105 protein-coding genes and 2 pseudogenes (1 of these 107 only partly in view) are annotated in these 114,492 nt (G+C 54.6%); 66 read left to right on the top strand and 41 right to left on the bottom strand.

The features are described 5' to 3' along the window. The first annotated feature begins 89 nt into the window (after positions 1 to 89). Positions 90 to 1,160 (top strand): 23S rRNA (cytidine(2498)-2'-O)-methyltransferase RlmM, encoded by a 1,071-nt coding sequence (gene rlmM / locus FKN99_RS13360; RefSeq protein ID WP_172118342.1) that lies wholly within the window; start codon positions 90 to 92, stop codon positions 1,158 to 1,160. A gap of 4 nt (positions 1,161 to 1,164) precedes the next feature. Here rlmM and FKN99_RS13355 read toward each other — a convergent pair whose 3' ends face one another. Next, complete coding sequence (locus FKN99_RS13355) at positions 1,165 to 1,452, bottom strand: antibiotic biosynthesis monooxygenase family protein (RefSeq protein WP_087111672.1); 288 nt, start codon at positions 1,450 to 1,452, stop codon at positions 1,165 to 1,167. A 29-nt stretch (positions 1,453 to 1,481) separates the two neighbouring features. On the opposite strand from FKN99_RS13355, the gene tusA reads away from it, so the two are divergent. Further along, positions 1,482 to 1,733 carry a sulfurtransferase TusA gene (gene tusA / locus FKN99_RS13350; RefSeq protein ID WP_087111670.1) on the top strand — a complete coding sequence of 84 codons (252 nt, stop codon included), beginning with the start codon at positions 1,482 to 1,484 and terminating at the stop codon, positions 1,731 to 1,733. A gap of 88 nt (positions 1,734 to 1,821) precedes the next feature. Here tusA and FKN99_RS13345 read toward each other — a convergent pair whose 3' ends face one another. The 3 genes from FKN99_RS13345 to FKN99_RS13335 all read right to left on the bottom strand — a co-directional run bounded on the left by FKN99_RS13345 (position 1,822) and on the right by FKN99_RS13335 (position 5,041). Continuing rightward, positions 1,822 to 2,517 (bottom strand): hypothetical protein, encoded by a 696-nt coding sequence (locus FKN99_RS13345; protein WP_172118341.1) that lies wholly within the window; start codon positions 2,515 to 2,517, stop codon positions 1,822 to 1,824. A gap of 109 nt (positions 2,518 to 2,626) precedes the next feature. Continuing rightward, entirely contained in the window at positions 2,627 to 3,619 is a 993-nt protein-coding gene (locus tag FKN99_RS13340; protein WP_319941290.1) for a DUF3080 family protein, read from the bottom strand. A gap of 3 nt (positions 3,620 to 3,622) precedes the next feature. After that, on the bottom strand, positions 3,623 to 5,041 hold the full coding sequence (locus tag FKN99_RS13335) for an MATE family efflux transporter (protein WP_172118340.1): 1,419 nt from the start codon (positions 5,039 to 5,041) through the stop codon (positions 3,623 to 3,625). A 139-nt stretch (positions 5,042 to 5,180) separates the two neighbouring features. Here FKN99_RS13335 and FKN99_RS13330 point away from each other — a divergent pair, with 139 nt between their 5' ends. After that, positions 5,181 to 5,765, top strand: a complete 585-nt coding sequence (locus FKN99_RS13330) for an elongation factor P hydroxylase (RefSeq protein ID WP_172118339.1) — start codon at positions 5,181 to 5,183, stop codon at positions 5,763 to 5,765. Here the strand turns inward: FKN99_RS13330 and FKN99_RS13325 are convergent. Next, on the bottom strand, positions 5,762 to 6,241 hold the full coding sequence (locus FKN99_RS13325; RefSeq protein WP_172118338.1) for a hypothetical protein: 480 nt from the start codon (positions 6,239 to 6,241) through the stop codon (positions 5,762 to 5,764). The genes FKN99_RS13330 and FKN99_RS13325 overlap by 4 nt on opposite strands. Positions 6,242 to 6,254: 13 nt before the next feature. Further along, entirely contained in the window at positions 6,255 to 7,106 is an 852-nt protein-coding gene (locus FKN99_RS13320; protein WP_172118337.1) for a TatD family hydrolase, read from the bottom strand. A gap of 133 nt (positions 7,107 to 7,239) precedes the next feature. On the opposite strand from FKN99_RS13320, the gene FKN99_RS13315 reads away from it, so the two are divergent. Continuing rightward, positions 7,240 to 9,159 carry an ATP-binding cassette domain-containing protein gene (locus tag FKN99_RS13315; protein WP_172118336.1) on the top strand — a complete coding sequence of 640 codons (1,920 nt, stop codon included), beginning with the start codon at positions 7,240 to 7,242 and terminating at the stop codon, positions 9,157 to 9,159. A 114-nt stretch (positions 9,160 to 9,273) separates the two neighbouring features. On the opposite strand, the gene FKN99_RS13310 is transcribed toward FKN99_RS13315, so the two are convergent. Next, complete coding sequence (locus FKN99_RS13310) at positions 9,274 to 9,726, bottom strand: universal stress protein (protein ID WP_172118335.1); 453 nt, start codon at positions 9,724 to 9,726, stop codon at positions 9,274 to 9,276. Positions 9,727 to 9,874: 148 nt separating this feature from the next. Between FKN99_RS13310 and FKN99_RS13305 the strand changes: the two genes are divergently transcribed. Continuing rightward, the gene (locus FKN99_RS13305) at positions 9,875 to 10,414 is read left to right on the top strand and encodes a preprotein translocase subunit YajC (RefSeq protein ID WP_172118334.1); all 540 of its coding nucleotides are present in this window, start codon (positions 9,875 to 9,877) and stop codon (positions 10,412 to 10,414) included. An 8-nt stretch (positions 10,415 to 10,422) separates the two neighbouring features. Here the strand turns inward: FKN99_RS13305 and slyA are convergent, their stop codons facing one another. Further along, the gene (slyA, locus tag FKN99_RS13300) at positions 10,423 to 10,875 is read right to left on the bottom strand and encodes a transcriptional regulator SlyA (protein ID WP_172118333.1); all 453 of its coding nucleotides are present in this window, start codon (positions 10,873 to 10,875) and stop codon (positions 10,423 to 10,425) included. A 74-nt stretch (positions 10,876 to 10,949) separates the two neighbouring features. Next, entirely contained in the window at positions 10,950 to 12,104 is a 1,155-nt protein-coding gene (locus FKN99_RS13295) for a DUF5924 family protein (protein ID WP_172118355.1), read from the bottom strand. Positions 12,105 to 12,402: 298 nt separating this feature from the next. Between FKN99_RS13295 and fadB the strand changes: the two genes are divergently transcribed. Both fadB and fadA read left to right on the top strand, forming a co-directional pair. Beyond that, positions 12,403 to 14,580: a fatty acid oxidation complex subunit alpha FadB gene (fadB, locus tag FKN99_RS13290; protein ID WP_172118332.1), complete on the top strand. Its 2,178-nt coding sequence runs from the start codon at positions 12,403 to 12,405 to the stop codon at positions 14,578 to 14,580. A gap of 24 nt (positions 14,581 to 14,604) precedes the next feature. After that, positions 14,605 to 15,783 carry an acetyl-CoA C-acyltransferase FadA gene (fadA, locus tag FKN99_RS13285; protein ID WP_172118331.1) on the top strand — a complete coding sequence of 393 codons (1,179 nt, stop codon included), beginning with the start codon at positions 14,605 to 14,607 and terminating at the stop codon, positions 15,781 to 15,783. Between the two features lie 53 nt (positions 15,784 to 15,836). On the opposite strand, the gene FKN99_RS13280 is transcribed toward fadA, so the two are convergent. Then, positions 15,837 to 16,307, bottom strand: coding sequence for a flavodoxin family protein (locus FKN99_RS13280; protein WP_172118330.1), 471 nt, complete (start codon positions 16,305 to 16,307; stop codon positions 15,837 to 15,839). Between the two features lie 233 nt (positions 16,308 to 16,540). On the opposite strand from FKN99_RS13280, the gene FKN99_RS13275 reads away from it, so the two are divergent. The 12 genes and pseudogenes from FKN99_RS13275 (at position 16,541) to FKN99_RS13220 (ending at position 25,800) form a co-directional block, all read left to right on the top strand. After that, complete coding sequence (locus FKN99_RS13275; protein ID WP_172118329.1) at positions 16,541 to 16,756, top strand: hypervirulence associated TUDOR domain-containing protein; 216 nt, start codon at positions 16,541 to 16,543, stop codon at positions 16,754 to 16,756. 60 nt (positions 16,757 to 16,816) lie between these two features. After that, entirely contained in the window at positions 16,817 to 17,188 is a 372-nt protein-coding gene (locus tag FKN99_RS13270) for a thiol-disulfide oxidoreductase DCC family protein (RefSeq protein WP_172118328.1), read from the top strand. Between the two features lie 40 nt (positions 17,189 to 17,228). Next, on the top strand, positions 17,229 to 17,765 hold the full coding sequence (locus tag FKN99_RS13265) for a hypothetical protein (protein ID WP_172118327.1): 537 nt from the start codon (positions 17,229 to 17,231) through the stop codon (positions 17,763 to 17,765). Between the two features lie 66 nt (positions 17,766 to 17,831). After that, a pseudogene (locus tag FKN99_RS13260) lies at positions 17,832 to 18,309 on the top strand (YbhB/YbcL family Raf kinase inhibitor-like protein). 77 nt (positions 18,310 to 18,386) lie between these two features. Next, positions 18,387 to 18,728: a zinc ribbon domain-containing protein YjdM gene (locus FKN99_RS13255; RefSeq protein ID WP_172118326.1), complete on the top strand. Its 342-nt coding sequence runs from the start codon at positions 18,387 to 18,389 to the stop codon at positions 18,726 to 18,728. A gap of 253 nt (positions 18,729 to 18,981) precedes the next feature. After that, a complete protein-coding gene (locus FKN99_RS13250) occupies positions 18,982 to 19,446 on the top strand; it encodes an SUF system Fe-S cluster assembly regulator (RefSeq protein WP_172118325.1) in 465 nt (154 codons plus the stop codon). 112 nt (positions 19,447 to 19,558) lie between these two features. Further along, entirely contained in the window at positions 19,559 to 21,001 is a 1,443-nt protein-coding gene (gene sufB, locus FKN99_RS13245) for a Fe-S cluster assembly protein SufB (RefSeq protein WP_172118324.1), read from the top strand. 79 nt (positions 21,002 to 21,080) lie between these two features. Next, a complete protein-coding gene (gene sufC, locus FKN99_RS13240) occupies positions 21,081 to 21,830 on the top strand; it encodes a Fe-S cluster assembly ATPase SufC (protein WP_172118323.1) in 750 nt (249 codons plus the stop codon). Next, positions 21,827 to 23,170 (top strand): Fe-S cluster assembly protein SufD, encoded by a 1,344-nt coding sequence (sufD, locus tag FKN99_RS13235; RefSeq protein ID WP_172118322.1) that lies wholly within the window; start codon positions 21,827 to 21,829, stop codon positions 23,168 to 23,170. The genes sufC and sufD overlap by 4 nt, the downstream gene beginning before the upstream one ends. A 27-nt stretch (positions 23,171 to 23,197) precedes the next feature. Then, positions 23,198 to 24,463: a cysteine desulfurase gene (locus FKN99_RS13230; RefSeq protein ID WP_172118321.1), complete on the top strand. Its 1,266-nt coding sequence runs from the start codon at positions 23,198 to 23,200 to the stop codon at positions 24,461 to 24,463. A gap of 26 nt (positions 24,464 to 24,489) precedes the next feature. Continuing rightward, positions 24,490 to 25,059 carry a putative Fe-S cluster assembly protein SufT gene (gene sufT / locus FKN99_RS13225; protein WP_172118354.1) on the top strand — a complete coding sequence of 190 codons (570 nt, stop codon included), beginning with the start codon at positions 24,490 to 24,492 and terminating at the stop codon, positions 25,057 to 25,059. Between the two features lie 18 nt (positions 25,060 to 25,077). Further along, a complete protein-coding gene (locus FKN99_RS13220) occupies positions 25,078 to 25,800 on the top strand; it encodes a SanA/YdcF family protein (RefSeq protein WP_172118320.1) in 723 nt (240 codons plus the stop codon). Between the two features lie 3 nt (positions 25,801 to 25,803). Here the strand turns inward: FKN99_RS13220 and FKN99_RS13215 are convergent, their stop codons facing one another. From FKN99_RS13215 to FKN99_RS13200, 4 genes are all read right to left on the bottom strand, one after another. Further along, positions 25,804 to 26,250: a hypothetical protein gene (locus FKN99_RS13215; RefSeq protein WP_172118319.1), complete on the bottom strand. Its 447-nt coding sequence runs from the start codon at positions 26,248 to 26,250 to the stop codon at positions 25,804 to 25,806. 88 nt (positions 26,251 to 26,338) lie between these two features. Beyond that, positions 26,339 to 27,247, bottom strand: coding sequence for a 30S ribosomal protein S6--L-glutamate ligase (rimK, locus tag FKN99_RS13210; RefSeq protein ID WP_087111618.1), 909 nt, complete (start codon positions 27,245 to 27,247; stop codon positions 26,339 to 26,341). Between the two features lie 40 nt (positions 27,248 to 27,287). Beyond that, positions 27,288 to 27,728 (bottom strand): ATP-dependent zinc protease family protein, encoded by a 441-nt coding sequence (locus FKN99_RS13205; protein WP_172118318.1) that lies wholly within the window; start codon positions 27,726 to 27,728, stop codon positions 27,288 to 27,290. 37 nt (positions 27,729 to 27,765) lie between these two features. After that, positions 27,766 to 28,800: a DUF3549 family protein gene (locus FKN99_RS13200; RefSeq protein ID WP_172118317.1), complete on the bottom strand. Its 1,035-nt coding sequence runs from the start codon at positions 28,798 to 28,800 to the stop codon at positions 27,766 to 27,768. Positions 28,801 to 29,086: 286 nt separating this feature from the next. On the opposite strand from FKN99_RS13200, the gene FKN99_RS13195 reads away from it, so the two are divergent. Continuing rightward, positions 29,087 to 29,419 (top strand): YqcC family protein, encoded by a 333-nt coding sequence (locus FKN99_RS13195; RefSeq protein ID WP_172118353.1) that lies wholly within the window; start codon positions 29,087 to 29,089, stop codon positions 29,417 to 29,419. Positions 29,420 to 29,584: 165 nt separating this feature from the next. On the opposite strand, the gene putP is transcribed toward FKN99_RS13195, so the two are convergent. The 5 genes from putP to FKN99_RS13170 all read right to left on the bottom strand — a co-directional run bounded on the left by putP (position 29,585) and on the right by FKN99_RS13170 (position 36,599). Continuing rightward, a complete protein-coding gene (putP, locus tag FKN99_RS13190; protein ID WP_172118316.1) occupies positions 29,585 to 31,075 on the bottom strand; it encodes a sodium/proline symporter PutP in 1,491 nt (496 codons plus the stop codon). A gap of 309 nt (positions 31,076 to 31,384) precedes the next feature. Further along, positions 31,385 to 34,576 (bottom strand): bifunctional proline dehydrogenase/L-glutamate gamma-semialdehyde dehydrogenase PutA, encoded by a 3,192-nt coding sequence (putA, locus tag FKN99_RS13185; protein WP_172118315.1) that lies wholly within the window; start codon positions 34,574 to 34,576, stop codon positions 31,385 to 31,387. A 149-nt stretch (positions 34,577 to 34,725) separates the two neighbouring features. Beyond that, positions 34,726 to 35,559, bottom strand: coding sequence for an AraC family transcriptional regulator (locus FKN99_RS13180; RefSeq protein WP_172118314.1), 834 nt, complete (start codon positions 35,557 to 35,559; stop codon positions 34,726 to 34,728). A gap of 31 nt (positions 35,560 to 35,590) precedes the next feature. Continuing rightward, positions 35,591 to 35,950 (bottom strand): hypothetical protein, encoded by a 360-nt coding sequence (locus FKN99_RS13175; RefSeq protein ID WP_172118313.1) that lies wholly within the window; start codon positions 35,948 to 35,950, stop codon positions 35,591 to 35,593. A 241-nt stretch (positions 35,951 to 36,191) separates the two neighbouring features. Then, entirely contained in the window at positions 36,192 to 36,599 is a 408-nt protein-coding gene (locus FKN99_RS13170) for a CBS domain-containing protein (RefSeq protein ID WP_172118312.1), read from the bottom strand. A gap of 218 nt (positions 36,600 to 36,817) precedes the next feature. Here FKN99_RS13170 and FKN99_RS13165 point away from each other — a divergent pair, with 218 nt between their 5' ends. The 8 genes from FKN99_RS13165 to FKN99_RS13130 all read left to right on the top strand — a co-directional run bounded on the left by FKN99_RS13165 (position 36,818) and on the right by FKN99_RS13130 (position 43,086). Then, complete coding sequence (locus FKN99_RS13165; protein WP_172118311.1) at positions 36,818 to 37,402, top strand: YqaE/Pmp3 family membrane protein; 585 nt, start codon at positions 36,818 to 36,820, stop codon at positions 37,400 to 37,402. 89 nt (positions 37,403 to 37,491) lie between these two features. Then, positions 37,492 to 38,361 (top strand): carboxylate/amino acid/amine transporter, encoded by an 870-nt coding sequence (locus FKN99_RS13160; protein ID WP_172118310.1) that lies wholly within the window; start codon positions 37,492 to 37,494, stop codon positions 38,359 to 38,361. 85 nt (positions 38,362 to 38,446) lie between these two features. Beyond that, on the top strand, positions 38,447 to 39,379 hold the full coding sequence (locus FKN99_RS13155) for an NAD(+) kinase (RefSeq protein ID WP_172118309.1): 933 nt from the start codon (positions 38,447 to 38,449) through the stop codon (positions 39,377 to 39,379). A 2-nt stretch (positions 39,380 to 39,381) separates the two neighbouring features. Next, a complete protein-coding gene (locus tag FKN99_RS13150) occupies positions 39,382 to 40,368 on the top strand; it encodes a metallophosphoesterase (protein ID WP_172118308.1) in 987 nt (328 codons plus the stop codon). Positions 40,369 to 40,601: 233 nt separating this feature from the next. Next, positions 40,602 to 41,453: a rhomboid family intramembrane serine protease gene (locus FKN99_RS13145; protein WP_172118307.1), complete on the top strand. Its 852-nt coding sequence runs from the start codon at positions 40,602 to 40,604 to the stop codon at positions 41,451 to 41,453. A gap of 10 nt (positions 41,454 to 41,463) precedes the next feature. Next, the gene (locus tag FKN99_RS13140; RefSeq protein ID WP_087111591.1) at positions 41,464 to 41,748 is read left to right on the top strand and encodes a YeaC family protein; all 285 of its coding nucleotides are present in this window, start codon (positions 41,464 to 41,466) and stop codon (positions 41,746 to 41,748) included. Beyond that, entirely contained in the window at positions 41,732 to 42,577 is an 846-nt protein-coding gene (locus FKN99_RS13135; RefSeq protein WP_253927050.1) for a DUF2797 domain-containing protein, read from the top strand. The genes FKN99_RS13140 and FKN99_RS13135 overlap by 17 nt, the downstream gene beginning before the upstream one ends. 83 nt (positions 42,578 to 42,660) lie before the next feature. Beyond that, a complete protein-coding gene (locus FKN99_RS13130; RefSeq protein ID WP_172118306.1) occupies positions 42,661 to 43,086 on the top strand; it encodes a CopD family protein in 426 nt (141 codons plus the stop codon). Between the two features lie 21 nt (positions 43,087 to 43,107). On the opposite strand, the gene FKN99_RS13125 is transcribed toward FKN99_RS13130, so the two are convergent. After that, the gene (locus tag FKN99_RS13125; protein WP_172118305.1) at positions 43,108 to 43,569 is read right to left on the bottom strand and encodes a DUF2231 domain-containing protein; all 462 of its coding nucleotides are present in this window, start codon (positions 43,567 to 43,569) and stop codon (positions 43,108 to 43,110) included. Positions 43,570 to 43,604: 35 nt separating this feature from the next. On the opposite strand from FKN99_RS13125, the gene coxB reads away from it, so the two are divergent. The 4 genes from coxB to FKN99_RS13105 are packed head-to-tail and all read left to right on the top strand — an operon-like array spanning position 43,605 to position 49,755. After that, positions 43,605 to 44,675: a cytochrome c oxidase subunit II gene (gene coxB, locus FKN99_RS13120; RefSeq protein ID WP_172118304.1), complete on the top strand. Its 1,071-nt coding sequence runs from the start codon at positions 43,605 to 43,607 to the stop codon at positions 44,673 to 44,675. After that, entirely contained in the window at positions 44,672 to 47,200 is a 2,529-nt protein-coding gene (gene ctaD / locus FKN99_RS13115; protein WP_172118303.1) for a cytochrome c oxidase subunit I, read from the top strand. Before coxB ends, ctaD begins: the two co-directional genes overlap by 4 nt. A 3-nt stretch (positions 47,201 to 47,203) precedes the next feature. Continuing rightward, a complete protein-coding gene (locus FKN99_RS13110; protein WP_172118302.1) occupies positions 47,204 to 47,560 on the top strand; it encodes a hypothetical protein in 357 nt (118 codons plus the stop codon). Beyond that, positions 47,485 to 49,755: a heavy metal translocating P-type ATPase gene (locus tag FKN99_RS13105; RefSeq protein WP_319941289.1), complete on the top strand. Its 2,271-nt coding sequence runs from the start codon at positions 47,485 to 47,487 to the stop codon at positions 49,753 to 49,755. Before FKN99_RS13110 ends, FKN99_RS13105 begins: the two co-directional genes overlap by 76 nt. 20 nt (positions 49,756 to 49,775) lie before the next feature. On the opposite strand, the gene FKN99_RS13100 is transcribed toward FKN99_RS13105, so the two are convergent. Then, on the bottom strand, positions 49,776 to 50,087 hold the full coding sequence (locus tag FKN99_RS13100) for a winged helix-turn-helix domain-containing protein (protein ID WP_172118301.1): 312 nt from the start codon (positions 50,085 to 50,087) through the stop codon (positions 49,776 to 49,778). An 84-nt stretch (positions 50,088 to 50,171) separates the two neighbouring features. Here FKN99_RS13100 and FKN99_RS13095 point away from each other — a divergent pair, with 84 nt between their 5' ends. The 6 genes from FKN99_RS13095 to gadC all read left to right on the top strand — a co-directional run bounded on the left by FKN99_RS13095 (position 50,172) and on the right by gadC (position 57,708). After that, positions 50,172 to 50,984, top strand: coding sequence for a helix-turn-helix domain-containing protein (locus tag FKN99_RS13095; RefSeq protein ID WP_253927049.1), 813 nt, complete (start codon positions 50,172 to 50,174; stop codon positions 50,982 to 50,984). 86 nt (positions 50,985 to 51,070) lie between these two features. Beyond that, positions 51,071 to 52,333 (top strand): tyrosine--tRNA ligase, encoded by a 1,263-nt coding sequence (gene tyrS, locus FKN99_RS13090; RefSeq protein ID WP_172118349.1) that lies wholly within the window; start codon positions 51,071 to 51,073, stop codon positions 52,331 to 52,333. A gap of 199 nt (positions 52,334 to 52,532) precedes the next feature. Beyond that, a complete protein-coding gene (locus FKN99_RS13085) occupies positions 52,533 to 53,717 on the top strand; it encodes a Na/Pi symporter (RefSeq protein WP_216658083.1) in 1,185 nt (394 codons plus the stop codon). A gap of 10 nt (positions 53,718 to 53,727) precedes the next feature. Continuing rightward, positions 53,728 to 53,958: a hypothetical protein gene (locus tag FKN99_RS13080; protein ID WP_172118300.1), complete on the top strand. Its 231-nt coding sequence runs from the start codon at positions 53,728 to 53,730 to the stop codon at positions 53,956 to 53,958. 712 nt (positions 53,959 to 54,670) lie between these two features. Then, positions 54,671 to 56,071 (top strand): glutamate decarboxylase, encoded by a 1,401-nt coding sequence (locus FKN99_RS13075; protein WP_253927048.1) that lies wholly within the window; start codon positions 54,671 to 54,673, stop codon positions 56,069 to 56,071. Between the two features lie 98 nt (positions 56,072 to 56,169). Continuing rightward, entirely contained in the window at positions 56,170 to 57,708 is a 1,539-nt protein-coding gene (gene gadC, locus FKN99_RS13070) for a glutamate:gamma-aminobutyrate antiporter (protein WP_172118299.1), read from the top strand. Positions 57,709 to 57,860: 152 nt separating this feature from the next. Here the strand turns inward: gadC and FKN99_RS13065 are convergent. Next, positions 57,861 to 58,945 (bottom strand): annotated as a pseudogene (locus tag FKN99_RS13065) (PA0069 family radical SAM protein). 234 nt (positions 58,946 to 59,179) lie between these two features. Here FKN99_RS13065 and FKN99_RS13060 point away from each other — a divergent pair. The 3 genes from FKN99_RS13060 to FKN99_RS13050 all read left to right on the top strand — a co-directional run bounded on the left by FKN99_RS13060 (position 59,180) and on the right by FKN99_RS13050 (position 61,788). Continuing rightward, on the top strand, positions 59,180 to 60,619 hold the full coding sequence (locus FKN99_RS13060) for an alkaline phosphatase (protein WP_172118298.1): 1,440 nt from the start codon (positions 59,180 to 59,182) through the stop codon (positions 60,617 to 60,619). A gap of 120 nt (positions 60,620 to 60,739) precedes the next feature. Then, positions 60,740 to 61,201, top strand: a complete 462-nt coding sequence (locus FKN99_RS13055) for a hypothetical protein (RefSeq protein ID WP_172118297.1) — start codon at positions 60,740 to 60,742, stop codon at positions 61,199 to 61,201. A gap of 149 nt (positions 61,202 to 61,350) precedes the next feature. Further along, entirely contained in the window at positions 61,351 to 61,788 is a 438-nt protein-coding gene (locus tag FKN99_RS13050) for a hypothetical protein (RefSeq protein ID WP_172118296.1), read from the top strand. A 12-nt stretch (positions 61,789 to 61,800) separates the two neighbouring features. Here the strand turns inward: FKN99_RS13050 and FKN99_RS13045 are convergent, their stop codons facing one another. Continuing rightward, on the bottom strand, positions 61,801 to 62,721 hold the full coding sequence (locus FKN99_RS13045; protein WP_172118295.1) for a hypothetical protein: 921 nt from the start codon (positions 62,719 to 62,721) through the stop codon (positions 61,801 to 61,803). Positions 62,722 to 62,844: 123 nt separating this feature from the next. Between FKN99_RS13045 and FKN99_RS13040 the strand changes: the two genes are divergently transcribed. Continuing rightward, positions 62,845 to 63,414, top strand: coding sequence for a putative glycolipid-binding domain-containing protein (locus FKN99_RS13040; protein ID WP_172118294.1), 570 nt, complete (start codon positions 62,845 to 62,847; stop codon positions 63,412 to 63,414). After that, on the top strand, positions 63,404 to 63,622 hold the full coding sequence (locus tag FKN99_RS13035) for a GNAT family N-acetyltransferase (RefSeq protein WP_172118293.1): 219 nt from the start codon (positions 63,404 to 63,406) through the stop codon (positions 63,620 to 63,622). Before FKN99_RS13040 ends, FKN99_RS13035 begins: the two co-directional genes overlap by 11 nt. A gap of 108 nt (positions 63,623 to 63,730) precedes the next feature. On the opposite strand, the gene pgi is transcribed toward FKN99_RS13035, so the two are convergent. The 4 genes from pgi to ptsP form a co-directional block, all read right to left on the bottom strand. Further along, on the bottom strand, positions 63,731 to 65,389 hold the full coding sequence (gene pgi, locus FKN99_RS13030) for a glucose-6-phosphate isomerase (RefSeq protein WP_172118292.1): 1,659 nt from the start codon (positions 65,387 to 65,389) through the stop codon (positions 63,731 to 63,733). A gap of 213 nt (positions 65,390 to 65,602) precedes the next feature. Then, the gene (locus FKN99_RS13025) at positions 65,603 to 67,342 is read right to left on the bottom strand and encodes a PTS fructose-like transporter subunit IIB (RefSeq protein WP_172118291.1); all 1,740 of its coding nucleotides are present in this window, start codon (positions 67,340 to 67,342) and stop codon (positions 65,603 to 65,605) included. Then, a complete protein-coding gene (gene pfkB, locus FKN99_RS13020) occupies positions 67,342 to 68,307 on the bottom strand; it encodes a 1-phosphofructokinase (protein ID WP_172118290.1) in 966 nt (321 codons plus the stop codon). Before pfkB ends, FKN99_RS13025 begins: the two co-directional genes overlap by 1 nt. Then, the gene (ptsP, locus tag FKN99_RS13015) at positions 68,307 to 71,201 is read right to left on the bottom strand and encodes a phosphoenolpyruvate--protein phosphotransferase (protein WP_172118289.1); all 2,895 of its coding nucleotides are present in this window, start codon (positions 71,199 to 71,201) and stop codon (positions 68,307 to 68,309) included. The genes pfkB and ptsP overlap by 1 nt, the downstream gene beginning before the upstream one ends. A 208-nt stretch (positions 71,202 to 71,409) precedes the next feature. Here ptsP and cra point away from each other — a divergent pair, with 208 nt between their 5' ends. Then, complete coding sequence (cra, locus tag FKN99_RS13010; protein ID WP_172118288.1) at positions 71,410 to 72,390, top strand: catabolite repressor/activator; 981 nt, start codon at positions 71,410 to 71,412, stop codon at positions 72,388 to 72,390. An 18-nt stretch (positions 72,391 to 72,408) separates the two neighbouring features. On the opposite strand, the gene FKN99_RS13005 is transcribed toward cra, so the two are convergent. Next, positions 72,409 to 72,882, bottom strand: coding sequence for a methylglyoxal synthase (locus FKN99_RS13005; protein ID WP_172118287.1), 474 nt, complete (start codon positions 72,880 to 72,882; stop codon positions 72,409 to 72,411). Between the two features lie 3 nt (positions 72,883 to 72,885). Then, positions 72,886 to 74,364: a pyruvate kinase gene (gene pyk, locus FKN99_RS13000; protein WP_172118286.1), complete on the bottom strand. Its 1,479-nt coding sequence runs from the start codon at positions 74,362 to 74,364 to the stop codon at positions 72,886 to 72,888. 254 nt (positions 74,365 to 74,618) lie between these two features. Here pyk and gap point away from each other — a divergent pair, with 254 nt between their 5' ends. The 6 genes from gap to FKN99_RS12970 all read left to right on the top strand — a co-directional run bounded on the left by gap (position 74,619) and on the right by FKN99_RS12970 (position 80,886). Beyond that, positions 74,619 to 75,623 (top strand): type I glyceraldehyde-3-phosphate dehydrogenase, encoded by a 1,005-nt coding sequence (gap, locus tag FKN99_RS12995; RefSeq protein ID WP_172118285.1) that lies wholly within the window; start codon positions 74,619 to 74,621, stop codon positions 75,621 to 75,623. Between the two features lie 178 nt (positions 75,624 to 75,801). Then, the gene (locus FKN99_RS12990) at positions 75,802 to 75,972 is read left to right on the top strand and encodes a hypothetical protein (RefSeq protein ID WP_172118284.1); all 171 of its coding nucleotides are present in this window, start codon (positions 75,802 to 75,804) and stop codon (positions 75,970 to 75,972) included. A 179-nt stretch (positions 75,973 to 76,151) separates the two neighbouring features. Beyond that, positions 76,152 to 77,657, top strand: a complete 1,506-nt coding sequence (zwf, locus tag FKN99_RS12985) for a glucose-6-phosphate dehydrogenase (RefSeq protein WP_172118283.1) — start codon at positions 76,152 to 76,154, stop codon at positions 77,655 to 77,657. 1 nt (position 77,658) lies between these two features. Next, positions 77,659 to 78,324, top strand: coding sequence for a 6-phosphogluconolactonase (pgl, locus tag FKN99_RS12980; protein WP_172118282.1), 666 nt, complete (start codon positions 77,659 to 77,661; stop codon positions 78,322 to 78,324). Positions 78,325 to 78,358: 34 nt separating this feature from the next. After that, positions 78,359 to 79,021: a bifunctional 4-hydroxy-2-oxoglutarate aldolase/2-dehydro-3-deoxy-phosphogluconate aldolase gene (locus FKN99_RS12975; protein WP_172118281.1), complete on the top strand. Its 663-nt coding sequence runs from the start codon at positions 78,359 to 78,361 to the stop codon at positions 79,019 to 79,021. A gap of 269 nt (positions 79,022 to 79,290) precedes the next feature. After that, positions 79,291 to 80,886: a solute:sodium symporter family transporter gene (locus tag FKN99_RS12970; RefSeq protein ID WP_172118280.1), complete on the top strand. Its 1,596-nt coding sequence runs from the start codon at positions 79,291 to 79,293 to the stop codon at positions 80,884 to 80,886. Positions 80,887 to 81,010: 124 nt separating this feature from the next. On the opposite strand, the gene FKN99_RS12965 is transcribed toward FKN99_RS12970, so the two are convergent. The 10 genes from FKN99_RS12965 to FKN99_RS12920 form a co-directional block, all read right to left on the bottom strand. Further along, positions 81,011 to 81,895 carry an SMP-30/gluconolactonase/LRE family protein gene (locus tag FKN99_RS12965; protein WP_172118279.1) on the bottom strand — a complete coding sequence of 295 codons (885 nt, stop codon included), beginning with the start codon at positions 81,893 to 81,895 and terminating at the stop codon, positions 81,011 to 81,013. After that, a complete protein-coding gene (locus FKN99_RS12960) occupies positions 81,895 to 82,503 on the bottom strand; it encodes a 2-dehydro-3-deoxy-6-phosphogalactonate aldolase (RefSeq protein ID WP_172118278.1) in 609 nt (202 codons plus the stop codon). The genes FKN99_RS12965 and FKN99_RS12960 overlap by 1 nt, the downstream gene beginning before the upstream one ends. Continuing rightward, positions 82,500 to 83,492 (bottom strand): 2-dehydro-3-deoxygalactonokinase, encoded by a 993-nt coding sequence (locus FKN99_RS12955; protein ID WP_172118277.1) that lies wholly within the window; start codon positions 83,490 to 83,492, stop codon positions 82,500 to 82,502. The genes FKN99_RS12960 and FKN99_RS12955 overlap by 4 nt, the downstream gene beginning before the upstream one ends. Before the next feature lie 51 nt (positions 83,493 to 83,543). After that, complete coding sequence (dgoD, locus tag FKN99_RS12950) at positions 83,544 to 84,692, bottom strand: galactonate dehydratase (protein WP_172118276.1); 1,149 nt, start codon at positions 84,690 to 84,692, stop codon at positions 83,544 to 83,546. A gap of 69 nt (positions 84,693 to 84,761) precedes the next feature. Continuing rightward, complete coding sequence (locus tag FKN99_RS12945; protein WP_172118275.1) at positions 84,762 to 85,478, bottom strand: FadR/GntR family transcriptional regulator; 717 nt, start codon at positions 85,476 to 85,478, stop codon at positions 84,762 to 84,764. A gap of 150 nt (positions 85,479 to 85,628) precedes the next feature. Beyond that, positions 85,629 to 86,591: a carbohydrate kinase family protein gene (locus tag FKN99_RS12940; RefSeq protein ID WP_172118274.1), complete on the bottom strand. Its 963-nt coding sequence runs from the start codon at positions 86,589 to 86,591 to the stop codon at positions 85,629 to 85,631. A gap of 42 nt (positions 86,592 to 86,633) precedes the next feature. Further along, positions 86,634 to 87,602, bottom strand: coding sequence for a glucokinase (gene glk / locus FKN99_RS12935; protein WP_172118273.1), 969 nt, complete (start codon positions 87,600 to 87,602; stop codon positions 86,634 to 86,636). Continuing rightward, positions 87,599 to 89,491: a phosphogluconate dehydratase gene (gene edd / locus FKN99_RS12930; protein ID WP_172118272.1), complete on the bottom strand. Its 1,893-nt coding sequence runs from the start codon at positions 89,489 to 89,491 to the stop codon at positions 87,599 to 87,601. The genes glk and edd overlap by 4 nt, the downstream gene beginning before the upstream one ends. Before the next feature lie 251 nt (positions 89,492 to 89,742). After that, on the bottom strand, positions 89,743 to 92,820 hold the full coding sequence (locus FKN99_RS12925; protein ID WP_172118271.1) for an efflux RND transporter permease subunit: 3,078 nt from the start codon (positions 92,818 to 92,820) through the stop codon (positions 89,743 to 89,745). A gap of 11 nt (positions 92,821 to 92,831) precedes the next feature. Beyond that, a complete protein-coding gene (locus tag FKN99_RS12920) occupies positions 92,832 to 93,890 on the bottom strand; it encodes an efflux RND transporter periplasmic adaptor subunit (RefSeq protein ID WP_172118270.1) in 1,059 nt (352 codons plus the stop codon). Between the two features lie 247 nt (positions 93,891 to 94,137). On the opposite strand from FKN99_RS12920, the gene FKN99_RS12915 reads away from it, so the two are divergent. The 8 genes from FKN99_RS12915 to FKN99_RS12880 all read left to right on the top strand — a co-directional run bounded on the left by FKN99_RS12915 (position 94,138) and on the right by FKN99_RS12880 (position 101,105). Further along, complete coding sequence (locus tag FKN99_RS12915; protein ID WP_172118269.1) at positions 94,138 to 95,598, top strand: efflux transporter outer membrane subunit; 1,461 nt, start codon at positions 94,138 to 94,140, stop codon at positions 95,596 to 95,598. A 120-nt stretch (positions 95,599 to 95,718) separates the two neighbouring features. After that, positions 95,719 to 96,765, top strand: coding sequence for a nicotinate-nucleotide--dimethylbenzimidazole phosphoribosyltransferase (gene cobT / locus FKN99_RS12910; protein WP_172118268.1), 1,047 nt, complete (start codon positions 95,719 to 95,721; stop codon positions 96,763 to 96,765). Then, positions 96,762 to 97,727: an adenosylcobinamide-phosphate synthase CbiB gene (cbiB, locus tag FKN99_RS12905; RefSeq protein WP_172118267.1), complete on the top strand. Its 966-nt coding sequence runs from the start codon at positions 96,762 to 96,764 to the stop codon at positions 97,725 to 97,727. The genes cobT and cbiB overlap by 4 nt, the downstream gene beginning before the upstream one ends. Further along, the gene (gene cobD / locus FKN99_RS12900) at positions 97,724 to 98,845 is read left to right on the top strand and encodes a threonine-phosphate decarboxylase CobD (protein WP_319941288.1); all 1,122 of its coding nucleotides are present in this window, start codon (positions 97,724 to 97,726) and stop codon (positions 98,843 to 98,845) included. Before cbiB ends, cobD begins: the two co-directional genes overlap by 4 nt. Next, positions 98,829 to 99,365: a bifunctional adenosylcobinamide kinase/adenosylcobinamide-phosphate guanylyltransferase gene (locus tag FKN99_RS12895; protein ID WP_172118265.1), complete on the top strand. Its 537-nt coding sequence runs from the start codon at positions 98,829 to 98,831 to the stop codon at positions 99,363 to 99,365. Before cobD ends, FKN99_RS12895 begins: the two co-directional genes overlap by 17 nt. Then, positions 99,362 to 100,132, top strand: coding sequence for an adenosylcobinamide-GDP ribazoletransferase (gene cobS / locus FKN99_RS12890; protein ID WP_172118264.1), 771 nt, complete (start codon positions 99,362 to 99,364; stop codon positions 100,130 to 100,132). The genes FKN99_RS12895 and cobS overlap by 4 nt, the downstream gene beginning before the upstream one ends. After that, entirely contained in the window at positions 100,069 to 100,722 is a 654-nt protein-coding gene (locus tag FKN99_RS12885) for a histidine phosphatase family protein (protein WP_172118263.1), read from the top strand. The genes cobS and FKN99_RS12885 overlap by 64 nt, the downstream gene beginning before the upstream one ends. Next, on the top strand, positions 100,674 to 101,105 hold the full coding sequence (locus FKN99_RS12880; protein ID WP_172118262.1) for a bifunctional adenosylcobinamide kinase/adenosylcobinamide-phosphate guanylyltransferase: 432 nt from the start codon (positions 100,674 to 100,676) through the stop codon (positions 101,103 to 101,105). Before FKN99_RS12885 ends, FKN99_RS12880 begins: the two co-directional genes overlap by 49 nt. Before the next feature lie 54 nt (positions 101,106 to 101,159). Here the strand turns inward: FKN99_RS12880 and FKN99_RS12875 are convergent, their stop codons facing one another. Further along, positions 101,160 to 101,924 carry an ABC transporter ATP-binding protein gene (locus FKN99_RS12875; protein ID WP_172118261.1) on the bottom strand — a complete coding sequence of 255 codons (765 nt, stop codon included), beginning with the start codon at positions 101,922 to 101,924 and terminating at the stop codon, positions 101,160 to 101,162. Further along, positions 101,921 to 102,976 (bottom strand): FecCD family ABC transporter permease, encoded by a 1,056-nt coding sequence (locus FKN99_RS12870; RefSeq protein ID WP_172118260.1) that lies wholly within the window; start codon positions 102,974 to 102,976, stop codon positions 101,921 to 101,923. The genes FKN99_RS12875 and FKN99_RS12870 overlap by 4 nt, the downstream gene beginning before the upstream one ends. A gap of 401 nt (positions 102,977 to 103,377) precedes the next feature. On the opposite strand from FKN99_RS12870, the gene FKN99_RS12865 reads away from it, so the two are divergent. The 8 genes in view from FKN99_RS12865 to cobI are tightly spaced (each overlapping or abutting the next) and all read left to right on the top strand, a layout consistent with a single transcriptional unit that may run on beyond the window. Then, complete coding sequence (locus FKN99_RS12865) at positions 103,378 to 105,099, top strand: AAA family ATPase (RefSeq protein ID WP_172118259.1); 1,722 nt, start codon at positions 103,378 to 103,380, stop codon at positions 105,097 to 105,099. Continuing rightward, a complete protein-coding gene (gene cobO / locus FKN99_RS12860) occupies positions 105,096 to 105,689 on the top strand; it encodes a cob(I)yrinic acid a,c-diamide adenosyltransferase (protein ID WP_172118258.1) in 594 nt (197 codons plus the stop codon). Before FKN99_RS12865 ends, cobO begins: the two co-directional genes overlap by 4 nt. Continuing rightward, entirely contained in the window at positions 105,689 to 107,077 is a 1,389-nt protein-coding gene (locus tag FKN99_RS12855; RefSeq protein WP_172118257.1) for a cobyrinate a,c-diamide synthase, read from the top strand. The genes cobO and FKN99_RS12855 overlap by 1 nt, the downstream gene beginning before the upstream one ends. Then, on the top strand, positions 107,064 to 108,176 hold the full coding sequence (cobW, locus tag FKN99_RS12850) for a cobalamin biosynthesis protein CobW (RefSeq protein ID WP_172118256.1): 1,113 nt from the start codon (positions 107,064 to 107,066) through the stop codon (positions 108,174 to 108,176). The genes FKN99_RS12855 and cobW overlap by 14 nt, the downstream gene beginning before the upstream one ends. After that, a complete protein-coding gene (gene cobN, locus FKN99_RS12845) occupies positions 108,176 to 112,021 on the top strand; it encodes a cobaltochelatase subunit CobN (protein ID WP_172118255.1) in 3,846 nt (1,281 codons plus the stop codon). The genes cobW and cobN overlap by 1 nt, the downstream gene beginning before the upstream one ends. Further along, complete coding sequence (locus tag FKN99_RS12840; protein ID WP_172118254.1) at positions 112,018 to 113,193, top strand: cobalamin biosynthesis protein CobG; 1,176 nt, start codon at positions 112,018 to 112,020, stop codon at positions 113,191 to 113,193. The genes cobN and FKN99_RS12840 overlap by 4 nt, the downstream gene beginning before the upstream one ends. Beyond that, positions 113,177 to 113,806: a precorrin-8X methylmutase gene (locus FKN99_RS12835; protein ID WP_172118253.1), complete on the top strand. Its 630-nt coding sequence runs from the start codon at positions 113,177 to 113,179 to the stop codon at positions 113,804 to 113,806. Before FKN99_RS12840 ends, FKN99_RS12835 begins: the two co-directional genes overlap by 17 nt. Next, positions 113,803 to 114,492, top strand: partial view of a precorrin-2 C(20)-methyltransferase gene (gene cobI / locus FKN99_RS12830; RefSeq protein WP_172118252.1) — the 5' portion only. Its footprint extends 48 nt past the window's final position; the window shows 690 of its 738 coding nt (coding positions 1–690); the start codon lies at positions 113,803 to 113,805; its stop codon lies off the right edge, out of view. The genes FKN99_RS12835 and cobI overlap by 4 nt, the downstream gene beginning before the upstream one ends.

Raw genomic sequence — 114,492 nt, 5'->3', positions numbered from 1 at the left:
ATAAAGCGCACGTGTTAATGGTATGATGCGTCCCCAATGACTATATCAACCGGCTGTCACTTTGGGTGATGGACGCAATTTGAGGTGAAGTGGTGAGTGAAACGGTACCGACATCGTGGTTAGTTTACTGCCGCCCTGGTTTTGAACATGATGCGCTGTCAGAAATGCAGCACCATGCAAAGCACCAAGGGGTACCCTGTGAACCTGCTTATGGGGAAGGGTGGGTCAGCCTAACGCGAACAGACGATGAACCCGTTAATGACTTGCACCGGCGGGCGGCTTTTAAAAGACTTATTTTCGCTCGTCAAAGCCTGGCGGCCTTACCAGCACTCACCTTGTCACGAGATGATCGATTAACCGCTATTTTAGGGCAGGTTAAAGCCAGCGGCTGGAGTTTTGAAGAAATCTGGCATGAAACGCCCGATACTAATGATGGCAAGGCGCTGGTTGGCCTGATCAAAGCCCTTACCAAGCCGTTGCAAAGCATGTTGAAAAAACGCGGTGCGCTACGCGGCAAGGCAGGTGGGCGTCGGTTACATATTTTTTGGACCGATGGTGATCGCGCCCAGCTAGGCATAAGTTTCCCCGGGAATCGTAGCGAGCTGCTTAACGGTATTCGTCGGTTGCGCTTCCCTTCGCGTGCACCAAGCCGCTCTACACTTAAACTGGAAGAAGCATGGCATGAGTTTATCCCACGCGAAGAGTGGGAGGAGCGCTTGAGTGCGCATATGCAGGCAGCAGATCTAGGAGCCGCGCCCGGTGGATGGACATGGCAGTTGGTGCAGCGGGGCATGTACGTTTATGCCATTGATAATGGGCCAATGGATAAGCAGCTAATAGCCACTGGGCAAATTGATCACCTTAAAGAAGATGGCTTTACCTGGGAGCCGCCTCAGCGTTTGGATTGGCTGGTATGTGACATCGTGGATAAGCCCGTACGGGTGCTGGCGATGGTCGAGCGTTGGCTAACGCGTAAATGGTGTAGAGAGGCTATTTTTAACCTCAAACTACCCATGAAGAAACGTTGGGATGAAGTAACGCGCTGTTTGGAAACATTGGAAGAAGCGCTTAAAAACGCGGGTGTTGGTGCCCACATAAACTGTAGGCACCTTTATCACGACCGGGAAGAAGTGACTGTGCACGTAAGGCTAACCCACTAAGGTGTTAATAGCCCGCTTCATAGATGCGGATCGTCTCGTCTTCTGTTAATAGCGGTAAAATACGTTGCATCGCAGTGGCACGCGCATCGCTGGCGTGCCACTCTTTCCAGGCGCGTAAATCGCGCCATTTGGTAATCATCAAGCGTCGATCCGTATGGCCTTGTTGTGCCAGCGTTTCACCGCTGACAAAGCCTCTGACACCGAGCGAAACACGCATGACTTCGCGTGCGGCCTGTTCATACTCATCTTCAAGGCCAGGCATAATACGCCGTTCGATGATAACTTTAATCATGCTATCTAGTTCCTAAACCGAGGATATGAATGGCTGACACGACTGATGCCTCACCCCACTACGACACCGTTCTGGACACCACAGGGCTTTATTGTCCTGAACCTATCATGCTGATGCACAACAAGGTGCGTGATATGAGTTCAGGTCAAGTGCTTAAAGTTGTGGCAACAGACCCTGCTACCACGCGTGATGTACCTAAATTTTGTCAATTTTTGGGTCATGAGCTTGTCGACCGCAGTGAATCAGCAGAAAGCTACGTTTACTTTATACGCTTAGCGTAAAGATGTGCAGCCGTGCGCGGCAAAAATCGACCAATGGTGAATAGCCTCGCACGGTGCGCATAATTAAACAGGTGTGCCGCCTCGTACGTTAATCGCCTGGCACGACCATCATGGCTAATGTCTCAAGGGTAGCGGGATCTTCCTCAAGAATACGGTTAGCGATATGGCGCTGAAAGTAATAAACGCTCGGGTGGCAGGAGCGTGCACTGTAGAGGCACTTATCACCCAACAGAATGGGTGTCATTGTGGCCTTTTCTTCATCAGCAAGTAAGGCATCAATAGAGCCATCGCTGTACAAGCGCCATCCGTAAACGGGTTTCATATGCCGCGGTGCATTGGGGTGATTCATGCACAACGCGTGAGTGCCCAGGGTATCGGGAATTTGCTGGATGAGCGTAACGTCTCCCGACGCTTCATACTCAAAATAGTCAGCGGCAGCCGTTAGCTCGTAATATTTGTGATCGGGCGGTGAGTCAAAGATCTCTTCTGTTTCTGGGTCGCGATAGCCAACAAAATAGCCGTTTTCCTGGCTATCCACCTCTTGGCAGGCGGTTAGTGTTTCCATCCAGGGCACCAACCCAACAACATGGCCATCGGCTCTTAAGCCCCAGGCCAGAATGGGCATGCCAAAATAGGAATCGGGGCTCGCAGCGAGCTGGTATACCATTTCCAACCCGTCTAACTCGGGCGCTAAACGAACCAAACTTTTTTGCGCCTGCTGACGCAGGCGCACGGTATCCAGGTCGATGACCTGGGCAGAGCGGGGTGACTGGGATACGCCCATGATGTCCCTCCTAATGCTGCGTGGCCACGACATTGGTAAGCAAGAAATGCTTACCGCATCCTTCACCAATAGCACAGGTTGCCCATAAGGTTAAGAGGGAGGCGAATATTTAATCGCTTAAACAGACTGAGTGCATTTCTCTAAGCGATAAGTGGTGCGTTTTGGCCTGCTGATACTGCTGCCAAGGCGCTTGTGCGTTATCAAGCGAGAGCCATTGCGTTTGGTAAACACGTACCGCTTCTGGCAAGGCAACGCTTTGGCTGTTTATCAGCCTGTTGATAGCGAGTAGCCACTGTTGCGCGTTAGCTTCAAGGAGGTTCAGGGCTTCAGTGTCCCACGCTGTTAAACACGCTTCATGGTGTGGATCATGCTGGGTTAAGTGCTCGCTGGCGTCTTGTAAACGTTGTTCGGCAAGTAGCAATGTGCGCAGTATCTCGGCAGTTAAGGGGCGTTCTTGAAGGTGCTTGAGGTGGTTTTCAAGCTGAGAGGAGTCTTGCTGCCATGCTTGGCTAAACTGGCTATCTACCATCTGCTGCAAATAATCGACAGCGGCAAGCTGCTGCGCAATCGCTGGAAAATCACTCATCGCTAGCGGTTGGCTTGCCCGAGAGAAGCTTTTTACCCACTCATCAGAATCGAAAATAGCATTCCAGCTAACAGCGGGTAGTTGGGCTGTTTTCAGAGCAGTAAGCTGCTCAAGGCGCTCTTTATCGCGCTCGCTTAACCGGTCAGGGACATCGCTTTCCTGGCATGCCGCCAAGCGTTGCCATAACTCACGCTCGTAAAGCCAGTGCTGGCTGGGCGGTGCAACCCGGCCAAGCTGATTGTTGCGGGCTGCAATCAGCGATGTGATGTGACACTCGCGCAACGCGTAAATATTGAGTATGCCATCGCGGGTTTCAGCTACCTCAATCAGCCTTTCTTGGCGTTCTGGAAATGCCCCTATGTTGGATACTTCTGTGCGCTCGAGCGGAGGCGAGGACAGGTCTTCGGTCAACTGATGATGATAGGCGACCCATGGCTGCTCTGCCTCATGATCGCTGCAACCTGCCAAAATCGACATTGCCGTGAACATAACGAAAAGAAGCCACTGGTTTGTCACTTCTTACCCCTGTCGGCTAATCCATTTTAAACGCCAGGCCAACAACAGTGCGGCGGTGCTAAGCCCTGCAATCAAGCCTATCCAGTACCCATGAACACCTAAAGGCTCGGTTAAACCGCTTGCACCATGCACACCTAACCAGTAACCGCCTCCAAGGCCTACAAGCCAGTAGGAAAGCACTGTAATGACCATGACGATGCGGGTGTCCTTATACCCTCGTAGCGCGCCTGCCAGGTTCACCTGAAGCGAATCAGAGAGCTGGAAGATGACCGCAAGGGCAATGAGGGTAAGGGTCAGCGCCTGTATCTCAGGGTTCGAGGTATACAAGGCAATCACCGGCTTGGCAGTTAGCCACAAAAAGAGGCTGTTAAACGCCGCAATCAGTATGCTCACCACCACACCATTCCATGCGACCTGGCGAGCCAGTGTCAGGCGATGTTGGCCGAGGGTATTACCCACGCGTACCGTTAATGCCATGCTCAATGAAAGCGGCAGCATAAACAGAATAGAAGTAAAGCTGAGCGCGATTTGGTGAGCACCTACGGTTATCTCGCCTAGGCTAGCAACAAACAGGGCGATCAAGGTGAACAGGGTCACCTCAACAAAAATGGCCACGCCAATCGGCATGCCTACAAAAATCAGCTCTTTAATACCTGCCAGCTGTGGAGGCGTAAAACGGTGCCATAGCGACACGTTTTGGTAAGCACGCCCTCGGCGAGTATACAGCAGCATGATTAACATCATGGTCCACATGGAGATAGCCGTCGCGATCCCACAGCCAAAGGCACCCATGGCCGGAATTTGTTGCAGAATATCGGGAACGCCGCTACCCAACAAACTGACCAGCCCGTCGCCGCCGTAGATCAGCAGGTAGTTGGCCGGAATATTCACGAGCAAACCGATGACACTGATCCACAACGATGGCCGCGTATGGTTCATGCCATCCGAAAACGCGCGTAATGCTTGAAAGAGGGCAATACCGGGCATGCCGAACGCCACCGCTGAAAGATAAGCAGCTGATTCTTGAGCGACTTGAGCCGGTACATCCATTAATTCGAAAATGGGCATGACGCTGGTTCTAAGCAGAATCGCGGCGATAATGCCTAGCACCAAGGCCACCCATAATCCTTGATGAACCGCAGGGCGAATGGCATTGCTTCGCTGTCCGCCGAGGTGATAAGCGACAATAGGGGTAAGCCCCATGAGCGTGCCCGTCATAAAGAGCATCAAGGGCGCCCATAAACTGGTACCTACTGAGACCGCTGCCAGCGACGTAGCGTTAAAGCGTCCCGTCATCATGACATCGACTACCCCCATGCCTGCCTGGGCAAGCTGCGCGCCACAAATAGGCAGCGCCAATAAAATTAAGGCACGGGTTTCTGGCCAGTAGGTGGTTTTGATATCGTCAGCAAAGCGGGCCAAGGAAAGGCTCTCCGTTAGTAAAGTAATCTATAAAACGCCGCTAGATTAGCAGGAGTCGCTGGTTTTTGCCGTTTAGACTTCAGCCTACCTAACGAGGGCCGTTATACTAGGCAAAAAGGCCTTAAATAACGAGGATATTGTGGTTCACGCAGACGACAAGTGGTTACTTGAGGATATTACGGCACTCTTTGACGGCATTTTTATGCCGCGCTATCAAACCCGATTAGTGCGAGGTGAAGATGAGCCGCTTTATCGACCGGCAAGCAAGGAAGCGCCTTATCATCAGATTATCTTTGCCCGTGGGTTTTATGCCAGCGCCCTGCATGAAATTAGCCACTGGTGTATTGCCGGTGCCAAGCGCCGTCAGTTGGAAGATTATGGCTACTGGTATTTGCCCGATGGGCGTAATGCCCAGGAGCAGATCGCTTTTGAGCAAGCCGAAATTGCCCCTCAGGCGTTGGAGTCACTGTTTGCCGACGCGTGTGGGCGCATCTTTCATGTCAGCGTGGATAACTTGGGGGGCGATGTTGACGTCGATCGTGACGCATTTGCGGAGAAGGTAAACGCCCGAAAGCAGCGCTATTTACAAGAAGGCCTGCCCGCGCGCGCCAACGCCCTTTATGTGGCGTTGACGTCGTTTTATCAGCGCAAAGAGCCACTAGCCGCTGCGATTACCCAAGGCCAGGCAGTCTTGGGTCAAGCGCCTGTGGCTGCTAATGCTTAATCCGTTTCGGTTAAGCGCTGGTGCAAGGACAGCATGACCTCAAGCTCATGTTCGGGGCGCATGGGTTCCAGGCCCAGCTCGCTGAATGTCTCACGTCGCTGGCGGTGCCATTCACCCGGCGTGATAGACGGGTAGAGCACCGATGCCGGCGCCAGCTCTACAAAAGGGTCCAACCCATACGTATCAAATAGACGCGCCAGCGCCGCCTCGTCCTCACCATTGTCGCTGGTATAAAGAGTGGCGGAGAAGTAATCGTTTTCCAGCTCGCGAATCACCTCAAGGGGGCTAACGCCTAGGCTCTCAAGTTCCTCGATGCTGTAAGCGCCCATGGCATTGGTATCTTCCTTGATCCAGCTATCGTCTGGTTGGATCAAGGTTTCCTTAACGCGTCCATCGGGCAATGACCAGGCTATGGCAAGGGGGAGGCCATCTTCTTCGCCCGTTTCAATGGCAATAAATCCTGGGTAATCGGCCACGCTCGTACTCCTTTCAAGATTCTGTAGGCAGGCGGAAAAAGCGCTGTGCAGTTTGCGTCGTGGCGCTACCTAGTTCAGCTTCGCTGATGCCGCGCCACTGGGCAATTTCTTTTACGATCCACGGCAGAAGCGCTGGCTCATGGCGGCGCCCTTTGAGTTTAGCGGGTAGATTGCGGGGCAGCAGGTAAGGGCAGTCGGTCTCCACCATCAAGCGCTCCAGCGGAATATCGTTAACCAGCGGACGCAAGTGATGGCCGCGACGCTCATCGCAAATCCAGCCGGTCAGGCCAATATGTATATCCAGGTCCAGATAGCCGTGCAGCGTATCGCGGTCAGCGGTAAAGCAGTGCACAACCGCGTCGCTGATATCATCGCGCCAAGCGGCCAGTATTTCGCGCATTCGCACGCCTGCATCGCGCTCATGTAGAAAAAGCGGCAGGCCGCTTTCAACAGCTAGTGCCAACTGCGCTTCAAACGCATGCTCTTGCTCGGCAGGCGTCGAAAAATTGCGATTGAAATCCAGCCCGCATTCGCCAACGGCGACCACCTTCGGATGTGCGTGCAAGGCTTTCATCTTGTTTGCCAGTTCTGCATTCCAGCAACTGGCATCATGTGGATGAATGCCCGCCGTTGCGAAAAGGCCGGGATATTGTCCGGACAGGGCTATTGCCTGCTCGGCGTGCGCCAGGTCCGTGCCCGTGACAATCATTGTATTAACATGAGCAGCATGAGCCCGCGCGATGACGTCATCAAGATCACGATCAAAGCTTTCGTGCGTCAAATTAGCGCCAATATCGACCAACGGAGACGTAGGGCGAAATTGAAGCACTTCAGGTAAAACGTTATCGACTGCCGATGAAGCCAAGCGTTACTCCTTCGTCGAAAATAGCAAACCAGTATTGTAACGCTAAGCACACGTATCGACTAATGCGCGAGGCTTCCCCTCTACTGCTGTCGATGCGTTACACTGTGCGCCTCACGACGATGGAGGATACTGCGTGACCTTGTTACGACTCGAACAGCTGCAACTTGCCTACGGCACCCAAGTACTGTTGAACCGCGCTGACCTTACGGTCGAAAAAGGCGAGCGGCTGGCGCTGGTCGGGCGCAACGGCACCGGTAAATCTACGCTTTTAAAATTAGTGGCGGGTGATATTCAGGCTGATGACGGCTCGGTTTGGCGAGCGCCTGGCTTGAAAATTGGAGTGTTGGCTCAGGAGTTACCTGAGTCATCGGGCATGACTATTTTCGACATGGTCGCACAGGGTCTGCCTGAAGCGGGCGAGCTGCTGTCTGAATATCAGCACTTGATCAACGATCCCGACCCGGACATGAATCGCATGGCGACGTTGCAAACCCGCATCGAAGCGATTGATGGCTGGTCGTTCCATCAGCGTATTGATGTTGTGCTAACGCGGCTGGGACTTCCTCCTGAAACTGAGATGAGTTCTCTTTCAGGCGGCTGGCGTCGCCGGGTCGCGTTAGCGCGAGCGCTGGTGTCTGAGCCTGATTTACTTCTGCTTGATGAACCGACCAACCATTTGGACCTGGACACCATTGCATGGCTTGAAGAGCAGCTTCTGGCTTTTAATGGTGCGGTGCTGTTGATTACCCACGACCGGGCGTTTCTTTCCAGGCTGGCGACTAATATTCTTGAGCTTGATCGTGGCAAGCTGGGCCGCTACCCGGGCAAATACGAAGAGTTTCAGGCTCGCAAGCAGCACGAGCTTGAAGTTGAAGCGCGGGAAAATGCCGAGTTCGACAAAAAGCTGGCGCAGGAAGAGACTTGGATACGCCAAGGGGTTAAAGCGCGCCGTACCCGTAATGAGGGGCGGGTACGTGCTCTTGAAGCTATGCGCGACGAGCGCAGTCAGCGCCGTGAGCGCCAAGGCACTGCTAACCTGACCGTTGATAGTGGTGAGCGTACCGGTAAGCGGGTAGTTGAGCTTAAAGGGGTGACTCAGCGCTTTGGTAACGACGTTATTCTGCGGAATGTGAATCTGGAAGTCGTGCGCGGCGACCGTATCGGTTTTCTCGGGCGCAATGGCGCGGGCAAAACAACACTACTTAAAATTCTGTTGGGTGAGCTAGCACCGACCGAAGGCAGTGTACAGCTAGGCACGAACCTTAAAGTGGCCTATTTTGACCAGCTGCGCGCAGGACTTGAACTGGAAAAAACAGTTTATGACAACGTGGCTCAAGGCAGTGACCGAGTCAGCGTCGGTGGCAAGGATCGCCATGTCATGAGCTACCTGCAGGATTTCCTGTTTACGCCTGACCGCGTGCGTCAGCCTGTAAAAGCACTGTCGGGCGGGGAGTCTAATCGTCTGCTCTTGGCCAAGCTGTTTACCCAGCCTGCCAATGTGTTGGTGCTTGATGAGCCGACCAACGACCTGGATATGGAAACCCTGGAGCTGCTTGAAGAGCTGTTGCTGGACTTTGACGGTACGCTGTTACTGGTTTCCCACGACCGAACCTTTATGGACAACGTGGTGACCAGCATGCTGGCCTTTGAAGGCGAAGGCGTTGTCCGTGAATACGTGGGCGGTTACACCGACTGGATACGTCAGGGCGGTAAGCTACCGCCTGCCCCTTGGGAAGGCGCGGCGCGTCAACAAACCGAGCCCACCAGCGCGGCGGTAGAAAAAGCACCCGAGAAGGCACCTGAAGAGCCCGCTAAAAAAACCGTCAAGCTCTCCTATAAGTTTCAGCGCGAGCTGGATGCATTGCCTGCCGACATCGAGCGGCTTGAAGCCAATGTCGAAGCGCTGGAGCAAGTGGTAGGCGATCCCGCGTTTTATCAGCAGGAGGCCAGCGCGGTAACAGCAAAACTACAAGAGCTAGAGCATGCTCAGCAGGCGCTTGAAGCCGCCATGGAACGCTGGATGGAGCTTGAAGCCATGGCCAACGGCGAATAGCGAAAACTCAAGTGTATGTTCCCAAAGGCGCCTGGTCGGTGCCTTTGGGGATAGTAGCTTTTTGAACAGAAGCGTTCGATATGCAAGTCAGGCGCCGAGAATAAGCGCGTATATTTATTCGTCGCTGCTCTCGCCCTTTTTGCCAACCCGTACGGCGAGCACATCACACTGCGCGCCGTGCAGCACGCCTGTTGACGTTGAACCCAGTAGCAGGGCAAAACCGTGTCTTCCGTGGGAGCCAACCACAATCAAATCAACGTTATGTTCATCCGCGAAGCGATGAATTTCCGTGTCGGGCATGCCCACCACTACGTGCTGGTCGGCCTTGTCGATATGAGGGGTCGCAATTTCAGCCAGGCGCTGCTTGGCATGATCATCCAATTGGTCTTGAATGCTGGTAAGGTCCATCGGGATATCACCTCCATAGGCGAAACCCAAAGGCTCAAGGGTATGCATAATGGAGATTTTGGCACCATTGTTGCGCTCAGCGATAACGATCGCGCGCTCTAGTACCTTGTGAGAATCTTTTGTTAGGTCAACGGCAACCAGAATATGGTGATAGCTCATGGCTTATCTCCTTGGCGATAATTAACAAAGAAGCAAACTTTGTTAGATAACCTTTACTTTAAGCTGCATGGACAATCTTAACAACGATCTGCGTCATGGTTTTTTAAACGTGTTAACAGCGTACGACTGAAATAGGGTGGAAGCAGTGATGGTATGGTTAATTATCATTTTTGTATTGTTATTTGTGATGGCGCCGGTCATGTGGCTCAAGCCAAGCCCGCGTCAGGTAAGGCAAATGGCGTTGCGTAACGGTGCTAAGCAACAAGGGGTCAGTGTTAAAATGGAAAAACCCCCGCTGCACCATTTTAGGGGCACCATGCCCGCTTATCGTTGGCACTATCCTCAGGATGCGCCAGGCCCGGACTTTGTGCTGCTACGGGACAGCAATGCCAGTGCCGCACTAGAGCCCTATTATGCTGGCTGGCGTTGGCGTATTGCACCGTTGCGCGATTTACCTGAAAGTGCCAGTGCGCCGTTAAAAGCACTCTTGGAGCGGTTGCCTCAGGATGCACTAGTGATTGAATCGACGCCTTATGCGCTAACGCTTTGGTGGTGGGAGTCGCAAACCGCCGAGCGTTTCTCCACTTATCTTGCAGACGTAAAGCAATTAAAGGGCGCGCTAAGCGGTTTGTCGGACCAGCCGCTAGGCAAGCCGTTGGATAATCGAGACGGTGCGCATCACCGCTAGGTGAGCATCTAAGCAGTAGGGGGGTCTTGCTCGCGCGCTTGAATGGCTAGCCCGTTTGATTCAATTATTGACAGCCATTCATTGAGCTGTTCAAGCTCACGCTCACCAAGCCCGACAAAGAACTCTTCACGGACTTGGGTAGCCACCGCATCAATTTTTTCTAAAAGCGGCATTGCTGCTGGCGTAAGGTAAATACGCTTGCTGCGCCGGTCACTATCACAAGCGCGTCGCTCAACCAGACCCTGCTCCTCAAGTTGGCCCAGTGTACGAACAAGTGAAGGGGCCTCAACACCAATCACTCGCGCCAGGTCGCACTGGGGATGTCCCTCACCCAAGCGCCAGATATGATAAAGCGTGACCCAGCGCGTTTGGGTAAGCCCCAAAGGAGCGAGCCTACGATCCAAAATTGAGCGCCACAAATGCGGCAGGCGTGCAAGACGAAAACCAATCGATGAAGCCATGGGCAACTCGCTACCAAAAAGTGGGAGGATAGATTGTCATTAGCTATGGCTTGGATTGCAAGCCATAGGCGGACTTAGTCGCTTGTCGGCGTGTCAGAACGTTCACTGCTTCCTGGCACAAAACGACGCAAATCAAGTCTGCTTAAACCGCTGGCGCGAATAGCGCTATCGGCTTTAGAGGCCTTTTGTAAGTCTTCCGATACCGTAAAACGAATCAGCCCCACGCGTTGACCACTATCCGTCATGATATCTATTCGCCAGTCACCTGATGGGTCAGCAGGAAAGTTAAGCTTATGACTCCATGCCCGATAACCCTGTTCACGCCCACCACTAATGTCCAGCCGGACGGTATCTAACGGTTCACCGTTATGACGCCAGGCGTGGTAAATAGTTTCGCTTAATCCTCGTGGGGCACGGATCGCGGTATACACATAAAGGCCGTTTTCACGAATAGCATCCGGCGTCAGCGCAATGGAACCCTGCGGTTCTCGCTGCTGAATATCAAGCGAAGGGGAGAGCGCACTGCTGGTCAACCAAAGGCTTGCGGGCGGCACCCAAATACGGCCTATCCAGGCAGCATACGCAAGTGCAAGCGTTAGCCCTAGAAATAGGCACCAGCGTTTTAACGAGCGCTGCTTGAGTAAATGCCAAAAGCTGGGAAGCGCTACCAGTACCATCAAGGACATTGCTAATAAAAGGCTTTGTCCGGTCGTGAGATGGAGCATGATCGGTAGCGTTACCAGCATCACCAAAAAAACGCACAGCGCATGGAAAATAAAATAGAGACTGCGCCAGCGGCCAGCTACCTTGTAATAAAGCGGGTCGATAATTGATAACAGCGCCATGCCAATGACCAGGAGAGCAAATAGCGTTTGTCCGCTGTTCCATACCGTCGTAATTAAAATGAACGGAAGGGTAAAAAACAGCGTCTCCTGGTGAATCATTTGGGCAATAAACGTAGTGGCGCCACGGTGCAGGGTAGGGTGGCCGCGCTTGGCCAGCCAGCGGCCAATTAAACTTTCAGAAAGCAGCAACGTCCAGGTAAATAGCAGCCCCAGCGCTAGCGCCGCACCTAGCCACTGCTGACGGTCGACCAGAAAAAAACTGCCTACTCCCGCTGAAAATGCCATGGGCGGCCATAGCCAGCTCCAGGGTTTAATGCGCTCCACTAAGCGCTCGGTAAAGTGCTGAATGGCTTTTATGCGCGTCGGTGTTAACAGGGCGCCCATGAATATATGACCCATAGTGAAAAAAACATGATCCATGGGTTTCTGAAAAAAGTCGATGCCCAGTAGGTAATCGTCTTAATGTGTCCTTAATAACGGAATATTTAGGTGATGAGAAAGTGTACTTCCTGGCAGGGATTAGCCAAAAGTCAGGGCTTGACGTTGTTGGATAACTCAACCAAGCTAACGCTATCAAACGACCGTATGAAATGCTGGCGAACCAGCCAGGGACTTGTCGCTAAAACTTGCTGCAAGAGTCTGCTGACAGGAGCGCCAGTTCAAACCTGTGGAGAGAGCACGGATGATCTATCAAGGCAATGCCATCACGGTGGAGCGTCGTGACACCCTGAGTGGCCATCACATCGCGCGGCTTATTTTTGATTTAAAAGATGAGTCCGTTAATAAGCTTTCCAGCGCTGTTGTTACCGAACTGGGAGAGGCCGTTAGCGCTCTTCAGGCGGCAGATGACTTGCAGGGCCTGATGATTGGCAGCGGCAAAGACGCATTCATTGTCGGGGCGGATATCACCGAGTTTCACAGCCTGTTCACTAAAGGTGAAGCGTACCTTGAGGAGATGAATCTCAAGGTGCACGAGATATTTAATGCGATTGAAGATCTCCCTTTTCCAACCGTTGCCGCTATTAATGGCCTTGCCTTGGGTGGCGGGTGCGAAGTGCTGCTCACCACTGATTTTCGCGTGATGAGCGAAAAAGCTAAAATTGGACTTCCCGAAACCAAACTGGGCATTTTGCCGGGCTGGGGTGGTTGTGTACGCTTGCCACGCTTGATTGGCGCTGACAATGCGATTGAATGGATTGCCGGTGGCACTGAAAACCGCGCCGATGCGGCGCTAAAAGTCGGCGCTGTCGATGCCGTGGTCACGCCCGAGCAGCTAGAGGAGGCGGCGCTAGACATACTCGACCGCGCTAGCGCTGGCGAGCTTGATTACCAGGCGCGTCGCGCAGAGAAAAAAGGCCCCTTAAAGCTCAATGCTATCGAACAAATGATGGCGTTTGAAACGGCCAAAGGGTATGTCGCCGGCAAAGCGGGCCCTCACTATCCAGCGCCTATTGAAGCTATCAAGGTTATTCAAAAAGGTGCGGGTGAAGAGCGCAGTCGCGCCCAGGCCATTGAGGCGAAAGCCTTTGCCAAGCTTGCGTTAAGCAGCGTGGCGTTTAACCTGGTCGGTCTGTTTATGAACGACCAGGTCGTCAAAAAGAAAGCCAGCAAGTATGAAAAGCAGGCGCAGCCTGTTAAGCAAACGGCCGTGTTGGGTGCCGGTATAATGGGCGGTGGTATTGCTTACCAAAGCGCCTCTAAAGGCACGCCTATCTTGATGAAAGACATCAAGGATGAAGCCATTGAACTGGGCCTGAAAGAGTCCCGTAAACTATTCGCCAAGCAGGTTGAGCGTAAAAAACTCACCAGTGAGCAAATGGCGGAAAAGCTGACCAATATTCGCCCCACGCTCTCCTACGGCGACTTCGGCAATGTTGATTTGGTGGTTGAAGCGGTTGTTGAAAATCCCAAGGTAAAAGGTGCGGTGCTCAGCGAAGTCGAAGAGATGGTAGGAGAGAATACGATCCTGACCTCCAACACATCGACCATTTCGATTAACCGCTTGGCTCAGAATCTGAAGCGCCCTGAAAATTTCTGTGGCATGCACTTTTTTAACCCTGTGCATCGCATGCCGCTGGTTGAAGTTATTCGCGGTGAAAAAACCTCTGACGCAGCCGTTGCGGCGACGGTGGCTTATGCTCGTGCCATGGGGAAAACGCCCATTGTGGTGAATGACTGCCCCGGCTTTTTAGTAAACCGTGTGCTGTTCCCCTATTTCGGCGGCTTCAGCTTCCTGGTCGAGCAGGGTGCCGACTTCCAGCGTGTTGATAAGGTCATGGAGAAGTTTGGCTGGCCGATGGGGCCTGCTTACCTGCTGGATGTGGTCGGTATGGATACGGCGGTTCACGCTAATGACGTCATGGCGGAAGGCTTCCCGGACCGCATGGCGCGTGAAGGCAAAACGGCAATCCAGGTGATGTACGAAAACGAGCGCCTGGGCCAGAAAAACGCCAAGGGTTTTTATGCCTATGAAGAGGATAAAAAAGGCAAGCCCAAAAAAGTAACGGATGAGCAGGCCTACGCGTTAATCGAGGAAGTGGTTAGCGACAAAAAAGAGTTCTCCGACGAGGATATTATTGCCCGCATGATGGTGCCGCTCTGCATGGAGACGGTTCGTTGTCTGGAAGACAATATTGTTGATACGCCTGCCGAAGCGGATATGGCGCTGATTTACGGTATTGGTTTCCCGCCTTTCCGCGGTGGCGCGCTGCGCTATATCGACGCCATGGGCGTGGCGGAGTTCGTCAAACTGGCGGAAGCGTTAGCGGCAGAGCTCGGCCCGCTGTACGCGCCGACTGAAAAGCTGCGCCAAATGGCGAAGAACAATGACCAGTTTTATCCCGCCCCCGGTCAGGCCTAAGTCACCGCGAACAGGAGAAATAAGATGAGTTTGAATCCCAGAGATATCGTGGTGGTCGACGGTGTACGTACCGCTATGGCAAAAGCCAAGCATGGCGCATTTCGTAACGTTCGTGCGGAAAACCTGTCCGCTGCTGTCATGCAGGCGTTGTTTACCCGTAATCCCAATCTAGACCCTTCAGAAGTAGATGATGTAATTTGGGGCTGCGTGAACCAGACCCTTGAACAAGCCATGAACATTGCCCGCAACGCGGCGATCATGACCGGCATTCCACGCTCGGTACCGGCTCAAACCGTTAACCGTCTGTGTGGCTCCTCCATGACTGCGCTGCATATTGCGGCGGCGAATATCAAAGCGGGCATGGGCGATTTCTACATCATTGGTGGTGTAGAGCACATGGAACATGTGCCCATGGCGCATGGGGTTGATGTAAACCCTGCGATTAGTAAATACGCCGCTAAAGCCTCCATGATGATGGGGCTGACCGCCGAGCTACTAGGTAAGATGCACGGTATTACGCGGGAAGATCAGGACCGGTTTGGCGTGCGTTCGCACCAGCGTGCTCAGGCAGCAATGGAGAAAGGCTACTTCGATAACGAGATTGTCGGTGTTGAAGGCCATGACCAGCGCGGCTTTAAAGTGCTGTTCAAGAGCGATGAAGTGATCCGCTCTGATGCAAGCTTTGAGTCCATGGCCCAGCTTAAGCCGGTGTTTGATCCGCGTAGCGGTACCGTCTCGGCAGGCACGTCGTCCGCGCTTTCCGTGGGCGCTTCCGCCATGGCGATCATGAGCTATGAGCGCGCCCAGGCGTTGGGGCTTGAGCCTATTGCTAAAGTGCTTTCTACCGGTGTGGCTGGGTGCGATGCATCGATTATGGGCTATGGCCCGGTGCCAGCTTCTAAAAAGGCGCTGAAAGCCGCAGGCCTTTCGTCGGATGATATCCAGACTGTCGAGCTTAACGAAGCCTTTGCAGCGCAAAGTCTGCCGGTATTGAAAGACCTGGGCTTTTTGGATGCCATGGACGAAAAGGTTAACTTAAACGGTGGCGCGATTGCCTTGGGCCACCCACTAGGTTGTTCCGGCTCACGCATCAGCACCACGCTGCTCAACGTTATGCAACAGCGCGACACCACGTTGGGCCTGGCCACCATGTGTATTGGTATGGGGCAAGGGGTTGCGACGGTATTTGAGCGCTTGAAGTAACCAGCCTTATGCACTGATAAACGGCACCTATCAAGGTGTCGTTTTTTTTCGCCTTAAATAATCCCAGCCTCCAGGCTGGCAGCCACGGATAGCCCCAGCTCCTCGCATTGCTCGATAAAACCTGCCTGAAAGTCGCCCCGGCAAATAAGTGGCTCTTGTATGAGTCGCCAGCGCAGCCCGGTGGTAATGCTCTCAATGCCACGCTGAGTGCCGGTGCCATCGTGGCCTGCCCGAATATAAAACGCGAACGGTAAACCTTCGGTTTTATCAAGGCAGGCGTAGTAGCATCGATCAAATACGTCCTTCACTAACCCTGCCATATAGCCCAGGTTTTCAGTGGTGCCGAGAATAATCGCATCGGCTGAAAGAATATCGTCCGGTTGTGTTTCAAGCGGGGTGAGCGATGTTACCACCACCTTTTCCACGTCAGGGTGGGACGCGCCGTGCACCACCGCCTCCAGCATCTTTTGTGTGTTCTCGGAAGGTGCATGTGCAATGATCAGCAGTTTTTTGCATTCCGCCATGGCAGCCTCTTGTCTAATGAAGTAAGGACACGCAAAGGCAAGCAGCCATTCTTTAAAGCGGCGCGTCTACCGGATGCTAGGGTAGCAACCTGGCTCTTATGTGTCGTCACAGGTGAATACTTAGCGCTATGAGTGAGTACATCTACACTTAAGGTTCAGTGAACCAAATTCTGATAGGGATGGGGAATGATAGGGGGGAGAACGATAGAGGTGGAAAACAATAGGAGTGAAGAATGGCTAAGCGCTTCAAGGTGGGCGATCACGTAAAATGGAACTCAGAGGCTGGCTATGTAAGCGGGCATATCACTCGCGTACATACGCAGGATACGACCTACAAAGGTCATCACCGTTATGCCAGTGAGGAGGAGCCGCAGTATGAAATCAAAAGCGACAAAACCGATCATGTTGCGATGCATAAAGACGCCGCGCTTACTCTGATGGATCACTAGCATTGCGTCGTGCCACCGACGTGCCACACTTACCCCCTCAATGTCCGCTCCGAGTATTATATGCCCACTGACAACACAATTAAGGTCTATTACGATGCGGTTTGTCCCCGCTGCCGCAAAGACAGGCAGCGTTATGAGCGTTGGGCCGGCGAGGGGGCAAGCGATATTCGTTGGTGTGATGTCAGTGAGCACCGGCATACACTGCAAGAGAAGGGTATAGAACCTGACGCTGCGTTAAAGTCGCTGCATGTTGAGCAGGCTGATGGGGATATAGTAGAAGGCATTGATGCCTATCGTCTGTTAATGGCTCGGGTTGTCTTTTTACGCCCGGTTGCGTGGTTGATCGGCCTGCCGGTGATTAAACCAGGATTAAGGAAGCTCTATGATGGCTGGGTAAAACGACGCTTAAAGCAGCAGGGTCGCTGGTCTTAAAAATGATGGTGGTAATTTGCATGGGGAGCCCATAGGAAACATGAAAATAAAGCAAAACATGTTATGTGTCCTGCTACTTGGAAGTGTGCTATTGGCAGGGTGTGCGGGCAAGCAACACAGGGCGACATCGACAGCACCTCAAACGAATGATGAGCCTGTTCAGGCAGCACCCGTTGCAAGTACCAGCAGTGTATCGGCGACTGACTGGGTGCCGCCGCTGTACATGAGCTCTGAAGAAGAGGCCGCTTACTATGTGAGCCGGCTTTCTGATCGCCGCTTCGTTTCCTATTACGGCGACCAGGATAACCGCCGCACCTTTTATATTGCCGCCGAGCGGTTAGGTGATATTGGCTTACCCGCAGTGCCACTTTTGTATGCGCGCTTGAATACCCAGGATGAGTACGAACAAATGCTGGTGCTTTACGCGCTTCAACTGGCAACACAAGATCCGCTGCTAACGTCTAAAACCGGTGGGAATTATGTGCAGCTACCCTCCGTGCTAAGCCCCGAGAGCAACGCAGAAAATGTGGTAATTGCGCAGCAGTGGTGGCAACGCAACGCGGGTTATCTGAATTAACGTTGATGCCTTGGATATTTACTACCACTCTGTAGACATAGTGATTGGCTAACCAGGGAGAAACTTATGGCATTTGCTCTGTCATCAATGGAAGTCACCAGCACCGCTTTTGAGCAGCATCAGGCGATTCCTGCCCGCTATACCGGGGAAGGCGATGATATATCGCCTCCTCTTGAGTGGCATAACGTACCTGAAGGTACAAAAGGGTTTGCGGTTATTTGCCACGACCCCGATGCGCCGCTGGTAAAAGATGGCCGCTACGGGTTTGTTCACTGGACCCTTTATAACCTGCCCGGCGATATTGCCGGGCTGGATGAAAACACCCAGCTGGGCAACTTGTGGCAATAACGACTTCGACAAGCAGGGCTACGGCGGTCCTATGCCCCCAGAAGGGCATGGTAAGCACCTTTACTACTTTTTAGTGCTTGCTTTGGATCAGCCAATGGATCTGCCAAAAGGTCTAAGTGTCGCGGCGCTATTTGAGAAGGTAGAGCCGCACGTATTGGGAATTGACCGGCTTGTAGGCACCTACCAGCGGGGCTAATGCCCCCTTGGACTGGAGCATTTTGCCTAACCGGTGTAGGCTCCATCGCTTTGCTGGTTTTTGTGATGGAGCCATTGATGAACGAATTACCTAATTGTCCTGCCTGCGCCTCAACGTTCACTTACGATGACGGCTTGCAGTACGTCTGCCCGGAATGTGGTAATGAGTGGTCGAAAACGGCGGATGCCGATGCCCCTGACGATATTCCCAGCGTACGCGATGCGAACGGCAACCCCCTTTTTGACGGCGATAGTGTGACCGTCATTAAAGATTTAAAGGTCAAAGGCAGCTCGTTGGTTGTTAAGGTCGGCACGAAGGTTAAGAGTATTCGTATTGTTGAAGGTGATCATGATATCGACTGTAAAGTTGATGGCATTGGCCCCATGAAGCTTAAATCTGAATTCGTTAAAAAAGCCTGATGCTCAGTTAATCAGGTGCTGAGCCATAACAAGCCTATCCCTGGTGGATAGGCTTTTTTGTGGGATAGCCAATAAAATTCTTAAATGATAATGATTGTTGTTTTTGATGGTAACGGCGGCGAACGTGCCAGAACTTGACGCAATTTGCCAAGAATTGGGCAATAGGGCTTCACATCGATTTTATACAGGACTAAAATGGTACCCAATTAACACGCAAGCCAGCCTGATGATTTGCTGGCTAACGGGAGTCGCTATGCTCAAGCTTTCTCGGCTGACAGATTACGCCGCTGTTGTGATGGCACAAATTGCGCGTCACCCAGAGGCATCGCATACGGCAGCTGACTTGGCGGAAGACGTACAGCTACCGCACCCAACGGTAAGCAAAACGCTTAAGATGTTGGTCCGAGCGGGGCTTTTAGCGTCACAGCGAGGGGCGCAAGGCGGTTATCGGCTTGCCAGACCCGCGTCACAAATTACCGCAGCGGATATTATTGCGGCGATTGAAGGCCCTGTCGCGATGACCGAGTGCAGCCATGCCCAGGGAGAGTGCGAGTTGGTCGCAACGTGTGGTGTGGCCGACAATTGGCAGCGTGTATCGCTCGCGATTCGTACCCTGCTTGAAAGCGTAACGTTAGCCCATTTGGCGGCATCATCGCCTCTCAAGCTACCCGTACAATTACCAATTCAAAGTATCAACCTATCGGCGGTATCTGCGTAGCTCTGGATATACAGGGTTCTGAACATACGCAAATCCCGATAAGCGTTGATACGCATTTATTTATAATTGACGGCGAGCGGTGCTCGCCACCAACTGCCCGGAGGGTAACACCATGGCAACCGAAGAAATGGAACAGTTGGTTCGTCGCGAATACAAAGATGGCTTTGTAACCGATATTGAAAGCGACACGCTTCCACCCGGTCTAGACGAAAATACCATCGCGTTTATCTCCAAGAAGAAGGGTGAGCCGGAGTGGATGCTTGAGTGGCGTCTTGACGCTTACCGCCAGTGGTTGGCCATGAAAGAGCCTTCCTGGGCGCATCTTGATTATCCGCCTATCGACTACCAGGCGATTTCCTACTTCAGTGCGCCCAAGCGCCCCGAAGATGGCCCGCAAAGCCTCGACGAAGTAGATCCCAAGCTGCTGGAAACCTACGAAAAACTGGGTATTCCACTACACGAGCGGGCGGCGCTTGCCGGCGTTGCAGTTGATGCGGTATTCGATTCAGTATCCGTAACGACGACCTTTAAAAAGGAACTGGCAGAAGCCGGTGTTATCTTCTGCTCCATTTCTGAGGCAATCCGCGATTATCCCGAGCTGATCAAGCAGTATTTGGGTACCGTCGTGCCGGTGGCCGATAACTACTTTGCCGCGCTTAACTCAGCCGTGTTTACCGACGGCTCGTTCGTATTTGTTCCTGAAGGCGTTACCTGCCCGATGGAACTATCGACGTACTTCCGTATCAATGCGGCCAATACCGGCCAGTTTGAGCGTACGCTGATCATTTGCGAAAACCGTGCTCAGGTTTCTTACCTGGAAGGTTGCACCGCGCCGATGCGCGATGAGAACCAGCTGCACGCGGCCGTTGTTGAGCTTGTCGCATTGGATGATGCCTACATCAAATACTCTACCGTCCAGAACTGGTACCCCGGTGATGAGAACGGCAAGGGCGGCATCTATAACTTCGTGACCAAACGTGGCGACTGCCGCGGCGCGCGTTCACGCATTAGCTGGACCCAAGTTGAAACCGGCTCGGCCATTACCTGGAAATATCCTTCCTGCGTGCTGCGCGGTAAAGACAGCATTGGTGAGTTCTACTCCGTTGCCGTTACTAACGGGCGCCAGCAGGCCGATACCGGTACCAAGATGATTCACATTGGTGAAGGCACGCGTTCCTATATCGTGGCCAAAGGTATTTCGGCAGGTAAGAGCGACCAGTCCTATCGCGGCCTGGTGAAAATTGGCCCGCGTGCCAAAGGCGCGCGTAACTTCACGCAGTGTGATTCGCTGCTGATTGGCGACAAGTGTGGCGCTCACACCTTCCCGTATCAGGAAATCGGTAACAGCACGGCAACGATTGAGCATGAAGCCACCACCTCAAAAATTGGTGAAGATCAGCTGTTCTACTGCCGGAGCCGGGGTATTTCCGAGGAAGATGCGGTCAGTATGATTGTTAACGGTTTCTGTAAAGATGTTTTCCAGGAGCTACCGATGGAGTTCGCGGTAGAGGCTGAAGCGCTCTTGAACGTGACATTGGAAGGCGCGGTAGGCTAATCGTTTAGCCGGATTGCCGTACACATTACTTTGATACGCGTCGCGCCAGCGACTCGCCAGAATTAGAAGGTTTATGACTATGTTGCAAGTAACTGATTTACACGTCACCGTTGAAGACAAGCAGATCCTTAAAGGGCTTACCCTGACCATCAACGCCGGTGAAGTACACGCCATCATGGGGCCTAACGGCGCGGGTAAATCAACCCTGTCAGCGGTGATTGCAGGTAAAGATGGCTATGAAGTCACCCAGGGCAGCATCACCTTTGAAGGTAAAGACGTACTTGAGATGGAAATTGAAGAGCGCGCCCAGGCAGGCCTGCTGTTGGGTTTCCAGTACCCGGTTGAGATTCCGGGGGTAAAGAATATTTACCTGTTGAAGTCAGCGCTGAACGCCCAGCGCAAGGCGCGCGGTGAAGAAGATATGCCAGCGCCTGAGTTTATGAAGCTGGTAAAAGAGAAGCTTGGCTCTATGAAAATGGATGCCAGCTTCCTGCAGCGCGCGGTTAACGAAGGCTTCTCTGGCGGCGAGAAAAAGCGCAACGAAATTCTCCAAATGCTGGTTCTCCAGCCTAAACTCGCCATGCTGGATGAGATCGACTCCGGGCTTGATATCGACGCCATGAAAGTGGTCGCCGACGGTGTTAACAGCCTGCGTGCCGAAGAGCGCGCGATTCTGTTGGTAACCCACTATCAGCGCCTGCTTGACTATATCGTTCCTGATAAAGTCCACGTCCTGGTTGACGGCCGTATTGTTAAAACCGGTGATGCCGAGCTTGCCAAAGAGCTAGAGGCTAACGGATACGAAGGTATTGAGGAGTCTGTGGCATGAGCGATACGCAAACCTTTCTGGACACGCTAAAAGCGCGTAGCCAGCAGCGCGAAACGGAGCCGTCGTGGATTGCCGCGCGTCGCCAAGCGGGCGCTGCTCGCTTTGAAGCGCTGGGCTTTCCCACTCGCCGTGATGAAGAGTGGAAATATACCGATGTTCGCACCATCGCTCAGGGTAACTTTACACTGGCCGATAATGGCGACTACTCACCCGCTCAGGCAGCAGCATTAACGCTACCTGTCGCGGCTTATCGGTTAACGTTTGTTGATGGTGTTTACGCCCCGGCGCTGTCGGATATCGACGCACTGCCCCAGAGCGTTCATGTTATGCCACTGTCAAAAGCGCTTGCTGAAAATCACGAAGCGGTGGGTGGCCCACTTGGCCGCTTAACAGGCGTGGATTTCTCTCCCTTCGCAGCCTTGAATACCGCGTTTATGGAAGAGGGCGCTGTGGTGCGTATCGCGCCGGGTACGGTGGTCGATAAGCCTATCGTGCTGCAGTTTCTCTCCAAGGCGAGCAGTGCGCCGGTGATGAGCCATCCACGTATTCTGGTTGAGGCGGGTGGTCGCAGTGAAGCCACGTTGATTGAGCACTATTGTGGCGATCAGGACGCAGCTAACTTCACCAACATTGTGGGCGAATTTATGTTGGACCGCGGCGCTATCCTGAACCACTACAAGCTTCAGGAAGCACCGCTTAACGACATGCATATTGCCAGCATGCATGTTGAGCAGGGGCGCGATAGCCGTTACACCTCGTATAACCTGAATCTGGGTGGTGCGCTGGTGCGTAACGACCTGATCAGTGACCTTAATGGTCAGGGGGCCGAAACCAACTTCTTTGGCCTGTTCTTCGGTCAGGGTCGTCAACATGTGGACAACCACACCAAGGTCAATCATAACGCGCCCTTGACGTTCTCCAATGAGAACTACAAAGGCATCCTGGATGACCGTGCGCATGGCGTGTTTAACGGCAAGGTGTACGTTAAGCGCGATAGCCAGAAGATCGAAGGCTTTCAGAGCAACCAGAACCTGCTGCTGTCTGACCGCGCCCAGATTGATGCCAAGCCTGAACTTGAAATTTATGCCGACGATGTGAAGTGCTCTCACGGCACCACGACCGGTCAGCTGGATGAAGAGGCTATTTACGCGCTGCGTACGCGTGGTATCGATGAGGCGACGGCGCGGGGGCTGTTGACCCTGGCCTTTGCCGGTGAAGTGCTGGATAAAGTGACGCTGGATGAAGTCGCTGAGCGCGTAGAGCTTGCGGTTGCCGGTAAATTGCCGGAACGCTTTAACCTGGCTGGCCTGGTAGAAACGGCCGTCGCGCTCAACGACTAAGTTCTACGGCCTACTAAGGAGTGATGAATGTCGTCTACGGTACTTGAGAAAGCGACAGCGAATGGCCAGGCACCTTTTGACGTTCTGGCACTACGCAATGACTTCCCGATCCTTCGTCGGGAAGTGCATGGTAAGCCGCTGGTCTATTTGGATAACGCTGCCACCAGCCAGACGCCTCAGCAGGTAATAGACGTGTTTAGCGATTACTACTCGCGCTATAACGCGAATATTCACCGTGGCCTGCATACGCTGGCCGATGAGGCGACGGTGGCGTATGAAAACACACGCCAGCGTGTTAAAGCGTTTCTCAATGCTGAAGAGGCGCGCCAGATTATCTTCACGCGTGGCACGTCGGAAGCCATTAATCTGGTGGCTCAATCATGGGGTCGTACCCACCTGGCAGCAGGTGATGAAGTATTGATCTCACTGCTTGAGCATCACTCCAATATTGTACCGTGGCAGCTGTTGGCGGCTGAGCGTGGTTTTACCATTAAAGTGATTCCGGTGGATGAAGCGGGGGCACTGGATATGGCGGCTTACCGTGCGCTGTTAAGCGAGCGCACTAAATTGGTCGCCGTGAATCATGTGTCTAACGCACTGGGAACCATTAATCCGGTAAAAGAGATGGCGGCACTTGCCCACCAGCATGGTGCGGTCATTCTAATTGACGGCGCGCAGGCGGCACCTCATCAGGAAGTGGATGTACAAGCGATTGATGCCGATTTTTACGCCTTCTCTGGCCACAAGGTTTACGGGCCAACAGGCGTCGGCGTACTTTACGGTAAGCAGGCACTGCTTGAATCCATGCCGCCCTGGCAAGGCGGTGGTGAGATGATCAAGACGGTCTCCTTTGACGTTGGCACTACCTTTGCAGATATTCCGCATAAGTTTGAGGCAGGCACCCCCGCCATTGCTGAAGTCATTGCCTTGGGCCGCGCACTTGAGTGGGTCGAAGGTGTTGGCGTCGCGGCGATTGGAGAGTGGGAAGGGGTGTTGCTTGAACATGCCACTCAAGGCGTAAAGCGCATTGATGGATTGCGGATTGTGGGAACCGCGCCGCACAAGGCCGGGGTGCTATCGTTTGTCGTTGACGGTGCACACTCCCAGGATATTGGTCTGTTGATCGATCAGTTAGGCGTCGCCATACGTACCGGTAATCACTGTGCGCAGCCGCTGCTTCAACACTTTGGCGTGGATGCTACGTGCCGAGCATCGTTTGCGGCGTATAATACCCTCGAAGAAGTGGAGGTGTTTATTGCCGCTCTCAATCGCGTTATTGGCATGGTGCGTTAAGGCAATCTATGAGTAACGAGAAAGCTATGGACATCGAGCAAATCGCGAGCCTTGAGCGGGGCCAGAAATTGCCACTTCAGCGTGACGTGGAAGCTATTGCGATTCCCTTTGGGAAAACGGATATCCTGGCGGAAGATAGCGTTGTTAGCGTGATGCAAGCCAAGGGCAGCTCGGTCAGTGTTGGCTTTGAAGGGCGCCTCTATCTCATAGAGGGGCGCAATTTAGATGCCTTGGGGCTTGAGGCGTTACCGCGCCCGACACTGCACGAAAATGCCAGCGAGGAAGAAATAGAGCAGTTTGTATGGGACCAACTACGGACCTGCTTTGATCCGGAAATCCCGGTTAATATCGTGGATCTCGGGCTGGTGTATGGGTGCCGTATTGAGCGGCTGATTACGGGCGAACAGGTCGTGACGATCCGCATGACGCTGACCGCTCCTGGCTGTGGGATGGGGGATGTCATTGCGGCAGATGCACGTAATAAAATTCTCGGAGCGCCCCAGATTAGCAAGGTCCATACCGAGATTGTGTTCAGCCCTTCCTGGAACCGTGACATGATGAGCGACGAGGCGAAACTTGAGCTTGGCATGTTCTAAGCGCCTCAGGATCGCCGGATGCACAGCGTCTTGCTAAGGTGGATCAAACGCCTGCTAATGTCGCTAGGAGCGTTATTGCTGCTGGCGGCATTGCTATTTGTAGGCGGTAATTTATGGGTAGTAGGTAGCACGGCACGCTACATCGAAAGCCAAGTGCTTGAGTGTCGCCCTGCGGATGTAGGAATTGTATTTGGCACCTCCCACTGGACTCGTAGTGGTCTACGTAACCCGCATTTTCATGCCCGCATGCGTACGTCAGCCCTGCTTGCCAACGAGCAGCGCGTGTCTCATTTGTTGCTGTCGGGGGATAATCGTACCCAAGCGTATAACGAGCCGCGTGCCATGTGGCGTGATTTGCATCGACGAGGCGTACCTGCCGAGCAGCTCACCATGGATTTTGCGGGGTTTAGTACCTACGATACGCTGGCGCGAGCCCGCGACGTTTTTCAGCTTGAGCAGGCGCTTTTGGTGACCCAAAGCTGGCATTTGCCGCGCGCGATATTTATTGGTCGCGCACTTGGGTTGGATGTAATGGGATGCGTTGCAGAAGAGAACCCTGCAGCCGATGAGTGGCGTTTGAGAGCGCGCGAATGGTTGGCGCGAGTTGCGACGCTGGGCGATATCTATATATGGAATCGGCAGCCTTACTTTCTGGGCCCACCCGAACCCATTGAGCTTCAAAACGTCGTGCCATTCACTGCGCCGACGCTTGATAGGCTGGAACCAGAACAAGTTTTATAGAGCTTAGCGCTTTGCTTTACGTTTTTGCAGCGTATAAAGCTCGCGAATAAGCTTACGGCACCCCTGCATGCACTCATCCACCACCGGCTCAATGGGGTCGGGTAGCGGGTGGGTAAACAGGGTAGATAGTGCCTGCATCAAAACTCGCTCTTGCTCTAACAGCTCGTTGATTAATACCTGGCTATCGTTGCCCACAAAGCTTTTTAGACGGCTCCATAGCCATAAAAAATCATCGCGTTCAACGTCAGCATCTCGCGGCAGCATCTTTAAATGTGCTCGTGCAAGTTCCTGGAGAGAGCGCATCTGCTTTAAGCGCGCTGTATAGTGCGGCTTCAGCGCATCACGCAGCGAGGGGCGCAGGCGTTCGATATTGTCCTGGAAATAATCAATGCTGTCGGCCAGCGCTTCTAATACGCTGTCCATCGCCACTTGGCGATTGTCGAGAAACATGAGCGTCTACCTCCTTCGGTGACGCAGATTGTGGGGGGGGCAGCAAATATTTGCCACCCCTCATACGGATTATTTTTGGTTTTTTCCCTTAACCTTTAGGCTTGGGCGGCGCTTTACGATTTGGAGAGGCATTTTTTTCAATATGTTCAATGATCAAGCCTGCAATATCCTTACCGGTTGAGTTCTCGATACCCTGAAGGCCTGGTGAGGAATTGACTTCCATAATGACTGGCCCGTGGTTAGAGCGTAAAAGATCGACCCCCGCAACGCGTAGGCCCATGGCTTTGGCTGCCCGAATGGCCGTTGAGCGCTCTTCCGGCGTAATCCGAATAACACTGGCCGTGCCGCCCCGGTGTAAATTAGAACGGAACTCGCCTTCTGCTGCCTGGCGCTTCATGGAAGCGACGACTTTATCACCAATAACAAAGCAGCGTATATCCGCGCCGCGAGCTTCCTTGATGTACTCCTGAACCATGATGTTGGCCTTCATGCCCATGAACGCTTGAATCACCGATTCAGCGGCCTGGTTGGTTTCCGCCAATACAACGCCGATGCCTTGCGTGCCTTCCAGCAGTTTGATGACCAGTGGGGCGCCTTTAACCATGGTAATCAGGTCCGGAATATCATCCGGCGAATGGGCAAAGCCGGTAATCGGCAGCCCAAGTCCCTTGCGCGAAAGCAACTGGAGCGAGCGCAGCTTGTCACGGGAACGAGTAATGGCAACGGAGTCATTAATAACGTAGGTGCCCATCATTTCAAACTGACGCAGTACCGCACAGCCATAGAACGTTACTGAGGCGCCAATGCGCGGAATGACAGCATCGAACGGCTCAATTTCCTGCCCCTTGTAGTGAATAGAAGGGTGGTGAGATGCAATACTCATGTAGCAGCGCAACGTATCAACAACACGGGCCGAGTGCCCACGCTGCTCAGCAGCCTCGATGAGGCGACGTGTCGAGTACAAATTGCGATTACGTGACAGTAGTGCGATATGCATTCAGGACTCCGGGCCAAATAAAGGGCTAATCGTCATTAATTTAAGGCTCGCCATGTAAAAATGCAGCGCCCGGGGCCACTAGCAGGCGGCGCATGGCGCGGCGCCCTAATAGCATGGCGTGACGCATATTGCTGCGATCTGTCAATGTCAATTCAACAGGAAAGCTCATCTGGCCCATTTCCATCATCGTACGAACAACATATCGCCATTCGCTATGCCCATTTGAGCTGATCACCCGGCGTCTATCATGCAGATGCATTTTTAGGCGATGAGCGGGCGTTTCTGGCCCACCGCTATGGGTGATAAAGCTAATCCATAGCTGCCCATGCTCATCTTCATGTGTTTCAATTTCCTCGGCATGTAGTGCTGATGTACGTGCCCCGGTATCTGCCTTACAGCATAGGTGAAGCCCCAGCTCAGGCAACGTCACCATCTCGCGGCGGCCAATAACCGCTTTAGCCTGGTAGGGTAGTTCCTTCACGGCTGACTCCTTGAAATTTGTTAATAGCGCTGCCCATTTAACGGCTAGCCGCTGATGTCATGGCCGCCATACGACGCTGTATGGCCGAGCCGTTAGGGGCATCTCGTAACGCTACCATTATTGGTAGCCGTAAACGCGGTATTAAAGCAAGGTCGCGCACGACCGCAGAAAAGTTGGTCCGTTCATCCTCCGCCAAGCGGCTCAGGAAAAGCGGTAAACGATGCGCGTCTTCCAGTAAGAGCCAACCGCGGCCAGCCATCGCAGCCAGTACATCGGGTCCACACGCATGAGCGTCTTCCAGCAAGCTTGTATACCAGTCGCCTACGCTTGGTTGGCACGTGCTACCCACCGCACGAATACAGGCGCAGAGCGTTTCAACATCGCCTTCACTCGCCGCTTTTTCACCTATCTCACGCAGCGCCAATACGACCGACGCCGCTAGAGGCTGATGCTCTAAACAGTAGCAGAGTGAGTGCACAACGCTAGTGGGTAGGGTGGCGAGCCGGGGGGCCAGGGTGTTGGCCTGGGAATCATCCATGCGTGCCGTGAAATCGGCGATTCCTTGAAGCCCCAGTGCTTGCCAATCAATGGTTTGCTGGCCGGTCAGGTAGGCTTCAACAGGCTCGAAATGTTGGCTGGCGGGCAGTCCACGCTCTTGCGTTGCTAAGGCGTTGAGCACTGCCTGGCAGGTTACGTTAGGCGTAAAGGCGAGCGGATTATCCGTCATTAAATGATCCACGTCTTTAGCGTTTTGGCCTACGTATGCAACATTTTTCCCCAGGGTTTCCATCAGGCGATTTAAAAATCCATCGCGCTGAGCAGGGGAGAGCAGCCCCTGCTCGTCAAGAGGAAGCGCTAAAAACCATATCGCCGGTTCGGGCATGTCGCCTAGCCGAAATATGGCCGCGAAGCGTGCCTGACCTTGCCAGGGCTCGGGCCAGGCACATTGGCCACGCTCAAAGCGACTCAGTGTGTCACGCGAGCAGGCACTCACGCGTCGGCCCATATAATAGAGCGAAACCTCGGCGCCACTACGTGTAAAAAAATCATCAATGGTCTGAATCGGTTGCATGATGTCCTTCCGCTTTGCAAGCCTGCACTCTACCTTGACCGCTGCACAGTGTCAGCCGTAACGGTCGATAAATTGGTGCTTTTTTATACGGATGATCAAAAAATGAACAACTTCCCGTAAGCCTCTTGAGAGTAGCGTTAGCGAGACCTTTCCATAGTTTATCCACAGCCTCTTGCAGGTTTTCTGTGAATCGGTGAATAACCTGAGTTGGCGGGGGATAAAGTGGTAACTCGTGGGCAGAGTTGGGATAATGGGCATTAACCAAACTGATTTGACCAAGGTGTATATGAGCGTCCATCAACAGCTTCAAACCGCGCTTCTTGAGCTTGAAGCCGCCATGAAGGCCGCCAATTTATGGCGCGTCCCCACGCCGGATGTAACGGCGTTCGCAAGCCAGGAACCCTTCTGTATTGATACGATGTCGCTGCCCCAATGGGTGCGTTTTGTATTCGTGGCACGGCTGAATGCGCTCGCCGAAGCGAAAGCGCCAATGCCTGCGAAATGCGAGGTAGCCCCGGCAATGGCCGCCTATCTTATTCAGGAAAAAGTACGCCCCAGCGACCAATGGCTGGTCGTGCGTGCTTTTGAGAAAGTCGACCAGCTGGTTACCGAGAATTAATCGGTAGTACGTCGCCTTGTATGCGTTGCGTCAGAATTCGTTGGTGACGCATCCAAAAGCGATGACCGACGGGTGACCGATCAGTTGCGCGTTTGTTAGTACCGTTGTGCAATACGAAAAGGCCACCTCGCGGTGGCCCTGGTAACGCTCTATTTATCTACTGCGTTAGGACTCAATACGCTGATATTCACCGGCATCAGCGGTCATGCTACTTACCACCATAATGGCGATGAAAGAAGCGATGAAGCCGGGGATGATTTCATAGATGCCGGGGCCACCCATAAACTCGCCGTTCCAACCCAGTGCGATCCAGATAATAACGGTGAGAGCACCTACCACCATGCCTGCAATGGCACCCGCGCCGTTGGTGCGTGGCCACATGAGTGACAGAAGGATTAACGGACCGAAAGCGGCACCAAAACCTGCCCAAGCGTTACTCACCAGGCCGAGTACCTGTGACTCTGGATCAGAGGCGATAATGGCGGCTATCAGGCCTACCAGCACGACACAAATCCGGCCAACGGTAACGGTCTGCTTTTCCGATGCTTGTTTGTTCAGGAACAGGCGGTAGATATCCTCTGTCAGTGATGAAGACGCCACCAGAAGCTGGCTGGAAATAGTACTCATCACTGCCGCCAGAAGGGCCGCAAAAAGGAAGCCGGTCACCAGCGGATGGAATAAAAGCTCTGCCAGGATAATAAAGATAGTTTCGGGATCCTGAATTTCCAGGCCATTACGAATAGCGTAAGCCCGGCCAAAAATACCGAGCGAGATGGCGCCAATCAGGGAAATAGCCATCCAACCCATACCAATATTACGGGCGGTAGGCACATCTTTCAGATGCCGGATAGCCATAAAGCGCACGATAATATGCGGCTGACCGAAATAACCCAGCCCCCAGGTCACCGCCGAGAGCCAGCCAATAAAGGTCAAGCCCTCTGTCCACGACAGTAGCGTTGGATCGACTTCATTAAGGGTCTGGGTTGCTTGGCTGAAGCCTCCACCGCCTTCGCCGAACAGCACCACTGCGGGCATGATAATTAGCGCCAGCATCATAATGCAGCCTTGTACAAAGTCCGTCAGGCTTACGGCCAAAAAGCCGCCCACTACGGTGTAGACAAGTACCACGCCCAGCGTGATGATGATGCCGGTTGCATAATCGCTTAGGCCACCAACATTCACCAAGCCAGAAAACGCACTTTCGAATAGCTTACCGCCAGCCACCAAGCCTGACGCGGTGTAGACCGCGAAGAAGATGACGATGACAATCGCCGAGACCGTTTTCAGTGACATTGCCCGGGTCGGGAATCGGTTAGCCAAAAAGGCGGGGATGGTGATTGCATTGCCATAGTGAACGGTCTGTTCACGCAGGCGGGGTGCAACCAGAAGCCAGTTGAAGAAGGCCCCGACGAACAGGCCGATGCCGATCCAGGCAGAGCCCAGGCCCGATACAAACATCGCGCCAGGTAAACCCAGCAGCAGCCAGCCACTCATGTCTGAGGCACCCGCTGAAAGAGCGGCTACTTTAGGACTTAAGGTACGACCGCCTAGCACGTAATCTTCAGAGGTGGATGTCGATGTGCGCATCGCATAAAGCCCGATGCCGATCATCAGCGCAAAGTAAGCAAAAAGGCTGATCCAAACGCCAATAGCCATGAAATTCTCCCGTTTATCAAGTCGGATAGCACCGACCGGTGAGTGCGCTTACCGAGCTATGCTTGGTAATAGCACAGACTTATTGTTGTTAACCCTATTTCTTGTTAACCCAGCCTTTTGTTCACGCTGTGACCTGCAAACATTTGGCGAAGGTACCGTCAAAAAGAGGTTTCAAGCGTTTATTTGCCATATTCCCTGTGCCTAATGCCCCCCTTCTGTGGAGGGGGCATGTAAAGGCCGTTACGCTTTTATTTTCAACCATGAGAGATCCTTTTTGAGGAGTTCAGGTTTTCCATTTAGATGAGCTATTTACTCATCGCCTAGCGCCAGCAAGGACGCATTCCCGCCTAAAGCGGCCGTATTGTTAGTAATCGTCTTTTCAGTGATAAAACGCTGCAGGTAATTCGGCCCGCCTGCTTTAGGGCCTGTACCTGAAAGCCCTTGTCCACCAAAGGGTTGAACGCCTACTACGGCCCCAATGATATTACGATTAATGTACACATTGCCCGCACGAATTTTCTGTGCAATGCCCGCAGCAAAGGATTCATTACGGCTATGGACCCCAAACGTTAGCCCGTAACCCCGGCTATTGATGTCGCTGATCACCTGGTCAAGCTCGCTGGCCTTATAGCGCACAATGTGCAGTATAGGGCCGAATTGTTCGCGGGTTAACGCATTGATACTGTCGATAGTAAAGGCCACGGGGGCCACGAAGGTACCGTTTTCGGTGTGCTCGGCTGACATGGGCGTTTCGGCGACCAGGCGATCTTCCCCTTTAAGCTTTTCGATATGCTCAAGCAGGCCCTTGCGCGCCTCCTCGTCGATTACCGGGCCAACGTCAGTACCCAAATCGCGCGGATCACCGATACGCAGCTCGTTCATTGCGCCTTTTAAAATCGTGATGACGCGGTCGGCAACGTCGTCTTGCAGGTAAAGAACTCGCAATGCCGAGCAGCGTTGACCAGCGCTTTGGAACGCAGACTGGATAACATCCACCACGACCTGCTCGGGAAGCGCGGTAGAGTCGACAATCATGGCGTTCATGCCGCCGGTTTCAGCAATCAGCGTGGGCAGCGGCGCATTTTCACGCGCAGCCAAGGCACGGTTGATGATCTGCGCCGTGTCGGTGCCGCCGGTAAATACCACGCCAGTAATGCGTGGGTCAGAGGTCAACACGCTGCCCACGGTCGGGCCATCGCCTGGCAGCAACTGAACCACATCGCGTGGCAAGCCCGCTTCATAAAGTAGCTCGATCACCCGGTGGGCGACAATTGACGTTTGCTCGGCAGGCTTGGCCAGCACGGTATTGCCCGCAACCGCCGCCGCAACAATCTGCCCGCAGAAAATCGCCACCGGGAAGTTCCACGGACTGATCGCGGCAAACACGCCTTTACCGCCCATGATTAGCTGGTTGGATTCACCGGTCGGGCCAGGCAGCTCAATCGGCTCGCCGAAGGAGTCTTCCGCGCGCATGGCGTAATAGCGGCAGAAATCGACGGCTTCTTTGATCTCGTCCACACCGTCCGTTAAGAGCTTGCCGCCTTCGCGTGAGCAAAGGGTCATAAGCTCCGGCATGTGCTCTTCCATCAGGTCAGCCAAACGGCGCAGCACGGCAGCACGTTCGGTAACCGGCGTGGTTTCCCAGCGCGGGAAGGCATTCCAGGCAGCGTCAAGCGCCTTGGTGGCCTGTTCTTTGGTTGTCCACTGAACGCTGCCTACGCTTTGACGGCGATCAAAGGGGCAGGTCACGTTGTGGGTATTGGCAGCATCGTCCGCCACATCGAACGCCAGCAGCGGTTTGACCGGGTACTGCTTATCCATAAAGACGGCCATCTTATCCATTAACGGATAGAAGTGGCTGCGGATATTCAGGTTGACGCCTCGCGAGTTGCGCCGCTTGGACCCGTAAATATCCTTGGGTAGCGGAATCTGCGTATTGGCTAAGGATGTCTGCTTACGCAGAGCCTCTATGGGGTGCTGGCAAAGCCATTCAACCGGCACGTCGGGATCGACCAATTGGTGAACAAACGACGAATTCGCGCCGTTTTCCAGCAAGCGGCGAACCAGATAGGGGAGCAGGTCTTTGTGCGCGCCGACTGGCGCGTAGATGCGGCAGTACGTACCTTGGGGAGCGCGCTTCAGGGCGGCTTCATAAAGGGCTTCGCCCATGCCGTGCAAACGCTGGAACTCAAACGGACGACTATCGTGATTGGCTAATTCAAGAATAGTCGTAACCGTATGCGCGTTATGGGTCGCAAACTGGGGGAAAATGCGCCCGAGGGTGTCGTTTGACAGCAGGAACTGAGCACAGGCCAGGTAGGCAACATCCGTGCACGCCTTGCGGGTATAGACGGGATAGCCGTCGACACCTAACTGCTGAGACTCCTTGATTTCGCTATCCCAGTAAGCGCCTTTCACCAAACGCAGCGGAATTTCATCACCTTGCTCATCCGCCAAGCGGTTAATGTAGTGCAGTACCGGCAGGGCGCGCTTGGAGTACGCCTGCACGACCAGTCCAAAGTGTTCCCAGCCTTTTACCGCATCGCTTGAGTAAACGTCGCGGAAAACTTCCAACGAAAGCTCCAGACGGTCAACTTCTTCGGCATCAATGGTGACCGCCACATCCAGCTCGCGAGCTTTGGTGACCAGCTTGATAACTGTATCAACCAGCTCTGCCAGCACCTGTTCGCGGCGACCAAACTCATAGCGGGGATGCAGCGCTGAGAGTTTGATCGATACCGAAGGCTTGGGCGTTTTATCACTTAAGTGCTGGGACGTTTTACCCACCTGCTCTATGGCGCGGGCGTAGTCGTCAAAGTAGCGTTTGGCATCATCGTGGGTGCGTGCGGCTTCACCCAGCATGTCGTAGGAGTAGGTGTAACCTTTATTGAATAGCGGCTTGGAGCGTTTTAACGCTTCGTTAATATCACGGCCCAATACGAACTGCTTGCCCATGATTTTCATCGCTTCAACCATCGCGCGACGAATCACAGGCTCACCCATACGATTAACCATGCGGTTAATAAACGTCGCAGGCTGGCCATCTTTAGGGTGATCAAGCTTCAGGACACGGCCGGTCATTAACAGGCCCCATGTGGAGGCGTTTACCATCCACGACTCACTTTTGCCGGCATAAGATTGCCAGTCAGCGGGGCCAAGCTTATCTTCAATCAGCGCATCAGCGGTGGCTTTGTCGGGAATACGCAGCATCGCTTCAGCCAGACACATCAGCATTAGCCCTTCGTGGGTATCCAGGCTGTACTGCTGTAGGAGCTCATCAATGGTATCTACCGCCGTGTCCATTTCACGAACATCGTGGATGAGCGCTGCGGTATTGGCTTCAATGCGGGAAAAATCGTCGCGATCCGCATCCAGCCACGTGATTAATTCGCTGACGTAGGTTTCTTCGTCCACAAGGTAGTGGTCGCTTACCTGAGCCATCAGCGTATCAAGGTCCGTTTGCCAGGTGGCAGAGTCACGCATGTTTTTAGCGTTGAGCATTGAGGCCCCCGTAAATTTACATAAAACGAGTAGGTGGTAGGGCATTTCGCCCAAGCTGCGCTCGAATGTAGAGTGGTCTGTGTTTCCGTGTATGTCGTTTTCTCGGTAAAACGTGTCAATTTCGCGGCAAGCAGAGCTACTTTGCGACCTTAGTAGTGTGTGCTTGATGCTGCCAGTGGTTTTTTGAGCATAGTGGAGGATGCTGTCGTTAGCGAAACCGGTGCCTCTTGGCGTAGAGCACGGGGCGATATGCCGTAGCTGCGCCGAAACGCATGAGAGAGTGCGCTCTGGTTGGCAAATCCTGTTTGAATGGCAATGTCGGTTAACGGCAACCGACTTTGCAAAATCAACTGACGAGCCGCGTGAAGTCGTCGGCGCTTAACGTATTGCCAAGGCGAAAGTCCTGTCTGATTACGGAAGCACTCTGAAAAGTGGGCTTCACTGAGGCAGGCAAGCCTGGCCAAGTCAGCAACGCGCAGCTCATCGGCCAAGTGGCGGTTAATAAAGCGGTCGATAAGAGAGACATCAATTCTGCGCAGAGAAGCCGATGGGGTATGCTCAAGGCGCGCTTTGAGCGAGCCCAGTAGCGTGGCGGCCAAGCGGTCTTGCTGAAACGAGACAGGTGAGGTATCAAACCCTTGGGCAAGCTCGCTTTCCATAAACGCCAGGTAGTGGCGTAAAGGGTTATCTAACGCAAAAAAGCGCGGCACATCAAACAGGGCGACCAGCTCGCGGTGTTCACCTGTCAGGGCGGGCGCATTTTCTGGCAGATCAATAATCAACTGCCGGTTATGACCATGGCCTGAGTAGTAGTGCTCGTGATTGGCAGGCACGATACAGCCTGAGAACGCATTTACACGTCCGCCGAGCCCCTCAATTTCAAACTCCGAGGAACCACACAACGTAATCACAATTTGGTGAAAGTCATGTGCGTGATGATGGGTTGCGCTCGCCAGCGGTATTTTGCGAATAGTACTGGGCATCAGGTTGTCTCCTCGGCGCTTTCAACCGCATCTACGTTTGACGCAAGGCGGTATGAGCCGCCAGATGATCTCGTAATACTTGTAGCTCCGCTTGCCCTTCCTGATTTAATAGCGGTTTGCCTTGGGCGATTTGCCAGCGTCGCCCATGCAGCTCCATTAAACGCGACGCTCTGCGTCGAATGCCGTCCAGATAGTCATTATGACGTATTGGATAGCCGATAATCGTATCCCACTCGGCTTCGCTCACTTGGCTATCCAGGGCCTTGTCAAACAGTGCCAGCAAATCCTTTGGCTCGGTACGGTAGCGCGGCGTACCTACCGTCATCAGGGCTAATAAAACAGCACCTATCACCAGCAGGCAGACGCCGAGTACCAGTAGGTACAGTGCCATGCATCCACTCCTGTGCTCTTTAATGAATTGAATGCTTAAGTATACGCGCGACCTCTTGAAGACAAAAATTTTAAACGATGGCGAACTTTTTCGGCGCAAGGTGTCTGAAGTAGTACGACAACGTAGCGATAGCAGTCGCTAATAGTGTTGTCCTAGCTATTGTTTCTCGATCCCTTGCTTCCGCTGCCTTTTGGGCAGCGGTTTTTTTATGCGCCACTGTTTTTTCATACGCACATCGTTATCAATGGCGGCGAATGGTTAACAAGGCCATAAGAATATCGCGCCGGGTCACGATGCCGACGAGTCGCTGTTGTTCAACCACCGGGTAAACCTTGGGTTTGTCTCCGAGCATTTCCTGGGCAAGGTCTGTGATGCTTTTGTTAGGTGTGGTGGTAAGCACCTCTTCGCGCATCAGCTCACCCACCAGTGGCGACTCATGGTCATGGTATAAGCAGTCAAGCACACGGCCTAGTACATCTTTCTCAGAAATATAACCGATTAATCGATCTGCCATATCGACTACCGGCACACCAGGCAGGCGATGAAGTGCCAGCCCTTGTGACAGCGTGGTAATTGAGGTAGATGGCGAAACGCGGTAACAATCCTTGGACATGATATCGCGGACAATATGCGGGCTTGGGTGTTTCATCTTGGCACTCCTTACGCACACTTTCATTTACCTTACTTGTGTGTGCAGCATTTGGCGAAGGCATCGTGGCTAAGTGCAACGTTTATGATGTTATTCGATAATAGGGTGAGTAACGTCTTAAACGTATTTACTCACTGTAGATGATTTAGGCGTAGTTGATGTAGGTGGACGCCACGCCTATTCAACGCTTTGCTGAACGTGACTCAAAGGAGCTTTACATGGATGCACGCGAATACCTGAACCGCAAAGGCGTCGGTGTCGAGCGGGAATCTGACCGCCCCAATACCCTTGAGGAAAAATCCTGGGAGCGAGCCCGCGGGGCAGGGGAGCAGCGGCCCAAGTCGGGTACCCCTCATGATTGGGAGGATTGGGAGCGCTATCACGACGAGCTGGCGAAAGATGCCAGCGAGCTAGAGCAAAAAATTGATAAGCAGGCACATCGAAAAGAGACACTTGAGGCAACGCCTGCCGAGCAGGCGCACGTGGCGGTAGAGCACTTTACGCCTCCTAAGCCATCGTCAGCGCCCCATCCGCATGTCGCCAACCCCGATGCGCAAGTTGTAAGGCCTGACATCACGCTTGGCGAGCCTCACTCAAGTGCTGATCAACCTTCGGCCAGGCGTGCGGATAGCGAGCCAGGCGCACTCAAGGCAGCCTATCTCGCCTTGGCTGTTTTGCTCCCGCCGTTAGCACTGGGGCTCACCGGCGCGGGAGGCACGCGCCTGCTTATTGGCATTGTGTTAACGCTGCTGGGTTGGCTGCCTGGGGTTATCTATGCACTTGTGTGGCTCCAGCGTCGTTAACTTATTGCTTGGTTGTTGGTTTACCTGTTGGCAGACCCTGAGAAATCCGTATAATTTGCGTAAACTCTTTCTAAGAAACGAGGTTTACGGTGGGCTATCTAATTAGCGTGACAGCGCTTTGGGCGTTTTCCTTTTCTTTAATCGGGGTTTATCTAGCGGGGCAAGTCGATAGTTATTTCGCGGTGCTTGTGCGGGTAACCCTGGCGATGCTGGTTTTTTTACCCTTTTTGCGCCCCAGCCTGCTACGCGGCAAACAGCGTATTACGCTGATGGCGCTTGGCGCCATTCAACTTGGGGTGATGTACACCTTTCTTTATCAGTCGTTTCTACTGCTTTCAGTGCCAGAAGTGCTGCTCTTCACCATCTTTACGCCGGTGTATATCGCTTTACTGGATGATCTGTTGTTTGGCCGTTTCACGCCTATCTACTTACTTACCGCGCTATTGGCCGTTGTGGGGGCTGCTGTCATTCGCTATGACGGGATCGACAGTGGCTTCTGGCTCGGTTTTTTTGTGGTCCAGGGGGCCAATCTCTGCTTTGCGCTAGGCCAGGTCGGGTATCGCCGCTTGGCCGCAGACTTGCCGGCTGACCTTGCGTGGCATAACGTTTTTGGATGGTTTTTCATTGGCGCCATGGTCGTTGCACTACCGGCTTATTTATTGTTCGGCAATAGTGCGGCGTTACCCAGCACACCGCTGCAGTGGGGAGTGCTTGCCTGGCTTGGTCTGGCCGCCTCTGGTGTGGGGTATTTTGCCTGGAACCAAGGCGCTACCCGCGTCGATGCCGGTACTTTGGCGATCATGAATAATGCACTCATCCCGGCCGGGTTATTGGTTAACCTTGTCATCTGGAGCCGTGAGGCCGATATCGTTCGACTACTGCTGGGCGCACTGATCATGGCGGCCTCGCTCTGGTTGAATCACTGGTTACTCCAGCGACGTAAGGTAGCGGCAGCCTAAGAGTTTCTCTTGATTTGGTTAGGCGTATTTGCCCGATACTCCCGGTATCCCCATAATGTCAGGCTGATGCTAGCGAGAGCCGCCCATGCCTAACACGTCACCACCCACTTCAGCGCCGCTAACCGGCCAAGGAAGCTCACGGCCCTTTAAAACGATTGGCTTAATTGGGCGCTTGGGCAGCGAGAAAGTCATCGACTCGTTGCAGCGGCTCATTAGCTACCTGGTCGAGCATGATTACAGCGTTTTGATTGAAGACCGTACGGCAACGGCGCTTCCCCAACACGGGCAGCCGGAAGCCAGCCGCCGTATGCTGGGCGAGCTTTGCGACCTTGTTATTGTGATCGGCGGGGACGGTAGCCTGTTAGGCGCCGCCCGCACATTGTGCCGCAGCGGGACACTGATGTTAGGCGTTAACCGTGGCCGCTTAGGGTTTCTTACCGATATCTCGCCTGACGAGCTGGAAAGCCGGGTGGGCGAAGTATTGGCGGGCGAATTTGAAATTGAGCAGCGTTTTTTGCTGGAAGCGGTGCTTTATCGTAACGGCGTTGCGGTCGGCAATGGTGATGCATTGAATGAAGTCGTCGTGCATCCGGGTAAAGCCGTCCGCATGATTGAATTTGAACTGTTTATTGATGGTCAGTTTGTTTACAGCCAGCGCAGCGATGGCTTGATTATCGCAACGCCTACCGGCTCTACCGCGTATGCACTTTCCGGCGGTGGCCCCATCATGCATCCCAAGCTTGATGTCGTGACGCTGGTGCCGATGTTCCCGCATACGCTTTCCAGCCGACCGATTGTGATTGATGCCGCCAGTGAGATTCGAATTCATATTGGTGAAACCAACCAGACCTACCCGCACATTAGCTGCGATGGACAAACCCGGGCAGTTGCTAAGCCGGATGATGTACTGGTGATAAAGCGCAAAGCCGAACGTGTGCAGCTTGTGCATCCTATCGGACATAACTTCTATGATGTGCTGCGCAGTAAATTGGGTTGGAGCCACCGGTTAGGGGATTAAGCATGGCAGGCTACGACCTGATTGGTGATGTTCACGGCTGCGGTGCCACGCTAGTCACCTTGTTAGAAATGCTGGGTTACCGCGAACAGCGTGGCGTTTATCGCCATCCGCAGCGTAAAGTTATCTTTTTGGGTGACCTGATTGACCGTGGCCCACGTATTCGCCTCGCCGTCACCGTTGCGCGACGCATGGTCGAGGAGGGCGAAGCCTATATTGTGATGGGCAATCACGAACATAATGCACTCGCCTATATGCACCCGGCGCCACCCGGTAGCCATAAGCGTTGGCTGCGTGAGCATACGCCGCGCCATAATCGCATCATGGAAGACACGTTGGCGCAGTATCAGGACTACACCAATGAGTGGGATGACACGCTCGCCTGGTTTAAAACACTGCCGCTTTTTTTAGAAATCGACGGTATTCGCGTGGTACATGCCTGTTGGGACGATAGGTTGATCGAGCAGTTAAAACAGCGCCTGCCTGATGGCCGTATGGATACGCGATTTTTGATCGAATCTACTGATCCTGGCACACAAGCCTATCGCATCATTGACCGATTAACCCGTGGGGCCAACATTCCCTTGCCTGGCGGTATCGCGATTCATTCAGGCGATGGCTATACACGGCAAAGCTTTCGAGCGCATTTTTGGGCCGCTAATCCAACCCGTTGGGGTGATGTGGTTTTTCAACCCGATCACTTGCCTGGCGACCTGGAAACACGTCTATTAACCGAAAACGAGCGCCAGCGTTTGAGTTACTATGGGCCGGAGCAGCCGCCTCTGTTTATAGGCCATTACTGGTGTGAAGGTATTCCTGCGTTACCTGCTCCCAATATTGCGTGTTTGGATTATAGTGCTGTCAAGTATGGCCGTTTGGTCGCCTATCGATGGGACGGCGAAACACCGCTGAATGCAGATAATTTCGTTTGGGTAGAAGTGATTAAAGAAGAACGTTCCCAAGCCAATTTATATGGAAACGATTTTTATTAACCTATGTTGTCTTAATATACAAGGCTTTACATTTTTTTTATAAAACTGCTGAACTAACTGTGCGGTCGGCCATCAGAGTAGGTGTTCCCTTGAATGATCCCTTGCTTTATCCGGCGGCCCCCTCCGCCGGTTTTTTTTGGCCATGATTTTTTGCTTATGGTATTTGTCTTCATGCAGCAATAGTCGATGAAGGGGTTGGTTTTCAAAGGCGAGGGCCTCAATAGGGAGAGTTTATGCACCCCGTAATGCACTTACCAAGTGATGCTGATACGCAGGAACTGCGTAAAGCACTTTGGCACTATCGAATTGGGCATCGCATTACAGAAGAAGCCGAGGGCCCTCTGCTTTGGATAGCCGACCCACGTCAGCACGCAGAGCTTAAAAGCCTGGTAGCGCGCTGGGAGCGTGGCGAAGCACTTATTGTTGATCAGCCCGCCAATCGTCGCTACGCATCCGGCAATATACTAACCACCTTGCGCCATGTTCCTGTTACCGCTATCGCGATGGCTATTAGTCTTGTGATATTTGCGTTAACGGGGGTGTTGGGTGATAGCGTCGTGATGGCGTTAACCATCGTGCCGATAGAAATTTCGGGCAATCAGTTTGTATATCGCAGCTTAACCGATGGGCTAATAAACGGGCAGGTATGGCGGCTGCTTTCACCGGCATTCCTGCACTTTGGCTGGATGCACTTGATCTTCAACCTTATGTGGTTATGGTACTTTGGGCGCCAGGTGGAGGTGCTACAAGGCAGCCGTACCATGTTGCTTCTGCTTTTAGTTGCGGGTATCGGCGCTAATCTTGCGCAATATTTTACCGGAACCGTGCTGTTTGGCGGTATGTCGGGCGTGGTTTATGCCCTGCTAGGGCATGTTTGGGTGATGTCGCGACGTGCGCCACAACGTGGTTTTTTCGTTCCTCAAATGCTGGTTGTGTTTATGTTGGGGTGGATGGTGTTCACCATGACCGATATGGCCAGTTGGGTAGGTTTTGGCAATGTCGCTAACGAAGCACATTTAGGTGGGCTCCTCGTCGGGCTTATTACTGGCGTGTATTATTCGTCTCGCCGTTTGAAAACAGATTAAGAGATCCGTAATGAGCGATATGACGTTCGATAAAATGATCAACCAAATGACACCTGCGATTTATGAAAGCCTTAAGCAAGCGGTGTCGCTGCGTAAGTGGCCCGACGGTCGCTTTCTTACCGCTGAGCAAACAGAGCTGTGTCTGGAAGCGGTGATGCGCTTTGAGGCTGAAAATAACGTGCCTGAAGAGAAACGCGTGGGTTATCTGGAGCAGCGTACCTGTGGAGCGGCGTCTTCTGGCGCAGGTGTTACGCCAGAAATGGCAGGTTTGGGACGGGATGCAACGCGTGGTTGAACAGGCAGTGCAAGGGTGTTTACGCAAGATGTCGGTCGTATTGCCTGACCGGCCGGGCGACCAGGTGAGTTACCATTTGCGTGCTGGGGATCAGCACATCCCCCTCAATTCGCGCGTAGGCAAGCCGATATCGCTTCATTGGAGCGGCGCTATTGCTTGTACTCACTGCGGTCGAGCGACTAAAAAAAGCTTTGCTCAAGGGCATTGTTATCCGTGCTTCAAGCGCTTGGCGCAGTGCGATACCTGCATCATGAAGCCTGAGACGTGCCACTTTTTTCAAGGCACATGCCGCGAGCCTGAGTGGGGCGAAACGCATTGTTTCCAACCGCATATCGTGTATTTGGCGAACTCATCGGGCTTAAAAGTTGGCATCACCCGTAAAACACAGATGCCGACTCGTTGGATGGACCAAGGCGCTATCCAGGCGCTTCCCATACTTGAGGTCGACACGCGTCAGCAGTCAGGTTTCGTCGAGATGCTTTTCAAAGAGCAGGTAAGCGACCGAACCAATTGGCGGGCTATGCTGAAAGGGGAGGTGGAGACGCTTGATTTAATTGCCGAACGTGATCGCCTGTTGGAAACGCTTGATGGCGGTTTGAATCAGCTGCGCGACCAGCATGGCAATGACGCAATTCGTGAGCTGGATGAAACGCCCTACACGTTTGATTACCCGGTGGAGACGTTTCCACGCAAAGTGACTTCCCATAATTTTGACAAACAACCCTTGGTCGAAGGCGTGTTACAAGGCATTAAAGGACAGTATCTCATCCTTGATAGTGGAGTGATTAATCTTCGTAAATTCACGGGTTACGAAATCACCCTAAGGTAAATCGGCTAGCCAGAGTGGCGAGCGTTGACTAAGGTTAGTGGAGTGTTCTTTCACTAAGCCTAACGCAATGCAAGGAAGCCTCAATGCCTTGGCTAAAACTTCTTCATATAGCCTCGCTTGTTGTCTGGTGCGGCTCGCTGCTGTATCTGCCTGCGTTACTCAGCTATACGCTGCAACTTCGTAAAGACGCAGGCTTTGCTCAGGGTTCTCCTCCCATGCCACGGTTTTTTTATATTTCTGTGGCAACACCGGCAGCGCTAATTGCCATATTTTCCGGCACGCTTCTCTTTATCTTGCATGGTTTGGTGGGCGGCTGGCTGGTGCTCAAGTTAGGCGCTGTTGTTGCCATGGTGGCTGCCCACGGCGCCTATGGATGGCTAATTTTACGTCTGGAAATGGGGATTTATAAAGGCGTAAAAACGGCGTTAATACTCGCGTTTTTGGTGGCCCTGGCGGGGATTCTTTGCGTGCTTGGGCTGGTATTAGCCAAGCCGCTGGATTGGAGCTAGCCCGCCATGACCACTATCGCATCACTCTTCAACTTCGACACCGACGGCGTGTTCATACACGAGTTGGCCGCCCAGCCAGCCAGCCAACGCTACCAGTCCGGCGGTTACCACAGAAACCGCAATGCCCCAGGGCAGCACCAACTCCGGTTCGCTAAACCGGATCAGCCAGTTAAGCGAAGCAAGCGAGAGCATGACAACAGCGACAATAGCGTGGCTCCAGCCGGTAATGAGACGGCGAATTTGGCCTACGCTCACCAGGTCAATGATGCCTGCAATACTCGCCAGCCAGCCCCCAAGCGCCCCTATACCCGCCAGCCACAAACTTACGCGCAGCCAGAAAGGATCGTCGGTATACCAGTATCCCAAATCGCAGGCTACCAGGGCCATCAGTGCAGCCACGGGAAAGTGAACCATCAGCGGATGCAGCGGGTGGCCAGAAATAGAAGCGCGACTTTTGATATTACGCCTATTGGAGTTTGCCATTATCACTTCCTGTGGGCAGAAAAAAGGAATAAACAATGAGGGAACGCTACTTATATCACGTCGCCTTGCTGTGTATTCAACGTGCTGTGCCACAGTGGGTCAACCGGTGCATGCTCACTCTGCTGGGCACTCTGACGTTAGGTCTTACAGGCTGCGCGGGTGATAGGTCTATTCTAGACCCCGCTGGGCAAGCTGCACGCGATGTGGTCCTAATCTGGTGGATAATGCTGACATTTGCCACGGTGGTGCTGATTGGCGTGGTGGCGTTATGGCTTTATACCTTCAAACGTAAATACCAGGAACGTACGCCTCAAGAGGAGCGCAAAATTGCTCGCCGCTGGATTATTGGTGGGGGCATTTTACTGCCTGTTTTGAGTGTTACAGCGTTACTTATTTTTGGGGTGCCGACTGGCAAGCGAATGTTGCCGCTACCGTTGGGCCAGCCTCCTGAAGTAATTGAGGTGATCGGCCATCAATGGTGGTGGGAAGTTCGCTACCCGGGAGCAGAAGGCGGAGAAGTCGTCACCGCGAACCAGCTCATCATGCCTGCGGGGGAACCTGTAGATTTTCACGTTACCTCCGCTGATGTTATTCACTCCTTTTGGGTGCCCAGGCTAGGTGGCAAGATCGATATGTTACCCGGGCGCACCAATGTTATTCGTCTTGAGGCTGATGCGCCGGGCGTCTTTGGTGGTCAGTGCGCGGAGTTTTGCGGTGCTCAGCATGCGAATATGGAGTTTTACGTTGAAGCTGTAGAACGTGAAGCGTATGACGCGTGGCTCGCTGAACGGCAGGAAGAGCGCTTGGCCGAACGGGCACTTGCAAATGATGACTTTGCCCAAGCGCGGGATGAGTTTGCATCTACCTGTGCCAGCTGCCATAGCGTTGCTGGGCTCTCTGCCTCCACTATTGGGCCTGATCTTTCTGATATTGGTGCGCGCTATACCCTGGGCGCGGGCACGCTCCCCATGGAGGAGGGCGCCATTCACTACTGGTTGGAAAATCACCAAACGCTTAAGCCGAGTAACAAAATGCCATCTCATAACCATATGGATACTGCCACCTTGGAGTCCCTGGGTGCTTGGCTGGAGACCTTGACCCCATGACAACGATTGATCGCGACGCAACTGGCCCTGAAGATCTTCAAAAGTTACACAATGACCTTGCAGAGGTATGGGCAAATCCTCCTGGTTTAAAAGCGTTAACCATTGTTAACCACACCACGCTTGGCCTTCGATTTATGGTCACCGGGATGGCCTTCTTTCTGTTTGGCGGCATTTTGGCGATGCTGATTCGCACGCAGATTGCGACACCCGATCAAGGCTTTTTAACGCCCGAAATCTATAGTCAAGTCACCACCATGCACGGCACGGTGATGATGTTTTTGTTCGCCATTCCCATTTTGGAGGGCTTGGCGATCTATATGATCCCCAAGATGATTGGCGCGCGTGACCTGGTGTGCCCGCGGTTAACCGCGCTGGGCTACTGGTGTTATCTGTTTGGCGGCATCATTCTTTCTTTCAGCATGGTGCTGGAAATGGCGCCGGACAGCGGCTGGTTTATGTACACGCCGCTTAGCAGTAGCGAGTATTCGCCAGGCCTCGGTTCCGATTTCTGGCTGTTGGGGATCACCTTCGTTGAGATTTCGGCACTTTCAGCCGGGGTAGAGTTGGTGGTTTCCATTCTACGAACCCGTACTCAAGGGATGGCGCTGCACAAGATGCCGCTGTTTGCGTGGTACATTTTGGCCATGGCGCTGATGATTGTGGTGGGGTTTCCGCCCCTTATTCTGGGCAGTATCTTGCTAGAGCTTGAGCGTGCTGTAGGCATGCCATTTTTCGACATCGCAGGCGGCGGCGACCCGGTACTCTGGCAGCACCTGTTCTGGCTATTTGGCCACCCAGAGGTTTACATCATCTTTCTGCCGGCTGCCGGCATTGTTTCGACGCTGATCCCCGTCTTCGCCGGTCGGCCTATTGTAGGCTACGGCTGGGTTGTATTCGCCATTACCGTGATGGGATTTATTAGCTTTGGGCTATGGGTCCACCACATGTTTACGGTGGGGATCCCCCAACTGGCTCAGGCATTTTTCTCAGCTGCCAGTATGCTGGTGGCGATACCTACCGGTATTCAAATTTTTGTCTGGTTGGCCACACTGTGGCTTGGTAAACCCAAAATGAAACTTCCGATGTTATGGATCGTCGGATTTTTGGTCATTTTTGTGTGCGGTGGTTTAACCGGCGTTATGTTGGCGCTAGTGCCCTTTAACTGGCAGGTGCATGACACGCACTTTGTCGTGGCGCATATGCACTATGTACTGGTAGGCGGCATGCTTTTCCCGTTAATGGCCGGGCTTTACTACTGGTTGCCGCTCTTTTCAGGGCGGATGCCCTCTGAAACGATTGGCAAATGGGGCTTCTGGCTAGTGTTTATTGGCTTCAATGCCACCTTTTTGATTATGCACTGGACAGGTCTTTTGGGAATGCCCCGGCGGGTTTATACCTATGACACGGGATTGGGCTGGGATATTTTTAACCTGCTGTCCTCAGTCGGCGGCTTCGTGATGTCGGCAGGGTTCGTCATGGTGCTGATTGATATCGCGCTGCACTTTCGCTACGGCAAACCCGCTAAAACCAATCCATGGAATGCGGATACACTGGAGTGGGCCAATAAACTGCCACCGACTCCCTATAACTTTGTCAGCTTGCCTCTTATTGAAACACGCCACCCGCTTTGGGAGCACCCAGAGTTGCCGCAGGAGATGGAAGAAGGCAAATACGGCCTGGCCTCAGCAGACCACGGTCGCCGCGAGATGTGGGGCACCGACCCGCTAACCGGCAAAGTGCGTGAAGTTATTCATGTGCCCAGTAACTCCTGGTGGCCGCTTTTTGCTGCTATGGCGCTGGCGATAGTGTGTATCAGCCTGTTATTGCGCTGGTACCCGTTGGCCGGTTTGGGGGCAGTGGTGGCGGTCGTTTGCCTGCTGCGCTGGTCGTGGGAGAACGGGGCCCATCCTAAAGCGGCGCCTAACGCTAATGTTACGCCTGGCGACCCACCGCTGCACTCCCGAACCATGGATGGCCCCGGCGTTTGGGCCATGACAACCGCAATGATCGCCAATGGATCTTTTTTCCTATCTTATCTATTTGGCTGGTTCTATCTGTGGACGATATCGCCTGAATGGCGGATGCCCGAGACATCGCCGCTTTCCTTAATAGCGCTTGTCATCGCGGGTGGCGCATTACTGGGTGGTGCGGCGTTAATGGAGAAGAGCGTACGCGGGCTGCGTAAGCAACATGAGCGTGGCTTGGCGTTTAACTTTTACGGCGCCGCGCTATTGGGCGGCATTCAGTTTGCGCTGATTTTATGGGTAATGGTACGCGCTAACCTGGCGGTTACTGAAACGTCGCATGATGCAATTCTGATGGTAGGCCTCTACTACGCGCTGCTGCATAGCGCCTTGGGGGCGGTACTTTCCCTGCTCCAGGGCTTACGTGTTGGTTACCGCTATGTGGGATTGCATGCGCCGTTTGAACCGGTAGTCGTCGCTTATTTCTGGCGCTATAACGTGGTGGTGTTCTGGATATTGGTTGTTGCGCTGGCCGTGTTACCGCGCGTGATTGGAGGCTAAGCGATGAAAGCAATCGTGCAGCGATTAAATCTTACTCATCCGGGCCATTTTGTAGGTGGGTTGACGCTTTGGAGCATCTGGTTTGTCGCCATTTACGGCGGGCTATCGGTTGCCTGCGCCGTGGTGCCGCCAGAGCCTGACCTGGGGGCATTTAACCATATCAATATCACTCTGTTGTTGCTGAGCCTGGTAACCGCCGTGCTATTGGCCGGGCTTGCTTGGGGGTGTTTTCAGGAAGCTAAACAGCATAAAGGGCGGCAGCACTTTAATGCCTTTGTGTCCGCATGGCTATACGTGTTTTCTGCCTTGGGCGTGGTGTTTGTCGCCGGGCCGATGGTTGGCTTACCGCCTTGTCTGTAAGCGGTAAAGAGCCACCGATGCAGGCGCAGGGGGAGCCAAGCGCCAAAGAAGCGCTGTACACGCTAAACGGCATGTGGTGCACCAGTTGTGCGCTCGCCGTGGAGGGCGTGCTTAGCCACCGAAAGGGGATTGAGAGCATCAGCGTTCACTACCCAACCGCCACACTATGGGTAAAAGGAGCTGCTGAGGCTATCTCGCTCGACACGTTGGCCCCTAAAGTAAAGCGCCTAGGCTACCGGTTAACCGAGCTGGAACCCAGTGCGGACGCGCATGCGCGCCTTGAGCAGGAAAGCCGCTATTTGAGTTTACGCCTGCTGGTGGGGTCCGTGTTTGGCATGTGGACCATGCTGGCATCTCTTTTGATTTACGCAGGAGCGTTGCCCAACCCAACGATTGAGTGGGTCGTCGCTTGGGTATCGGGGGCGTTTTCTATTCCCGTTGTGACCTTTGCTGGGTGGCCGTTTTATCGAGCAGGCCTGCGCACGCTGCGTGCTAAACGTCCGGGTATGGACGTGCTGGTGACTCTCGGCGTTTGGTCTGCGGTCGTGGTGTCGTTCGGGCTTTTATGGCGCGGCTCTGCCGAGGTGTATTTTGATACGGCCGTCATGCTCATTGTGCTTTTGCTAGGCGGGCGGCTAGTGGAAACACTGTGTCGTCATCGCGGGTTAAAAGCCCTTGATGTCCTGCCCCAACCAAAGGGTGAGGTGCTGGTGTGGGAGGGCGCCAAGTGGCAGGTGAAACCCTTGGCGGAGATTCAGCCGAGTGCCAGCGTAATGCTAACGCCAGGTGAGCTTATTGCGCTGGACGGCATTTTGGAAGAGGCCGCGTGGGTGGATACCGCATCGCTGACAGGGGAGAGCACACCTCGCCACTTTCCTAAAGGCGAGCCGGTTTATGCCGGCTGTCGGTTACTAGGCAGCACTAATGTCTGTATGACGGTCACTCATGCCTTTGGCGAACGGCGTCTGGATCGTCTTCGCGACCAAATGCGCCATTACCAGACGCAAAAGGGCGAGCTGCAAAAACTCGCCGACCGCTTTGCTGCCTGGTTAAGCCCCGTGGCGTTGATACTGGGGTTAGCTACTCTGCCGGTGGGGCTATTATTGGGGCTTGGCCTTGAAGATGCCGCCGTTCGAGCGCTTTCAGTTCTGGTCGTTGCATGTCCCTGTGCCGTAGGTTTGGCCGTGCCATTGGCAAGCCTGGCGGGGAGCGGCCGACTGTTAAACCAGGGGATCGCCTTGCGCGACCCGGCAGCGCTTGAAACGCTGGCGAGAGTAAAAACCATTGCGCTGGATAAAACCGGCACGTTAACGAAGGGCGAACCGGTGCTAGTGCATTGGGCAAGCCGTGAAGGGGCGACCGAGCCAGCGGTTAAAGCCACGTTGTATCAAGTGTCAGCCAACAGCCAGCATCCCTTGGCCCAAGCGCTCACGCGTTGGGCGGGTTCTGACCCGACATACGTACCTCGGCAATCCCAGGTGATAGAAGAGGTGCCTGGGCAAGGGGTGCACCTTCACTTGCCAGAACATGGCGATATTTGGCTCGGCAGCCAGCGCTTTTTAAATAGCCAGGGTATTGAGCTACCTGAACATGAAACGGATACCTCACTTGCCGCCTCTGAAGTGGTACTTGCGGACGCCTTGGGCTGGCTAGGCAGCTTCTATCTTGAAAATACGCCGTATGAGGATGCCGCGCCGAGTATTCAATCACTGCAAGCCGATTACTGGGTGGTCATGCTGAGTGGAGATAGGCCTGGCGCCGTTGAGGCGGTGGCTGAGCGCCTTGGGCTGGCGCCGAATGCATGTTTTGCAGAGCGTTCGCCGGAGGCGAAAGCCCGCTTGGTTCAGGGGCTGCCAGGGCCTACGCTGTTTGTGGGCGATGGGGTTAATGACACCTTAAGCTTGGCGGCCGCCGATATTGGGGCAGCCCCTTTCAACGCCAGTGATGCCGCCCGTGAAGGTGCAGCTGCGCATTTACTGAAACCGGGTGTTTCTAGCCTGGTTGAGGGGCTTGCCACTGCTCAGGCAACTCGGCGTGTCATGTTGCAGAATTTAACCCTGTCGGCCGTCTATAATACGCTAGCACTGGGCTTGGTGATCGTGATGGCCATTCCCCCGCTGGTGGCGGTACTGGCCATGGTCGCCAGTTCATTAAGCGTTACACTGAATGCCGCCCGGCTTGCCTGGCGTGATTGAGCATCTGAACCAGCAGGCAATCAAAACGAGAGCGAGGGATAATCCAGTGCCTCGGCCAGCCGTTTTGCCTGATTTTTGACCCAGGAAGGGTCAATTGGCCCCCAACTGATAACCCGGTATTCACCACTGTTATGGCGCTCGCCTTGGGTTGGTTGAAACTGGCATTCAATGTCCAGTTCGGCAAGTGACGCAATCGTATCCTGAGCCGTACGACGCGGCATGCCACAGGCGCTCACGAGCGCAGGTACGCTAGCGACGCCCTGGTCGATCAGGTAAGCCACGTAAAGACGTCGATAAAAGCTGGATTTTGTCTTGCTGAGAGAGTCGGTCATAAAATCTACTGTGTGAATGTCTTATAAATGAGCGCGGACTAAAGCATACTGAACGTCCTCTGCCACAGCCACCGTTTAATACGTATGCCTACTCTCTTTAAAGACGCCATGTCGCATGCGTTAACGCAGACGATTGATGCGCTGCACACGGTGAGCTTTACCTCACAGCTGACGGCGCTTATCAAAACCATTATCCACTTTGACTGTGCGGTGATCATTGGGTACCGGCCTGACAAACACCCTATCTACCTGTTCGATTCCATTCCCGAGCGCCGTGAGCTGCTTTTTCAGCGCTACTTGCTACAGGATTACCAGCAGGACCCTTTTCTGGTGGCGCTCGACCAGGCACCGCGCCAAGGTGTGCTGCGTATGGCCGATGTGGTACCGCCTGCCGGGTATAACGAGTATGCCAGCAACTTCTATCAGCGAACCGGCTGGCAGGATGAACTTTGCCTCGCCATTCGTCTGGATGATGCCCGCTGGATAGTTATCTACCTGGGATTGTTGGCGGAGAGTGGCGGGTTTTCTTCCTCCGATGCCCACTACCTTGAGCTGTATATTGAGCTGCTGGCCGCGCTGTGCCGCAAACAGTGGGGCAATAATCCGCTGTATCTTTCTGAGCCTTTGCAGCCCGATCAGCCGATTAGCCAGCACATTCACCAGGCCATTGGCAGCTTTGGGCAGGCGCATTTAACCCACCGTGAACAGCAGGTGGCTGCCTTGATGGTGCAGGGCCTGGATTCCGACGAGATTGCCGAGCGCCTGCAGATCACCCAAGGTACGGTCAAGAATCACCGCAAACGTATTTACGCTCAGTTGGGGGTGGCATCGTTAAGCGAGCTTTTTGGTTTGTTTATTAATCACGCTATTACCGAACCGCCCGTCACCCAATCCTGATTTCTAGCTCTTTAGGGATATCGCGGATTGCGCCGCCAACTTTTAGTCTATGATCATCTTCTCTAATGGCTAAAAAGGCGAGCATGATGACTGTACAGGCATTGCTTCACGACCTTGAACGGCGTGGTTTAATTGCGCAGACAACTCACCTGGATGAGCTTCAGGCTCTGCTCGAATCACCGCAGACCGTTTACTGCGGTTTTGACCCCACGGCGGGCAGCCTGCATATCGGTCACTTGGTGCCCTTATTGATGCTCAAACGCTTTCAGGATGCCGGCCACCAAGGTGTGGCGTTGGTCGGGGGTGCCACCGGCTTGATTGGTGATCCCAGCTTCAAGGCGGCGGAGCGTTCGCTTAACTCTCCCGAAACGGTTGAGGGTTGGGTTAACGCCTTAAGCGAACAGATTTATTGGTTGATGGCCCCGCACCTCGAAGCGCCCCTGAAAGCGGTTAATAATGCAGAGTGGATTGGCCAGATTAGCGTGATCGACTTCTTTCGCGATGTGGGCAAACACTTCTCGATGAATGCGATGATTAACCGTGAATCCGTTCGTCAGCGTCTTGAACGGCCTGACCAGGGCATGTCGTTTACTGAATTCAGCTATGCGCTGCTGCAATCCTATGACTTTGCCCACCTCAACAAGACGTTGGGCTGCCGGTTACAAGTGGGTGGCAACGACCAGTGGGGCAATATCGTCAGTGGTATCGACCTCACACGCCGCCTGAACGGCGAGCAGGTGTTCGGTATGACGCTGCCGTTGATCACCAAATCCGACGGTACCAAATTCGGTAAAACGGAAAGCGGTACGGTATGGCTCGACCCGGAACAGACCTCGCCTTACCAGTTTTACCAGTTCTGGTTGAATACGGATGATGCTGACGTTTACCGTTTTTTACGCTATTACACGTTCATGGATTGCGATCAAATCGACGCAATCGAAGCAGAAGACAAACAGGCCGCTGGCAAGCCCCAAGCGCAGCGTGTACTTGCTGAAACCATTACCCGCTTTGTGCATGGCGAGGAGGGGCTGGCTGCTGCTCAGCGTATTTCCCTGGCGCTGTTCAGTGGTGAAGTAGCTGCGCTCTCATGTAGTGAGCTACAGCAGCTTGAACTTGATGGGCTACGCTGCCAAGACGTAGCGTTTGGACAGACGCTGGAAGAGGCTATGGTGGCAAGCGAACTCGCCTCATCCAGGCGGCAGGCCCGTGAATTGATTGACCAGAACGCTGTACGTATCAACGGCGAGCGCGCTGAGCAAGGCCAGTTAAGTCAAGCATTCGCGCTTTTTGACCAATACTGGATCGTACAAAAAGGTAAAAAGCACTTTCGATTGTTCAAGCGTGGGTAACTTACATGGGATGCCGCTTCCAGGAAGTAGCAGCATTCGCTTGATGTTGCCCACTGTGAACAACCTCTCTTCGATCCAACACCGTTCACTCTAACACGATAGTGCCACGCCGTTGTCACGCCTATGTCACTTATAGACGCCACTCTTTGCAGGAGTGGGTGGGTTATACGTGCGTTCTTCCTTCCAAGAGGATGTGGCAATGGCCGAAAATATCAATAGTGCTGTGCAAGAGGTCTTACCAAGCCAGGGTCGCAGAATAAAAGTCCGGCGCAAGGGCACGCTAAGGCAGTGGCTCACGCTTGCATTGCTGGTGTATTTCCTGATCTGTGCCGTATCCATCATAGGTAATGGCTTTAAGATTGCCGCGGGCGGCCATGCCGCTCAGTTGTTTGAATTTGCCACCAACCCCTTTGTTGGTTTGATGATTGGGATTGTCGCGACGGCCCTGATACAGTCATCTTCAACCGTTACTTCCGTTATCGTGGCGTTTGTGGCGGGCGGCCTGCCTGTCGCTATGGCGGTACCCATGATCATGGGGGCCAATATTGGTACTACTGTCACCAATACATTGGTAAGCCTTGGCCACGTACGTGATAAAGCCGAGTTTAGGCGGGCGTTCTCTGCCGCAACGGTGCATGACTTTTTTAACTTGCTGGCCGTGGCGATTTTTCTGCCCATTGAGCTTATTTTTCATCCGCTTGAAAAGCTGTCGAACGCTACGGCGTTTCTGTTTTACGGTGATGCTGACCTTTCCATGGGCAGTATTAATATTGTCGGGATGGCAACAAAGCCGATTACCTCTTCGGTTGAAAGTGTCGCCATGAACCTGCCCACGATTGCCGGTGGCGTTGCCATGATTATTTTTGGTATTGCCGTGATTTTTTTAGCGATTCGTTATATCGGCGCACTGCTGAGAGTATTGATGGTAGGGCAGGCAAAAAACATTATGCATAACGCCATTGGACGTGGCCCCGTCGCCGGTATTGCTTCTGGTGCTGTGGTGACGTTTTTAGTCCAGTCTTCCTCTACCACCACAAGCTTAATGGTGCCGTTAGCTGGGTCAGGCGCATTCTCTTTACGTCAGATTTACCCTTTTACATTGGGCACCAATATTGGCACGACGTTTACCGCGCTACTTGCTGCCACCGCAATCACTGGGGCAACTGCCATACTGGCGCTGGAAATCGCACTGGTTCACCTCTTCTTTAATTTATTTGCGGTTGTGGTGATTTTTGGCCTACCGTTTTTAAGACCACTGCCTATTAAGGGTGCCGAGTGGCTAGGCCGTGTCGCCTCAGAAAGAAAAGCACTCGCCGCTGCTTGGGTACTAGGCGTATTTATTGCCGTGCCAGCCATCCTGATTGCGCTCACCACGCTGTTTTGAGGAACCGTCCATGACCCATCAACACGAGCTAGAGTCAACATCGACCGCTGAACTCAAGGCCATGCTGGATGACTCTTCCGAACTCATTGAAGAAATAAGAGAAGAGATTGCACAAAGAGAAGCGCAAGAGCGCGAACTGGAACCTTTCGACACGCTGATTAAAGAAGCACGACCCAAAATGAACGAAATTCGTAGTTTCTTTACGTTAGTGCTTAATGAGCTACGCCGCCGGCCTAAATAAGCGTTACGAATAGCGAAAACAACAAGATTACTACTTTAGGCATTTGTTTGACACTTTCAGTAAGCTGAGAGTATGTCAGGCAAATGCTTTTTTATGGGGCCTGTTAGGTCTTGCTATGTTGTAAATATCTTGTCTTAACTTGTTTCCAACAGAGCATTGTTGTTTATTCGTTGGCACCAATGGTTGCTTGTTGAGTATTTCTTTTTCTAATGCTTGATCGAGTCACCCAGTATTCATTGAATGATGGCTGGATAAAATACCTTTTGCACTCATGATGTCTTATTGTAAAACAGTGGCTTAATTCGTTTTTATTGGGTGGTCATATCGTGCTATGGCCTTGAGGATAATCCTATGCTGTTGTGTAGATTAGTGTGGGAGCTATTGTTTCATGTTTGTAGAGTCAAGGTTTTTTAATCTATTGATAAGTCGGTTATTTTCTTATACTCGTATTAAACCACTTTTCTACCCGGTGGGTACTACGAGAGATAAATGTCACGCCTTGGTTGGTAATATTTTTAGCAGTTTCAAATGGATAGGCGTTTGCTGGTGAAATAGTTTTTTAAATTATACTTACGATGTTTCATTTTTAAGATTTTGTCATAGAATAAAAGCACCACCCGTGTAGATATAGTAAATTTTGATGGTTTGATAGGGTGGTTTTAGCTGATCTTTGAGCAGTAAACGTGATCCATATAAAAAAACTGGGGGTAGTATGATGGATGTCAAAGGGTTAAATGCACGTAATGATAATGACGATGTATATGCATCAATTGACTTGGCGACATCGTTGCCGAAATCCGGGTTTCCCGATGAAGAGCGTAATCCTCACAATGTATTTAGCGCCATTCGTGACGAATTAATGCTTGATGGGAATTCCCGCCAGAACCTGGCAACATTTTGCCAAACGTGGGTTGATGATGAAATTCGTAATTTGATGGATCTTTCAATCGATAAAAACATGATCGATAAAGATGAATATCCACAAACTGCGGAAATCGAAGCACGCTGCGTTAGGATGTTAGCAGATCTCTGGAACTCACCCTCGCCAGAAACAACCATGGGATGCTCGACGATTGGCTCTTCAGAAGCCGCAATGCTTGGCGGGCTAGCGCTTAAGTGGCAATGGCGGAAAAAACGTGCGGCAGAAGGATTGCCCACTGATAAACCAAATATGATTTGTGGGCCAGTACAAATTTGCTGGCACAAATTTGCCCGTTATTTTGATGTTGAACTGCGTGAAATTCCGCTGGAAGGCGATCGCTTGATTATGAGCCCAGAGGAAGTTATCAAACGCGTTGATGAAAATACGATTGGTGTTATACCAACTCTGGGCGTTACCTTTACTTGCCAATACGAGCCAGTAAAAGATGTAAGCGATGCACTGGATCAATTGCAACAAAAAACCGGCCTGGATATTCCTATGCACGTTGACGGTGCCAGTGGGGGCTTCTTGGCTCCGTTCTGCGCGCCAGATCTAGTATGGGATTTCCAGCTCCCGAGAGTAAAGTCCATTAACACGTCTGGCCACAAATTTGGGCTTGCACCTTTGGGAGCTGGCTGGGTGGTCTGGCGTGAAGCAATAGACTTGCCCGAAGAGCTCATTTTTAACGTTAACTATCTCGGCGGTGATATGCCGACATTCGCGCTCAATTTTTCGCGCCCCGGTGGGCAAATCATTGCGCAGTACTACAACTTCCTGCGACTTGGCCGTGAAGGTTACGCCAAAATCCATAATGCCTGTTACGCTACCGCGCAGCATATTGCGGATGAGATTAGTAAGCTAGGTCCCTTCGAAATCCTCTTTGATGGGAACAGCAATGAAGGTATTCCTGCGTTAGCATGGAAGCTGAAAGAAGGCGCAAATATTGGCGGTTATACGCTCTATGACTTGGCCGAAAAATTACGCTCGCGCGGCTGGCAGGTCCCCGCTTATTCGATGCCAGCTCACCGTGAAGACTTGGTTATCCAGCGTATCCTTGTTCGCCATGGGGTGAGCTACGATCTAGGCTGCTTGTTAATTGAAGATATGAAGCGTTCGCTTCAGCATTTTGAAGACCATCCCGTGGTTAATCCATTGTCAGAAGATGAAGCCAGCGGTTTTAATCATTCATGATTTGAGACTCTTTGGTTGTTAGAGCGGCTAGACATCGCCGCTCTAATTAGCGAATAAAAGAACGACGGATTAATAATTCGTTTCTTCGGGGAATAAATATGGATAATACACAATCGACAGCCGCGCCAAAGCAGCTTTCGTTATTGGGTTTCTTCGCGATAACGGCTTCAATGGTAATGGCGGTATATGAATACCCTACCTTTGCAACATCGGGTTTCTCGCTGGTCTTCTTTCTTATTCTTGGTGGGGTACTGTGGTTTATTCCGGTAGGGCTTTGCGCGGCAGAAATGGCGACGGTTAAAGGCTGGGAAGAGGGCGGGGTTTTTACGTGGGTATCCAAAACGCTAGGTGAACGATGGGGATTTGCGGCAATCTCCTTTGGCTATTTGCAAATTGCTGTCGGCTTTATTCCTATGCTTTACTTCGTGCTAGGCGCACTCTCTTATATTCTTAATTGGCCTGCACTGAATAGCGACCCGATAGTCAAAACGATTGCGGCGTTGATTATATTGTGGGGATTAGCGTTAACTCAGTTTGGCGGTACCAAGAATACGGCGCGGATTGCAAAGCTAGGCTTTTTTGCAGGTATTCTACTGCCCGCTTTTATCTTAATTGGGCTTGCAGTTTTGTATCTTCGCTCAGGTGCGCCGGTCGCTATTGAAATGAGTGCACAGACGTTTTTCCCCACCTTTGGTAGTATGAGTACCTTGGTAGTGTTTGTCGCTTTTATACTGAGTTATATGGGGGTTGAAGCGTCGGCGACTCATGTCAATGAGATGAAAAACCCTGGTCGTGACTATCCTCTCGCCATGTTATTTCTTATGGTTTCTGCCATTCTCTTAAGTTCTCTCGGTGGGTTGACGATTGCATCTGTTATTCCTCACGAGCAAATCAACTTATCTGCGGGCGTGATGCAAACGTTCAGTGTGTTGATTAACCACTTTGGCAGCCATTTTGAATGGGCTATTCGGATTATTGCTGCGCTGCTATTGCTGGGCGTGCTGGCTGAAATAGCCGCATGGATTGTTGGACCATCACGCGGCATGTTGGTAACCGCGCAGCAGGGTATATTGCCGGCGCGTTTTGCTAAAGTAAACAAGAACGGCGTGCCGGTGGCGTTGGTTATTTCTCAGCTAACCATTACAACGATCGCATTGATTATTCTGACGAATACGGGGGGAGGAAATAATATGTCCTTCCTGATTGCACTAGCGCTAACCGTCGTTATCTATCTGTGCAGCTACTTTATGCTATTCCTGGCTTACATTACCCTTGTTCGAAAACAGCCTGAAAATCAACGTACCTTCAATATCCCTGGCGGTAACAAAATAAAAATTACCGTTGCAGTAGTGGGGTTACTTACTTCTTTAGTTGCTTTTGTCGTCTCCTTCTTCCCTCCCACGGGGTTGCCAGGAAAAGAGTCTAACGAAGTGTATACCGGTTTGCTGATCGGCTGTTTCCTTGTAGTGCTATCGATTCCGTTTATTATTTATGGAGTGCATAATAAAAGCGCTGCGCCAAAAAACCTTAAACTACACCATATCAAGCCCCATACCGCGCCCGAAGGTCACTACTTTATTCATCCCAAAGCCCGCAGTACGCATCACATCACTGTTGATGGAGAAAAGCTGCATTGATGAACCATGGGAGGATGTTTAGAAAGGTCGTCATTAGATTTTAAGCAGAGCTATGACGAATAGCGAAAAACAGTAGTATTAATCACTTAGGCATTTGCTTGGCACTTTCAGTAAGCTGAGAGTATGTCAGGCAAATGCCTTTTTCATGGGCTTTAATAAAAAAGCTCGCCCTGAGCGTTGGGCGGGCGAAAGTCTCGGGTATTCAGCCCTTGCTCGGTACGAGATTGAAAGTTCCACTGGCGGCTGGCGCGATTAAAGCGTTGTGCAATCATATCGGCAAAAATACCTTCGCCGCGAAAGCGCTTACCGAACTGAGCGTCGTAGGCCTTGCCGCCCCGGCATTGGCGAATCAGGCTCATTACCTTGGCCGCACGCTCGGGGTAATGGGCATCCAGCCAGGCTTCAAAAAGAGGAGCGACTTCATGGGGTAAGCGCAGCAGCATCCAGGACGCCGTTCGTGCGCCAGCACGGCTGGCGGCCTCAAGAATCCGCTCTATTTCATGATCCGTTAATCCGGGGATGACCGGAGAAACAAGCGTTCCGACGGGAATGCCAGCAGTATTCAGCTCACGGATAACTTTTAAACGCGCTTGAGGAGAGGCCGCACGAGGTTCCAGCGTGCGTTTCATATTGGCGTCCAGGCTGGTCAGGCTAATAAATACGCGCACCAGGCGGTGTTCGGCCATCTCAGCCAGCAGATCCATATCCCGTAACACTAACGTGCTTTTGGTCACAATAGTGACTGGATGGCGGCAAGCCAATAATAGCTCAAGCAACTGGCGCGTTAAGTGGCGCTTGGCTTCTAGTGGCTGGTAACAATCGGTATTACCAGAGAGATTGATTGGTCGGCAGACGTATCCAGGCTTGCAAAACTCCTCACTTAATTGCTCCACCAGGCCATTTTGGCAATCAGCCTGGTTTCAAAATCAAGCCCCGGGGATAGATCCCAATAGGCATGAGAAGGGCGGGCATAGCAGTAAACACAGCCATGTTCGCAACCTCGGTAAGGGTTCAATGAGCGATCAAAAGGCAAGTCTGGCGACCGGTTCCAGGAAAGCGCACTCTTACTGGTTTCTTCGCGTACTTCAGTTGCCCGTGTGGGAGAAGTCTCTTCGCGCCACCACCCGTCGTCTTCTGCAACGCTATAGGTTGGGGCAAAGCGGTTGTGCGGGTCATAGGTTGCCCCGCGGCCTTTGTGCACGGTGGTCCGTATTGGTGATTTGCCGAGAGACGCCATACGCCTGCCTCTTTCTATATTGGTGTATATATACACAGTATATGCGTTGTGACCAAGCGTGCAAGCGTTACTCAGGCGAAACCCACAATGAACAGTTTTACGGATCGGCTGCTGATTGCGATTCATGTTTATTAGAAATAATTGACTTACCTTCATTAGCATTCATGAAAATGACATTTTTAGGCGCTACGATTTGTTGGATATCGATTAGCTAACTTTATTTTAGGGATGAAAATGAAGAACTTTACGCGCAATGCACTCACGTTGGCACTGGCATCGGTCATGGTTACGCCGGTATTAGCGCAGGAAAACACAGCTAAGAACGTTATTTTGATGATCACCGACGGTACCGGTATCGAGACGTTCCGTGCGGCAAGTTACTTCCGTCACGGCGCGCTGGGCCATGAAGTTTATGATGAGTTTGATACACAGCTTTTCATGGCAACGCATCCGTTAAACACCTCTACCACACCCACCAAGAGTGATGACGGTACGGTTACGTTTGAACCAGCCGAGCTCTGGAACGACGAGGCGGTAGACACCGTTTACGAAGGTAGCCTGGGTAACTACAAAGGCTACTTTGCCGGTTACGACTACGCTCGGGCTGATTACACCGACAGCGCTGCAGCGGCAACGGCGCTGGCTTCAGGCCATAAGTCCTATAACAGCGCCATCAACTGGTCCAACGATGATGAGCCGCTTAAGCATATTGGCGAATACACTGTTGATAGCGGCCGCGCTCTGGGTGTTGTCTCATCGGTGCAGGTCTCCCACGCGACGCCTGCCGGTTTCATGGCCCATAACGTAAGCCGCAACGACTATAGAGCCATTGGCCGCGAAATTGTTGATTCTGGCCTTGCCACTGTCGCCATCGGTACCGGGCACCCCTATTACGATGCAGCCGGCGAGCATGTCGATAACCCCGGTGAGAGCAATTTCCGCTTTATCGGTGGCGAAGAGACCTACCAGCGCTTGGTAGGCGGAGAAACGGATTACGCCTTTATCGAAAGCAAGGACGATTTTGAAGCTCTGGCTGCTGGTGAGTTGGATCTTCCCAAGGACAAAGTATTGGGCCTGGTGCAGAACATTCAGACGCTGCAATACAGTCGTCCCGGCGTAACCGGCGGTAATCTACTGGATACGTCACCAAGCCTTTCCACGCTGACGAGCGGCGCTTTGAACGTGCTCAACGCCAGTGAAAACGGCAACGAAAATGGCTTTTTCCTGATGGTTGAGGGTGGCGCTGTGGATTGGGCAGCTCACGCTAACAACCTGCCGCGTATTATCGAAGAGCAAATCGACTTCAACGAAGCTGTGGAGGCGGCCGTTGAGTGGGTAGAAAACAACAGTTCCTGGGACGATACCCTGATCATTGTAACGACTGATCACGGTAACGGTTTGCTTCAAGGTCCTGACTCTGATGTGAATGCCTATAGCCCGATCGTTAATCAGGGTGCTGGCGCGCTACCCTTGGTACGTTGGCATTCCGATACCCACACGCGTGAGCTGGTACCGCTGTATGCCCACGGCGCGGGCGCTGAGTTCTTCTTTGACATTGCTCAGGCAGAAGACGGTCTTTCCCGCTATGAAGTAGACGAAGACAGCCACTACTGGATCGACAACACCGACGTATTCCGTGCGGGCCTAAACGCTTTCGGTATCGAAGCTGAATAAATAGACAAGTATAGCAAGTACAACAGAGCCGCCTTCGGGCGGCTCTGTTCCGTTGGTAATCACTGACTGGTATCACTTCGCCAACGATCAATCCACTCACTACCCCGAAAAGAGTCAGATATGAATCTTCGTAACACGCTTTCACTGCTGTTAATGACAACACTAGCCAGCACGCCAGCATTTGCACTTAATGCTGAACGCGCGCCCACCGCCAGTGGTCACGCCTACGCTGAGCCTTATAAAGCCGTTCGCAAAGAGGGCGTTTTACATATTGAAGTACGTTTCGTGACGGACTACCCAGGTTACTCTGGCGAGATCATTTATGACGATATCCCGCTAGATCGAATTGACGGGCAGATCTACGCCGAGTTCGGCGACCAGTCGTTCTCGCTGCTGCGTGAGGATGGAGGTGTGGTCGCGCCAGACAACTTGCGCCTGAGCTTTAACGACGAACCAGACAAGAACCCACGCGTAGGCACTTGGAAAGCCGATTTTGTCGCCCCCATGCACGATGTTAACGAAGTCATGCTGTTCATGCCTAATGTTGCGCCCATTGGTCCGATTGTCATTCGGGATCGTTAAACAACCGGTTCTACATTCGTCCGTTATACAGAGTGTAACCGTGCTGCTTCATTGCCTTGGTAAGAAATTACCAAGGCAATGTTGTATCGGGTACCAGGTTTTTGGGCCAAATTTGGCTTATGCTGGAGGTTTAAATGTAAGGTAAGCCTATGAAACCTTTCTCCATTCTTTTGATTCGATTACTCGCTATTTACCTCGCCATTACGCCTTTGCTAAGCGTATCGCCGCTGCTGTTTAGCCCCGGCTACGATGCGGAGCTAGCCCAGTGGCTGCCATGGCTCGCAGCCACTGCTGTTATTCCTATCATCGCGGGTATCGTACTGTGGTTTTCTGCGGTAACGCTGGCCAATAAATTTCTGGGAGATGAGCCTGCTTTAACGATTTCCGAGGAGGGCCTGGTACGCGCAGGCAGCTTCTTGATCGGTGTGTATCTTTTCGTTCAGCATTTGAGCACAGCGATAAGCCAATGGGTATGGGGAGGCATAGTGGCCTATGGTTCGCTAGCAGCGGTGGTGCTCAGCATTGGCCTAATAGTTGGCGCTCGCTTTCTAGCCAAGCTGTATAGAAGGTTGAAGTATTTCGAGTAATGGAGCGAATGGTCAAACTTCCACGCTAATGCTACCCGTGACTACGCTGGCACTGTTTACGGTAGTAGGTAGCATTTGGCCTAGCGAAGAGTAGAGAGCATTGGAGGTTGACTGGGCCAGTGTACGGTCAAGTTTGCTCATATCTTCTTCCGCCTTTTTTAGTTCTCGGCGGGCTTCTTTATCCTCTTGACGTAGGCGAATCTTTAGCTCGTTCATCGCTTCCTGAAGCTCTTTTTTTGTGTCGATCAAAATACTGCGTAGAGCGTGTTCGCTGGCACTAATTCCTTGAGAACGGCGGTCATCCTGCGGTTGCGAAGTGATGATTACGGCCGGCTCGTTTGGCACGTTATTGGTCGTGGTGGCTGCATCTTGGGCATGCTCGCTCTGCTCATCCTCCAGGTTCGCCATGGCCGCCTCCGCACTGGCGAGCGTCGCGTTGGCGGCTTGAGCGTCAGCTTGTGCATCGGCGCTGCCGTTTTCAGCACTGTCAGAAGAAGCGGTAGGGGTGACACTTGTTGGCTGGGCGCTCGTTACCGTAGGCGTGACAGAGGGGCCAGCGCTACCACCGCCGCTATCATTTAATTGCCGCGCTGCCACACCTAGCTCGCGGGCGATGCTTTTAAGCTCTTTAGCCATGGATTTGAGCTGTTCTGGTGATGCAAAGCGCATCATCGCTTTAAGTGTTTCCAGCCGCTGCTTTAAAAAGCCGACTTTCTGCGAAGCATTTTGCATCGCTGACTCTTTCGGGCTGGGCAGGGCCGCCAGTTGCTCAAACGCCTCTTTCTGCTTTTTAAGGCGTTTAGTCAGTGCATCGTCAGCATCCGGTGCTGCCACCATCGGGCTCTTTTGGCTCGCGACCCGAGACACCTTCAAAGCGGAAGACGATTCGTGACGGGTACCTATCAACATAAAATTGGAAAATCCGATCTTCATGGTCGATCCTTCGTTGTTATTAATAGACGTTATCGGCCATTTATAAGCTAACTTTAGTAAGGTTGAACTGGCTTGAGGGATACCGCCGCATAGGATGATTGATAGGAGTAAGGTTCGGAATTTATGACGATGCCAACCAACGATACGATTGTCTGGCAGCGGTTGGACCTGCCAGGACATGAGTTATGTAGCGTGAGCAGCGGCGAAAAAGGCCACCTGCTGACAGGATCTTCCATCTTCGTAGCCAAGGGACACAAGTGCTTGCTCTCCTACAGAGTCGTGTGCGATGCGGCTTGGAAAACGCAAGAAGTGCATGTGGTCGGTAACATTAATGATGAGCCGATTAATGTGGTACTTATGGTCGAGCCTGGCAATGTGTGGACGTTGAACGGAGTTGAGCAACCTCAGGTTGAAGGGTGTATTGACGTTGATCTCGCCTTTTCACCAGCGACGAATTTGCTGCCTATCAGACGATGCAATATGGCTATAGGAGACTCCGAGCAGGCAGTCGCTGCTTGGTTAACATTTCCAGAGCTGACGTTAGAAAAGCTCCCTCAACGTTACACCCGGCAATCAGAGTCAATATTTCACTACGTATCGAGCGGCGGTGATTTCGAAACGGAGTTAACGGTAACGTCATCAGGTTTTGTATCTAACTACCCGCTGTTGTGGCGAGAAGAGCATGGCGAATAACCATCGTAGCTTCAATGATGGCCGGGCCTGGACAATGAGGGGAGTTGGTTCGCACGTTGTGCGTCAGGAGCTTGAAAAGGCAAGAGAGCTGGGCGTGCCTTTACGGCTTCGTGTTTTAAAGAAGAGCTTGGCCATCGCCTGGTACGAGCGGTTGGGTTTTACAATATGCGGTGAGACATCAACGCAGTACTGGATGGAAGCGAACTAACACGCTGTTTTCGTCGATACAGCATCAATCAATACAGATTACGTATAAAAAGCCCCGGCTATTACGCCAGGGCTTTGAATAAACGCTTTTCTCTGTTTATTAAACCCGCTAACTCTTTTTCCTGGTCACTTTTTTGGCGCTTTCAGTGTGTTGGCTGTTGGTGTCGCCACCCGGAAAATGCGCGCGCACCAATTTCAACAATCCTTGCGTTGAGGCATCAAAGTCGGCTGCGTTCGTATCAATACGCTCGCTGATTTCACCGGCGATGCGCTTGCCTAGCTGAACACCCCATTGATCAAACGAGTTGATGTTCCAGATCACGCCTTGAACAAAGACCTTGTGCTCGTAGAGTGCGATTAGCGCGCCGAGATTGCGGGAAGTGAGTTCATCCAACAGTAACGTGCTGGAAGGGCGGTTGCCGGGGCAGCTGTAGGGGTCGTGCTGGCTTAACTCTTTACCGTCGCCCTGGCTGCCTTCCATAAAAGCGTTAGCCTGGGCGAGCATGTTGGTTAATAGCGCAAAGTGGTGGTCTTCCATGCCAGGCTCCGGCTTGAGCGAGGCGATAAAGTCGATAGGTACGTAACGCGTGCCCTGGTGCAGCAGCTGGAAGAAGGCGTGTTGACCATTGGAGCCGGTTTGCCCCCATACAATCGGGCCGGTTTTATAGTTGACCGGGTGGCCGAAAATATCCACCGATTTGCCGTTGGACTCCATATCCAGCTGTTGCAGGAAGGAGGGCAGCTGGTTAAGCGCCTGGTCGTAAGGCACGATGGCTTGGGTTTCTGCGCCAATAAAATTGATATACCAGATGCCAATAAGCGCCATGAGCACCGGCATGTTCTCGGAAAAAGGCGCCTCAATAAAGTGGCGGTCCATCTCGTGGGCACCTTCCAGCAGCTCAATAAACCCTTCAAAACCGATAGATAACGCAATCGGTAAGCCGATTGAGGACCACATGGAGTAGCGCCCACCCACCCACGCCCAGAACTCGAACACGTTCTCTTCACGGATGCCGAATTCCATAGCCGCTTTGCGGTTGGTCGAAGCGGCGACAAAGTGGGCACCTACATCCGCGTCGCTTCCGGCGTTCTCCAGGAACCAGCGCCGCGCTGTTTTTGCATTGAGCAGCGTTTCCTGGGTGGAGAACGTTTTGGTCGAGACGATAAACAGCGTAGTGGCCGGGTCCAGGCGCGAAAGCACCTTCTGGATATGTGTGCCGTCCACGTTGGATACAAAGTGAAAGTGCATCTCCGGATGACGATATTTAAGCAGCGCGCGCACCGCCATGTTGGGGCCAAGGTCCGAGCCGCCAATCCCGATATTAACGACATCCTTGATCGACTGGCCGCTGTAGCCTTTCCATTCTCCGCTGCGTACCGTTTCAGAAAACTGTTTGATCTGTTCGCGGGTGCGGGTAATTTCCGGCATGACGTCTTCGCCGTCGACATACACCGGTTCGTCACTCAGGTTACGCAGCGCGGTATGCAGTACCGGGCGGTTTTCGGTAACGTTGATAATATCGCCAGAAAACATTTGTGCCCGGCGCTGCACCAGCGCGGAGTGGTCAGCAAGCTCTATCAGTTTGGCGAGCACTGCGTCGGAAACATGGTGCTTTGAATAGTCCAGAAACAGACCGCCGACCTTGAGGTTCATCTTCTCAAAGCGCTTTGGGTCGTTAGTGAAGTAGTCTCGGATGCGGTCGTTATGGGTGTTGTCGCGCAGGCGTTCAAGCGCCTGCCACGTAACGCTACGGGTGAGTTGAAACATAGAGCGCGTGTCCGTTGTTGTTGAGTGGCAAATGTTAACTGGGGTAAATGGCGGTGATATCGATTATGTAAAAATACTACATAAAAAAGTGATAAGGGCAACTATCCGTTGAGCGTGGCGATAAAACAGGTAATAAAACAGCAATGACGTCAGTAGCTTTTATACAAGGCTAACCACGAGCAGGCATTGCGCCTGCTCGTGTTGAGCTAACACTTAGCTGGCGACGGCCACTTGAGCGGCGCCGCGTTTAATAAAGGCGTAGCTCAGGCCAGTGATGAGTGAGCCTGCCACAATGGCGCCCAGGTAGAGCAGTGGCGGGGTGATTGCATTAGGAATCAGCAGGACGAAAATACCCCCGTGCGGGGCCATTAATTGGGCACCCACCAGCATCGAAAGTGCACCCGTAACGGCGCCCCCAGCGATACAAGCGGGAATAACCCGCAGCGGATCTTTGGCCGCGAACGGAATCGCGCCTTCACTAATAAAGCACAATCCCAGCACGAACGAAGCCTTGCCAGCTTCACGTTCCGGCTCGGAGAATTTGTTGCGTGCCACGAAGCTTGCGATACCCATGCCAATGGCCGGTACCATGCCTGCCGCCATAATCGCGGCCATGGGGCCGTAGGTGCCTGAGGCCAAGAGGCCCACGCCAAAGGTGTAGGCCGCCTTGTTAACCGGGCCGCCCAAGTCAAAGCACATCATGGTGCCCAGCAAAATACCCAGCAATATGGCATTGGTGGAGTCCATCGACGCCAGGAAGTTGGTTAACGCGTTAAGCAGCGCGGCAACCGGTTCGCCCACGATGTAAATCATGACCAGGCCTGTCACAAGGCTCGCGATCAGCGGAATAATCAGGATGGGCTTAAGTGACTCGATGCTCGAAGGCAGCTTCACATGGCGAGTGACCGCAAGGGCTACGTAACCGGCTAGAAAGCCTGCCAGAATACCGCCAATAAACCCCGAGCCAATGTCCGCCGCCAGCATGCCGCCAATCATACCCGGCGCAATACCAGGGCGGTCGGCAATTGAGTAAGCGATATAGCCTGCTAATACCGGAATCATCAACGCAAACGCGGTGCCGCCGCCAATCTGCATCAGCGCAGCGGCCAGGGTGCCTTCCTGCTCGAATGCCTCAATGCCGAACATAAACGACAGGGCGATTAGTAGCCCGCCCGCCACCACCATGGGCAGCATAAACGACACACCGGTGAGCAGGTGTTTATACACGCCTTTCTCTTTCAGGCTTTTGCCATCGTTTGAAGCCGTATTAGCCGTGCCTGCGCTTTCCACGCTGGCTTGGGCCAAGGCGTTTTCAATCGTTGCCTGAGATTTTTTAAGCGCCGTACCGGTCGAGGTGCGGTACACGCGTTTATCGGAAAAACGCGTTGGATCAACTTCAATATCGCAGGCCAGAATGACAACGTCGGCGGCGGCGATTTCGTCTTCCGTTAGCTTGTTCTGGGCGCCGACTGAGCCTTGGGTTTCCACACGTATTGAGTGGCCCATGGCGTTGCCCGCCTCAGCCAGCGCTTCTGCGGCCATAAAGGTATGAGCAACACCGGTGGGGCAGGCGGTAACGGCCACAATGGTTTGGCCGCCTGCAGCGGCTGGCGCTTTTGTTTGAGGGGTAGCAACCGGGGCGCTATATAACGGCGCTTCGCGTTTAGCGGTGGTTAAAAACGCGTCCGGGTCAGGCAGCGCTTGAGCAATCGGTGCCTGGTAAAGGCGTTTGCCTTCAAATCGCTCCGGTGCGGGTACGTGCTCGGCGGCTACGACAATTAAATCGGCATGGGCAATTTGTTCGGCAGTGGCGGCCTCGACCGGTGCCAGTTCTCCGTGCATTTCTACATGCACTTTCCAACCCAAGCGCTGAGCGGCTTGTTCAAGGCGTCGGGCAGCCAAAAAAGTCGTTGCCATGCCGCTGGGGCAGGCGGTAATTAGAATAATATTCATTATGACGTTCCCTCGGTGCGGCTGGCGTGCAGGCGCTGGACCTGAGTATGTTGTAGGAGTACGGCAAAGTCGTCCGCGTGGGCATTGCCCACGCCAACATGGCGAACAGATTCGGCGGAAAGCGCCGTGGCAAAACGCAGTGTTTCTTCGTCACTTTGCTGGCTGAGCACGCCGTGGAGCATGCCAGCCACAAAGGTATCGCCTGCACCCACGGTATTGGCTGCCTGAACGCGGGGCGGCGTTGACTGCCAGGTGCCCTTGGCGTTCACCCAAATAACGCCGTCGGCCCCGGCAGAAAGTAGCGCTTGGCCAATACCTGCCTGATAAAGGCGGCTGGTGGCGCTTACTCGCTTGGCGTGATCATCCAGTGCCTCACCGGCCCAGTGGGCAAGTTCCAATTCATTGGGTTTAACGGCTTCGGGGGCTACCTCAATCGCGCACAGCAGGGCTTCGCCACTGGTATCCACCCATAACGGCACGCCGGTAGCTTTTAGCTCAGTCAGCAACGTGGCAAAGCTTGTCAGGCTTAAGCCAAGGGGCAGGCTACCTGCCACAAGAATGGCATCGGCAGGCTCAGCGTTTAGCTGCTGTTTAATGCTGTTCAGAAGCGCGGCGACTTGCGTGGCATCTACGCCGATACCGGGGCCGTTAATATCGGTCACCCGGCCGCTTTTTTCCGCCAGCTTGGCATTAATACGGGTTTCCCCTGGCACGCGGACAAAGGCATCCGTAACGCCCAACTGCGTAAACGCCCGTTGGAAGGGGCCATCGTTATCGCGCCCGAGAAATCCGCTCACCACCACGTGATGGCCCAGCGAGGCCAGCACTCGTGCAACGTTAACGCCTTTGCCCGCGGCTTCCAGCTGTGCGTTCCTGGGGCGGTTAACCGTGCCCAGCGTTAACTCTTCAAGGTCAAACGCCAAATCCAGCGCCGGGTTGAGCGTAACGGTAATAACCCGGGCCATTAGTGTGCCTCCAGCGCGTCGCGCACAGCGGCGCTGGTCGCCTGGCTTAGGGCCAGTTGCGCACTGGCCTGGGCATCGGCCAGATCGAACTCGCGCAGGCGAGCTTTCACCAGCGGAATTTGCCGGGCGCTAACTGAAAGCTCATCAACGCCTAACCCAACCAATACGGGAATAGCCGCCGTATCCGAGGCTAGTTCACCGCAAACGCCGACCCATTTACCTTGGGCATGAGCGGCGTCAACGGTCATCTGGATCAAACGCAGAACCGCCGGGTGCAGGCCATCTGCCTGGGCAGAGAGCTCTGGATGACCGCGGTCAATCGCCAGCGTGTACTGGGTTAAATCGTTGGTGCCAACCGAGAAGAAGTCCACCTCGGCGGCAAGCGTTGGCGCCAGCAATGCGCTGGAGGGAATCTCAATCATCACGCCTAGCTGCACGTCGCTTGCGCGCTCATCCGCGGGAATTTCCGCAAGCAAACGGTCAAAAATGGCTTTGGCGGCGCGAAATTCAGCCACGTCCTTGACCATTGGCAGCATAATCCGCAGCGGTCTGGACGTCTCTTCTGAACCCGCTACCGGGGCGGCTGCCATGAGTAGCGCGCGCAGTTGGGTTTCGAGTACGTCGGGCTCGGTTAACGCCAGGCGAATGCCACGCAGACCCAAAAACGGGTTGTCTTCCTGGGGGACTGGCCAGTAGGGCAGAGGCTTGTCGCCACCCACATCCAGGGTACGCGCTACTAACGGGCGGCCATTCAGGGCGTCGATGGCCTGCCGATACTCGGCGGTTTGCGTGGCAAGGTCGGGTGCGCTTGAGTGGGCCATAAACAGGAACTCAGTGCGCAGCAGGCCAACGCCCTCGGCACCACGTTCAACCGCATCTTCTGCATGAGCGGTGTTGCCCAGGTTAGCAGCCACCTCCACGTAGTGGCCATCGCGGGTTTGGGCGCGTTCATAACGGCGTTCCCAGGCATCGGCTTCGCGGGCCTGTAAATCAAGCAACTGCTGCTCGGCGCGGCGTAAGCGCTGCTCAGAAGGCGAAGGAATGAGGCGGCCATGTTCACCATCAAGAATCATCATGCTGGCATTGGCTAAGACCATTACCGCTTTGCCCGCGCCTACCACCGCGGGTATGCCCAGTGCACGGGCCAAAATAGCGCTGTGGGCAGTGGCGCCGCCACGTTCGGTCAAAAGACCGCGCACACGGGAGGTATCCAGGCGCGCTACGTCGGAAGGACCGATATCGTCCATCACCAGAATGTAGGGGTGGTTGGGTGGCTCGGGAAGTTGGGTGTCGCACAAAACACTCAGCACGCGGCGACCCACATCACGCAGGTCGGCGGCACGCTCGGCAAGCAGGCGGTCGGCGAGCATTTCCTGTGCGTGGGCGGCGGTTTCAATCGCTTCCCACCAGGCCGCCTCGGCTGAACGGCCTTCACGAATGGCATCTTCGGCGGCGCGGTGCAGCTCGGGGTCATCCAGCATCTCTTCATGCATGGAGAGAATGTCGGCCACTTCGCCACCCGGCGCATTGCGCACCAGGGCTTCCAGCTGGGCAATGCCCTCCTGGATGGCATTGTGCAGCCGGGTCAGTTCGCGGTCGGGATTGTCAGCCTGTTCCGGGTAATCAAAGTGCTGAGGGCGAATAACAAACACCGGCGCAATCGCAAGCCCGGGGGAGGCGGCAATCGCCGTATGCGGTGTATCGGCTGTCAAAGGCTTAACGGTTTCCTCGTGAGCAGGGTGGGTCGCCAGCTGCTCTCGGCCACTGTCAAAAGGCGCTACCTTTTCACCCAAGCCGCCTTCAATTGCATCCGCGACGTTGGCCAGTGCCTGTGGCGCTTCATTGCCTTCGCCAGAAAGTACCAGCCACTGGCCACGGCGTGCGCCTAAGCCGATGACTTTGGTCAGGCTCGCTGCGGAAACGCTGGCGGGGCTGCCTTCTTCCAGGCGAACGTTAATCGCAACGGCCTGTGCTCGAGCTACCTGCACTAACTGTTTAGCCGGGCGGGCGTGCAGGCCGTGGGGGTTTAATACACGCACGCGCTGGGTATGCGTATTGGCTGTTTCACCTGCAAGCTGAGCCAGCACCTGGGCGGCATCTGCCTTTAGTAACGCGTGGCTTGGGGTGTTTTCGAGCACCTTCTGAAGTTGCTCCAATAGGGAGGTGTGTGCGCTTCCCTGTGCTGCCAGGCAAAACAGGCCGTGAACAGCAGGGCCGTTCTCTTCCATGCGTGCTTCGACCGGTGTCGCCACGCCGAGCGCAGGCTGTTGGACGCCGCTGGCGCTGCTGGCAAGCCAAAAACCGTCGCCCAGCCAAACCGGCGGTTTCGCCGCAATATCGGCAATAAAGTGGTTATCTACGCAGCCACTTTGGCGTAAGCGGGCGGCCGCTGCCAGGGCCAGTTCCTGAACACTTTGTGCGGGAAACTGTAGGCAAAGCGTGTCGCTATCCAGCTTGGGCGCGGGGGTAGCTTTAGACAGCAGGCGAGCGACCTCCTCGGGGGAGCGGGCTGCGGCAAGCGCTTCAGCGACGCCGTCACGGTCCAACACGTGCGTTAGGGCGCGCAAAATATCCAAATGTTCATCATTTTGTGCGGCAATCGTCACCAGTACATAGACGCGGTTGCCATCATGCCACTCGATTCCTTCTGGAAATTGCAGTACTCGAACGCCAGTCCGCTTAACATGTTGGCGGCTTTCGGGCGTGCCGTGGGGAATGGCGATAGCATTACCCAGATAGGTAGATGACTGCGCCTCACGGGCATGCAGGCCCTCGCGATAGGCAGGATCAACCAGCCCCGCGTCAGCCAGTACCCGGGCGGCCTCATCCAGCGCCGCTTGCCAATTGTTGGCGTGGCGGTCAAGCAAGATGTCATTAGGACCGAGTGTGAGCATGCAATTCTCCTGTAAGGACGAGTCCGGTAACGGCTCGACGGCGACGTAAAGGACACAAATGCCGAGTAACGGTATTGATCGATGCCTACCGTCTATGATGATAATGCTGAAACGATTCAGCTAAAGGCGCAAGGGGTGTGTTTTTAGACTTTGGTGGGGGTCTCGTCAAGGCGCTGTTACACTTTGCAGGCTTATAAGGAGAAAAAACATGACATTAGCCGATATTGCGCGGCTTGCAGGTGTTTCACGCACCACGGCCAGTTATGTCATTAATGGACAGGCTGAACAGCGTCGTATCAGTACCGCCACGATTGAAAAGGTCATGAGCGTTGTTCGTGAGCATCAATATCAGATTGATCCACAGGCGGCGGCGCTGCGCCGAGGTGCCAGTCGGCTGATTGGTTTAATCGTGCCTGACCTTGAAAATATCAGCTATGCACGCTTGGCGAAGCGCTTGGAGCGTGGTGCGCGCGAGCAAGGATATCGGCTGCTGATTGTAAGCTCGGATGACTGTGCCGAAAGTGAGCGCGCCCTGGCGCTTGCCCTGCGTGCTCAGCGCTGTGAAGTACTGATTACTGCCAGCTGCCTGGCCGACGTTGACCCATTTTATAGGGAATTGGTTAACGACGGCTGGGCCGTGGTGGGCATGGACCGAGGGCTGGATAGCCACTACTTTTCCAGTGTTGTTAGTGATGATCACGATGCCGCTGAGCGTTTAACGCTCTCGGTACTTAACCAGGATACGCGGCGAGTTGCCTGGCTTGATGCCATGCCTGAGTTGTCTATTAGTCGTGAGCGCCGGGCCGGTTTTGAGGCCGCGTTAAAAGATCGCGATATCGAGGAAGTGTATTTGAGCGCTGAGCGCTACGAGCGTAGTGAGGCGATGGAACTTGCCCAACAGCTGCTTAGCGAGCCCAAGGGGCTGGATGCACTGGTGACCGCATCGTATACCTTGATGGAGGGCGTTTTAGATGCGTTTTTAGAACGTGGAGGGCTTTCCAGGCATATCCGGCTTGCCACTTTTGGTGATCACCGCCTGCTGGATTTTTTGCCTCAGCCGATTAATTCGGTGCACCAGGATTATGATCGGATAGCAGAATTGACGCTTAACAGTGCGCTAAAAGCTGCCCGAGGCCAGGGGGGCGTCGGGCAGCAGGTCGTTAAGCGGCATCTTTTTCAGCGTGGGTAAGGGCGCTAAATCCTTAAGTTAAACCCTGGCGCTGGCCCAGGCGTTAGCATCGGGTATCGACATATCGTAGCGCTCACTTAGATAGGGCGATGAGAGCAGGAAGTCCGCGCTGGCTGCGTTGTTGGCGACAGGTACATTCCACAGCGTGGCAAGGCGTAGCAGTGCTTTAACATCGGGGTCGTGGGGCTGTGGAGCAAACGGGTCCCAGAAGAACACCAATATATCGAGCTTTTGCTCGGCGATGCGTGCGCCTATCTGCTGGTCGCCGCCTAGCGGCCCGCTCATTAACCCTTCAACGCTCAAGCCCAGTTGCTGAGTTAACCGGCCTGCGGTGGTGCCCGTACCCATTAAGTGATGCTGGCGCAGCGTCTCCTGCCAGCGTTCCGCCCACTCCAGTAGTTCACTCTTTTTGCCATCGTGGGCGATAAGCGCAATACGCTTTTGAGCGGGTAAGGTACGTAGCGCTTGGCGAGGTGGTCGGGCATCGTTCATTGTTTATTCTCCTGATGTTTCCTGCTCAATAGCGATAATCTTCATGGTGTTGGTGCCGCCATGAGCGTTCATATGATCGCCGCGAGTCAGAATAATATGCCCACCCGGGCGTGCCAGACCATAGGCTTTAAGCAATTTCAGCGCCTGCTGGTTTACTTCAGTGGGCTCCATTTCGGTGGTGTTGAAGGGGAGCGATACCACGCCACGGTAAAGTGCCATGCGGCGCTGGGCAACGGGACTATGCGCCAAGCCAACAATTGGCAGGCCAGAACGAATGCGCGAGGCAATCAGCGGTGTGTAACCGGTCGATGTCATGCAGGCAATCGCGCTAACGCCGGTTAAATGGTTCGCGGCGTACATGGCCGAAAGGGCGATGGTTTCATCCATGCGCTCAAAGCCTTCATGCATGCGGTGGCCAGACGACTGTGCCAGCCGCTCGCGCTCGGCACCTAAGCAAACGCGGTCCATGGCTTCAACGGTTTCTACCGGAAATTCACCGGCTGCCGTTTCTGCTGAAAGCATAACGGCGTCGGTCGCATCCAGCACCGCATTGGCCACGTCGAACACCTCAGCGCGTGTGGGCAGCGGGGATTCGATCATCGACTCCATCATTTGGGTGGCGGTAATCACGGCGCGGTTAAGCGAGCGGGCATGTTTGATGATGCGCTTTTGGGTGCCTATGAGTGCTTCATCGCCAATTTCTACCCCCAGGTCGCCACGCGCCACCATAACGGCTTCAGAGGCAATAATGATGCCGTCCAGCGTTTCATCATCTGCCACTGCCTCGGCACGCTCCAGCTTGGCGACCAGGCCAATCTCTTTGCCTTCTTCGCCCAGCAGTGCGCGTGCTTCCCGCATATCGTCTGCTGAACGCGGAAAGGAGACCGCCAGATAATCCACGCCGATTTCCACTGCCGTTTTTAAATCGGCCTTGTCTTTGTCGGTTAAGGCGGGAGCAGAAAGGCCACCGCCCTGTTTGTTGATGCCCTTGTTGTTGGAGAGCTTGCCACCCACATGAACACTCGTGTGTATTTCCTGGCCCGCAATGGAGGTCACATCCAGGACAACGCGGCCGTCATCCAGCAGCAGCCGGTCGCCGGGGGCTACATCATCAATAAGTGATGGGTAGTCACAACCAACGCGTTCACTGTTGCCCGCATTGGTATCCAGCGCCATGTCTAGAATAAACGCTTCGCCTACTGATAAATGAATAGGGCCTTCAGCAAAACGCGCGATGCGAATTTTAGGACCTTGTAAATCGCCTAGTGCAGCAACACATTTACCTAAGCGCTGGGCGATATCGCGAACATCCTGTAGGCGTCGGCGATGATCATCGGCAGAACCGTGGGAGAAGTTAAGTCGAACGACATCGACGCCTGCCGTGATCATCGCCTCAAGAATACCTGGCTGGTCGCTGGCAGGGCCTAGTGTGGCAACAATTTTGGTACGGCGAAGCGGCAAAGGTGAATTCGATAGGCTCATGAGCAGGCTCTCCTTAAATATTAAAAAAAAGCAAAAAACCAGTGTTGTCAGACTGCAAGGTGACTGCTTAATTGTCGGCGTGAAGTGTAGACGACCATAGTGATAATATAGTAATTTTACTACAAATAGGTTATTCGATAGCCAGCAAAGCAGCGTTGTAAGCGATTTTGTTCTTTTTAAAACGCTTTTACGTGTCTTTTTGGTAATTTTTTTACTTGAATGAAGCCATCCACCACCGAGCATGAGGTGTCAGCATGACGATCAGAGTTGCTATTAATGGGTTTGGACGGATCGGCCGTAACGTCTTACGCGCCCTGTATGAAAACGATTACCGTGACAAAATTCAGGTAGTGGCGATTAATGACCTTGGCGATCCTTCGCTAAATTCGCATTTACTACGCCACGATACGGTGCATGGGCATTTCCCCTTCACTGTAGAGCACGACGCAGAAAGTATCAGCGTTGACGGCGACCGCATTGCGATCTCTTCCGAGCGCGATCCTGCCAGCCTCCCTTGGGCATCCATGAATATCGATTTGGTCATGGAGTGCACGGGGCTATTTACCAAGCGAGAAGCTGCTGCCAAGCATTTGGAAGCGGGCGCTAAACGAGTACTGATTTCGGCACCCAGCCCGGATGCGGATGCAACGATTGTTTTCGGTGTTAATGATGACGTGCTGACTGCTGAGCATAAGGTTGTCTCTAATGCATCTTGCACGACTAACTGCCTGGCACCTGTCGCCAAAGCGCTGAACGACACCATAGGTATCGAAAACGGCCTGATGACGACCGTTCACGCTTATACCAATGACCAGAATCTTTCGGATGTTTATCATACCGACCCGTACCGCGCACGCAGCGCCACTCACTCCATGATCCCGACCAAAACCGGAGCCGCCGCTGCGGTGGGTTTGGTGCTGCCTGAGCTGGAAGGTAAGCTGGATGGGCTGGCCGTGCGCGTACCGGTGATTAACGTGTCGTTGGTGGATCTAACCTTTAACGCAGGGCGCGATACCAGCAAGGAAGAGATCAACCAGATCCTCGAAAAGGCCGCTGCCAATTCGAGCGTACTGGCTGTCAATGCTCAACCGCTGGTATCCATTGACTTTAACCATGACGCGCATTCATCAACGTTTGATGCCAATCACACCCGTGTGAATGGCCGTTTGGTGAAAGTAATGGCGTGGTACGACAACGAGTGGGGTTTCTCCAACCGTATGCTGGATACCGCCATTGCGATGCAGGCAACCGCAAAATAGTTATTTTTGAAGTGCGCTGTTAATGTTTGATTTAAAGGCCGAAAATTTATTTTCGGCCTTTATTTTTAATAAAAAGAATCTTTTTTTAACAGGACTGCATTCAAAACGTCTCCTCGCGTGTATCCCCTATACAGCCACTATTTACGGCGGTTGATAATAATCCTCAAGGAGACTGAAAATGACCACTCATCATTTCACGCGTACCGCACTAGGCGCAGCGCTGATTGCATCCTTCAGTCATGCCGCACTAAGAGGCCTATGGCTGGCAAGCGAGCCAGCGCATAAGTGCCCCAGCTATGGAGGTCATTCTTCCTATGGTGGCGGCATCAGTGGGGGTATCCAGTGGTAGCGGCAGGTGCTATCAAGCACGTAGAGTGTGTTTATAGCGAAATAAAAGCGCGTCGAACCGCTCCAAAAATATTTTATTGTAGTAAAATTACATTAAATATTGCGCATGATGCCTTTTTTTAGATAGATTTTAGGTAATCTAACCACGTAGATGGTCGTGGATAATAAATAGGAGCAGAGATGAGCCAGTCATATGCCTCCCCAGGCGCCCCATTAGGTGAACGTGACCATGCCATTGATCTAGCGCTTTTCGGGGCGTTGGGCGACCTCGCCATGCGCAAGCTGTTTCCTGCTTTATATCATCTTGACCGTGAAGGTCTGATGCCCGAAAGCACCCGCATTATGGGGCTGGCGCGTCAGGAGCATGATGTGGCGTCGTTCAGGCAACTGGTTGGCGGCGCATTGCGTAAACGGCTCAAAAGCAGCGAACTAGAGGACTCAAGCTTTGAGCGCTTTCTAAATCGTCTGGATTATCGTCAGCTCGACTTTTCAACAGCAGAGGGCTTTGAAGCCATTCGCGAATGGCGAGAAGGCTCAAAACAGCCGATGGTGGTGTACCTTTCTGTTGCCGCGCGTATTTATGGCGATATTTGCCACCATCTTCAAGCCAGTGGAAGTCTGGACGAAGACTCCCGCGTCGTTGTTGAAAAACCGATTGGCTACGATCTGGCATCGTCTGAACAGATCAATAATGCCATTGGTGCCGTATTTCCTGAGTCACGGGTATACCGCATTGACCACTACTTGGGTAAAGAAACGGTTCAGAACCTGATTGCGCTGCGCTTTGCCAATCCGCTCTTCGGCACTCAGTGGAACCAGAATCATATTTCCCACGTTGAGATTACCGTGGCCGAAAAGGTCGGTATTGAGGGGCGTTGGGGCTATTTTGATGATGCAGGCCAACTGCGTGACATGGTGCAGAACCACCTGCTGCAGCTGTTATGTCTGATCGCCATGGACCCGCCCTCTAACCTGGATGCGGATGCCATTCGTGATGAAAAGGTAAAAGTGTTGAAAGCGCTGAAACCTTTTACAGGGGAGGCGCTAGGGCGCGATGTGGTACGCGGGCAATATATTGCCGGCACCAGCGATGGCCAAGCGGTGCCTGGTTACCTGGAGGAAGAGGGCGCTAATACCCAGAGCCAGACGGAAACCTTTGTTGCGATGAAAACCGAGGTGTCTAACTGGCGTTGGGCGGGTGTGCCTTTTTATCTTCGCACCGGTAAGCGGATGCCCGAAAAGCTTTCGCAAATTGTGATCCATTTCCGCCAGCAGCCGCACTATATCTTTGATCCGGACCAGCGCGATATTGCTTCCAACAAGTTAATTATTCGCCTTCAGCCGGAAGAGGGAATTGCCCTACAAGTACTTACCAAAGACAGTGGCCTGGATAAAGGCATGCGTTTGCGCCCAGGGCCCTTACATCTTGATTTTAATAGTGCCTTCCCTAAATCACGTATTCCCGATGCTTATGAGCGCCTCTTGCTTGAAGTCATGAAGGGCCAGCAGTATCTGTTTGTACGCCGTGATGAGGTGGAGCACGCTTGGCGCTGGTGCGATCAGTTAATTGCTGGTTGGCAGAGTCGTGAAACCCCACCGAGGCGTTATCCGGCGGGCTCCTGGGGGCCGGTTGCCTCCATTGCGATGATTACCCAGGATGGCCGCAGCTGGTACGAGGATTATTAACATGAGCCAACAACGTCAAAAGCTGGCGGAACAGCTAGCCGAAGCGGTCGCGCAGGCCTTGAGTGAAGATCTAGACCGCCAGGAGCGCGTGCTTCTGGTCGTGTCCGGTGGCTCGACCCCGGTGCCTTTTTTTAAAGCCTTGGCCGCCAAGCCGCTAGCCTGGTCGCGTATCGATATCACGCTGGCGGATGAGCGCTGGGTGGATGAAACAAGCCGCGACAGCAACGCCAGGCTGGTGCGTGAAAACCTGCTGCAAGGCGCTGCCGCCGCGGCGCGTTTCGTGCCCCTAACCGCAGAAGCTTCAACGCCGGAAGAGGGCGTCGCGGCGGTAGCCGAACAGACCGCATCGCTTAGCTGGCCAGCCAGCGTGGTGATACTTGGTATGGGCGGGGATGGCCATACAGCCTCGCTGTTCCCGGATAGCCAGGAACTCGGGTTAGCGCTTTCTACGGATGAGCCGTTGGTGGCGGTGAGAACCCCTAGTCAACCACAGCCGCGGATTACCTTTTCAGCGTCCCGGCTACACCAGGCACATCGGCATATTTTACATATTACCGGTGACGATAAGCGTGCCGTACTGGCCAATGCCTTGAACGGCGATGATGTGCGGCAACTGCCAATACGTGCCTTTTTGTCATGCCCCTTGGCTATTTACTGGGCACCTTAACAATCAATTAATAATAGATTTCCGGAGACTTACGATGTCGATAGATAAACAGTTACCTTCAACGCGCACCGCTGAACTTGACAGCATTTGCCTTAAAGCGGAAGTGATTCCGGTGATCACCATTGATCGCCTTGAAGATGCCGTGCCGCTTGGAAAGGCCCTGGTAGAGGGCGGTTTAACAGTTCTCGAAGTCACCCTGCGTACCGACTGTGCGTTGGAAGCCATTAAGCGCATGCGTGAAGCGTTACCCGGAGCAAGCATTGGTGTGGGTACCGTACTCACCCCTGCTCAATATCGCCAGGCCGAAGAAGTAGGTGCTGATTTTGTCGTAACGCCGGGCACGACCGAGGCACTTTATCGTTACGGTATCGAAAGCTCAGTACCCATGCTGCCGGGCGTTTCGACCATATCAGAGCTGATGACCGGCTGGCAGTTCGGTTATCGCCGCTTCAAGTTCTTCCCAGCGGAGTCCAGCGGTGGCGTTAAAGCACTCAAGGCCTTTGGTGCTCCGATCCCTGGCGCGAAATTTTGCCCCACGGGCGGCATCACGGTCGAGAATGCGGCATCCTACCTGTCACTGCCCAACGTCATGTGCGTAGGTGGCTCCTGGCTCACGCCCGCCAGGTTGGTTGAAGCCGAAGATTGGGAAGGCATTCGCAAATTAGCTCAGGAAGCCGCTGAACGTTTTCATCATTAATGGAGCGCCTGGGTTTGTACGCCCAAGGCTATTTCAAGAGCTATTTCAAGGGCTATCCACAGGTCTAGGCGATTTCTAAAGGTCTTCCTGTTCTATCACCGGGCAACGTCATGTTGCCCGGTTTTTTTATGCAAAATAACACGTTAGGTAAGACCAAAGGGGGATAAACGTTAATCCACCGCTCCGTTAGAATCTCTGCGGAGATATGTCAGACATTTATTCGCACTGCGCATGTACAACACGATGACTAAATAATGGAGCAAGCCAACATGCATATGCTGACCCTGGCGTCTTTCCTGTTTTTTACAGGGCTGGTCGCTTTTATTACGTGGCGTATCACACGCCGGGATGATCACTCCAGTACCACTGGTTATTTCCTGGCAGGGCGCTCGCTGACCTTCCCGCTGATTGCGGGTTCGTTGCTAATGACCAACCTCTCCACTGAGCAGATGGTAGGCCTAAACGGGGCTGCGTTTGCCGATGGGCTAAGCGTTATGGCATGGGAAGTCGTTGCAGTTATCGCGTTGGTCGCGCTGGCGCTGTTCTTCCTGCCGCGCTTTTTAAAAAGCGGTATTACTACACTGCCGCAATTGCTGGAAATCCGCTTTGATAAAGGCACCCAGCTGATCACCAACGTCATTTTCCTTATTGCCTATGCCGTTATTTTGCTGCCGATCATTCTCTATTCTGGTGCGATTGGCTTGCAGGGGATGCTGGACCTGCAAGGACTAACCGGTATTCAGTCATCAAGCACACTGCTTTGGCTAACCGTATGGATCGTGGGCATTATTGGTGCGATCTATGCCCTGTTTGGCGGGCTACGTACGGTTGCCGTTTCCGACACGCTGAACGGTATTGGGCTGTTAGTGGGCGGTTTTGTGGTCGTCTATTTTGGCCTTCAAGCGGTGAGTGGCGGTACGGGCATCATGGAAGGCTGGAGCATTCTTAAGCAGAGCGACCCGGATAAGCTCAACTCGATTGGTGGCTCAGAGCAGCAGGTGCCGTTCTTCACGCTGTTTACCGGGGTCTTTCTGATTAACTTGTTTTATTGGAGCACGAATCAGCAGATTATCCAGCGAACGCTTGCCGCCAAAAACCTGGCCGAAGGCCAAAAGGGTGTGCTGCTGACAGGGCTTTTTAAACTGCTTGGCCCGCTGTATCTCGTGCTACCAGGTATTATTGCCTATAACCTCTATGCTGATCAGGGTGTGCAGGCTGATGAAGCCTATGGGCACTTGGTGTTTAACGTTCTACCGCCTTATTTAACGGGTTTCTTTGCGGCGGTTATGGTCGGGGCGATTCTGTCCTCGTTTAACTCCGCGCTTAACAGTACCACCACCATTTTCAGCCTGGGTATTTATAAAGGCGTGCTGAATAAAGACGCTACTGAGCAGGAGGTTGTTAAATCGGGCAAGATCTTTGGTTGGATCATGGCGATTATTACCATGATTATCGCGCCACTGCTGGCCGGGCAGGATAGTCTATTCGGCTACCTGCAGAAGATGAACGCCATTTACTTTATTCCTATTCTGGCTGTTGTGTTGGTGGGGCTACTGACCAAACGGGTACCTCCCATGGCCGCCAAAATAGCGCTGGTGGGCGGCTGTTTATTGATCGCTGCTGGTTACTTTGTGCCGCCATTTAATCTCTTGCCTGAGATTATGAATGAGTTCCACTTCGTCGCATTGGTGTTTGCCTTGTTAGTGGTGATGATGCTGATTGTTGGTAAGCTACGCCCGCGCGAAACGGACTGGGTACAGGAGCATGTCGGCGGTGTTGATCTAACGCCCTGGAAAGGTGCACTACCCTCAGGTGTCGCGCTGATCATTTTAGTGATCATTATTTATATAAGCTTTGCTGGATAATTGTCGATTAGGCGCTGAAAGCTAGCCCTGTTAGCAATAGCGCTGTCATCAATAGCCCAGTAACAGAAAGGCCCCGTTAGTATCAACTAGCGGGGCCTTATCGTTTTAGCGGCTGTTGTTGAATTTATGCAAGCCGTAGCGGCGGTTCGGCGAGCCCGGCTATGTCGATTTGCACGGAAAATAGCGCGCCAGCGTTCGGCTCTTTGGCAAGCTGCTCTGAAGTGAAACCCTCTTGAGCCGTCGTGATATACAGCGTTTTAAGCTCTGGGCCTGCAAACACCGGGCAAGAGGGTTGGCTGGCTGATAGGTGCACTCGGCCAATAGTCTCACCGTCAGCGTTTAAGCGCACAACCTCGCCAGCACCCCAAAGCGCTAGCCATAGGCAGCCCTGGCTATCCATCACGGCGCCGTCGGGGCTGCCAATATGACCGGAAAAATCCGCAAAAGGCTCGGGTTCTCCGAGCGGCCAGCCTTGGTCATCCAGCGCCCAGCGCATCACAACGCCGGTTGGTGTATCCGTAAAGTAAGCGGTGGTGCCATCGGGTGAAAAGCACAGCGCATTAGGAATGCTAAGCCCGGTACGCAGCTGGCTTAGCTTGCCGCGATGCAGTCGGTAGAGGCTGCCCGCCTGGTGCTCAGCCTGTTTTCCCATGCTTGAAAACCACAGGCTGCCATGCCTGTCCACACGTGCGTCATTGCTGCGCGTAACAGGGTTATCGGCTTCAACATCGGCAAAGTGGGTAATGTTGCCGCTTTCAGGGTCGAAGTGGCTCAATGAGCGCTCACCCACTAGTAGCAGGCGGCCATCCTCAAGCGGCGCGGCCAGAGAAACCATATCGTCTAGCGCTACATGATCATGCTGCTGGCTGGTGTGAGAGAGCCAGTGCAAGCGCTTGCCAATAATATCGCACCAGTAAAGCCGTCCGCTGCTGGCTTGCCACTGCGGGCCTTCTCCAAGCAGGCAGCCACTATCTACTGCGACAGCTGCCTGCCATGTGGGTAATGACATTATTCTTCTCCGGCTTTTTTCCAGGCGTTAACTAACGCAATCGCCTGTTGGGCAACCGCCTTGGCGTTTTGCCCGGGTTTATAAAGTGCGCTGCCCAGGCCAGCACCATCTACCCCGGCTGCTCGCCAAGCGGCGAAGTTATCGATTCCAACGCCGCCTACGGCGTACAAACGAGTGCCTTCAGGCAGTACGGCGCGCACGGCTTTCATACCTTCCAGCCCGACCTGGACGGCAGGAAAAAGCTTAAGCCCTGTCGCGCCAGCGTCAAGTGCATCGAATGCTTCGGAAGGGGTAACAATGCCTGGCCAGCTCGCCATCTCAAGACGGTGCGTTTCTTCAATCACCCTGGGGCGACAATTAGGCGAGACAATTAAACGCCCACCAGCGGCATGAACGTCTCGCACTTGTGCGGGGGTAAGCACGGTGCCCGCGCCAATGACCGCCTGCTCGCCAAAGGCGTTGACTAAGCGGCGAATGCTCTCTAGTGGCTCCGGCGAGTTAAGCGGCACTTCAATCTGGGTGATGCCTGCGTTAAGCACCGCATCAGCAACGTCGATAACGTCATCGGGCGTTACGCCTCGCAAAATTCCGATCAGGGGTAACGTCATAGAGCTCTCTCTGCATTATTTGTTAGCGCCTGGTGGGCGAGTCGAAGACCTGCCAGTACGGCGGTGTCGCCCTCAACGTGATGGGTCTGAAAGCCGAGCGCGTTAAGGGCCAAATGGTAACGATGACAAAGCGCTGGATTACCAATCAAGGTAACCGTTTCATCGGTAGATAATGATTGGCAGGCGCCCGCTAGCTCAAGGCCAATCGCAAGGCCAGAAAGCCGTGCCGAGAGCACGCTTGCCCGGGTGTTACCCATGGGCAGGCGGCTATCCAGTAAATCCTGCGCCCGCAGGCCGAACAGGCGGCTGCTAAACGTCTCTGGGGCTGCTCTTATCTCGCTGACGGCGGCGATGAACGCATCGCGGCAGGCGAGCTCGTTTAGCGCATCGCTGCCAATGGAGTGCTTTAGGACCGACTGATTCGCCAGCAGCTGATAAAGCTCGCCTGTTAGATAGGTGGTGAACTGTGTTACCGCGCCTGACTCAATGCTCGCCCATTTGGAATGGGTGCCCGGCAGGCAGACCCGGCCTGAAAAATCGGGCGCTTCGGCCGCCAGGCCAGCAAGCTGGGTCTCTTCTCCGCGCATGACATCAAAATGCTGAGCCGCGCTGTGGGTTTGGCTCAGACCGGGCAGCAGATGCACACGCAGCTGACCACCTACCAGCCGAGGCATCACCGCTCCATGGCTAAGCTGGTCAAGCGAGATAGGCACCGGCAGGTAAGCGGCTTCCAGCCAGCCTTGTCGAGCGCCTGCCATGCCGCACACCATTACCGCTATGTGGCCGTTGGCAGGTAGCCAATCGCCCACCAGGCGCAACAGTTCAGCCTCGTATTCATCCGGCGTGAGCGAAAGCATGCCCTTATCGCTGCTGGCGTTGGCGATCACCTGGTGTTGCTTATCGAGCCCCCAGGCACGCAGGTTGCTGGAGCCCCAGTCCACCGCGATCCAGGCGAGCGTTTGCGGTAACGCATCAGAATCGGTACGCATGTGACGATATCTCCCCACGAATAAGGTTCTCCACGATTAAGAAAGCAGGGCTTACCACTCAGCGATAGAACCGTCGTCGTGCGTCCATACCGGGTTGCGCCAGCGGTGGCCTGTTTTTGCGCGCTCTTCAACATAGGCTTCATCAATTTCTACACCCAGGCCGGGGCCTTGGGGGATAGCGCAAAAACCGTCGGTGATACTGAGGGCTGTTTTGTCTACCAGGTAGTCCAGCACGTCATTGCCCTGGTTATAGTGAATCCCCATGCTTTGTTCTTGAATGAAGGCGTTATGGCAGACAGCATCCAGCTGAAGTGAGGCGGCCAGGGTTAACGGCCCAAGCGGGCAGTGGGGCGCCAGCGCCACATCATAGGCAGAGGCGAGGGTGGCAATTTTCAGCCCTTCGCTAATGCCGCCACAGTGGGAAATATCCGGCTGGATAATATCGATCATGCCATCGGCCAGCAGGTCGCGGAACTGAAAGCGGGTATGCAAGCGTTCGCCGGTCGCCAAGGGGTAGCTCAACCCGCCCGCAATATCTTTCAAGCAAGGCAAGTGTTCCGGTGCAACGGGCTCTTCAACAAACATGGGATGGTAAGGCTCAAGCTCACGCAGTAATGCTTTGGCCATGGGACGATGGACGCGGCCATGAAAGTCGATACCGATACCCACATCCGGCCCAACGGCCTCGCGCGCCTCATGTACTCTGGCCACGGCTTCATCGACCTTGCGATGAGAGTCGACGATTTGCATTTCGGGCGTGCCGTTCATCTTGAACGCGGTAAAGCCTTTTTCGACCAGCGCCTTGGCACCGGCGCCCACATCGCTTGGGCGGTCGCCCCCGGTCCAGGCATACATGCGCATTTTATCGCGCACCGCTCCCCCCAAGAGTTGGTGAACGGGAACACCCAAATCACGCCCTTTAAGGTCCCACAGTGCCTGGTCAATACCCGCAATGGCGCTCATCAAAATGGGGCCGCCGCGATAGAACCCGGCACGATAGAGCGTGTTCCAAAGGTGTTCGATCCGATGAGGGTCCTGGCCAATCAGGTAGTCGGAAAGTTCATGAACGGCCGCTTCTACCGTTGCGGCACGGCCTTCGATGACCGGCTCGCCCCAGCCATAACAGCCTTCATCGGTTTCGATTTTAAGAAACAGCCAGCGGGGAGGGACTTGCCATGTTTTAAGACGCGTAATTTTCATACGATATAATCCTCACGGTTAGCCGAGTGGGTACGGCAAGCGTTACTGCAGAAGTTTGTTTTAGCCCAGCTAGACGATGCCCAGATCGATAGCGGTTCGCCGCAATACCTCGCGCGCAGCGGTGTCGGCCGCGTTAATGTCGCCGGCTTTAATCGCATCCAGTACGTGGCGGTGCCGGGTTAAACTGTCATCGAGTGTTTTAATATCGTGTTGCGAGCGATATACCAGCGCCATGATTGAAGGGCGTAATAAATGGCCCATTTGCCGCCACACCAAGTTATGCGTCGCTTGGTAGATCACATCGTGAAAGGCAACATCGAACTCAATGTGCTGGGCGCGCGCGTCAGGATTGCCTGCCGAACAGCGCATACCTTCAAACGCCGCTTCCAGCTGTGTAATGTCATCACCGGTGGCCGCTTGGGCCGCCAATCTCGCAACCGTGGGCTCTGCTGAGAATCGAAAAGCGTAAATTGCGCGCACGAGCTGAGGGTCCAGGTTGACGAGCCCTGTCATCCATTCGCTCATCAATGGGTCCAGCAGGTGCCACTCACTCATTTCACGAACCAGCGTGCCTCGGCCCGCCGTGCGCTCTATAAGCCCGGCGGCCGTTAGGCTTGCTAATGCGTTGCGTACCTGATTGCGGCTGACGGCAAAGTGTTTGCCGATATCCAGCTCCTTGGGAAAGACGTCACCGGGCTGCCAGTGGCCGGTTAATAGCGCCCTGGCCAGTAAGCGTGCCAAGTGTTCAGCGCCACCGTGGTGGGCGGGCAGGGTATCCAGCGTCATGGGATGCCTCTATGAATGACGGTAATAGCGTGAGCTTATTAAATGTCAGACATTTTAACAACCAGACGAAAGTTGGTTTTAGGTGGGCCTTTTTTAAAAGGACTGTTTTTAAAGTACCGTTTTTAAAAGGACGAGTCTTGGAAATCGCTTTTAACGCGCCCGTAGTGCGGCAATATCATCCTGAGTGGGTAGCGCAGCGTACGCGCCAGGCCGAGTAACGGCATGAGCCCCGCAGCGGCAGGCAGTCACCACGGCAGCGCTTAAGAAGGCGTTATCCTCGTGCCAACCTGGGGCAATGCCGTAGCGAGAAAGCTCTGCCAGCAGGCCACCAATAAACGCATCGCCACCCGCTGTCGTGTCCACCGCTTGTACACTGGGCGGCGCAATGTGCTGTGCCATGGCAGCACTTTTAAGCACCACATCGTTAGGGCCGTCAGTAATCAAAATGACGTTGACGCCTGCGGCCAAACGCTGGTTAAGCCAGGTGTCCTGGGACTGCTCGCCGCGCAGGTAATCCAGCTCCTCAAGCGATATCTTGAGCAGCTCGGCAGTATCTAAAAGCTGCATCACCAGGCCAATATCGGCGGTGGCATCTGCCCATAAATTATGTCGCAGATTGGCGTCAACGCTCACCAGACAGCCAGACTGCTTGGCCATATTTGCCAGGGCGAGGGTGGTTTCGGCAATGTCAGGGTCGGTTAGGCTATTGCTGCACAGATGCACGATGGCTGGCGTTTCAAATACTCCTTGGGGCAAATGATGAATGCGATAGAGCAGGTCAGCGGCCGGTGGACGGTAGAAGTCAAAGGTGCGTTCGCCGAGGGCATCTCGGGAGACAAACGCGAGTGCCGTACGGGCCATTTTAGTCCGCATAACGCCATCGGTATTAACACCGTGGCTGTTTAGTTCCCGAATCAAAAAATGGCCAAATGTGTCATCGCCGACCATACCTAAAAAGTGACTAGGCACCCCAAGCCGAGCACAAGCGACGGCAACATTAGCGGGCGCACCGCCAGCGTAAGGAGTAAAGGTTTCCTGGCGGTCGCTAGCATCGCCTAAGCGGCTTGAAAGCATATCCACCAGCGCTTCGCCAAACGCAATAACAGAAATCATGGGTTGTCCTTGTTGTTTTTGAGGTTGCTGCCGCCCTGCGCGTTAAAACACTTCTTCGTTATGTAGCGCTTCGGCAGCGCCTAGCAGGCCTGTCCATGGGTGAGTGACGACCCAGATAGGAATATCCGCATTATAGGTGTGCATACGCCCTTTATTGATAAAGGCCGTATGTAGCTCGCTGTTGGGCAGCCAGTCCAGCAGGCGTGGAACAATACCGCCACATAGATAAACGCCCCCGCGAGCGCCCATCGTCAGTGTTGCGTCGCCACACACATCCCCCAGGATTTTTAGAAACCGCAGCAGCGTGCGGCTGGCTATTTCATCACCCTGCTGGGCAGCCTGAGTCACCTCGGCAGCAGTGGTAAATGCTGGCGCTATGCCTTCAAGGGCGCAGTCAGCCGTATACAGGTCAACAATGCCCTGGCCACACAATAGGCGCTCTACGCTGACGCGCGGGTAGTGCTTGTGTAGCTCATCCAGCAGTTCGCGCTCTCGAATATCGGTGGGGGCAAACGTAACATGGCCGCCTTCGGTGGGCAGCGGAATCCATGCGTGCAGGCCAGGGAAAACGCCCGCCACACCCAGCCCCGTGCCAGGGCCAATTACCAGGCGCGCTGCATGTGCTTGAGGCGTGCCGGGCTTCACTTCCACCAGGTCGTGATCTGGCACGTGGGGGATGCCCAACGCCTGAGCGGTGAAATCATTAATGACTTTAAACAGCGAAAGGTCCAGCGTCTGCTGAACCTCGCTTTTTGAAAACTGCCAGTGGTTGTTGGTCATTTTGACCTGCTCGGCATGCACCGGGCAGGCAAACGCTAAGCAGGCCTCGGTGGGCGCGTTACTACCGGTCGCGCCCACTTGGCTCAAATAGTCCTGGGCGGCTTCCACCACCCCTGGGTAGTCGGCGCAGGGTAGGTTGAGAATGTGCTGGGGCGTTTTCTCCCCCGGGGTGACCAACGCAAAGCGGGCGTTGGTTCCCCCGATGTCGCCAATGAGAGCAGGTCGGCTCATTGGTCCTCCTGCTCGATTTTTTCCAGCTCTCGGGAAAGAACGTCAGCTTCAAAGCCGCCAAACACGCCTGCGCCTTCTTCGGCTTTGGTGGCCAAGTGGCGGAAGCCACCGAAAAGCTCGCGACCCATGCCAAAGTGGTTCTGCTCAAGATTGGCCTGCGCGCACGGTCTGGCATCAAACGTGGCGGCATCCATCAGTACATTAAGCTCGCCGGTTTCGGCATCCAGGCGCACAATGTCACCATCCTGCAGTTTGGATAGAGGACCACGGTCAATGGCTTCAGGTGTGACATGGATAGCAGCAGGCACTTTGCCTGAAGCGCCCGACATGCGGCCATCGGTCACCAGGGCCACTTTAAAGCCACGGTCTTGTAGCACGCCTAAAAACGGCGTGAGCTTGTGCAGTTCGGGCATGCCATTGGCTTTAGGGCCCTGGAAGCGCACCACTACGATGACATCGCGATCCAACTGACCCGATTCAAACGCCGCTTTTACCTGGTTTTGATCATCAAATAGCTGAACAGGCGCCTCAACGATGCGGTGTGCCTGCTTCACTGCGGAAATTTTAATCACGCCGCGGCCCAGATTGCCGTCGAGTACGGTAAGTCCGCCAGTTGGCGAGAAAGGATTGCTGACCGGACGGAGTACCTCTGAATCGAGGCTGGATTCAGGGCCTTCGCGCCAAGTGAGCTTGCCATCTTCAAGGAAAGGCTCTTGCGTGTAGGCGGTCATGTCCGTACCAAAGACGGTAGGAATGTCGCCATGCATAAGACCCGCTTGGAGCAATTCACGAATCAGCAGGCTCATACCACCTGCCGCTTGGAAGTGGTTAACATCCGCCTGGCCGTTGGGGTAAATGCGGGTCATGCTGGGTACCACAGCGGAAAGCTCGGTGAAGTCGTCCCAGTTAATGGTAATGCCCGCCGCGGCTGCCATGGCCACCAGGTGCAGCGTGTGGTTGGTTGAGCCGCCGGAGGCCAGTAGGCCGACAATTGCGTTAACAATTGCTCGCTCATCAATTTGCTTATAGAACGGGCGGTAGTTGCCGCTTTGTTCGGTATTGCGAATGGCCTGTTCAGTGGCGTAGCGGGTGAGCGCTTCACGCAGCGGGGTGCCGGGGTTAACAAAGGAGGCACCGGGCAGATGGAGCCCCATCATTTCCATCATTAACTGGTTGGAATTGGCGGTACCGTAAAACGTGCAGGTGCCAGGGCTATGATAGGACTGGGATTCGGCTTCCAGCAGCTCGTCTCGGCCAACCTTGCCTTCAGCATAAAGCTGGCGAACGCGGGCTTTTTCGTCATTAGGAAGGCCGGTGGTCATGGGGCCGCCAGGCACAAACATGGCCGGTAAATGGCCAAAGCGTGCGGCGCCAATAAATAGCCCCGGCACAATTTTATCGCAGATACCCAAGTACAGCGTTGCATCAAACATGTTGTGAGAAAGTGCGACCGCCGTCGCCATGGCAATCACATCGCGGGAGAACAGCGACAGCTCCATGCCGGGCTGCCCTTGGGTCACGCCGTCGCACATGGCGGGTACGCCGCCTGCGAACTGGGCGGTTGAGCCCATGCCCCGCGCGGCTTCTTTAATAACCGCAGGGTAGTCTTCAAAAGGCCGGTGAGCAGAAAGCATATCGTTATAGGACGATACGATGCCCACGTTGGCGCTATTGGTTAGCTTGAGTCGGCCCTTGTCGACAGGCACATCGCAGCCGGCAAAGCCGTGCGCCAGATTCCCGCAGGAAAGCTCGCCACGATGAACGCCTTGCTTGTGTTGGTCCGCCATATGCGCTTCATAGAGCGCACGCCGCTGCCGAGAACGTTCACGGATACGTTGAGTAACCTTGGCAACGGTAGGATTTAACGTAGCAGGTGTTGGGCTCGGCATAATGACCTCTGCATGATAGAAACGGCACGGTTTGTGTAGTTATTTTACATATTTTTATACTGTTTAAAGTAAATAAATAATAAAACAGGTTATTCATTTGGTTTTATTACTATATCCAAGGTCTTGCGTCTTTTGCTTCCTTGCCTCCATGCAGCGCTAAAGCCGCTCAGAGGCTCATAGACACAAGCCTAGTATAATTCAATTGGCCCGTACCGAACGTCGCCTGCCGTAGCGGATGAGGCACCCAATAGTTACTCGTTTTCAACCTCGTCCCGTTTAATGCTGAAGAACAGCGCATAAAGCGTGGGTACCGCGACCATAGTGAGAAGCGAAGCGAATGCTAGCCCGCCCATAATAGTGACCGCCATGCTGTTGAAGAACGCATCGGTCAGCAGCGGGATCATGCCCAGAATGGTGGTGCCTGCCGCCAAAAGTACCGGGCGCAGGCGGCTAATGCTGGCCTCAAGAAGTGCCTGGAAACGTGCCGTACCCTGACGAATCTGCTCATCAATTTCATCGACCAGCACAATGGCATTTTTCATCAGCATGCCAGAAAGGCTTAACATGCCGAGCAGGGCAGTAAACGAGAAGGCCAGGCCGGTCGCCAGCAGGCCTATAACAACACCGCATACCGACATGGGGACCACCAGCCAGATAATTAACGGTTGCCTGAGTTTGCCGAAAAGCAGAATGGTCGTCAGCACCATGATTAAGAAACTGATAGGCAGCTGCTGCGCCAGTGATGCTTGAGCGTCGCCGGAGTCTTCGTGCTCGCCGCCCCATTCCAGTGTATAGCCGGGCGGTAGCGGAATGGCTTCAATCTCAGCGCGGATCTCCTCGAAGGCCTGGGCCGCCGTGTAACCTGCTCCTGGCTCGGCGCCCACGGTGAGTGTACGCACGCGGTTACGCCGCTGAATCAAGGCCTCTTCACTGCGCGTCTCAAAGGCATCCACCACCTGCGTAATGGGGATGAACTGCTCTTGCGCTTCACTCCATACCTGCCGATCAGGCAGCAGCGCCACGTCATCTCGCTCCGCTTGAGGCGCTCGAGCCACAATAGGCACCAAATGCTCGCCTTCACGATAGGTGCCCGCTTGAATGCCTGACGTGGCAAACTGAAGTGCCTGAGTAATATCATCGCGTGTGACGCCGGCAATACGCGCGCGCTCCTCATTAATCACTGGTGCGACGATCAGCTCCTGTTGGCGCCAGTCGGTGCGCTCGTCAATGAGAAAGGAATTGGTCGCCATACGTGCTTCGGCTTCAGCGGCTAACCCACGCAGCACGCTGGCGGAGGCGCCCTGAAAACGTGCCTCTATATCAGCGCCGTCGCCGGGCCCAAACTGCAGGCGCTGGGTACGTATTTGGGCATTAGGGAAGTGTTCATTTAAATCGCGGTAAAACTGTCGGTCCAGCGCGGGAATAGCGTCGAGCTCTGCCGTACGCACGATGAATTGTGCGTAAGCGGTATTGGGCTGCTCGGGTGAGTAGGTCAGCATAAAGCGCGTTGCCCCACTGCCCACAAAACTTGCCACCGATACCACATCGTCCTGTTCGAGAAGGTAAGCTTCTATCTCTTCGACATCGCGTAGCGTGGCGCGAATGTCGGTGCCTTGAGGGAGCTCGTAGTTGATAAAGAATATAGGTGTATTTGAATCAGGGAAGAAGGATTGGGGCACCAGCGTAAAAGCCCACATGCAGGCTCCAGTAATCACCACCAGCGCCGCGACAGTAATAATGCGCAGCTTAAGCGCCATCAAGAGCACCTTGCGGTAGCTGCGATACATCAGGCCGCCGTATAAATCCTCTTCGTCATCCTGATTATTCTCTTCTTCATCCTCTTCACCTTTCTTGCGCAGCAGGTAGAAGCCGAACAGCGGGGTAACGGTGAGGGCCAGCAGCCAGCTCAACATTAACGACACCAGAATGACGATAAACAGCGAGAACATGAACTCACCGGTTACATCATCGGAAAGGCCAATGCCTGCAAACGCCATAATGCCGATAATAGTGGCACCTAATAGCGGTATCTGAGTGCGTTGTGCGGATGCGCTGGCCGCCTCCTTGGCCTTCATACCGCGCTTTATATTGGTGACCATGCCTTCTGCCACCACGATGGAGTTATCCACCAGCATGCCCATGGCGATAATCAGCGCGCCGAGTGAAATGCGCTCCATCTCGATATTGAAAATGGCCATAAACATCAGCGTGCCGAGTACGGTCAGCAGCAACGTGCTGCCGACGACCACGCCAATCCGCCAGCCCATGACCAGGCACAGTACGCCGATAACGATACTCACCGACATCAGCAAATTAATCAGAAAGTCATTGATGGCGTCGTTAACGACATCGTGCTGTTCATAAAGCGGGTGAAGTTCAACACCGAGCGGAATACGGCTTTGCAGCTGCTCCATACGCGCTTCAACAGCGTCACCGACCTCAATGATATTCTCGGTTTCGATGCCCGAGATACCCAGCGTAAACGCGGTTTGACCGTTATAACGGATGACCTGGTCGGGGATTTCAGTGGGCTGTCGATAAATCGTTGCGATATCGGCCAGCGCTACCTGGTCGGTTGTGCCTGGCGCACCAATGCGGATCGATTCCAGTAGCGCGGTACTGTCGATGTTCGAGCGCGCGACAAGGCGTACCTGTCGATCACCCACCCGCAGTACTCCGGCGTCTTCGACGGCGTTTTCGGTTTGAATGGTATTGATCACCTGCTCGATGGGAATGCCGAGCGTGGTTAGCCGCTCATTGGAAATATCGAGATAAATCGTCTCTTCGCGTTCGCCTGCGCTAGTGACGCGGGCAACACCCGGTACCGCCAGTAGTTCGCGCTGAAGAAAGGTTGAAATATCGCGAATCTCACGGGTAGAAAAACCGTCGGCGGTGACGGCATAAAACAGCCCATATACTTCACCGAAGTCGTCGTTGACCTGAGAAGGCTGGGCGCCTTGCGGTAGGTCGGCTTGGGTATCATTAACCTTGCGGCGCAACTCATCCCAGATTTGTGGCAGTTCGTCACTACCATAAGTAGAGTGTACTTCTACCTGGATTTCTGAGCGGTTGGGCACCGATTTGGAATCAAGCACGTCTATTTGCGGCATTTCCTGAATGGCGCGTTCCAAGCGCTCGGTAACCTCTTCCTCAACCTCTTCAGCAGTGGCGCCAGGGTAGGGAGTGTTGATGATCGCGTAGGGAATGGTGAACGATGGATCCTCCAACTTGCCCACCGCATTAAACCCCCAAATACCCCCAAACAGACAAAGTACAACAATCAGCCAGGTGTTGATGGGCCGCTCGATTGAAAGCTTCGCAATATTCATGACCACGCCCCTTATAGCGATGCTTCAAGCGGTTTGACCTGCATGCCATCACGTAGCAAATGAACACCCGCTGCAACAATAGACGCACCGTCTTCAAGGCCCGCTGTAATAATCACCTGGTCACCGACGATGTCGCCGGGGGTAACGCGTTGCGGCGATACCGTGCCTTCATCGCCGTCGTAAATCCACACCTGAAATTCGCCTTGTTCATCGTTGTCCAAGGCGCTGCTGGGCACCATGATCAGCGGTGTCTCAAGGGTGTTTTTAAACGCGATAAAAACGCTGGCGGTCGTGCCGGGGAGGGCGATCAACGGGACGTCCGGGGTTGGGGCATACTCTACTTCATAGGTCTGGGCGATTTCGTCAGGTTCGGTGGCATGTTCCCGATACTCAAGCGGGAAGCGCTGCCCCGGTAGGGTGGCAATCTCGGCCTCGACCTTAAAGTGATGGCCTCTTTCAAGGTGCTGCATTAACGCTTGGGGCACGTTAAAGCGTATCCGCAGCTCGGAGATATCCTGAATGCGCACCACCTCTGTATTGGGTGGGACCGTTGTATGATTCTCGACTAAACGCCGGGATACGAGCGCATCGAACGGCGCATTAAGGGTGGTGTAGGCAAGTTCCTGACGCGCGCTCTCAAGCTGGGTTTCGGCAAGCTCGGCCTCCGTTTGGGCGCTATCCAATGCGGATTGGGAAACGGCGTCATGGGCCCGCAGGTTGCGCTGTCTTACCAGGTGGCGGCGAGCTTGCTCGTACTCGGCTTCGGCGCTGCGAACCTGTAAGGCATAGTCGGTCTGGTCGAGCCGGGCGATTAACTCGCCGCGTGGAATCGTTGCACCTTGAACGGCGGGAAGCGCCTCAATGCGCCCGCCTACCTGAAAGGCCAGGTTCACCGTGCTCAGTGCATCCACGCGGCCTACAAATCGGCGGCTTGGGTAGACCTCTTGCTGGCTTGTTTCATAGAGCTTCACAACTTGGGTCGGGTTAGGTTGCGTTTCATCATCGTTGCCACAACCCACGGTCAATAAGGGGGTGAGCACCAAAAAAATCCATAAAAAGCCCGGCCTCATTAGCTGCCTCCATGCAAGCGGTCAAATCCATTTTTAACTAACGTATTATTATCACCAGGGTATCTTTATAACCAAGGTGTCGTTATGCAAGCTAGCAACTATAGTCGTTAAAACCATAGCCGTTAGAACTATAGTAGTTAGCGGGGAGTGCGACGAACGGTTGTTTAATTTTATCCTGAGATAATTATCTGAGTGGATGAATAGCTCAACGGTGGCAAACACTGTAGAAGAATGCAAAGGAGTGCAGATGTACAAGGGGAACGTCAAACGCCGTTGGTTAGGGGTGGCGCTTGTCGCTTTATTAAGTGGCTGTACGGTAGGGCCTGATTATCAGCGTCCTGAAATAGCGCTACCGGATACCTGGCCTGAGCGTATTACGCTCAGCCAGGCAGAGCGCAGCGAATGGCGCGATTGGTGGAAGCAGTTCAATGATCCCGCCTTAAATGCGCTGGTTGCCCGTGCCACGCAAGATAATCTCGAATTGGCCGTTCAACTGGGCCGTATTCAAGAGGCCCGAGCACAGTTGGGGTTGGCCGATGCCGAGCTATTCCCAAGCGTTGGTTACCAGGCTGAAGCTAACCGCGAACGCATGCCCGGGGCTTCCATACCCATCGATATTGAGCCGGTGCAAGACTTGCTCACCTCGACCAGTAATCAATACTCCCTCGCGGGTAGCCTTGAGTATGAATTTGACCTTTGGGGACGGTTGGCGCGCCAACGCGAGGCCGCCATCGCCATGTTTGAAGAGAGTCAGTTTGCCCATGATGCCGCTGAAATTGGCGTCATTGCGGATGTTGTCACTACTTATTTCGACCTTAAAAGCGCCCAGTACCAGCAGGCGATACTTGAAGAGACGCAGGCCGCTTACGAAGAGACGTACCGACTGCAACAACTGCGGTTCGAGTTGGGTGAAAGCAGTGAACTTGAGGTGCGCCAGGCTGAAGCTGAGTGGCAGGGCGCGCGCACTGAACTCCCGCAGGTTACTCAGCGGGTAGAGACGCTGAGAGGCGCCTTGGCCGTGCTGGTGGGGATGTCACCGCGCGAACTAATGGGCGAGCTTGATTTTGGCGACACGCATCTACGCGAAATTGCTGAGCCTGCGCGTATTCCGCATTTACTCCCTTCAGAGCTGCTTCAGCGGCGGCCAGACCTACGGGCAGCGGAGGCTGAGCTGATTGCCGCTAACGCCCAGGTTGGCGTGGCCGAAGCTGGCCGTTTGCCATCGCTGAACCTCAATGCTTCCCTAGCAAGCGTGGCGGCCAATACCAGCGACCTGTTTACTGATAATGCACGCTCTTGGGGGCTTGGTGCATCAATTGTTGGGCCGCTTCTGGATTTCGGGCGCAGCCGAGCCAATGTCGAAAGCGCGGAAGCGCTGGTCGAACAAACCGATGCGCAGTATCGACTAACCGTGTTGACCGCCTTCAACGAAGTACGCGATGCGCTGTATAACTACGATATCAGCCAGCAGCGCGTCGAGGCAGTCAATGACCAGCTTGAGGCGGTAGAGCGGGCGCAGGAGCTTGCGGTGCTGATGCATGAGCAAGGGCAAGTCAGCATGCTGGAACGGCTCGACGCTGATCGCTCGCTGCTTTCAGCCGAGCTTGACCGTGCGGATGTGCAGCGCGAACGGTTGGCGGCGGCAGCGACGTTATTTAAAGCCTTGGGCGGCGGGTGGCAGGCCAATCCTCCGGCAACACTGCAATAGCACCAGCGTAACGGCTAAAAAGCCGGATGCGCGGCGATGAAAGAGCAACGTTAAAGCCCCAACGTTTGTTACTATTTAAGGCTTAACTGTCTGTTTTCTTTTACGCTACTGGAGCCCGCTATGCATTCCCTTATTGCCCAGATACAACCTGTTGATTACGCTGCTGGTGATAGGGCAAGGGCGTATCTGGACACGCTGACCAAGCCGCCTGGAAGCCTTGGGATGCTAGAGCAGTTGGCGATTCAGCTTAGCGAAATTAGCGGTGAACGTGCGCCTACTCTTACGCCGCCTGGGGTCGTGGTGTTTGCCGCGGACCATGGCGTTGCCGCCGAAGGCGTTTCTGCCTTTCCCCAAGCGGTTACGGCACAGATGGTCGCCAATTTCGCCAGCGGAGGTGCGGCAATCAACGTGTTTGCCCGGCAGGTGAACGCCAGGCTTGAAATCGTCGATGTGGGGGTCGTAAGCGATATTGATATGCCGGGCGTGGTCGTCAATAAGATACGTCGCGCCTCGGGAAATATTGCTATTGAAAATGCCATGCTCCCTGAGCAAGCCCAAGCAGCAATTGAGGCAGGCATTAATGCCGTGAGGCGCGCTCACCAGGCGGGTTGTCGTAGTGTGATAGTAGGCGAGATGGGCATTGCCAACACCACCGCAAGTAGCGCCATGCTAGCGGCCTTGACCGGTACGCCGGTGGCTCAGGTGGTGGGCGCAGGCACGGGGCTTAACAGCCAGCAGCAAACCCATAAGGTGAATGTTATTGAACGGGCGCTTGCGGCGCGGCATTTTGAGGCGGATCAACCGCTAAGCGTGCTGGCCGCCTTGGGTGGGCTTGAAATAGCCGCGATGACCGGCGCCTATTTGGCTGCAGCCGCTTATCGCCTGCCCGTCATTGTCGATGGCTTTATTGCTAGCGTGGCCGCACTGACTGCCTGCCGAATTTGCCCCGCTGTAAGCGGCTATCTTGTATTCGGTCATCGCTCTGAAGAGCCAGGCCACGGGGTAGCGCTGGAAGCGCTGGAGGCAACACCGTTACTCGCGCTGGGCATGCGTTTGGGTGAGGGAAGTGGCGCTGCGCTGGCTTTTCCTTTGCTCCAGGCGGCTACCGCCATGATGGCTGAAATGGCGACGTTTACCTCCGCCAGTATCGCGGACAAAACAGCGTGACCCTGCTACTGCTTATTACCCTCGCTATCGGGTTGGATTTACTACTAGGCGACCCTCGCTCGTTGCCGCACCCGGTCGTTTTCATTGGCCGCATGATCAGCTTTTTGGAAAAGCGCTGGAATCGAGGCACTGATTCACAGCGAAAGCGCCGGGGATTTCTACTCACCGCAACCGTCGTCATTAGCGTATGGGGCGTAAGCTGGTCAGTGCTTGCGCTGTTAACGGCGATTAACGTTTGGCTTGGGTTAGTTGCGGAGCTCTGGCTGCTGGCTACAACGCTTGCCATTAAAGGGCTGGCGGATGCAGGCCGAGCCGTCGCGGTACCGCTGGCTAACGGCGATTTGCCGGGCGCACGCCAAGCGCTTTCCATGATTGTTGGGCGCGATACGGTAGCGCTCGATGAGGCTGAAATCACTCGGGCGACGGTAGAAACCGTGGCTGAAAATACCGTGGATGGTATTACCGCACCGCTGTTTTTTGCCGTGATAGGCGGGGCGCCGTTAGCTCTGGCGTATAAGGCGATTAATACGCTGGACTCCATGGTAGGTTACCGTAACGAGCGCTTTGAAAAGTTTGGCTTTGCCTCGGCCAAGCTGGACGATATTGCCAACTGGCTGCCTGCCCGAATCACCGCGTGTTGCCTTTGGTTAGGCGGCATTTTATTGGCCTTGGTGGCCAACAAGCCGCTACGCTGGCGAGGCGCGCTACGTGCCACTTGCCAAGAGGCCCTGCGTCACCCAAGCCCCAATGCCGGTTGGCCAGAGGCCATGGTTGCCAGGCTATTGGGTGTGCAGTTGGGTGGGCATAATACCTATCAAGGCGCTATTTCTCGGCGCGCAACGCTTGGCGAGCCACTGGCGCCACTAAACGTGACGCACATTGGGGCGACCATTCAACTAATGCATGTAGGGTGGCTGCTGTTTATGGGGCTGATGGGGTTGCTATGGGTGGGGGTAAGGTGAGCTATAACTCAGATCAGTGCGCCTCTCACTGGCCAAGCCATGGTGGCCAGCCAGCCGCACTTTTAAAGCGCTTTGGGCTACCCGATGCGCACCCGATAGAAGACTTTAGTGCCAACCTTAATCCGCTTGGCCCGCCTGAGTGGGTGGCAAACGCGCTCACTACGTCGATTGCGTCGCTTGCCCATTATCCGGCACCTGATTATCGCGTGGCTCGAGAGGCGATAGCCGCCTACCACGGCGTTACGCCCGAGCAGGTACTGCTGACCAACGGGGGCGCCGAGGCGATTTTTTTAGCGGCAGCCCGGTATGCGGGCAAGCGCGCCGCCATCGTGACGCCTGGCTTTGGAGAGTATGCGCGCGCCTGCCGCGCACATCGTTTGCCAATTACTTATGTTGCGTTATCCGCTCCAACGTTTGAGCTTGATCTCGACGCGTTAATGGCATCACTAAAAGGCATCAGCGTACTGTTTTTATGCCGCCCCAATAACCCTACCGCTACGTTGATTCCACTGAGTATCATGCAGGCGTTATTGGCCCGCACGGCAGCGATAGGTTGCGATGTGGTGGTTGATGAAGCGTTTGTCGATATGACCGTGCAGGTGGGGGAAAGAGCGTCGTTAACGCCCCTGTTGACCGAGTATCCGCATCTACTACTGCTACGCTCGATGACCAAGTTTTATACGTTGCCGGGGTTACGCGTAGGCTACGTGCTGGCGTCTTCGGTGGCCATCCAAACGCTGGCGGTGCATCAACCTCCCTGGAGCGTAAATCAGATGGCGGCTGCGTTGGTGGCGCCGCTTCTTCGGGATGCGGTGTTTGCTGAGCAAACTCGCAGCTGGCTAAGCCAGCAGCATCCGCTGATGGCGGCATCTCTGCCTACAAAAGGGCTTGATGTCGTCACCAGCACGACGAATTTTTTTCTGGTAAGGCCTAATAACACTTTGCGTGAAAGGGGGCTTACCAGTAACGTACTTTTTGAGCATCTGTTGCGAAACGGCATACTGGTTCGTCATACGCATAACTTTGCAGGTCTGGACGGCGATTGGGTGCGCATTGCCCTGCGTGGCGCAACAGCGAACCAACGATTACTAAAGGTACTGAATGATTGTCTTTGTTAGTGGCGGCGCTCGCTCGGGGAAAAGCGCAGTGGCCGAGCAACTGGTAATAAAAGCCGCCAAGGGGAGCAGTTGCTACTACATTGCTACTGCGGAGGTTTATGACGCAGAGATGGCGGCGCGAGTGGCACGCCATCAAAGTACACGGGATACGCGTTGGATCACGATAGAGGCGCCCATTGCCATTGACCAGGCGATCGCACAAGTGCCCGATGGCGCCGCTGTATTGTTGGACTGCCTGACACTCTGGGCCAGTCAGGTGCGTTACGCGGGTGGTTTAACTGACTCCCAAGGCAAGGCGCTGTTAGCTAAGAGCGTACAAGATGCGCGCTCGCGAGGCATTCACCTGGTGCTGGTGTCCAACGACCTCAATGAGGATCTGCCTTCACCTGATAAAGAGCTCTGGAGTTTCCTGACGTTTTTACAGGCACTGCATTGCTGGCTGGCGGCTGAGGCAAACTCGGTGCTTGAAGTGGTGGCTGGGCATGCCATTGAGTGGAAACCCAAGAGTGAGCCTTCATGAAAAATGCTTTTTATGGTGGTGCGCTTGCCCTGCAGTTTTTAACCCGTTTACCGGTACCGATTGCTTGCCCTTGGACACCTAAAACCCGCCGCTGGGCTATCCGTGCCTATCCCCTGGTGGGGCTATTGTTGGGTGGTTTGTTAGCGCTGCTGGCACTGTTACTGCAAAACGCACCCACGCCAATTGCCGCACTTGCGCTGCTCAGCCTATGGGTGGGCTTGAGCGGTGGCTTGCACCTGGATGGGGTAATGGATTTAGCCGATGCACTGGGCAGCAACCAACCGCTGGCGCGCCGCTGGGAAATCATGAAAGACCCCCACATTGGCAGTTTCGGCATCTTGGCGCTGCTTTTTTTGCTTGCCTGGAAAGGCGTCCTGCTTTGGGCATTGCTGCAATACGACGCCCCGCTCTGGTGGTTGGTGGTACTCCCCGCGCTGGGGCGGTGGGGGGGCGCGATGCTACTGGTATTCACGCCATGTGCTCAACAAACAGGGCTGGCCTGGGCCTGGAAACAGTCGCTTGGCCTGCGTGATGTACTGCTGGCGCTGGTACCTTTGCTGCTGCTCGCGCTTTTTTGGCCGGGCATTATGGCAATGTGTCTTGCGACGGGCTTATTTGTAGTCGCCAGCCGATGGGCGCTGATGACACTGTTCCAGGGTATTAATGGTGATATGGTGGGCGCGACGATAGAAGGGGGTGAGTTGTGGCTGATGGGGTTAATGTTGAGCTGGTGGTGGTACGCCATGGCATCACCGCCTGGAATGTAGAGCGCCGCTATCAGGGACAGCGCGATATTCCGTTGTTATTTCCTGATGCTGAAGAGGGGCTTTTAGCACTTCGCGAAGCGCTAGCAAGCGAGCGTTTTGACGCGATCTATTCAAGTGACCTTCACCGCTGTCAACAAACGCTTGAATGGATTCAAGCGGCCAAGCCGGGGGTGCCGCTACGTTTGGAGTCTCGCCTACAAGAACTCAATTTTGGCGATTATGAAGGCAAGGTTTACGATGAACTTAAGGACTTGCCGCATTATCGAGCCTGGGTGGATAGTGTCGGCGAGCTACAAATTCCCGGTGGCGAGTCCGCGGCTCAGTTACGTGAGCGCTTGGCGCTTTGGCTTGCCGATGTAGCGAAAGATGCCTTGGCGCATGGGTATCACAAGATTCTGGTCGTGACGCATGGCGGCGTTATCCGCGAGCTTCGTCGCCGTTTTGAAACGATTGAGTTTTGGGATGGCGCGGTGACTCAGGCCCAGGGAAGACGCTGGCAATTGACGTATCACCCCGGCGATTGTGGAAAAGGAGAGTGGCTATGCAACTGTTCATCGGCGGTGCCTGTGCCGGTAAGCGAAGCCTTGTAAAAACACGTTTTCCAAGTGCTGTCTGGTGGCGGTTAGCGCCTGGGCAGCGCTTACGTGAGTGCGCCGGGATAATGTTGCCCAGCACGCCATTAATACTGCATGGCGTACTGGAGTGGCTCTCAGCCTCCATGGACTCAGATGCAGGAAGCGATGGCTGGCGGTCACAATGGTGCGATGATTTAAACGAGCTTCTGCAATCTGCCAAGGCGCAGCAAACAGCGCTGGTTATTATCGCCAGCGATATCGGCCGAGGCATTGTGCCCATCGAGCGCCACCAACGCCGCCTGCGTGATTTAAACGGCTGGTTTAGCCAAGACGTAGCGGAACGTGCCGAGCACGTTTGGTATGTGCGCCATGGGTTGGTTATGCCGATGCCAGCATAGAATTAGTGCTGTTTTATTGTCTGGCGTGTACGCAGAGAGTGGCTGGCATGCCTTTTAAACCGCGCTTCTAAAACGCATGATCCGTTTGCCGTCAATGGGATCATCCAGCACGTGGGCATGCACGCCGAACGTCTCTTGTAAGCACTGGGTGGTTAGCACGTCATGTGGTTGGCCGCTGGCGATCAGTCGTCCGCCGTCCATCACGCCAATGCGGTCGCACTCCATGGCTTGGTTAAGATCGTGCAGAGTGATCACAACGGTAATCGGCAATTGTCTGACCAGCTCAAGAATGGAGAGCTGATGGCGGATATCCAAATGGTTGGTGGGCTCGTCCAGCAGGAGAATTTTGGGTTGCTGGGCCAGTGCCCGGGCAATATGAACGCGCTGGCGCTCACCGCCAGAAAGGGTATGCCAGAGGCGGTCCGCCATGTGTACCATATCCACGTCATCCAGTGCCTGGCCGACAATCGCATCATCCTCGGCGGACCAGGGGCGAAGCGCAGTGAGAAATGGCGTACGTCCCAGTGCAACCACCTGACGCACATGAATTCTATCGGTGGTTTCCGCCTGCTGTTCAACCATCGCGATAGACTGCGCAATATGGCGCTGGCGCATTTTAGCGATCGGCTGGCCGCCCATGTGTACATGACCCGTTTTGGGTTTGTTTAAACCTGCCAGCAGGCGAAGCAGCGTGGTTTTGCCGGAGCCGTTGGGGCCAATCAAGCCAAAGGTTTGGCCAGGCGCAACGTCCAGGCAAACGTCCTTTAAAAGCGTGCGCCCATGCACGCTCCAGCCCAGCTGTTCAGCGGTTAATTTCATCGATTCCTCGTGCCGCGAACAAGAATCAACGCAAAAGCTGGCGCGCCGATCAGCGAGGTAATAACCCCAATGGGCAGCACCTGGCCGGGCACCAGAATGCGCGAGAGAATATCTGAGCCAATCAAAAACACGGCGCCAGCAAGTGCCGAAGCGGGCACCAGGCGCGTGTGCTGGGTGCCCACGATAAAACGCATGGCATGCGGAATGACCAAACCGACAAAGCCAATAGCGCCCACCATCGACACCATAATGGCTGTCACCAGCGCTACCGCAATAATTAACAGCCCCCGTGTTGGGCGCACGGCGATGCCCATGGACGCCGCGCTGTCGGCGCCGAAAGTAAAGGCGTCCAGTGCGCGGCGGTGCCAAAGGCAAATCAGCAGGCCGCCCAGGGTGGCAGGTAAAGCGATCACGACATCGCTCCAGCGCACGCCGGAAAGATTGCCCAGTAGCCAGAACATGATGCCGCGTGCCTGCTCGGCACTGGCCGACTTGGTAATGATGAAGGCGGTCAGCGCGTTAAACAGTTGAGAGCCTGCAATGCCCGCCAGAATAATAGCCCCGGCGGCTTGGGTGCTGCGCCCACCGCCAGTCCCGCTGCTGGCTGCATGGGCAAGCAGTACCACCAGGCCAAAGGCAAGTACTGCCCCGGCAAACGCCCCGGCAGATAAAGTGAAAGCACCCGCACCAAGCCCTGCTACGGTAACGGCTACGGCACCGGTTGAGGCGCCTGCAGAAATACCCATCAAGTACGGGTCCGCCAAGGGGTTACGCAGCAACGCTTGAAGCACCACTCCGGCCAGCGCCAGCGCGGCGCCACAACACGCAGCCACAATGGCGCGGCTTAAGCGGTAGTTCCAGATAATACCGGCATCAATGCGATCAACGGCGTAGTTAGCGCCCAGAAGATGGTTAGCCAATACCTTGAGAATCGTATCCACAGGAATCGAGGTTTCACCAATCGCCGTACCGGCGAGCAGTGCTACCAGCAATACCAGGGGGGCAAGCCAAAACCAGTGCGCCTGAGCGCGCGGCGCCTGGGTACTTTGCATCGCAACCGCTTTCATAGCGTAAACGAGGTAGCAGGTAGGGCGGGGAAGGGCTTCATGGGATGGTGTTCCGGGTGCCGATGGATATAAAACTCGACAGACTGCCGAAGACGTGACGATAAAGCACGAAAAACCTTTGCGATTGATGACTTGCTTAAGCGGGGAGGTGGCTACACCCTGGTGCCATCCTCTATAATGCGCGGTTATTGTAGTCATTTTATCGGCGTTTGGCTCTATCGTTATTCTCTTGTCAGTGATGAATAACTTTCACGTGTGTTGCAGTGTCCATGCGTCGCTTAATGTATTAGGTTTACCCGCTTGTAAAGTAGGCGCTTTACTCGCTTGTGAGGGCGCTGAGTAGCTCAATATCTTCTTGTTAAATCAAGTCAATGTTCCTTCTGCCCATGGTGATGCCTGTGGTTGAGTTTCCCTTTACCGCCGTCGTCGGCCAGGCATCGCTTAAAAAAGCGCTGCTTCTGAACGTGATTAACCCGCGCATTGGCGGGGTGTTGATTAGCGGCCCGCGAGGCAGCGCAAAATCGACTCTCGCCCGCGCGTTGGCCGCACTGCTTCCAGAATCAGGTCAGGGCGACACGTCGCCGTTTGTTACGCTGCCGCTGGGCGCCAGCGAAGACCGCCTGACCGGCAGCTTGGACCTGCAAAAGGTATTGAACGAGCGCGAAGCTACCTTTCACGAAGGGTTGTTGGCCAAAGCCCATGGCGGCGTTTTGTACGTCGATGAAGTCAATCTGCTCGCTGACACGCTGGTTGATCTGCTGCTGGATGTAGCTGCCAGTGGGGTCAATATCGTCGAACGCGACGGTATCAGTCACTCCCACGCGGCACGCTTTAGCCTGATTGGCACCATGAACCCGGATGAAGGGGAACTGCGCCCGCAGTTGCTCGACCGCTTTGGCCTCTGTCTGGAACAGCCTGCCTCCATCCGTATCGAAGAACGCATCGCCATCGTGCAGCAGCGCGATGCTTTTGATCGCGACCCCGAGCGCTTTATCGCCGACTACGCTGATGAGCAGTCAGCCCTGCGTGAACGTATCGAGCAGGCGCGCCGCACGCTTGCTGCCGTTACAGCACCTGACTGGGTTTACGCGCACATCGCCAAGCGCTGTGAAGAGGCAGGCGTTGAAGGCCTGCGTGCCGATGTTACCTGGCACCGCGCCGCCCAAGCCCACGCCGCCTGGCGGGGAAGCGATACGATCACCCAGGACGATGTCGATACCGTGGAGCCTTGGGTATTGGCCCATCGGCGTACGCGTGAATCTTCCACACCGCCGTCTTCTCCGCCGCCTTCGTCTACGCCAAATGAAAAACCTTCTGGCGGTCAGCCGTCTGCCAGTGGACATTCTGGCGAGCAAGGGCAGTGGGGCGCCATGCCGCCCGTGGCGCAGAATATGCGGGATAGTCAGCCGCTTGATCTCCCTGCGCTACGCTTGGCTCCTTCTTCCCACCGGTCTGTGGCTAAGCAGCCGCTATCACTGGGTGGTAGGCGCAAGGGTGATGAAGCGGGCCAAGGGCGAACCAGGGCTGCGCTGACCTCGCGGCCGGATTGGTTTGCTACGCTGATCGCCAATCGCGGCCAATGGCCCTGGCGGCAGTTGCGTTATCAAAAAGCGCGCACTGGGCAGCCGGTGCTGCATTTGGTGCTGCTGGATACCTCCGGCTCAACGTTGGGTAAGCGCCTGTTGGGCCAAGCCAAGGGCTGGGTCGATAGCTTGACTCGCCAAGCATATGGCGCTCGCGAGCAGATGGCCGTATTGGGCTTTGGCAACGATGCGGTGACAGCGTTATTCACCCGCCAACGCGCCCCCAAAAGCCTGGCGGCGACGCTGAACAGTGCCGATGGCGGGGGCGGCACGCCACTGCGTAAAGTGGTTGAGGAGGCAGGGCGGTTGATTCGCCTGTGGCAGCGCCGTGAGCCTGGCCTGCATATACGCACTTACTTGATCACCGACGGACGCACCCGCGAATCCGTTGCAGACCTGCCAAAACTTGGCGACTGCGTGGTGATGGATACCGAATACTCATTTGTAAAACGTGGCCAGGCCGTGCGCCTTGCCCAGCAGTTGGGCGCCCACTATTGGGCCCTGCCCACCCAGGAGTCAGCATGAGCGATAGCAATCACCAAAACCGCATGCAGCGCAAAAAAGAGGTGGTCGATGAGCGCATCAGCCGCGCTATTGATGAGCGCGGGGTGTTAATCCTGCTCAAAGGCAACGGCAAGGGTAAAAGCAGCTCGGCGCTCGGTACATTGGCGCGCTCACTGGGGCATGGTCAGAAAGGCGCGGTCATTCAGTTCATTAAAGGGCGGCGCGAAACCGGTGAATACCTGTTCTTTCGTGACCACCCAAGGCTTGACTGGCACATCATGGGTCAAGGCTTTACCTGGGAAACCCAGGACCGCGAGCGCGATATTCAAGCCGCTGAAGCCGCCTGGGAAATCGCCAAGGGCCTGCTGGAAGACCCGGCCTACAACATCATCGTGCTGGACGAAATGAGCTACATGTTCAAGTACGGCTACCTGGACCCGGTGCCGGTGGTAGAGGCTTTGCAGCGCCGCCCAGCGCATCAGAATGTGATTATTACCGGGCGCACCATGGCGCAGCCGCTTCAGGACGTAGCAGACACTATCAGCACCGTGCAGGATGAGCGTCACGCGTTTCGCGGCGGCGTTAAAGCCCAGGCGGGGATCGAGTACTGATGAGCACACCTTCCGCACGCTGCCCCGCGCTGTTTATCTCGGCACCGGCCTCAGGCCAGGGTAAAACCACGGTAACCGCTGGGCTTGCGCGGCTGCTGCGTAATCAGGGCAAGGTGGTGCGGGTATTTAAAACCGGCCCGGACTACCTGGACCCGCAAATACTCGCACAGGCCTCGGGCCAGCCGGTTGACCAGCTCGACTTATGGATGGCAGGCGAAGCCTACTGCCGCCAGCGCTTTTATGAAGCCGCTGTTGAAGCCGATTTGATTCTGGTGGAAGGCGCCATGGGGATGTTTGACGGCGAGCCTTCCAGTGCCGATTTAGCCGCGCTGTTCGGCATCCCCATGGCCATCGTGATGGATGTTAAAGGCATGGCCCAAACCGCCGCTGCGCTGGTAACAGGGCTGGCTGGCTTTCGTGACGATATCCATTTTGCCGGGCTGATCGCCAATAACTGTGGCTCGCAGCGCCATCGCGAGCTGATTGAAGGCGCGCTGCCTGAAGCCATACCGTTTTTAGCTGCCGTACCACGCGACCCTGAACTTGCACTTCCCGAGCGCCATCTGGGCCTGGTGCAGGCGGAAGAGATCCGCGACGATCTGGAAATTCGCTTTGAAGCCGCGGCGCAGGCGCTGGAAGCCGCAGGCCTGCTGGATGCGCTCGCCACGCTTTCGCCGGTCAGCTTTAGTGCTTCTACTGAGGCGCTTCCCGCTGTGCCGCAAGTGCTAACAGGGCAAACGATAGGCATAGCCCGCGATGCGGCGTTCAGCTTTATTTATCAGGCCAACCTGGACCTGCTGGCGCAGATGGGCGCGCAGGTGCGCTTTTTCTCGCCGCTGAGCGATGCTGAACTGCCCGAGTGCGATGCCCTTTGGCTACCCGGCGGCTACCCAGAGCTTCACGCGCAGGCGCTTGCGGCGAACAGCGCCATGCGCGATGCCATTAAAGGCTTCTTTAGCGCGGGCAAACCCATCCTCGCCGAGTGTGGTGGCATGCTGTATAGCCTGGAAACGCTAACCGACTATGCTGAGAACTCTCACACCATGCTCGGTTTACTGCCGGGGCACGGTGCCATGCGCGGGCGTCGCGGCTGCCAAGGCATGCAGACTGCCGAGCTACCCGAAGGGCCGGTTCGCGGCCATGCCCACCATCGCTCGATGGCCGAGCAAACGCCCGAGCCGATTGCTTACGGGCGCCGCCAGCGCCACTCTGCACCCGGCGAGCCAATTTACCGGGCCGGGCGCCTGACGGCGACCTACTTACATCTGTTTTTCCCGAATAATCCTGCGGCGGTAGCGCGTCTGTTTAGCCACGCTCTTGGCAACGATTCAGCGCAGGCCACGGCCGCAAGCTCCCAAATTAAGGAATCCTCGCATGCAGTTAAATAAAATTCCCGCCACGGTTGTGACTGGTTTTCTGGGCAGCGGCAAGACCACCTTGCTGGCCAATATTCTGCGCCAGATCACCGGCAAGCGGATTGCGGTTATCGTCAATGAGTTTGGCGAGCAGGATATCGACTCAAGCCTGCTGCGTAGCTGTGCGCTGGATTGTGACGCAGAAAGTGACGAGGGTGAGCAAATCGCCTCCGGTGAAGACGGCAGTATTTACGAGCTGGCCAATGGCTGCATCTGCTGCACGGTGGAAGAAGAGTTTTTGCCGGTGATGAAACAACTGGTGGCGCGGCGTGATGATATCGACCATATCCTGATCGAAACCAGCGGGCTGGCCTTGCCCAAGCCGTTGGTACAGGCGTTTAACTGGCCGGAAGTGCGTCAGCACTGCACCGTGGATGCCATTATCACGGTGATCGACGGGCCTGCCGTCGCTGCGGGCCGGTTTGCCAATGATGAAGAAAAAGTTGCCGCCCAGCGGCTGGCCGATGACAGCCTTGATCACGACCCCAGCCTGCGCGAACTGCTGGATGACCAGCTAAGTGCGGCGGATTTAGTGCTGGTCAGTAAAACCGACCTGCTGAGCGCCGACGAAAAAGCCCGCGTTGAAGCGCTGGTACAGGCGCGGGTACCCGCATCGGTCAAAACGCTGTTTATCGACCAAACGCTAGCGACTGATACGGCCCAGCTGGAGGCCCTGATGGGCATAGGCGCGGCCAGTGAAGAGCATATCGACAAGATTACCAACCATCACGACAAGCACCATGCCGAAGGCGCCCACCACGATCACGCCCACGATAACTTTGATTCCTGCGTGATTACGCTGGGCGAAGTCGATGGCGATGAGCTGGCGGCGAAGCTTCAACACCTGCTGAAAACCCAGGAGATCTATCGCGCCAAGGGCTTTGCGGCCATTCCCGGTAAGCCCATGCGCCGAGTCATCCAGGCAGTGGGTGAGCGCCTGGACGGCTATTTTGATCGCCTGTGGGCTCAGGACGAGCCGCGCCAGACCCAGCTGGTGATTATTGGTAAAACGCTGAACAGCGATGAAATTCATAAGGCGCTGGCCAGCGCTGAGACGTCGGTAAGCGCCTAATGCATCTTTTCGCCGCCAAACCGGGGGGCTTTGTTGATGATGAAGGCATCATCGACCTACAGCAAAGCCCTGCCGAGGTTGTGATTATGTCCGCCGCCGACAGTAACTTGTCGGCGTTGGCCCAAGCGGTTGATCGCCTGGGGGATAGCTACCCCTCGGTGCGGCTGGCGAACTGGATGAACCTGGTAAAACCGGCGGCGTTTGATCTTTACGAAGACCGCGTGCTGGAAAAAGCCCGCTTGGTGGTGGTGTCACTGCTGGGCGGAAAGGGCTACTGGCAGTACGGCTACGAGCGGCTTCTGGCTTGGGCGGCTGCCAAGCCCGGGCGCCAGCTGATTCTGGTGCCCGGCTGCGACGCCCCGGACGATGCCCTGCTGGAAGACTCCAGCATTGCCTTTGACGATGCCTACCGCGTATGGCGCTACTTGCGCGAAGGCGGCGTGGATAACGCCGAGCAGCTGCTGCGCTTTATCGGAAGTGAATGCTTGGCGCATGAGTACCTGGCACATAAGTACTCGTGGCAAGAGCCAAAAGTGATTCCGGCGGCGGTGATTTACGCGCCTCAAACGAACGGCCAGCAGGCGGTTAGCTTAAGCGAGTGGCACAAACAGCGTATTGCAGAGCGCCCGGTGTGCCTGTTGCTGTTTTATCGCAGCCACCTGCAAGGCGCGAATACCGCTGTGCTCGATGGCATGATCGATGCGCTGAAAGCCGAAGGGCTTGAGCCGTTAGCTGTCGCGGTGGCCTCTTTAAAAGAAGGCCCCTGCATCGCGTTCGCCAACCACCTCATTGAGCAAACCGGCGCCATGCTGGTGGTCAATACCACCGGCTTTTCGGTAAACCGTACCGCCGATAACGCCAATGCAGCAGATGAGCTGGGCAGCAATCTTCATGAGAGCCTTTTTGTCGGGCGGCCCGTCGTACTTCAGGCGATACTCGCCAGCAGTACGGCGGATGACTGGCAGGGCATGGCCGCTGGGCTGCATAGCCGCGATGTTGCCATGCAGGTAGTGCTACCCGAAATGGACGGGCGGATTATCACCCGCGCCGTTGGATTTAAAGCCGAGGCGCACTATAACGCTCGCGCCCAGCTCTCTGTCACGCACCACACGCTGCACCCGGAGCGTGCCGCCTTTGTCGCCAAGCTGGCCCGGCAGTTTTGCGCGCTACGCCAAACGCCCAATGCCCAAAAGCGCATCGCACTGATTATGGCCAACTACCCCAACCGCGATGGGCGTATTGGTAACGGGGTAGGGCTGGATACACCGGCCTCTACGCTGCAAATTTTAAATGCCTTGAAAGGTGCCGGTTATCCGCTAAGCGAATTGCCGGAAAGCGGCGATGCGCTGATTCGCCTGCTCCAGGGTGTGGTCACTAATGATCATGACAGTCTGGATCAACGCGCCTGCTGGCAAAGTATCAGCGTTGAGGATTATCTGGCCTGGTTTCAAACCCTGCCCGCTGCGCTTCAGAAAACGATATGGACCCGCTGGGGCGCGCCGCAAGATGACCCCAAATGCCGCCAGGGGCGACTGATGATTTCGGGTATCCGCTTGGGCGAAACCTTTGTGGGTATTCAGCCGGAACGCGACTTTATTGATGACCTGACCCAGTCCTACCACGATATGGAGCTGGCGCCGCCGCATAGCTACCTGGCGTTCTATCTCTGGCTGCGCGAGCACTATCAGGTCGAGGCGGTTATTCATGTGGGCAAGCACGGTAATCTTGAGTGGCTGCCGGGCAAAAGCACTGCGCTAAGCGCCGAATGCTGGCCGGATATTGCGCTCGGGCCGATGCCGCATTTCTATCCGTTTATCGTCAATGACCCCGGCGAAGGCGCCCAAGCCAAGCGCAGAAGCCAGGCGGTAATTATCGACCACCTGATGCCGCCGCTGGCACGAGCCGAGCTTTACGGCCCCATGGCCGAGCTTGAAGCGCTTACCGATGAGTATTATCAGGCGCTGGACATGGACCCGCGTCGCGAAGCGCTGATTCGTGAGCAAATATTGGCCCACCTGCGGGCAACCGGCATCGATCAAGAGCTTGCCCACGCGGTGAATAGCAGCTGTGACAGCGAAATTCTCAACGAGCTGGACACCTTTTTGTGCGATATCAAGGAAGCCCAGATTCGCCACGGCCTGCACATACTGGGTGAGCTTCTGCCCGAGGAAAAACGGGCGGCCACGCTGGTAGCCCTGTTAAGGCTGCCGCGTGGTGAAGCGGTGGCAAGCCGCGGTTTGCTGCACAACCTGGCCGCTGACCTGGCGCTGGGTGAGAGCTTCGACCCGCTGGCGGCGGGCAGCGAGCCTTGGCTTGGCCCTAAACCGGCTGTGCTGGCAGGCAAACTAACCGCCGCCTGGCGAACCGGCGGCGATACTCGCGAGCGGCTGGAACTGCTCGGTGAAGAACTGGTGGCCGACTATGTGTTGGCCCAAGGGGATTTGGCCGCGCTTGCCCAGGTGTATCCCACCACGGCCGAGCAGCTTAAATTTGCCCGCGAGCAGCTGTGGGCCGCCATGCAGCAGGGCGTAAAGATGGAGGTTGGCTCGCTGCTGGATGGGCTTGAGGGGATTTTCGTGCCCGCCGGACCGAGCGGTGCGCCGAGCCGGGGGCGGTTGGATACGCTGCCCACCGGGCGCAACTTTTTCAGCGTGGATAACCGCTCGATCCCTTCGCCTGCTGCCTGGACGCTGGGGGAAAAGTCCGCTCAGGCATTTGTCGAACGCTACCTGCAGGATCACGGCGACTATCCACGACGCTTGGGGCTCTCCATCTGGGGGACCGCGACCATGCGTACCGGCGGCGATGATATCGCCCAGGCGTTTGCGCTGATGGGCGTGCGGCCCAAGTGGTCGCTGGGTTCTCAGCGGGTGATCGATTTTGAAGTGATCCCTTCGATGCTGCTTAACCGCCCACGGGTGGATGTCACGCTGCGCGTATCCGGATTCTTTCGCGATGCCTTTCCGAACGTGATTCGTCTGTTTGATGCCGCCGTGCAAGCGGTTGCCAACTATGCAGAACCGGGCGATAGCAACACCATTCGCGCCGCCGTGGTTGAACGCCAGCACACCCTTGAAGCCCAAGGGTTAAGTGCCGAAATGGCCGCCCAGGAAGCGAGCTACCGTATTTTTGGCAGCAAGCCCGGTGAGTATGGCGCCGGCCTGAACCGGCTGATCGAAAACCGTAGCTGGGGTGATGCCGATGACCTGGCCGAGGCCTACCTGGGCACCGGCGCCTACGCTTACGGGCAGTTTGCGGATTCCGGCACCGCCGCACGTGGCGCCTTTGAACAGCAGATCAAAGGGCTGGATGCGGTAATGCAGAATCAGGATAACCGCGAGCACGATATTCTCGATTCCAACAGCTACTACGCCTTTCAGGGCGGCATGGCTAATGCCACCCGCGCGCTTGCCGGCCAGGCGCCGGAGATCTATCACGCCGACCACGCCAACCCCGCCGTGCCCAAAATTCGTACGCTCAAAGAGGAGCTTGCCCGGGTCATTCGCTCGCGCGTGTTGAACCCCAAGTGGATCAACGCCATGCGCGAACATGGCTACAAGGGCGCGTTTGAGATGGCCGCCACGGTCGACTACCTGTTTGCTTACGACGCCACCACGGATTTGGTGGCGGATTACCAGTACGTCCAGGTGAGTGAAGCGCTGGTGCTGGATGAGGCCAACCAGCAGTTTTTACGTGAGCATAACCCAGCAGCCCTTGAAGAGATGGCCGAGCGGTTGCTGGAAGCCGCCCAGCGCGGCATGTGGCAAGAACCCGGCGAGCACGGCGACGCGCTGCAAGACCTGCTGCTGGAAATGGACGAAGCCAGGGAAACCGCCAGTTTATGAGCACTAGTCCGCTGATCAAAGGCTGGTGCCCCGGCGCCTGGCAGCCCATGGAAACTGGCGACGGCTGGCTAGTGCGCGTGCGCCCACCGCTCGGCCAGCTATCCAGGGCGCAGGTGCTCGCGCTGTGCGACGCAGCGGAAACCTATTGCAATGGGTTAATTGAGTTAACCAGCCGCGCCAATATTCAGCTGCGCGGCGTCTCGGAAACCACATGGCCGCCGCTAATGGATTTTTTGGTAGTGCACGAATTAGTCAGTGCGGACCCCGCCACCGAGCAGCAACCCCAGTGCCTGCTAGCGCCCGGCTGGCAGGCGGGCGATGACACGCATCAACTCGCCTGCTTGTTACAGGCGCGAGGCAGCGAGCTGGCCGCGATGCCCAGCAAAGTTGGTATTGCGATTGATGCGGGTGAATTAGCGGTATTGGGAGATGCCGCCGCTGATTTTCGCGTTGAGCGCTCAATAGAAGGTGGGCTGATAGTGCGCGCTGAAGGCCAGGCCTGCGGTACGCCGGTGGGCTCTCTAGAGGTAGCCATTGAGCATTTAATACGCTTGACGCACTGGTTTGTGGAAAGCGGCGGGAATGACGCCGGGCGGATGCGGCGGCATAAAGTGCCGCTTCCCGCGTGGTCACCTGCTAAAATGCGCCCCGCAAGCGCTTCTGCCATGGAGAATGCAACGCAGGGCGCGGCGCTGGCGCTAGGCGAGTATCAAGCGGGGATGGTTTACGGGCTGCCGTTTGGGCGCGCAGCCGCTGCGGCGTTGCGGGCAGCGGTTGCCCCTGCGGCGGTGAGCCATGTGCGCGTAACGCCGTGGCGACGCTTATGGGTCAAGGGTGCAAGTGAGCCGGTTGAAGGCTTAATCAGCGATAACCAGGATACGCGCTTATTGATGGATGCCTGCCCCGGCGCGCCTTACTGCGCTCAGGCAAGCGTTGCTACCCAGCCGCTGGCTAAACGGTTAGCGCCCGACGTTAAAAGACACAGCGTTCATATATCCGGTTGCGCCAAGGGGTGCGCCCGCCGTTCATCGGCCGACGTGTGCCTGGTCGGTCAGGCAGGCCGATTTAATCTTATTGTTAAGGGTGGTGCCCAGAGCACGCCCGTTAAGATAGGCCTCACCGAGACTGAGGTCGTCGAATATTTGGAGAGTTTGGGTGCCCTATACGTATGAAACAAGCGGCCCGGCGATTTACCGGGAATCCTTCGCGATTATCCGCAGCGAGGCCGACCTTGCGCGCTTTTCTGCTGAGGAAGAGACCGTTGCCGTGCGCATGATTCACGCCGCCGGGCTTGTCGAGTTGGCCGCGCATATTCACTTTCAAAATGACGCGGTCAATAAAGCGCGTTCAGCACTCGAACGCGGCGCGCCGATTCTTTGTGATGCGCGGATGGTTTCTGAAGGCATCACCCGCAAGCGGCTGCCAGCCAATAACGAGATTATTTGCACCCTGAACGATGAGCGCACGCCACATCTCGCGCAGGAAATGGCTAACACCCGTTCGGCCGCAGCACTAGAACTATGGCGCCCGCATCTGGAAGGCGCCGTGGTGGCCATTGGCAACGCGCCCACCGCGCTGTTTCATCTTTTAAATATGCTGGAAGACCCGAGCTGCCCGCGCCCGGCGGCAGTAATCGGCTGCCCGGTAGGCTTTGTAGGTGCCGCTGAATCCAAGGAAGCGCTATGGGCGACGCCCGCCATTCCCAGCTGCATTGTACGTGGCCGCTTGGGCGGAAGCGCGGTGACGGTCGCGGCCATTAACGCCATGGCGGATCGCGTCGAATGACTCAGGCATCCACACAAGGCACGGTATACGGCGTTGGCTTGGGGCCGGGCAGCCAGGACTTGATGAGCGTGCGCGCCGACCGGCTGATTCGCGGCGCCACACATATCGCCTATTTTCGTAAAAAGGGCCGCAAGGGCCATGCACGCAGTATTGTTGAAGGGCTGTTAGCCCCCGGCATGATTGAGCTGCCCATGGAGTACCCGGTTACCACGGAGATTCCTTTCGACGACCCGCAGTACAACGCGCTGCTCTCGCAGTTCTATTCGCGATGCGTGGCCCAGCTGATCGAGATAGCCAACGCCGGTGACAACGTGGTGGTGCTCTGCGAAGGCGACCCGTTCTTCTACGGCTCGTTTATGCACCTGTATACGCGCCTGCTGAGCCAAGTGCCGGTGTCGGTAGTGCCGGGGATTACCGGTATGTCTGCCGCCTGGACGGCGACCGCGCAGCCGATTACCTGGGGCGATGATATTCTGACCGTGCTGATGGGCACGCTGCCGGAAGAAACGCTCGGCAAACATATCACCGATACCGACGCGCTGGTGGTCATGAAGATTGGGCGTAATCTAAACAAGCTGCGCCGGGCGCTTAAACAAGCGGGCCGGGAAGACCAGGCGTGGTTGATTGAGTACGCTGCCATGGAGCAGCAGCGCGTGCTGCCGTTGGTAGACGTTGGCGAGAGCGTG

The organism is Halomonas hibernica (assembly GCF_013183775.1).
In the GTDB taxonomy this organism is placed as follows: domain Bacteria; phylum Pseudomonadota; class Gammaproteobacteria; order Pseudomonadales; family Halomonadaceae; genus Vreelandella; species Vreelandella citrativorans.
Note: the sequence above shows the minus strand (reverse complement) of the source record. Positions and strands in the feature narration are given on the sequence as shown.

Coding starts and splice junctions, on each gene's coding strand:
- FKN99_RS13355 (WP_087111672.1), bottom strand. CDS start 1,452: ATGATTAAAGTTATCATCGAACGGCGTATTATGCCTGGCCTTGAAGAT.
- tusA (WP_087111670.1), top strand. CDS start 1,482: ATGGCTGACACGACTGATGCCTCACCCCACTACGACACCGTTCTGGAC.
- FKN99_RS13345 (WP_172118341.1), bottom strand. CDS start 2,517: ATGGGCGTATCCCAGTCACCCCGCTCTGCCCAGGTCATCGACCTGGAT.
- FKN99_RS13310 (WP_172118335.1), bottom strand. CDS start 9,726: ATGAGCTATCACCATATTCTGGTTGCCGTTGACCTAACAAAAGATTCT.
- FKN99_RS13305 (WP_172118334.1), top strand. CDS start 9,875: ATGGTATGGTTAATTATCATTTTTGTATTGTTATTTGTGATGGCGCCG.
- slyA (WP_172118333.1), bottom strand. CDS start 10,875: ATGGCTTCATCGATTGGTTTTCGTCTTGCACGCCTGCCGCATTTGTGG.
- FKN99_RS13295 (WP_172118355.1), bottom strand. CDS start 12,104: ATGGGCGCCCTGTTAACACCGACGCGCATAAAAGCCATTCAGCACTTT.
- fadB (WP_172118332.1), top strand. CDS start 12,403: ATGATCTATCAAGGCAATGCCATCACGGTGGAGCGTCGTGACACCCTG.
- fadA (WP_172118331.1), top strand. CDS start 14,605: ATGAGTTTGAATCCCAGAGATATCGTGGTGGTCGACGGTGTACGTACC.
- FKN99_RS13280 (WP_172118330.1), bottom strand. CDS start 16,307: ATGGCGGAATGCAAAAAACTGCTGATCATTGCACATGCACCTTCCGAG.
- FKN99_RS13275 (WP_172118329.1), top strand. CDS start 16,541: ATGGCTAAGCGCTTCAAGGTGGGCGATCACGTAAAATGGAACTCAGAG.
- FKN99_RS13270 (WP_172118328.1), top strand. CDS start 16,817: ATGCCCACTGACAACACAATTAAGGTCTATTACGATGCGGTTTGTCCC.
- FKN99_RS13265 (WP_172118327.1), top strand. CDS start 17,229: ATGAAAATAAAGCAAAACATGTTATGTGTCCTGCTACTTGGAAGTGTG.
- FKN99_RS13255 (WP_172118326.1), top strand. CDS start 18,387: ATGAACGAATTACCTAATTGTCCTGCCTGCGCCTCAACGTTCACTTAC.
- FKN99_RS13250 (WP_172118325.1), top strand. CDS start 18,982: ATGCTCAAGCTTTCTCGGCTGACAGATTACGCCGCTGTTGTGATGGCA.
- sufB (WP_172118324.1), top strand. CDS start 19,559: ATGGCAACCGAAGAAATGGAACAGTTGGTTCGTCGCGAATACAAAGAT.
- sufC (WP_172118323.1), top strand. CDS start 21,081: ATGTTGCAAGTAACTGATTTACACGTCACCGTTGAAGACAAGCAGATC.
- sufD (WP_172118322.1), top strand. CDS start 21,827: ATGAGCGATACGCAAACCTTTCTGGACACGCTAAAAGCGCGTAGCCAG.
- FKN99_RS13230 (WP_172118321.1), top strand. CDS start 23,198: ATGTCGTCTACGGTACTTGAGAAAGCGACAGCGAATGGCCAGGCACCT.
- sufT (WP_172118354.1), top strand. CDS start 24,490: ATGGACATCGAGCAAATCGCGAGCCTTGAGCGGGGCCAGAAATTGCCA.
- FKN99_RS13220 (WP_172118320.1), top strand. CDS start 25,078: ATGCACAGCGTCTTGCTAAGGTGGATCAAACGCCTGCTAATGTCGCTA.
- FKN99_RS13215 (WP_172118319.1), bottom strand. CDS start 26,250: ATGTTTCTCGACAATCGCCAAGTGGCGATGGACAGCGTATTAGAAGCG.
- rimK (WP_087111618.1), bottom strand. CDS start 27,247: ATGCATATCGCACTACTGTCACGTAATCGCAATTTGTACTCGACACGT.
- FKN99_RS13200 (WP_172118317.1), bottom strand. CDS start 28,800: ATGCAACCGATTCAGACCATTGATGATTTTTTTACACGTAGTGGCGCC.
- FKN99_RS13195 (WP_172118353.1), top strand. CDS start 29,087: ATGAGCGTCCATCAACAGCTTCAAACCGCGCTTCTTGAGCTTGAAGCC.
- putP (WP_172118316.1), bottom strand. CDS start 31,075: ATGGCTATTGGCGTTTGGATCAGCCTTTTTGCTTACTTTGCGCTGATG.
- putA (WP_172118315.1), bottom strand. CDS start 34,576: ATGCTCAACGCTAAAAACATGCGTGACTCTGCCACCTGGCAAACGGAC.
- FKN99_RS13180 (WP_172118314.1), bottom strand. CDS start 35,559: ATGCCCAGTACTATTCGCAAAATACCGCTGGCGAGCGCAACCCATCAT.
- FKN99_RS13175 (WP_172118313.1), bottom strand. CDS start 35,950: ATGGCACTGTACCTACTGGTACTCGGCGTCTGCCTGCTGGTGATAGGT.
- FKN99_RS13170 (WP_172118312.1), bottom strand. CDS start 36,599: ATGAAACACCCAAGCCCGCATATTGTCCGCGATATCATGTCCAAGGAT.
- FKN99_RS13165 (WP_172118311.1), top strand. CDS start 36,818: ATGGATGCACGCGAATACCTGAACCGCAAAGGCGTCGGTGTCGAGCGG.
- FKN99_RS13155 (WP_172118309.1), top strand. CDS start 38,447: ATGCCTAACACGTCACCACCCACTTCAGCGCCGCTAACCGGCCAAGGA.
- FKN99_RS13150 (WP_172118308.1), top strand. CDS start 39,382: ATGGCAGGCTACGACCTGATTGGTGATGTTCACGGCTGCGGTGCCACG.
- FKN99_RS13145 (WP_172118307.1), top strand. CDS start 40,602: ATGCACCCCGTAATGCACTTACCAAGTGATGCTGATACGCAGGAACTG.
- FKN99_RS13140 (WP_087111591.1), top strand. CDS start 41,464: ATGAGCGATATGACGTTCGATAAAATGATCAACCAAATGACACCTGCG.
- FKN99_RS13135 (WP_253927050.1), top strand. CDS start 41,732: ATGCAACGCGTGGTTGAACAGGCAGTGCAAGGGTGTTTACGCAAGATG.
- FKN99_RS13130 (WP_172118306.1), top strand. CDS start 42,661: ATGCCTTGGCTAAAACTTCTTCATATAGCCTCGCTTGTTGTCTGGTGC.
- FKN99_RS13125 (WP_172118305.1), bottom strand. CDS start 43,569: ATGGCAAACTCCAATAGGCGTAATATCAAAAGTCGCGCTTCTATTTCT.
- coxB (WP_172118304.1), top strand. CDS start 43,605: ATGAGGGAACGCTACTTATATCACGTCGCCTTGCTGTGTATTCAACGT.
- ctaD (WP_172118303.1), top strand. CDS start 44,672: ATGACAACGATTGATCGCGACGCAACTGGCCCTGAAGATCTTCAAAAG.
- FKN99_RS13110 (WP_172118302.1), top strand. CDS start 47,204: ATGAAAGCAATCGTGCAGCGATTAAATCTTACTCATCCGGGCCATTTT.
- FKN99_RS13105 (WP_319941289.1), top strand. CDS start 47,485: ATGGCTATACGTGTTTTCTGCCTTGGGCGTGGTGTTTGTCGCCGGGCC.
- FKN99_RS13100 (WP_172118301.1), bottom strand. CDS start 50,087: ATGACCGACTCTCTCAGCAAGACAAAATCCAGCTTTTATCGACGTCTT.
- FKN99_RS13095 (WP_253927049.1), top strand. CDS start 50,172: ATGCCTACTCTCTTTAAAGACGCCATGTCGCATGCGTTAACGCAGACG.
- tyrS (WP_172118349.1), top strand. CDS start 51,071: ATGACTGTACAGGCATTGCTTCACGACCTTGAACGGCGTGGTTTAATT.
- FKN99_RS13085 (WP_216658083.1), top strand. CDS start 52,533: ATGGCCGAAAATATCAATAGTGCTGTGCAAGAGGTCTTACCAAGCCAG.
- FKN99_RS13080 (WP_172118300.1), top strand. CDS start 53,728: ATGACCCATCAACACGAGCTAGAGTCAACATCGACCGCTGAACTCAAG.
- FKN99_RS13075 (WP_253927048.1), top strand. CDS start 54,671: ATGATGGATGTCAAAGGGTTAAATGCACGTAATGATAATGACGATGTA.
- gadC (WP_172118299.1), top strand. CDS start 56,170: ATGGATAATACACAATCGACAGCCGCGCCAAAGCAGCTTTCGTTATTG.
- FKN99_RS13060 (WP_172118298.1), top strand. CDS start 59,180: ATGAAGAACTTTACGCGCAATGCACTCACGTTGGCACTGGCATCGGTC.
- FKN99_RS13055 (WP_172118297.1), top strand. CDS start 60,740: ATGAATCTTCGTAACACGCTTTCACTGCTGTTAATGACAACACTAGCC.
- FKN99_RS13050 (WP_172118296.1), top strand. CDS start 61,351: ATGAAACCTTTCTCCATTCTTTTGATTCGATTACTCGCTATTTACCTC.
- FKN99_RS13045 (WP_172118295.1), bottom strand. CDS start 62,721: ATGAAGATCGGATTTTCCAATTTTATGTTGATAGGTACCCGTCACGAA.
- FKN99_RS13040 (WP_172118294.1), top strand. CDS start 62,845: ATGACGATGCCAACCAACGATACGATTGTCTGGCAGCGGTTGGACCTG.
- FKN99_RS13035 (WP_172118293.1), top strand. CDS start 63,404: ATGGCGAATAACCATCGTAGCTTCAATGATGGCCGGGCCTGGACAATG.
- pgi (WP_172118292.1), bottom strand. CDS start 65,389: ATGTTTCAACTCACCCGTAGCGTTACGTGGCAGGCGCTTGAACGCCTG.
- FKN99_RS13025 (WP_172118291.1), bottom strand. CDS start 67,342: ATGAATATTATTCTAATTACCGCCTGCCCCAGCGGCATGGCAACGACT.
- pfkB (WP_172118290.1), bottom strand. CDS start 68,307: ATGGCCCGGGTTATTACCGTTACGCTCAACCCGGCGCTGGATTTGGCG.
- ptsP (WP_172118289.1), bottom strand. CDS start 71,201: ATGCTCACACTCGGTCCTAATGACATCTTGCTTGACCGCCACGCCAAC.
- cra (WP_172118288.1), top strand. CDS start 71,410: ATGACATTAGCCGATATTGCGCGGCTTGCAGGTGTTTCACGCACCACG.
- FKN99_RS13005 (WP_172118287.1), bottom strand. CDS start 72,882: ATGAACGATGCCCGACCACCTCGCCAAGCGCTACGTACCTTACCCGCT.
- pyk (WP_172118286.1), bottom strand. CDS start 74,364: ATGAGCCTATCGAATTCACCTTTGCCGCTTCGCCGTACCAAAATTGTT.
- gap (WP_172118285.1), top strand. CDS start 74,619: ATGACGATCAGAGTTGCTATTAATGGGTTTGGACGGATCGGCCGTAAC.
- FKN99_RS12990 (WP_172118284.1), top strand. CDS start 75,802: ATGACCACTCATCATTTCACGCGTACCGCACTAGGCGCAGCGCTGATT.
- zwf (WP_172118283.1), top strand. CDS start 76,152: ATGAGCCAGTCATATGCCTCCCCAGGCGCCCCATTAGGTGAACGTGAC.
- pgl (WP_172118282.1), top strand. CDS start 77,659: ATGAGCCAACAACGTCAAAAGCTGGCGGAACAGCTAGCCGAAGCGGTC.
- FKN99_RS12975 (WP_172118281.1), top strand. CDS start 78,359: ATGTCGATAGATAAACAGTTACCTTCAACGCGCACCGCTGAACTTGAC.
- FKN99_RS12970 (WP_172118280.1), top strand. CDS start 79,291: ATGCATATGCTGACCCTGGCGTCTTTCCTGTTTTTTACAGGGCTGGTC.
- FKN99_RS12965 (WP_172118279.1), bottom strand. CDS start 81,895: ATGTCATTACCCACATGGCAGGCAGCTGTCGCAGTAGATAGTGGCTGC.
- FKN99_RS12960 (WP_172118278.1), bottom strand. CDS start 82,503: ATGACGTTACCCCTGATCGGAATTTTGCGAGGCGTAACGCCCGATGAC.
- FKN99_RS12955 (WP_172118277.1), bottom strand. CDS start 83,492: ATGCGTACCGATTCTGATGCGTTACCGCAAACGCTCGCCTGGATCGCG.
- dgoD (WP_172118276.1), bottom strand. CDS start 84,692: ATGAAAATTACGCGTCTTAAAACATGGCAAGTCCCTCCCCGCTGGCTG.
- FKN99_RS12945 (WP_172118275.1), bottom strand. CDS start 85,478: ATGACGCTGGATACCCTGCCCGCCCACCACGGTGGCGCTGAACACTTG.
- FKN99_RS12940 (WP_172118274.1), bottom strand. CDS start 86,591: ATGATTTCTGTTATTGCGTTTGGCGAAGCGCTGGTGGATATGCTTTCA.
- glk (WP_172118273.1), bottom strand. CDS start 87,602: ATGAGCCGACCTGCTCTCATTGGCGACATCGGGGGAACCAACGCCCGC.
- edd (WP_172118272.1), bottom strand. CDS start 89,491: ATGCCGAGCCCAACACCTGCTACGTTAAATCCTACCGTTGCCAAGGTT.
- FKN99_RS12925 (WP_172118271.1), bottom strand. CDS start 92,820: ATGAATATTGCGAAGCTTTCAATCGAGCGGCCCATCAACACCTGGCTG.
- FKN99_RS12920 (WP_172118270.1), bottom strand. CDS start 93,890: ATGAGGCCGGGCTTTTTATGGATTTTTTTGGTGCTCACCCCCTTATTG.
- FKN99_RS12915 (WP_172118269.1), top strand. CDS start 94,138: ATGTACAAGGGGAACGTCAAACGCCGTTGGTTAGGGGTGGCGCTTGTC.
- cobT (WP_172118268.1), top strand. CDS start 95,719: ATGCATTCCCTTATTGCCCAGATACAACCTGTTGATTACGCTGCTGGT.
- FKN99_RS12895 (WP_172118265.1), top strand. CDS start 98,829: ATGATTGTCTTTGTTAGTGGCGGCGCTCGCTCGGGGAAAAGCGCAGTG.
- cobS (WP_172118264.1), top strand. CDS start 99,362: ATGAAAAATGCTTTTTATGGTGGTGCGCTTGCCCTGCAGTTTTTAACC.
- FKN99_RS12880 (WP_172118262.1), top strand. CDS start 100,674: ATGCAACTGTTCATCGGCGGTGCCTGTGCCGGTAAGCGAAGCCTTGTA.
- FKN99_RS12875 (WP_172118261.1), bottom strand. CDS start 101,924: ATGAAATTAACCGCTGAACAGCTGGGCTGGAGCGTGCATGGGCGCACG.
- FKN99_RS12870 (WP_172118260.1), bottom strand. CDS start 102,976: ATGCAAAGTACCCAGGCGCCGCGCGCTCAGGCGCACTGGTTTTGGCTT.
- FKN99_RS12865 (WP_172118259.1), top strand. CDS start 103,378: ATGGTGATGCCTGTGGTTGAGTTTCCCTTTACCGCCGTCGTCGGCCAG.
- cobO (WP_172118258.1), top strand. CDS start 105,096: ATGAGCGATAGCAATCACCAAAACCGCATGCAGCGCAAAAAAGAGGTG.
- FKN99_RS12855 (WP_172118257.1), top strand. CDS start 105,689: ATGAGCACACCTTCCGCACGCTGCCCCGCGCTGTTTATCTCGGCACCG.
- cobW (WP_172118256.1), top strand. CDS start 107,064: ATGCAGTTAAATAAAATTCCCGCCACGGTTGTGACTGGTTTTCTGGGC.
- cobN (WP_172118255.1), top strand. CDS start 108,176: ATGCATCTTTTCGCCGCCAAACCGGGGGGCTTTGTTGATGATGAAGGC.
- FKN99_RS12840 (WP_172118254.1), top strand. CDS start 112,018: ATGAGCACTAGTCCGCTGATCAAAGGCTGGTGCCCCGGCGCCTGGCAG.